This window comes from Nocardiopsis sp. TRM 82005, from assembly GCF_056312425.1.
On the sequence record NZ_JBWDTQ010000020.1, the window covers coordinates 1 to 115,343 of the forward strand.

Sequence of the window (115,343 nt, forward strand, 5' to 3'; positions counted from 1 at the left end):
GCGCGAGAACCTCCCGGCCACTTATCAGGCCATCGCCGGACTGGTCTCCGACCGCACCGCGAACATCTGAAAAGCACGGCAGACAGGGCCATCACGCCTCACCGGCTATCACGCACCAACTCGTAAAGAACCCGGTACGAAACAGCTTCATGAGTTCCTTTTGTCTCAGAGAGGCGACTTGCAGGCCCGGATACTACGGACCGTCAGTGCCAGCCATACAACCAGCACACCGATCAGGGCCGCAGTCGCCACGATGGCGTAGTAGGGAAGGTTGAAGGCCAGGGTCGAAGCGGCCAGCGCAGCCGCGCCCGACCCGAAGGCCAAGTGCGCTGTAGGTTTCATGATGTACATCACTCTCTGCAGTCGACTGCCTTCAACTTAACACTCGCTCAGCCCACGTGGGCAAACGTCGCAAAAACCTAATACATGGACAAAGGGAACATATTTATGAACAACGTATCTTTGTGGCTTCCGTCCCGTTGACAAAAGAAGCAGGTGCTGAACTGCCGAAGAGCCCGGTCTACTGACGCAAGAGCTCTCAACTACGCGGCACGGAGTTGGCCACATGCGGCCCCGGACCCACATCCGTTGCGCCCACTCGGCGCCAGATCACGTGCGGCCAGCGCTACCGCGAAGACGGCAGACCAGAGCGGCTGGTGGGAGTAGGTGTGCGCCTAGCCGTCACGGTAGACCGCTCATCTTGTGGCCGGGTGGAGGTTGTCGCATGCGGCCAGAGAACACACTGTGACCGACCACCAGTCCTGTCTTGAGATCCCATCCTCAGGTCAGGTCACCCAGCGGTGGGCGGTGCTGCTACGACGGCATGGCAGCGCCGTGAGAACTTTCGGGCATCCCAACCTGCACTTCAGCCATTAACTTCAGGAAGCCCATCTCGAGTCACCAGCGGACTTGATCCGCGCCTCGCTGACCGTAGGAAATGCTCGGTGGTTGCTCGGCTGTTCCGGGACACCATGGCACGGGGTGGTCTCCGGTGGCACGTAGGGGGATACCGCCGCCCGGATGAGCCGGAACAAATCGCCGTATAACGGGACGTTCCGCCCGTACACACGCGGACTTTTAATCCGCGGGTTCAGGGTTCGATCCCCTGGGGCCCTACCACACGGAACCCCAGGTCAGAGCGTGTTCATCACCGCCACCGACCTGGGGTTTTCTCGTGCCCGGAACCTCGGAGGAGCTCCATACAGGCTCCCCAGCGCGAGATGGGCGCTCCCACCTCGCGAGGACCTCGCTCCCCACGGGGCCGCACCCGGCCGAACAACACCCCGCCGGGCCGCCACGGGCGCTTCGGGCAGGCCGAAATCACCGATGAGATCGATCGTTGGGGCGCAGCGACTGCTTCACGGCGGGGGCGGCCGAGTCGAATCCCGAGTGCGTCGCATGGATGACAAGTAGATAGAACGCCCTGTATATTTTAGTCATGAACACCACACCACAGCAACGAAGGCGTCGTCGTCCTTCCGCCGCTCGAGCCCGTTTGCTGTCCGCCGCCGACGAGCTGTTCTACACGCGCGGCATCGACGCGACAGGCGTCGACGCCATCATCGAGACGGCCGACGTCGCCCGGATGACCTTCTACAAGCACTTTCGGAGCAAGGAAGCCCTGGTGGTCACCTATCTGGAGTCCCGGGACGCGCGCTGGCGGCGGTTGCTGGAACAGACGCTCGACGCCGCCGGTGAGGACCCTCGGGCCCGGATCCTCGCGGTGTTCGACGCGTTGGGGACCTGCCATGCCGAGCCCGATTTCCGGGGATGCTCATTCGCCAATGCCGCCGCCGAGCTCGCCAGCAGCGGGCACCCGGCGCGGGCGGTGGTGACCGCGCACAAGCAGGCGCTGCGCGCGGACCTGAGCGCCCTCGCGCTGCGCGCGGGGTTCGCGGACGCCGACAGGCTCGTCGACACCCTGCTCATGCTCTACGAGGGCGCGACCACGACCCACGCCCTCGAAATAGTGGATGACGCCATCGGCAAGGCCCGCGTCGTGGTAGAAACGCTTCTCGATTCATGGCCGAAAGATTCTGGCGATGCATAACCCCACTGCCGCCCTCACGTAAACCGAGCGGCGCCGATCAAGCCCTGCGTCAAGACACAAAAGAAAGGCCGTAATGGCGGAAGAAGGGAACCATCGGCTGTCAATCGTGTGGAGAGTGGGAATCGCGGGACTGGCAGCACAGGGTATAACTTTCGGGTTCGCCCGGTACGGCTACGGGCTCTTTCTGCCAGAGATTCGCCGCGAATTTGATGTATCTGTTTCCATGGTGGGACTGATAGGAAGCGCGACATACGTCAGCTACCTGGTCGCGTTGCTGTGTGTCGGTTTCCTGTCCTCCCGGATCGGCCCCCGCCCGTTGATCATCGCTGGTGGCGTATCGGCCTCCGGCGGCATGTTAATGGTGGCCCTCGCCGACAGTATCGGCGTGTTGGCGGCTGGGCTGGTGCTGGCCGGCATGAGTCCCGGCTTTGCCTGGGCACCGTGGTCAGACGCCGTCGTCCGTCTGGTTCCGGAACAGAAGCGCGAGCTCGTGATGGCGCTCATTCCGACCGGCACGGCGTTCGCCGTAGCGGTGACCGGCCCGGTGGTGATCCTCATGGGCGGGCCCGCCTGGCAACTGGCTTGGCTGGCCTTCGCGGTCGTGGCCGTCGTCGTAACGTTCTATGACGCGTGGCTGTTGCCCAAGGGCCCCAATCGAACCCGTTCCTCGGAGGGTTCCCAACCACGGTTCCGGTTGAGCTGGTTCGCCCGTCGACAGGCCGTCCCGCTGTACCTGACAGCACTCTCGTACGGACTCATCGGCTCGTTCTATTGGACCTTCGCGGTCGCTGCCGTATCACAGGGCATGCCGGAAGGAGATACGACCGGCCCAATTTTCTGGACCATCATGGGAATCGCGGGCACCGCCGGTGTCTTTACCGGGGTCCTCATCGCCCGACAAGGGTTGCGGAGGACGCAAGCGTACTTGTTCCTGGCCATGGGGATCGCCATCGCCCTGCTGGGTGTGGCACCAGGATCGCTACCTGCCATCGCAGCGTCCGCCATACTGTACGGTCCAGCGTTCATGGCTGGTTCCGGACTACTCGCGGTCTGGGCCTACCAGGTCTTCCCCGAGCAGTCATCGACCGGGTTCAGCTCGGCCGTGTTCTTCCTCGGGATCGGCACCATTGTCGGGCCGGGAACACTCGGAGCGTTCGCGGATGCATACGGCCTTTCAACTGCGTTCCTACTCACCGCGGGAATCACCGTCCTCACGCTCCTTGCACGACCGACGAAAGAAACCACCCGAAAAACCGATCAGGCAACCACGGCAACCACAACCTAGACCGGCAGACGAAATAACTCGCAGTCCTTGCTTTTCCATCAAGCCAGCTGGCCCCGAGCAGCACACTTCCCCAAGGAATCCTTATTGGGGTCGCCTCAGTTCAACAAAAGAGTTAAGTGAGAAGTCGGGCCAGCTACCCCGGGTCACCGCATGAGATGCGCTGACCGCGCGAAGCCTGTAGCACAGGGGGCGGCAGGCCCTGCCGCTTCGAGGCGACGATGTGCCCTGGTGGCGATTTTCCCGGGCCTTTCGAGCGCAGCCGCGTACGCGTTGCACAACACCCACACCTGTGGAGGCACAGCGCTGGATGACCAGGATCCAATCCTGCCGTCACCGGAAAAAGAGAACTCCCGCACCCAAGATCCGTTCCTTGCGGGAAAACCAAACACTTCCGGCTCCGAGCACGTACGTCAGGACCTACGGGGCCGACACCGATGGTGGATAAGGAGTAGAGCGTGAACACCACAGTAGGAGACCCCAGACGAGTAATCAGCAACCTCTTCCATGGGGTACGTGACCTGGCCAGCGAGATGAACCGCATAGCAGACGCTATGGCCCGCCTCGATGTGAGCACTACGCATAGTGTGATCGGCGCCTGGAAACCCGACACGGACGTCTTCGCTCGCGCCACCGACCTGGTGGTCCGCTGCGAGATTCCGCAGGTGCGGCCCGAGGATGTGGAGGTCACCGCGTCCCGGGGCCGCCTCACCATCACCGGTACGCGCCGACACGACCCGGGCCGGGACACCGTCTACTACGCCACAGGGCGGTTCGGTGACACGTTCCGCCAGGAAATCACTCTGCCCGCAGGTGTGGAGCACGACGACATCCATGCCGTATTCGGTGACGGCCTGCTGGAGATCACGGTGAACAACGCGGCCCACCCCCCGAGGACGGTCCGGGTCACGGTCAACAGCACCGAGGAGGTGCCCCTCCCCCGGCCCCCAGGCTCGTGAAGCGCGCTCTGGCGTCCCGCAACAGGAGGTACGACGTCCTTGGCGGTGCCCCGGTACTCGCCCAGCCAGGCGAAGGGCCGCTCGACCATCCGCCGGCGGGGCGCCGACGAGGATGAGAAGTGTTTCCGGGAGCCCATGGGACTCGGCGCCCGCCCCGTCCGTACCGTGGGCGGCCAGGATGCGGCCGGTGCGCTCGGGAACCAGGGCGGTGACCGAGAACACCTCGTCCGACCGGGCTGGAGGAACGCGCACGGGGTTCCCCGGCGACGTCCCGGAGAACCGCCGAGAAGAGGTCGGGACCGGGGCGGTGGTGCACGTGGCCGCCGACCGCAAGGCCGTCGCCCTGGGGACGACGTCTCGGAGCCGGTTCCGGGCAGCGGGACCCTCCGGAGTCCCGGGCCGAGGCGGGCACGTCCGGAACGGCCTGGGCGAGGGCGGGGAACGCGGCGGGAAGTATCGTGGGCACCGGTGGGTCGGTCGGAGCGGGCTCAAGTACGGAACAGCTGATCAGAACCGTACTTGCGGCGGTCGAGGAGGATGGTGGCGCGCGCACGGGGGCGTTCGGTGGCCCCGAGCTCGCGGAGTTCGCTCCCTACGATCCGGGAACGCCACCCGCGCCCGGGGCGAAGGCGTTCGCCGAATCCGGCCGGGGATCCGATGCCGTGGTCATCGGTCCTCCCGCGTACCACGGTGCGGTGTCGGGGCTGGTGAAGAACGCCCTGGACCATTTGGAGGAGCTGCGCGACGACGTCCGCCCCTGTCTGGACGTACGTCCCGTCGTATCGATCACGGCCCTCCCCGGCGGGCGGCCCGGCCGGGGTGTCCCGGTGAGGGCGCCGAAGGCTTCCTGGGCGCCGGTAAACAACCAAGAAGAGGATGTCCGTCATGGAGTTGAAGTCAGCGCGGGAGATCGAGCGCATGCGTGTCACCGGGGAGTTCGTCGCCCAGGTCCTCACCGAACTCGGTGACCTCGCAGACGTCGGCGTCAACCTCCTCGACCTGGAGCACCACGCACGGGAGATGATCCGCCGGCGCGGGGCGGAGTCCTGCTACTGGGACTACGCCCCGTCATTCGGGGAGGGCCCGTTCCGCAACGTCGTGTGCCTGTCCGTCAACGACGCGGTCCTGCACGGGCTGCCCCACGACTACACGCTCCGCGACGGCGACATGCTCAGCATGGACATGGCGGTCGGGATCGACGGCTGGGTGGCGGACTCGGCCCGGACCGTCATCGTCGGCACCGCGGCGGAGGAGGACCTGCGGGTCGTCCGCGCCACCGAGGTGGCGCTCGACGCCGCCGTCGAGGCCGCACGCCCGGGTAATCGCCTGGGTGACATCTCGGCCGCGATCGGCGCGGTGGCGGCCGACTACGGTTACCCCGTCAACACGGAGTTCGGCGGTCACGGCCTCGGCCGGACCATGCACGAGGAGCCCCACGTGTCCAACAAGGGGCGCGCGGGCCGCGGTCTCAAACTGAAGGCGGGCATGACCCTGGCGCTCGAACCCTGGTTCGCCCGGCTGACCGACCAGGTCGTGTTCGACCCGGACGGCTGGACGATCCGTTCGGCCGACGGCTCGCGGGGCGCCCACTCCGAGCACACGGTCGCCGTCACCGCGGACGGCCCCCTCGTCCTCACCGAGCGAGTCCTGGCTCACTAGACCGCCGACCGGGCGTCCTGGGTCCAGGGCACGCCGGCCGGAGCTCGGACACGTGTGCCGGCCCCGGGATGTCAGCTCCGGTGCTCGGGGAGCCACTGGTGGGGCGGCCGTGAACGCTGCGCTCGTAGGACGGTGTCGTGGGTGTGGTGTGTGCCCGCGGGTGCGGGAGCGGTGCGTGGGCGGGTTTCGTCGACCAGGATGGTCCAGTCGTCGTCGAGGAGTTCGGCGATGTCGGCGGGCTGGTAGTAGTCGCTCGCGATGTCCTGCTTCCGGTGTGGCGGCAGGTCGGCGAGGTCGTGGCCGACGAAGAGCAGGGTGCCGCCGGGTGCGACGGTGGCCAGCAGACCGCGGAGCGCGGCGTGGTGCGGCTGGCGCGGAAGCGGAAAGTACTGGACGGAGACCAGGTCGAAAGAGTTGGCTGGGGCCGGCGTGGCGGTGAGGTCCGCGCGCGCCCATGCCACGCGTCCGGTGGTGTCCGTGGCCGTGGTGGCGGCGCGTTGGAGGGCGGTCCGGGAGATGTCGACCGCGGTGACCTGCCAGCCGTGCCGGGCCAGCCAGTGTGCGTCGGCGCCCTCACCGCATCCGACGTCGAGCGCCTGCCCTGGCTCGAGGTCGGCGGCCTCGGCGACGAGGACCCCGTTGGGGGCGCCGCTGAAGACCTGGTCCCGGCCGCGGTACATCTCGTCCCAGTACTGTGCGTCCATTGTCCCTGCCTCGGGGTGGTCGGGGTCCCGGCCCCGGTGGTCGAGGCCGGCTGTGGTCGGGAGCCGTGGAGCCGGTCGCCCGGGATCCGTTCGCGGAGGCGGGCTGGAACCGCCGGGGCATCGCGACCGCGTCCGGGACCAACCTGCCCCACTGATGACAGTTTGACAAAGTTCTTTGCGGTAACAGCAAAACTGTGAGCACACTGGAAGCATGAGCGATGAGTTCGACGCCGTGCTCAGCGCGGTCGGCCCGCGACTACGCGAGCTGCGTCGCCGCGGTGGAGCCACCCTGACCGCCCTGTCGGAGACCACCGGTATTCCGGTCAGCACCCTGTCCCGGCTGGAGTCCGGTCACCGCAAGCCGGGCCTGGAACTGCTGTTGCCCTTGGCGAGGGCCCACCAGGTACCGCTCGACGAACTCGTCGGCGCCCCGGCCAGCGGCGATCCACGGGTGTATCCACGGCCGATCACCCGCAACGGCATGACCGTCGTTCCGCTGACCCGCAAGCCCGGCGGACTACAGGCGTTCAAGCAGACCCTCCCGGCCGGCCCGAGCGATCTCGAACCCGAACTCCGGTCCCACGAGGGATACCACTGGCTGTACGTCCTCAACGGGCGGCTGCGCCTGGTGCTCGGCGATCAGGACCTCGTCCTCACCGCCGGCGAGGTCGCCGAGTTCGACACCCACCTCCCGCACTGGTTCGGCAACGCCGACGCGCGGCCGGTCGAGTTCCTGAGCATCCTCGGCCCCCAAGGCGAACGCTTCCACATCAGGGTCCGTCACCGACGCGGCTGACCGCTCCCGCTCCCTGACACGTGCCGCTCACACCTCGGTGACGTACTGATCCGTGGTTCTCAGTAAGCTTCGGGGACCACCTCCTTTTCCTCCGAGCACGCCCGCCGTGCCCGCGACAGCCTTCGCCCCACCAGCGACCGAAGTATCCTGGAGCAGACCCCGCCGTGTCCATCTTCGAAGCAATCGTCCTTGGCCTGGTCCAGGGGCTGACCGAGTTCCTCCCCATCTCCTCCAGCGGGCACCTGCGCGTGGTGTCGGCGTTCTTCGGATGGCCCGATCCCGGCGCCGCCTTCACGGCTGTCAGCCAGATCGGCACCGAGCTGGCCGTGGTGATCTACTTCCGGGAACGGATCTGGGCGATCCTGTCGACGTGGACCAGGTCGCTGGCCAACCGGGACCTGCGAAGCGACATCAACGCGCGCATGGGCTGGTACGTCATCCTGGGGTCGTTCCCCATCGTGATCCTCGGCCTGCTCCTGGAGGACCAGATCGACAGCGTCTTCCGGGACCTGCGCCTGGTCGCGCTGAACCTCATCATCTTCGGCGTGTTCCTCGGCATGGCGGACAGGTACGCGCGCAAGCACCGGGACCTGGAGGACCTCAACGTCCCCCGCGGCCTGACCTTCGGTTTCTTCCAGGCACTCGCCCTGATCCCGGGTGTCTCCCGTTCGGGCGGAACGATCACGGGTGGGATGCTGCTCGGCTTCAAGCGCAAGGAGGCGGCCGAGTACGCCTTCCTGCTGGCGCTGCCCGCGGTCTTCGGGTCCGGCGTGTACAAGCTGGCCGACATCGGCGGCAACGAGTACGCCGGGTGGGGAGCCACCATCGTGGGAACGGTCATCGCGGGCATCATCGGCTTCGTGGTGATCGCCTGGCTGATGCGCTTCATCTCCACACACAGCTTCATGCCGTTCGTCTACTACCGCGTCGGCCTGGGCATCCTCATCCTGGCCCTGGTGAGCTGGGGCGCGCTCGACCCCCGGGGCGGCCACGAGTCCCAGCCGGCCCAGAGCGATGTCATCGCCGCCGAGGAGACGCCCGAGCAGGAGCAGGAGCCCGCCGCCGAACCGTCTTCGGAGCCCTCCGCCGAACCTTCCACCGAGTCTTCCGAAGAGCCCTCCGAGGAGTCCGAGCCGACTGTCGACCCGGTGACCGGCTGGGAGGTCGACCCCGAGGTGGGGCTTCCGCGCAACCCCGACACCGGCCTGTACCACGACCCGGACCTGGGGATGGACGTGGACTACGACCCCTCGACCGGAATGGCCACCAACCCGGTCACCGGAGAGGCCTACGACCCCAAGGATGCCGGATAGGCCGGGGATGGGTCCGGCCGCGGGTACGCCGCCGGACCCCGGGGCGCGGTCAGCCGCCGAGGTTCCTCACCGCGGTGTCCAACCGCCGTGCGAGGGCCTCGGCCTCCTCGTGTGTCGGTTCCCCGCCGCCGCGCTCCGGTGCGAGGTCCTCTCGGTCGGCCACGCGCAGCGCGCCCTCGTAACGCGGACCGTCGAGCTCGGTCGCCTCGACGACCTCGGCACGGCCCCGGTGGACGATCAGCACCGGGTCTCCGTCCTTCCGCAGCAGCCGAGCCACATGCTCGGCACGGACGATCTCCACCACTGCCTCCTGGTCGCTGGTCGGCCGGAACACCTGCTCCCCTGCATTCCCGGAGTACGGCGGACGGGAACATGCCCGTGACATGCGCGGTGCCGGGTCGGTCCCGACCCGGCACCGGGCCGGGGCCGACCACCGTTCCGCCTATTGGAGCGCAGGCATTCGCGGAACATATCTCCCGCCCGGACGAACAACGGGCCGCACCGCCCTCGGGGGCCGGGTGAACACCTCCTTGAACTGGCGTTTCCCCAAAGCGAAAAGGGGGCGAACTCCAGTACGCTTTATCCGCCCCTTTTTGTTACCGACGAGTATCCTCGGCCCGCCCGGCCCGTAGGCCGGGGACAACGCCAGGAGTGCCTGCCAGGGCGGGGCTTCGGCGCGGAAGGCACATGATGTGAGGCGCGACACGGGCACTTCAGGAAGATCCAGGTCGGAACGCCGAAGCCCCTTGTTCCCGTGGTACGCACAGATAACCACGGTGCCCACGTGGCCTGTGTGCATTAAAGTCTCCATACTATGGGGCATTCAGCGAGAAGTCCGTCGTCAGAGGACATAAAACGACCGGCCCAGCAGAGCACCACCGAACTGGCCAGGGCGCTCTCCGCCCATCTGGGAACCGAACTCACTCCGCGCGAGTTCACGCTCGCGGACGGCACGCGAATCGGAGTCGACTGCGCCGACGGAGACCAGCCGACCGTCCTGGCCCAGTTCGCGCCCCAGCACGGGCCGGTCAAGTCAGCGCAGCGCAACAAGGTCATCGCGGACGCCTTCAAACTCGTCTGGCTGCGCGACCGCCACTTCCCGGACGCGTGCGTCCTCCTGGTACTGGGCGAGCCCCTCGCCAAGCTCTTCGGACGCGGCGCCTGGCTACCCGCGGCCTTCGCCACCCACCGGATCACGGTCGCTCTCGTCGACGACCGACACAGGTTTCGCGTTCTCGATATCAGTATGTGATCAACGCTTCATAACGTGTTAATGATTAATCCCTAACATTCGACCCGTCAACGATCCCCGCGGGCCGTCGACATGTTCGCTTCCGCCCGCTCTCCATCGAAGGTCCCGGCTCCCTCATGTCCGGAGACAGCTATTTGGAGGGTGTCCCATGGGTCTTTCCCCATGCGGTCGTGCTCACCGGCGCTCCCAACCCGCGTACCGCCACGGCCCCCCGCGATCCAGCCGCCGCGCGTGCCCGCCCGGGCCGCGCCGTGTGTCCCGTTCCGCTCCCGTGCCGCCCGGCCTCCTGTTCGGTCGATGACGCCGCACCCCGGTGACCTGCGCGTTCTCTCCGCCCTCCCGACACCCGTCCACCACGAGGACACGGTGTGCAATCATCCGACCACACATTCCAAGGAGCAGGTATGGCATCCCCACGACCCGACCGCCCCGGGCCAGCCGGGGGCCGCGCGGCCCCGAACAGCCCCGCGCACATCCGCGTGCACCGGTTCGAAGACCAGGACGCCGCGTGAGCGTCGACCAGATCGAGGTACGCGGACTCACCAAGACCTACGAGGGCGGTGACCCGTACCGCCCCGCACTCGACGGCATCGACCTGGACATCCCCCGCCGCCACTTCGTCAGCCTCATCGGCCCCAGCGGCTGCGGCAAATCCACCCTCCTACGGGTGGTCGCCGGGCTGGAGGACCACGACACCGGCGACGTCACCGTCTTCGGCTCCTCCCCCAAGAGCATGTGCGAGGCCAAGTCGGTGGGCCTGGTCCCCCAGAGCCCCGCCCTGCTGCCGTGGCTGAACGTGCGGCGCAACGTGTCCCTGCCCTCCCGGGTCAACCGTCGGTCCGGCCGGGGCAGCGAGGACCCCGACCTCCTGTTGCGCATGGTCGGTCTGGACGACGCCGCGCACAAGTACCCGCACGCGCTCTCCGGCGGGATGAAGCAGCGGGTCGCCATCGCCCGCGCCTTTGGCCTGCGGCCCGACCTGCTGCTGATGGACGAGCCCTTCTCCGCTCTGGACGAGTTCACCCGTGAGGCGCTCCAGCTCCAGCTGCTGAGCCTGTGGGAGCGGATGTCCACGACGGTCGTGTTCGTCACCCACTCGGTGCGCGAGGCGGTCACCCTCTCCGACGAGATCGTCGTGATGTCGGCCAGGCCCGGCCGGGTGCACGAGGTGCTGCCCGTCGACCTGCCCCGCCCACGTGACAGGGCCGTGGTGACCGGACCGCTCATGCACACCCTGGAGGACCGGGTCCGCGCGTCCTTGCAGTCCGCCTGGGCGGCCGGAGCCGCCCCCGACGACCCCATCCCCCTGTGAGAGGAGGAGAGACCATGGCCACCAGTGCACCCGTGCGCTCCCGTCCCGGCGGAAGGGCTTCCACGACGCACCGCCGCACCGCACGCGCACGCCGCTCCGCCTTGAGGCCGGGCGTGTGGCTGCCCACCACCGTGGCGGTGCTGCTCGTCGGCTTCGCCTGGTCGACGGTCGCGGCGGACCAGCCCTACCTCCTGCCGCCCCTGCCGGAGGTCGGGGCCATCCTCGTCGAGGAGCCCGTGCTGTTCCTGGCCAATGCCTGGTCCACCCTCAGCATCGCCCTGCTGGGCGTGGCCTGCGGCGCGGGCACGGCGTTCGTCCTCGCCCTGTTGATGTCGGAGGTCCCACTGCTGCGGCGCGCGATCATGCCGCTTGCGGTGGTCCTGAACGTGACCCCCGTCGTCGCGCTCGCCCCCGCCCTGGTGGTGGCGTTCGGGTTCGGCATGACCCCCAAGGTCATCGTCACCGCGATCATCACGTTCTTCCCCGTGCTCATCAACGTGACCACCGGCCTGCGGTCGGTGTCCGTTCCCGTCCTGCACGTCTTCTCGACCCTGCACGCCTCCCGCATGGAGGTACTGCTCCGGCTGCGTGTCCCCAGCAGCCTCCCCTACACCCTCGCCGCGCTGCGGGTGGTGTTCCCCCTGTCCATCGTGGGCGCCGTGGTCGCGGAGTTCGTCGCGGCCGGGTCCTCAAGCGGACTCGGCACGATGATCCGCAACGCAGCCGCGACAGCCCGGTTGGAGTACGTCTACGCGGCCGTCGCCTGCCTGGCCGTGATGGGCGTGCTGATGCTCGCACTCATCACCATCCTCGAACGCAGGCTGCTGTTCTGGCACGAGTCCCAGCAGCGAACCACCTCCTAAGGAACCCCCATGATCACTCCACCCTCGCCTCCCCGTAACCGGCGCTCACGTCCCATCCTGGCGACGGCGGCGGCATCGGTCCTCCTGTTCACCGCCGCGTGCGCCGGGGAGGAGGGAACCGAAGAAACGTCCGAGGTCACCGCCGTGATCGACGACGAGCGCTGCGAGACCAACCGCGCGGCCGGGACGGTCACCTACATCACCGGCTACCAGTACCAGGCCTCCGTGAGCATCCTGGAGGCCATCGCGGCCGACGCCCTGGGCTACTTCGACGCCGTGTGCCTGGACGTGGAGATCCAGCCCGGCAGCGGCGACACCATCGGAAACTCGCAGCTGGTGTCCGCGGGCACCGCCCACTTCACCTCGCTGGGCAACGAGGCCGAGGTCCTCCAGGCAAACGAGGCCGGGCACGACGTCATCGGCGTCGCCACCTACGGGCACGTGCCCATCTCCAGCCTGTTGACCGGCACCGACATCGAGAAGCTCAGCGACCTGGAGGACACCACCCTGGGCCACAAGGGCATGCTGCCCGCGCCGCTGGAGGCCATGCTGGCCTCCGAGAACGTCGACATGGACTCCATCGAGATCGTGGAGGTCGGCTACGACCCCAGCGTGCTGCCCCGCGACCAGGTGCAGGCGCTGACCGCGTTCCGCTCCAACGAGCCGTTCCTGCTCGCGGACATGGACGAGGAGTACAACGAGTGGCTCCCCGAGGACTACGGGATCGTCGGCTCGTTCGGCGTGATGGCCACCAGTCCCGAGTGGGCCGAAGAGAACCCGACGGTGGTCGAGGACTACCTGCGGGCGCTCTCCCAGGCGTTCACGTACTGCCAGGAGAACGGCGAGGAGTGCGTCGGATACGCCGCCGACCTGGCCGAGGCCGGGTACGAGGTCGACCACAACCTGCGGGTCTGGAACTCCGAGCACGAGTTGGTCAGCGCCTCCACGCCCGACGACGCCGTGGTCGGCTACATCGACCTGGGCCTGACCGAGGCCGAGGGCCAGACCCTCGTCGACAACGGCCAGCTCGACGAGATGCCTGACGTGGAGCCCCTGTTCGATCCCCGCTACCTGGAGGCCGTCCACGTCGCCACGGAGGTGGCCTGGCCCGGCGAGTAGGTACCGGACGGCAACGAGTATCACGCGCCCCGGTGCCGCGTACAGAACGCGGAACGCACGGCACATGGTCCGCGCGGCGCCGGGAGCGCACCACGCGCACAGCGCACGAGAGCGACAATCTAGGAGCCAAGGATGGCAACAACAGGCGGGCCTCCGGCCACCGACACCGAGTACGGCGTCTTCCTGCCCATCGGCAACGGGGGGTGGATCGTCTCGGAGACCGCGCCGCGCCCGGAGGCGACCTACGAGTACAACAAGAAGGCCGCGGTCCTCGCCGACGCCTACGGGCTCGACTTCGTCATGTCCATGGGCAAGTGGCGCGGATACGACGGCGCGACCGACCACTGGGGACAGACCCTGGAGTCGATGACGATGATGTCGGGGCTCGCCGAGGCCACCGAGCACGTCAAGGTGTGGGCGACCGTCCACACGAACCTGTTCAACCCGGCCGTCGCCGCCAAGATGTACACCACCCTCCAGGACATCAGCGGTGGACGGGCCGGAATGAACATCGTCGTGGGCGCCTACGCGGACGAGTTCGCGCAGATGGGCATGTGGCGTGAGGACCTCGGCCACGCCGACCGCTACCGGTACACCGAGGAGTGGACCACGGTCCTCGAACGGTTGTGGACCGAGGACTCGGTGACCCACGACGGCGAGTTCTTCCAGCTCGACGACTGCCGCTCCCGCCCGCACCCCGTTCCGGCGCCGACCCTGATCAGCGCGGGCCGCTCCGACACCGGACTGAACTTCCAGGCCCGCCACTGCGACGGCTCGTTCCTGACCGCGCAGGACCTGCCCGGCCTGCGCGATGCCAGCCGTGACGTCAAGGAGCGCGCCGCCAAGCAGGAGCGGAGCATCAAGACGTACTCGATGCTCACCGTCATCATGGCCGACACCGACGCCGCCGCCGAGGAGCGGAGGCTGGAGTACGGGCGCGGCGCGGACGTCGACGCGATCGTCAACCTCAAGCTGTCCTGGGGCCTGCCCCTGGACAAGGCTCTGTCGCTGACCTCCGAGCGGCCCGAGGACGAGGCGTTCCAGACGCCGTTCGCCACCGGTTCGCCCGAGACGGTGGCCGGGCGCATCCGCGAGATCGTGGAGTACGCCGAGCTCGACGGCCTGATGCTGATCTTCCCCGACTACCACGTGGACATGGTGGAGTTCGGGGAGAAGGTCCTCCCGCTGCTGCGCCCGGACCGGGAAGCGGCCGCGAAGCAGGGCTGACACGGCCTCACCGGCGTGTCAGGCCGTCCGTGACGAGCGTGCGGCCCTCCGGGGAAGGCAGCGCTCGCCATGGATGTGCGGTGGCACTTCGCCGGCCCGCCCCGGCCCGCCCCGGCTCGCCTGGCCGGGTGGAGGTGACCGGGCGCGGGTCGGCGCGGCCCTGACGGTTGAGCCCGGCCCGATCGGGTAGCAGCCTTCGTGTCCTGGCAGGTCAGGCCGCTCACCGCCGCTGACCGGCGCGAAGCGGCCCGGCCCTCGCATGAGACGGAGGGACTGACGATGAGCGTCAAGCACGGCATCAAGGGGCTACAGGAGATCCTGGGCGAGGTGAGCTTCCCCGCGGGCAAGAACCAGATCGTGGAGCACGCCCTGGACGCGGAGGCCGACGAGGAGTTGCTCAGCGCTCTCCGGTCGATTCCGCCCGCCGACTACAACGAGCCCAACGAGGTACTGCGCTCGGTGCCTCTGTCCCGGTCCGACCCGGATTCCCATCCCGAGTCCGCCCGCGCGCAGCACCGCCGGGAGCACCGCAAGCCCGGCATGTCCGAGTCGACGAAGGAGACCAGGCCGGTCAACCCCATCGAGGAGGAGCTGGGCGAGAACCGCAAGGCCTGATCCACGCCCCGGGGTCGGCCGCGGCCGACCCCGGGGACGCGCACGCCACCGTCCCGGGTGCGTACGGCGAGTCGGCCCCTGCTTCGGTGCCCCGCCCGTTTCGGACGTCCTTACGTCAGGCGGCGAACCCGAACGGAAGGACCCGCGTTCGGGGCGAACACGGCCTCAGTCGTACACGCTGGACCGGTGGCCGACGTGGACGACCCAAACGATCAGCCTCTTCTCCTCCACTGTGTAGATCACCCGATAGTCGCCCACTCTGAGGCGGCGCACCTCTGGCGCGCCGATCAGCGCCGTGGTGCCGAGTCCCAACGGGCCCGTCTCCAGTTCGGTGAGCTTGAGGAACACGTTCAACGCGACGTTGCGGGGAAGCTTGCGCAACTCCGACGACGCCCTTCCGGCGTCGATCGGCGCGCACGCCCTCGAACAGGTGCTGGTCTGATCGCGAGGGGCGGGTACGGCCGGGTCCGGACGCTGTCGCGGGGCCGGGCGCACCGGCCACCGACCAGTTTGCTCGCCGTGCCTACGGGAGACTGTGACCACTGGTCTCCCAGTGCACCAACAAGACCGGACACATGCTCCCTGGGCTGGACATTTACCGCACATTCAGCGACCATAGGCGGGGCGCGCTGGCGCCTAGGTGTGCCGGGAAGACTGGTCGGCGAGTCCAACAGTCGTATCCCGAAAGGTGCCTATGAGCATCGACCCGATCGAGCATTCCCCGGGCTCCGGCCCGCTCGCCAGATTCGCCGACGCGCTCCGCAGTGACAGCGTCGGCGGTTTCCTGTTGATCGGCGCCGCGATCCTCGCACTGGTCTGGATCAACTCCCCGTTCGGCGAGGCCTACGAGAGCCTGCGCTCGATCAGGCTCGGCCCGGAGGCCCTGCACCTGGACCTGACGCTGGAGACGTGGGCGGCCGACGGCCTCCTCGCGGTCTTCTTCTTCGTCGTCGGCAACGAGCTCAAGCAGGAGTTCGTCCACGGCGAGCTGCGCAACCCCAGGCGTGCCATGCTGCCGATCGTCGCGGCCGTCTGCGGCATGATCGTGCCCGCCGCGATCTACGCCGCGATCAACATCACCTCGCCCGAGACCGTCCAGGGCTGGGGCATCCCGATGGCGACCGACATCGCCTTCGCCCTCGCCATCCTCGCGGTGGTCGGGCGCGGACTGCCCGTGGCACTGCGGACCTTCCTGCTGACGCTGGCGATCGTGGACGACCTCGGCGCGGTCGTCGTCATCGCGGTGTTCTACACCTCGGGCATCAACTTCGTGGCGCTGCTGATCGCCGCCGCCGGCCTGGTGGTGTTCTGGTACCTACAGCGGGGCAAGGGGCTGGCCGCCAAGCTCAACGCGTCGGTGATCCCCAACTGGCTGGTCTACGTGCCCCTGGCCGTGGTGATCTGGGTCCTGGTGCACGAGAGCGGCGTGCACGCCACCATCGCGGGTGTGGCGATGGGGCTGCTGATGCGCACCAACGCGCTGCCCGGTGAGGGGCACGACCCCAGCCACGGCGTGGAGCAGCTGCTGCGCCCCTGGTCCTCTGGCCTGGCCCTGCCGATCTTCGCGTTCTTCTCCGCCGGTGTGGTCTTCGACGGCTTCGACGAGGTCGTCACCGACTCGGCCGCGCTGGGCATCATCGTCGGTCTGATCCTCGGCAAGGTGATCGGCATCGCGGGCGGCTCATGGCTGACCACCAAGATAACCAACGCCGAGCTCAACCCCAGTCTGAGATGGATCGACATCGTCGGTATGTCGCAGCTGGCCGGTATCGGCTTCACCGTCTCGCTGTTGATCAGCGAACTGTCGTTCCTGGGTGCTCCGGAGCACCTGGCGCACGCCAAGACGGGTGTACTGGTCGCCTCCCTGATCGCCACCCTCCTGGCCGCGGGCATCCTGGGCTTCCGCGCCAGGCACTACCGGCGGACGGGCAGCCCGACCGGCCCCGCGGGCCTTCCCACCGAGTAGGCGGCCCACGGAAAGAGCACGGCGACGCGGGGCCCGCCCCTCCCGGAACGCACCGGGGGAGACGGGCCCCGCCTCCTTTCCGTTCAGCCCTCCCCCGACGCGAGGTAGGCGAGCCAGCCCCCGTGGTGGCTGATGTCCTCGGCGTCCCCGGCCGCGGCGGGGTCGCAGGCGAAACCGACCACCGTGCGACCGTCCGCCAAGGTGACCGCGCCCAACGACATGGGCGCGGGCAGTGCGGCCAGGAAGGAGCCGAGTCCGGCCGGGGAGATCCGCCAGACCTCGCAGCGCAGAGCGGAGCCCCGCCCGTCGCTTCGGAGCACGCCGGGCTTGGCCGGCACGGCCGCGGACCGCCCACCGGGGGTGGCGGCGGCCCCGGGCAGAGCGACCATGCGGTAGTCGGCGCTGGTGAGCGCCTCGTCGACGAACCGGGCGCCCAGGTCGGTGAGCTGGTGGTTGAGCGGCTGGCCGCGCAGGTGCGCGCCGAACACCGCCAGGTCCACGCCGGGCGCGGGGTAGGCCTCCCCCCGCCCCTCGCCGACCAGGGTCGCCGCCAGGTCGAGGGCCGTCTGGTCCTCGAACGCGCGGGTGAGGACGCTGACCCCGAAGGGACGGCCGTCCGTGGTCCCGGCGGGAACCGCCACGGCCGCCATGTCCAGCAGGTTCACGAAGTTGGTGTACGTGCCCAGGCGCGAGTTGGCCTCCACCGGATCGGCCGCCACCTCCGCCAGGGCGGGGTGGCCGACCGTGGTCGGCAGGAGGAGGGCGTCGAACCCGGCCAGGAGCCGGCGGGCCGCGGCCTTGTAGGAGGCCAGCCGGTGCTGGTCCGCGGCGAGCCGGTGGGCGGGGATGCCCTCCGCCGCCAGGATGATCGCGGAGACGGTGGGATCGGCCCCTTCGGGGTGGCCGGCCAGGAACTCCCCCACGGCGGCGTAGCGCTCGGCGACGAGCGCACCGTCGTAGAGCAGCCGCGCCGCCTCCAGCAGAGGGGACACGTCGGCCTCCGCCGTCTCCGCCCCGGAGGCGCGCAGTGTGTCTACGGCCTCCTGGAAGGCCGCCCGCTCACCGTCGCCGAGTGGTGCCAGCGCCGTGTCCGAGGGCACCGCCACACGCGCCCCGGGCCGGGCGGCGAGCCGTACGTCGGCGGGCCAGTCTCGGCTGTACGGGTCTTCGGGCTCAGGGCCGGTCATCACGGCCAGGGCGGCACGGCCGGAGGCCAGGTCCCGGGAGAACACGGTGACGCAGTCGTAGGGACGTGCGGCCGGGACCACTCCGGAGGACGGGACCAGGCCGAGCGTGGGTTTGAGTCCGACGACGCCGTTCAGGGCGGCGGGCACACGGCCGGAACCGGCGGTGTCGGTGCCCAGGGCGATGTCGGCCATCCCCAGGGCCACGGCCACGGCTGAGCCCGAGCTGGACCCGCCGGAGATCCGCTCCGGGTCGCGTGCGCCCCGAACCGCGCCGTGGGGGCTGCGGGTGCCGACCAGCCCGGTGGCGAACTGGTCGAGGTTGGTCTTGCCGAGCACCAGGGCACCCGCGTCCACCAGCCTGCGCACGCACGGCGCGCTCGCCGCGGGGGTGAACGCGTACCCGGGGTGGGCGGCCGTGGTGGGCAGACCCGCCACGTCGATGTTGTCCTTGACCGCCACGAGCGTCCCCGCCAGCGGTAGCTCCTCTCCCTCGGTGATCCGGTCCTCCAGCGCCCTGGCCTCCACGGCCAGCTCCCGCTCGGCGCGCAGGGTGATCCAGACCTCGGGCCGATCGGCCTCGGCGATCCGGCGGTAGGCGGAGCGGACTCGGTCGGTGGGAGCGGGCATCAGGCGGACCCTCCTTGTGCGATGACGGCCATGGCGCTCCCCGGTTCGAGGGGCTGGCCCGGTGTGACGAGGACGTCCGAGACCGTTCCCGACCGGGGAGCGCGGACGACGACCTCCAGCTTCATGGCCTCCAGGCGCACGACGGGCTGCCCCTCCTCCACAGTGTCGCCGGGGGCCACGTCCACCTTCCAGACGGAGGCGGACAGGGGCGCCTCGACGAGGCGGGCGCCCGGCGGCAGGTCGGGGGCGGCGTGGACGGCCGGCTCGGGCTCTGGCTTGTCCTCGAACTCGCCCGAGGCCTCCCACGCCCGCCGTTCGGTCTCGAAGGCCGCGGCCCGGCGCCGCTCGAACTCCTCGATGGAGTCGGCGTTCTCGGCCAGGAAGCGCTCGTGCTCGGACAGGACGAACTCCCCGTCGTCGATGGCGAGTCCGTGGCGTCCGGCGAGCAGGTCGGCGCGGATGTCCAGGAGCTCCTCGCGGCCCACGGGATACCAGCTGATCCGGTCGAAGAATCGCAGCAGCCACGGGGTACCGGGTTCGAACGGGCCGTACTGGCGCAGCCCGGACCAGATGGGGACCGTACGGCCGATGAGCTGGTAGCCACCGGGGCTCTCCATGCCGTACACGCACAGGTAGGCGCCGCCGATACCGACGCCGGCCTCGGGTGTCCAGGTGCGCGCGGGGCTGTACTTCGTGGTGACCAGGCGGTGGCGCGGATCGAGCGGGGTGGCGGCGGGGGCGCCCAGGTACACGTCTCCCAGGCCCAGGACCAGGTAGGAGGCGTCGAAGACGGTGTCGCGTACCTGCTCGACCGAGTCGAGTCCGTTGACACGGCGGATGAACTCGATGTTGTCGGGGTTCCAGGGCGCGTCGTCGCGCACGCCGGTCCGGTAACGGGCGATGGCCTCGTGGATGGACGGGTCGTCGAAGGACATCGGCAGGTGCAGGGTCCGGCTGGGCACCCGCAGCCGCGAGGTGGGAGGCAGCTGTTCCTCGATCTCCCGGAGGAGGCCCAGAAGGGTGCGCAGCGGCAGTACCCGGGGGTCGGTGTGCAGGTGCAGGGACCGGACACCGGGGGTGGAGTCGACGATGCCGGGCGGCGCGGCACGGTCGAGGGCGGCCATGAGGGCGTGGACGCGCATGCGCAGGCCCAGGTCCAGGGTCAGGGGCCCGTACTCGACGAGGAGGTTGTCGTGGCCGCCGCGCCGGTAGGTGACCTCCGGTGTGCCCTCGCCCGCCGGGACGCGGGCGAGGACGCCGTCGTCGCCGTCAGCTCCGCTGCCGCGCAGGAGCGCGGCGGCCGTGGGGACGGTGTGGAGCTTCTCGGCCACCGCCTCGTTCACCGGGTGGAAGCGCACGGTGTCGCCGGGGCGGAGCTGCCCGATCTTCCAGCGGGAACCGCTGACCACGGTGACGGGGCAGACGAACCCGCCCAGGCTGGGGCCGTCGGGACCGAGGAGGACGGGCGTGTCTCCGGAGAGGTTGACGGCGCCGACGGAGTAGGCGGTGTCGTGGATGTTGGAGGGGTGGAGTCCGGACTGACCGCCGTCGGGGCGCGCCCAGGACTGTCTGGGCCCGGAGAGGCGGACTCCGTTGCGCGCGGACTGGGAGTGCACCCGCCAGGCCGTGGCGTAGAAGGCGGTGAGCCCCTCCCGGGTGAGGAACTCCGGTGCGGCGTGCGGCCCCTCGGACACCTCGATGTCCCAGTGGGACCCCGTGCCCTCCGAGGAGCCCTCCGCACCGGCCGGGACGGGTAGTACGGGCCGGTCGGCCTCGGGGACGGGCCGGGGGACGGGTGCTCCGGCGGGCTCCGGAAGCGGGCGGAGCACGTCTCCCGGGCGCAGGGCCCGGCCGCTGTGGCCGCCGTACTCCCCGGCGGTGAACGTGGACGCGCTGCCCAGGTACTCGGGCACGTCCAGTCCGCCCCGCACCAGTACGTAGGTGCGCATGCCGGGCCCCCGGCAGGCCCCGACGTCGAGCAGGCCGCCCGCCGGTACCCGCACCGGCTCCCACTGGGCGGCCGCGACGCCGTCCACGGCGACCTCGGCGGGCGCACCGGTCACGCACACGGTGGTGGCGGCCGAGAAGCGCAGGGCGGGGCCCTCGACGGTGCACTCCAGTCCGGGGGCTCCCTCGGGGTTGCCCAGGGCCCGGTTGCCCAGGCGCAGGGAGAGGTCGTCCATGGCGCCCGACGGCGGGACGCCGACCTGCCAGTAGCCGGTGCGGCCGGGGAAGTCCTGGACGGTGGTGAGCGTCCCGGCGCGGTCCACCCCGATGCGCGGCTCCGGGTCGCCCACCTGGGCGCAGGTGGCCGTGGTGTGTCCGACGGCGCGGACGTCCTCGTGGCGGGTCAGGGCACGTAGGAGGCCCAGGTTGGTCTGGAGCCCGTCGATCCGGACACCGGCCAGCGCGGTGCCGAGCCGCTCCAGGGCGTCGTTCCGGTCGTCGCCGCGTACGACGACCTTGGCGAGCATGGGGTCGTAGTCGCTGGTGACGCGCTGTCCGGTCTCCACCCAGCCGTCCACGCGCACCCCGGCGGGGAACTCGACCCGTGTGAGCAGCCCGGAACTGGGGCGGAAGTCGTGGGCCGGGTCCTCGGCGTACACGCGGGCTTCGAGGGCATGACCGTCAGGTGCGGGCCCCTCCGGGGGTACGTCGGCGAGGACGTCCTCGCCGCGGGCCAGGCGGAGCATCCAGGCGACCAGGTCCACCCCGGTGACCTCCTCCGTCACCGGGTGCTCGACCTGGAGCCGGGTGTTGACCTCCAGGAAGGACGCCTCGCCGCGTTCGGCGTCGTAGACGAACTCGACCGTCCCGGCGCTGCGGTAGGACACTCCGGCGCAGAGCTCGCGCGCGGCGCGGTGGAGTTCCGCGCGCAGGTCCCCGGGCAGGTCTGGAGCGGGTGCCTCCTCGACGACCTTCTGGTTGCGGCGTTGCAGGGAGCAGTCGCGGTCCCCGAGGGTGACCACTCCGCCGCGCCCGTCGCCGAACACCTGCACCTCGATGTGCCGGGCCCGGGAGACGAAGCGCTCCACGAACACGCCGCCACCGCCGAAGTGGGTCTCGGCCATGCGGCTGACCTGGTCGAAGGCGGCGCGCAGGGCCTCCTCGTCCGCGCAGGGCCGCAGGCCGATGCCGCCTCCGCCCGTGGTGGACTTGAGGATGACGGGGTAGCCGACGCGCTCGGCGGCGGCGACCGCCTCCGCCACGCCGGGGAGGACCTCGCTGCCCGCGACCATGGGCAGCCCGGCGGCGGCCGCGGCCTTGCGCGCGGTGTGCTTGTCACCGAACTCCTCCAGGTGGCGGGGCTCGGGGCCGACGAACACCAGGCCCGCGCTTTGAACGGCGTCGGCGAACTCGGCGCTCTCGGACAGGAAGCCGTATCCGGGGTGGACCGCTCCGGCCCCGGTGGCCTCGGCCGCGGACAGGACGCGTTCGGTGTTCAGGTAGCTCTCGGCGGCGGGGGCGGGCCCCAGCCGGACGGCCTCGTCGGCGAGGCGGGTGTGGAGCGCGCCGGCGTCGGCGTCGGAGTAGACGGCGACGGTGCGCAGGCCCAGGTCTCGGGCGGACCGGATGATGCGGCAGGCGATCTCGCCGCGGTTGGCGACGAGCACGGAGTCGAACACGCTGGGTCTCCTTGGTGCGGGAGCTTGTGTGCTGCGGTGCGCGGGGAGGGGGTCAGGGGGCGTGCGCGTGTAGCGCCGTCTGGGCCAGGGCCCGGCGTGCACGCTCCAGGACGACCTCCATGGAGGCTCCGACGTGCTCGTGCATGGCGCGGTAGGCGGCGTCCAGTTCGCCCCCGGAGAGGTGCTCGACGATTCCGATGTGCTCGTCGATGGTGGAGGCGATCCGGTCCTCGGTGAGGAAGTCGTACATGCGCACCCTGCGGATGCGCTGGTTGACGGAGACCAGCGACTCGGTCAGCGCCCTGTTGCCTGAGGCGCGGGACAGAGCGGCGTGGTACTCCTCGTCGAGGAGGACGAAGGAGGGGTCGGGCGGGGGCGGGTCGGCGCGCAGGCCCTCCCAGCGCTCCAGCTCGGTGGCGAGGATCCCCGGATCGTGCCGGACGCCGGGGTCCTCCATGGCGCGTGCGATGCCGCGCAGTTCGAGCGTGACCCGGAGCTCGTAGAGGTCGCGGAGCCCGGCGAGGTCGGGGACGGTGGCGTAGAAGCCGTTCTCACGCCGTTCGACCAGCCCGTCGGAGTGCAGGCGCGCCAGGGCCTCGCGCACGGGGGTGCGGGAGACACCGAAGCGCTGGGCGAGCCGGACCTCGCCCAGCCGGGTGTGGGGGCCGACCCCGCCGCTGAGGACCTCCTCGCGGATCAGGGCGTGGACCCTGTCGCGCCGTGAGGTGGCCGTCGCCTCCGCCTGCGGGTCCGGCCGTGTATACATCCGTGTGTCCATGGGGACCGACGCTAGGAAGGGTGTGTTTCGTCGGTCCTGTCCCGCGGTGAAGCGTGGGTTTCCCCTTGTTTCATCATGTTTCGTGCCTGAGCGCGTCATGTGTCCGGACACGACGAAACGGGCGCCGCGGCCCGGGACGGACGGGAGAACCGTCGTCCGCCGGTGCCGCGGCGCCCGTGGGGGCCGCCCGCCCTCCGCGGGCGCCCGGGGTCAGAGGCTGATGCCCACCGCCCAGGTCATGAGGCCGTACATCGCGCCGAGGATGAGAACGAGCGCGGTGAGGTTCAGCCAGACGCCGCCGCGCATCATCTGGCCGATCTGCACGTACCCGGAGCCGAAGACGATCGCGTTCGGCGGGGTGGCCACCGGCAGCATGAAGGCCATGCTGGCGGCGAGGACGGCCGGGACGACGAGCACCATCGCCTCGACGTCCATGCCGACCGCCACACCGCCGAGGATCGGCAGGAAGGTGGCCGCGGTGGCGGTGTTGCTGGTGAGCTCGGTCAGGAGGAGCACCAGGGCGGCGACCGCCAGGATGATGATCCAGAACGGGATGCCCGCCAGGGCGGAGACCTGGCTGCCGATCCAGGCGCTCAGCCCGGACGCGGTGAACTGCGTGGAGATGGCCAGACCGCCGCCGAAGAGCAGCAGGACGCCCCACGGAAGCTTGACGGCGGTGTCCCAGTCCAGCAGGCGGGTCGTACGGTCCACCGGAAGGAGGAACAGCACGATCGCGGCGGTCATCGCGATGACCGCGTCGCCGACGCTGCCCAGCCACGGGGCGACGGAGGCGACGGCCTCCATGTCGGCCAGGATCGGAACGAAGATCCAGGAGAACGCGGCGAAGACGAAGACGGCGAGCACCATCTTCTCGGCACGCGACATCGGGCCCATCTCGGAGAGCTCACGGCGGATCAGGTCCTGTGCGCCCTCGACCTTCCGGGTCTGGGGGCGGAAGACGCGGAGGAGGACGAACCAGGCGATGAAGAGGAAGACCGCGGCCAGGGGGACGCCGGCCATCATCCACTGGCCGAAGCCGATGTGGACGTCGTGGTTCTCAGCCAGGTAGCCGACCATCAGGACGTTGGGCGGGGTGCCGATGAGGGTGGAGACCGAGCCGATGGACGCGGAGTAGGCGATACCGAGCATGAGCGCGGTGGCGAAGTTCGCGTCCGTCCTGCCGTTGCGGAACTGGGTGATCAGCGCGACGACCGAGAGGCCGACGGGCAGCATCATCACGGCGGTCGCCGTGTTCGACACCCACATGGAGATGAACGCGGTCGCGATCATGAAGCCGCCGACGAGGCCGGCCGTGTTGGAGCCGACCTTGGAGACGATGGTCAGCGCGATTCGCTTGTGGAGGTTCCACCTCTGCATCGCCAGAGCGAGCATGAAGCCGCCCATGAACAGGAAGATGGTGCTCGACCCGTAGGACGGAGCGACGTCGTCGACGGCGGTGCCCTCGACCAGGATCGGAAAGAACACCAGGGGCAGCAGGGAGGTCGCCGGGATCGGAATGGCCTCGGTGGCCCACCAGATGGCGATGAAGGCGGTGATACCCGCGACGGCACGGCCGTTGGCCGACAGTACCGGGTCCCCTTCCTCCCCCTCGCCGAGGGGCAGCGGCATGTCCGGCATGAGGAAGTAGACCAGCAGACCGATCAGCGGACCGGCGACCAGCCCGATGGCACGTGACCGGGGGAAGCTGTTCGCTGATTTGCCGTCCTGTGTGGGCGACATGGTGTCCGGCGCGTCGACACCCTTCTGGGACGCCATGGGTTCCTCCTGTTGCGGGCGATTGGGGGACGGGCGTTCGCCCACCGGGGGACTCCTGTGTCGCACCGGGTTTGCCGGCCGGTTTCCCCCGGGTTACTCCGACTTGATACAGCGATGGTGGTTATCTCCCCCCGACGTGTCCAACACCTCACCCGAAACTTGAGGTTCCTCTGACATTGGGACACGGTGGGTCCGTGACGTGGGACACAGGGTGAAACCGAAAGGTGGCGCGCCTGGGCACACGCCCACACTGTCTAAGCTGCACATATGCACATGAGGGGACCAAGTCGGCGCACCGCCCTGCGGGGCGCCGCGGGTGCCCTGGCCATGGCCGCGGTGGGCGGTTGCGCGTGGCGGAACCCCTCTCCCCCGCCGCAGGTGCTCGTGGTGGCCACGGGCCCGCCCGGGGCCGTGTACCGGGAGATCGGCGCGGAGATCGCGAGCCTGCTGGACGAGCGTCTGCCCGACATCCGGGTGGAGGCCATCGAGACCGGCGCCTCGCACGACAACCTGCGTCTCATCGACTCGGGCGAGGCCCACCTCGGTCTGGCCAACCTCGACTCGATCATGGCCGGGGAGGCGACCGAGGCCGACCCCCTCCGTGCGATCGGCCGCCTCTACGACAGCTTCGTGCACCTCGTGGTTCTGGACGGGTCGCCCGTGCGCCGTCTGGGAGATTTGGAGGGGCGCAGGGTCTCGGTGGGCGCGGACAACTCCGGCACCGAGTTCACCGCGGACCAGATCCTCGCGGAGACCGGACTGGAGATGGAGACGGTCCGACTGAACCAGGCGGCCTCCGCCCGGGCCCTGGGACGCGGGGAGATCGACGCGATGTTCTCCCTGACCGGGCTGCCCACCCCGGCCATCACCGACCTGGCCGAGCGACACGTGATACGCCTGGTCGACCTCTCCGACGCGGCGGCCGTGATGGCTGACGCCCGCCCCGAGGCGTACTTTCCCGCCAGCGTCCCGGCGACCACCTACGAAGGCGTGCCCGCCTACCCCACCATGTCCGTGCCGAACCTGCTGCTGTGCGCGGCCGACCTGTCCGACGACCTCGCCCACCTGGTCACCGACACCGTGTACACGCGTGCCGGGCAGATCGCGGACTCCCGCCCGGAGGCGGCCCAGATCAACGTGCGCACCGGCATCTCCACCGGCGTGGTCCCCCTGCACCGGGGAGCCACGAGCTGGTACCGGAGCAACAAGCCCTCTTGAGGCCCTCCGCCGGTGGGGTCGCCCCGGGATCAGTCGGCGTCCGCCGCCGACGCGGGCGGCAGGGTGATCACCGCGCCGAACCCGGAGCGTCCGCCCCCGGGCAGCCCCTCACCCAGTGCCAGCTCTCCCCCGGCCTCGCGGACCAGTTCGGCGACGATCGCCAACCCCAGCCCGGTCCCCTCGGTGTTCTGGTGCCGGGACGAGCGCCAGAACCGGCCCAGGGCGGCGTCGCGTTCCTCCTCCGTCAACCCCTCCCCGTCGTCGAGCACGCTGATCCGGGCCGGATCGCCCGCACGTGTGCGCACCTCCACCCGGGTCCCCCCTGACAGGCGCAGGGCGTTGCTCACCAGTTCGTCGAGGATGCTGCCCAGTCCTCCGGCGGGAGCCTGCACCCACATGTCCCCGGGGACCTCAGCGGACACGGAGATCCCCCGGGCCTCACCTAGGGCACGCCAGCGCTCCATCCGCGTGTCCAGCAGCTCGGAGACCTCCACGGCCTCGGTCCCCGTCACGCTCTCCAGGCGGGTCGCGGCCAGCAGGGAGTTGAGCATCCGGTGCATGGCCGTGGTCTCGTCCACTGCCACGGAATGCGCCTCCCGGGCCTCCTCCGTGGTGAGGTAGGGCGCGAGGTTCTCCACCGACAGACGGAGGCTCGCCAGGGGGTTGCGCAGCTGGTGGGAGGCCTCGGAGACGAAGGAGCGCTGGCGCTCCAGGGCTCTGCGCACCACGTCGACCATCGTGTTGAAGGACTCGGTGAGGCGACGCAGCTCCGGAGGACCGCGCTCGGCGTCCACCCGTACGTCCAGGTCGCCGGAGGAGACCGCGGTGGTGGCCGCGTCCAGTCTGCCGATGGGACGCAGGACCCAGCGCGACAACGGCAGCGAAGCCGCCACCAGCAGTCCCAGGGGTACCAGGCTGAGCAGGGCGAGCCATCCCCACGAGCCGAGGATGTCGGTACCGAGGCGGTCGGTGGGGGCGACGAGGACGACCGCGCCGACCACTTCGCTGTCCCGGCCGATGGGCTCGGCGACCACCAGGGGCTCCGTGCGCCAGGGCCAGACGGTGGTGGGCGGGGCGGGACGCTCCCCGGCCAGGGCGATGGTGACGGTGCCCGGGGCGTCCAGGTCCGCGAGGACCTCGCGCAGGTGCACGGTGCTTCCGGACCCGGTGACGGTCTCGCCGTCGGGGGCGACCACGGCCACCGGGATGCCGTAGAGCTCCTCGTAGCGGGACATCTCCTGCACGAGCGCGTCCTGGCGGTCGGTCTCCAGGGCGGTGCGGGCCAGCGACGCGAAACGGCCCGCGTCCCCCAGCCGGTCGACGTAGACCTCCTGGGTCCGCTGCTGGGCGATGACGGTTCCCAGAGGGATGACGGCCGCGGTGACCAGGACGAAGGCGGCCGGCAGGAGGATGGCGAGCAGTCTGCGGAGCAAGGCTCAGGACCTGTCGAGGACGTAGCCGACACCGCGCACCGTGCGGATGTGCACGGCACGGCCGAGTTTGGCACGCAGTGAGCCGATATGGGTGTCCAGCGTCCTGGAGGAGGCTTCCCAGGCCGTGCCCCACACCTGGTCGAGGATCTGGTCGCGGGCCACCACCGACGGGGACCGGGAGGCGAGGATGACGAGCAGGTCGAACTCCTTTCGGGTCAGTTGGAGTTCGGTGTCGTCGACCCTGGCCGCGCGGGAGCCGGGGTCGACGGTGAGCGCGCCGACCCTGAGCCGGGGCTCCTCGTCGACGGCCTCGGCCCGCGCGGCGCGGGTGCGGCGCAGGACCGCGTCGATTCGGGCGAGAAGCTCGGCGACACCGAAGGGTTTGACGACGTAGTCGTCGGCCCCGGCGCGCAGGCCGCGTACCCGGTCGCGTTCCTCACCACGGGCGGTGACGGCGATGATCGCGGTCTGCGGACGGTCGCGGAGCCTGCGTAGCAGGTCGATGCCGTCGGCGTCGGGAAGGCCGAGGTCGAGGAGGACGACGTCGGCGGGCGGGGCGCTGAGGGCGCGCTCGGCGGTGGCGACCCGCTGGACGTCGAAGGACGCCGACCGCAGGGCGATCACCAGACCACGGGCGACCCGGTCATCGTCCTCGACCACGAGAATGCGCATGACCAGCATGGTAGGCAGTGTTCGCCCCGCTCACGGCACGCCACCGGGCCGCGCCCCCTCCCGTACGCGAAAGCGTGTACCCGAACGTGTGCCTTCCGCACGGTCGCGGCCAAGGTGGAGGAGCACGGGATTCGGGTGGTTCACGGAAGTGGAAGCCATTCCATCGGCGATAACACGGGAGAGGAAATTGTGGGTGTCGGATGCTCTCCGCCCGCGTTCCCGGGTGTGGGCAAGAACGCGGAGTCGTGCGCCCACCCGAAGGGAGAACGGCCCGAAGGCCGACGTCAATGGATTACCTGGGGGAACGCACCAGAGCGGTCCGCCCCTGTGACGGGTTTTCCCGGACCGGTGATTCCTCCGTCCCCCGGGGCCGGTAATTCCCACCTGGCACCACCGGCCTCCGGAGAGCGCCCGACGGATGCGCCCCGGTGGCTGCGCGCTTCCGGGCCCCTCGGGTGAGACGGCTGGTTTGCCCGCCGTCACGGGCTTCACGGCGACAGAACTGCTGGCACGGCGACGTCCTGAGGCGTCGGCCGGAGCACCTCGCGGCTTCCACACCCGACGTGGAGATACCGCCCGACTGAAACGTATCAGTCCCGTTACTTTATGGACCTGGCACGGAGCGGCCGAGTCCGGACAACATGATCACCACCCCAGTGGGCATGTACAAGTCGGTCCCGAAAACATCAGAATGCATAAGCGACCTGAGTCTGACCTGACCGAACTTTCAGGACTGCTCGGGAAACAGGAGCGACCAATGGTGGGACTGGGAGAAACGAGGCCGCCGCGTGCGTAGAAACGACCAGCAAAGACAGACCAGGCTGGAGTTCCCGTGAGAGGGCTGGGACGGGAAGCCGGTCGATGGCGCACGTCGAGCTACAGCGGCGGTGGATCCGGGGAGTGCGTCGAGGCCGCGCTGGAAGAGCCCCGGCGGGTCGGGGTACGCGACTCCGCGCATCCCGACCGCGCCGCACTGGCCCTGCCCGCGTACCAGTGGGTCGCTCTGCTCAGGCTCGCGGGGCGTTCCTGACCGGTGCCGCGGTCCGGAAGGAGGGGGCCGGACCGCACCCGGTCACATCTGGGCGAGGTAGATGTCCGCGTCGCCCCGCACGGTCTTGCGGAGGCTGAGCGTCGCGGGGTGCTCGGAGCCCATGACCTCGCGGTAGTGGTCCTCCAGGACGACGAACTCGGCATCGACGTCCTCACCCCCGGCCTTGCGGTCCACGAGCAGGTTGCGGCGGGCCAGCAGGGTCAGCGGATGTGCCTCTCCCACTTCCCTCCCACAGCCGCGCAGCGCCTCCTCGTCCAGTTCCCGCGCACCGGCGGCGTCCCCCATGAGGAAGTGGTCGTTGGCCAGGTTCACCATGCACGCCATGGTGCTGGGGTGGTGCCCGCCAACCCTGTCCAGGAACAGTTCGAGGGAGCGCTCGTCCAGCTCGCGCGCCTCGCTCACCCGGCCGAGCCGTCGCAGGATGATCGCCCGGTTGACGTCGGCCGCCCCGACGTAGGGGTGGCGCTCGCCCAGGAGCTTGACGTAGCGCTCTCCCGTGGTCTGGGCGAGTTCCAGTGCCTCGTCGTGCTGGTTGACCGCGCTCAGCGACAAGGCGTGCACGAGCGCCGTGTACATGCTGTCGTTGCTGTCCACACCCTGCTTGACCCGGAAACGCTGCCAGGCACGCTCCGACAGGGCGAAGGCCTCGTGGTGGTGGCCCGCCCTGCGGCGCATGACGGACAGCGTCCGAAGGTTGCTGAGGGTCCGCACGTCGTCCTCGCCGATGAGGCCGGTGACCCGCTCGACCTGGTTGGCCTGCGCCTCCTCGGCCTCCCGGTAGCGGCCCTTCTCCATCAGTGCCTCGGCATAGCCGTTGTTGGTGCCCAGGGTCCGCGGGTGGTCGGGGCCGAAGACGGCCTCCAACCGGGCCAGGGTGTCGCGGTACTCCTCGACCGCGGCCTCCGGGTCCCCGCTGAGCAGGAGGTTGAACGCCCGGAAGTGCGCTGTGAGCAGGGTGTTCGGATCCTCCTCACCGAACAGGCGGACCCGTTGGTGGTAGACCTCGGCCGCCACCGTCAGCGAGTCCCGGAACCGGCCCACGAAACGCAGGCTGCGGATGTGCTCGATCTCCGCGTCCAGGGTCTCCGGAGCCTCGGGGCTCTGTGTCTCGCGCAGGGTGCCCAGCGTGGCCTCGACCAGTTCGAGTGCCTGCTCCAGGTAGCCCTGGCCGCGCATCGCCGTGGCGACCTGGACCGCCATACCGAGGGTCGCCGGATGGTTCTCCCCCAGCCGCTGCCGCCACCAGGCGTGGGCGGTGTCGCCCAGGCGGCGGGCCTCGTCGAACTCGCGGCGGAGCACGGCCGTCCGGCACATCTGCACCACCAGGTTGCGCGCCCAGGGGTCGGTGCAGTTCCACAGTTCGGAGGCCCACACGTGCGGTAGCAGCTCGGTGTAGCGGACGACGGCCTCGACCTCGTCCTGCAAGTCGTTGCGGCCGAGCAGCTGGTGGGCGCAGTGGCGCAGCTCCTCGCGCTCCTGGTCGCTCATGGGCGCCTGGACCGCGCGCTGCACCAGCCGGTGCAGGGAGATGGTGTTGCGCTGGTGGTCGATGTGGGCGAGGCTGTTGCGCCCGATGTCGCGGATCGCCATACCGAGCTTGGCCGGATCCTCCAGAGCGCCGCGCAGGTCCGCCGGGCCCTCGATGCCGCGGGCGAAGTTGAACAGGGACCGCGGGATGGGCGCCGTCGCCATGAAGGAGCAGAGCTGGAGCAGCTGGAGCGCGGCCGGGTTGGTCGTGGCCAACCGGTCCAGCGACACGTTCCACGCCGCGGCGACGGCCACCGGGTAGGAGCTGTCCACCGGACGCAGCAGGGCGAGCATCTCCTCGCTCTTCTCAGTGAACTGCCGCAGGTACTCTTCGGTGGCCATACCGCTCTCGTGCAGCCATACGGCGGCCTGGTTGAGCGCCAGCGGCAGGTCGCCCAGCTCGCGCGCCAGCTCGTCGGCCTCGGCGTCGGTCAGCGACGCGGGACCGCGCCGTTTCAGCAGTTCGATGCTCTCGGTCCGGTCGAACTCGCGAACGGACAGGTAGGCGTCGCCGCCTCGCACCGTCCAGCTGGAGTCCCGAGAAGTGATGATCACGTGGCCCTCGCCCCCGACAGGAAGATACTGATCCAGTTCGGACCGGGCCTGCGCGTTGTCGAAGACGAGAAGCCAGCGCGGATAGTGGGTGCCCTGGCGCAGGGCCTCCAGCACGTTCTCCAGAACGTGCCCGCTGCCCGCCCCGGCGCTGTCCAGCCTGAGCCTGGACGCCAGTACCGAGAAGCTCTCGCGCAACTGGTTGCCGTGGGCGGAGGGGATCCAGCAGATGAGGTCGTAGTCGGACGCGTACCGGTACAGATACTCCTTGGCGAGCTCGGTCTTGCCGACCCCCGACATCCCGTTCAACGCGGTGATGACCTGCCGCTGACCCGTGACCAGTTGCGCCCTCAGCGAGGAGAGCAGTTCCTCGCGCCCCGTGAAGGCGTTGTTCCTGCGTGGAACCTGGACCCAGACCGCGTTGAGCGGTCGGCCACCCGTGGACGATCGGGCCGTACGACCGCCGCGCAAGTCGTCAGAGCCTTGCATTCTGTCCTCGATTGACGGGTTTGTAGCCATTTGAGTTATTTCACCCGACCGTTCAGAAAAGGATGTTCTGTTCCGCGCCTTCCAGTCGTCATTACCGCCCACACGCGCAGATCCGGAAACCTCCGGTAATCCTAGACCAGTGGTTGGCGACAATCCGACCTCCAGCGTTTCCACAGGGTCACGGGCCATGTTTTTTTCGTGAGAACCCGCATACTCCCGGATGGGATCCGCGTAACGACGGGTGAGGGCCGCGCTCTCCACTGCGGGAATCATGGAATTCGCCCAGTGATGGGATACCCGTGTGCTTTTCGGCGACTCGACGCTTTCGCCCCGCAACATGAGCCGGAGGGCCTCGAACCAGGGGTCCACCCGCCACAGGCGCTCCGCCGCCAGACCCAGCATCCGGCGGATATCGGAGACTCGGCCGCCCAGTGCCAACAGGATCCGCCTGACGCCCGGCCGGAAGTCCCACCGGACCGGTTCGCCCGCCTCCCCCGCACCGTCACCGCTCATCCGCACCAGCCCGCTGAAGAACACCTCCGTCAGCTCAGAGGGCGTGGTGCGGCCGAGCACGTCCTCGCAGACCGCCTCCACCAGGCGTGGATCCAGGGGCACGGCCGCCAGGGCCACCGCCAGGTCGAACGCCTCCGGGCTTGCCAGCCGCTGGAACCGGCGCGCCTCCCGCTCCGCGTCGAAGCCGGGTCCGCCATCGGCGTCCGGCGCCTCCGGAAGGCCGCGGTCCTGCCCTCCGGGAAACTCCGCGGTGTGCGCCCACATCCGTGTCCGGCCCCGACCCGCCACGAAGGCCGCCCAGTCGTGGATCGAGCGCGGGTTCAGCGTGAGCACGGGGACGAGCGTGCCCGGAGGGCCCTCGTCCTCCTCCGCCAACAGGTCGGTGAGCGTACGCTCCCGTACGTAGCGGGTGTTCGCGGCGCCGGGCCGGGCGGGCCAGGATACGGCCAGCTCGGTGGGCACGGTGGCGATGGCGCCGCGCCGCCACAGCCTGGGCCGGAGCAGGTGGAGGATCGCGACCGCGCGGCGTCCGGCGGTCCCGGCGACCCAGTCCCGAAACTCCCGGTCGCGCCAAGAGGCGCCGAGTCCGTCGGTGAGGACCAGGACGGCGTGCACGCCGGCGCGTCCCGCGGCGCCGAGCCGCCGGGGCTGCCCCCGCGCGTCCCACAGCTCCGGACGGCCGGTGCGCCCGGAGTCGAAGTGCAGGGCCGACACCTCGCGGAAGACGCCGCTGGAGCGCACCAGCGCGACGAACTCGTCGACCAGGCCGCGTTGGAAGACCATGGTGACGCCGTCGTCGACGAGGAGGGTGAGGTGGGCCGACCGCTCCTCGCTCGGGCGCAGCCGCGGGACCACCGGGACTCCGGCTCCCTCCCGCTCGTCCTCGCTCCAGTGGAGGCTGTCCAGGAGGGCGCGGGCGTAGTTGCGCGCGGTGCCCTCCGGATCGATCCGGTTCGGCCGTCCCCGGGGCGCTCTGAGGTTGAGGGGGCCGAGCGCGGCGACCAGTTCCTGGCGCCGTCCCAGGACCGGCTGGACGAACCCGGACGTCTGCTGGTCCCGAAACTCCCGCTCGCTCTCCGAGGAGGGCGGATCCCAGGTGCGGTGCGCTGCCGTGTCCGCCGCGGACCGCCGGGGCGCGTGCCCGGCACGGTGTTGTGGGGGTTCCGGTTCCGCCTCGCCGTCGGGGGTCCCGGCCTCTGGGATCCGGGTGGTACCGGGGTCCGCTCCGGGCGGCAGGCGGGGGGCGGCGGCCTCTCCCGCCGGGGACCCGCGCCTCGGGGCACCGGTCCGCGGATCCGGGAACCGGGGGCGGTCCCGCCGAGCGGCCGCGGCGCGCTCCCGCAGGGCCGCGAGGTGGACCGCGTCCGCCCACTCGGTGGGGGTGAGGCCCAGCCGTCCGAGCCCGGGGACGTCGTCCACCCGGTCGCCCGCCCCCCGGAGGTGGTCGTCCTCCGGCTGGTGTCCGGAGCTCATCCCGGGGTTTCCGTGAGGCGGTGCCAGAGCAGGTCGGAGAGGTAGCGGACCTGCTCGGGTCCGGGCTCCTCCTGTCCCTGGCCCATCGCGCCGACCAGGTGCACGGCGTTGAGCAACTGGTCCACGGCGAGGGCGTGGCCGTCGGCGCTCCTCCTCAGGAACTCGGTGACCAGGCTCCGCGTACCCGTGGGCGGGTCGCCGTCGAAGTGCCCGGCCACGGCCGCCACCAGTTCGTCCTCGTCCGGCAGCCCCATCTGGACCGGAATACAGCGGCGCAGGAACGCGGGCGGCAGGTCTCTGTCGTCGTTGCAGGTCAAAACGGTGATGGGGAAGGCCGAGCAGAGAACCTGGCCGCGGCTGACCACCGCCGTGCGGCCGGGGTCATCGGTGGCCACACGGATCGTCCCGGCCACGTTGGCCAGCCTGCTCAGCTCCGGGATGCCGTAGCCGCCGCTCTCGAAGAGGTCGAGAAGGTCGCTGGGCAGGTCGAAGTCTCCGAGGTCGAAGTCGTCGACCAGGAGTACCCGGGGGGCCAGGGTGGGCAGGAAGGCCGTGCCCAGAGGCCCCAGGGTGAGGTAGCGGCCGATCGACTCGGCGCTGCTGCGCAGGTGGGCGTCGGTGCCGGTGCCGTCGGCGGTCGCGTAGCGGCGGTCCCTGCCGCCCAGGACCCGGCGCTGGGCGTTCTCCAGGTTGAGGTCGTGGATCTGGGTCAGCGGATCGTAGGTGTACAGGCCTTCGCCCACGGTGCTCCGGCTCGTGACGGCCCAGCGCAGGACCCGGCCCAGGCCCAGCTCCCGGGCGACCTGGTGGGCGAGGCTGGACTTGCCGACTCCGGGCGGTCCGACCAGCAGCAGCGGCCGACGCAGGCAGATGGCCGCGTTGACCTTGTCCAGCAGCTGGCGCCGGTGCGTTCCGAGGGGGACCTGGAAGGTCCAGGGCTGAACGGGACCCAGGTGGCGGTCGCTCTCCGCTCCGGGGCTGCCGGCGTTGGGGCCCGGATCGTAGAGGACGGACTCCTCACCGGATCCGGTGAGGTCCCGGCCGCCGCCGTAGGAGCGCCAGCGGGGCGGCGGGGGCAGCTGGGTGGCGAGGTCCAGGTGTGGACGCGGCTGGCCCGTGCCATGGAAGATCCACCACTCCGGTGCGGAACTGGTGGACCCGGGTTCGGCTGGTGTGGTCATGGCAGGCCCTTCGAGCCGCGCCCAAGGGGGGCTATCGGATGCTGTGGTTGGTCATCTGTCGGGGGTCGGGCAGAACCGGAAGGGAGTCGTTGTAGAAGACGGCGACCTCGAAGCTTTCTTCGATGTACCCGGTATCGCCCGGAGAAAAGCATCCCGAGCGGGATTCGTGGAGTGCTTTGGGAAGTGTCCGTATTCTGTCGGGCGACACCGCCACCTCTCGCCCCACCTTCCCCAGATTGAGCCATGGCCCGATCCCCGGTCCATTACCGGTGGAACGCCAGACCACAACCGGAACACCGATCGTGACCGCCAACCAGACCGGTGTGTAGCACTCGTCCAGATGGGAGGGAACGGATAGGACAAGAATTCTATCGTCCCGCAGCCGTTCGGCCAATGGCTCCTGATACGTCCGTCCGCCTTTTCTCGTCCTCCTCTCGGCCTCGTGCGCGGTGTCCAGGTGCAGGGCCTCGTGTGCGTGTTCGAGGTCCTCCCAGCGGCGGGCGCAGGTCCGCCTGGCCTCGTCGGTGCTCCTGCCCGCGCTGTCCACCAGCTCCTCCACCCGGTAGACCACCTCGGCCCGGGCGCCGAGCCGTCCCTCGCCTCTGCCCGCCTTCTGCCACTGCTCGGCCTCCAGGGCACGGAGCAGGTCCAGCCGCCCGACCAGTTCCACACGCATGCCCTCGTGGTGGCCCGTGCGGTGGTCCACCTCCATGAGGGTGAGCAGGCCGTTGACGTAGTCGCCGATGCGTTCCGGCACCATGCTCGCGGCGTGGCCGTGGACGCAGAAGTCCGGGATCCGCCCCTGCCTCTCGCTGAGAACCATCCAGTGCTCGACGTCGTAGCGGTCCCTGTCCCCTCCCTGGGTGACGTGGACGACGAGCCGGGCCGGCGTCCGGGCGCCCGGAGCAGCGGTCGGGCTGTCGCGTCGCCCGCCGCCCCAGAGGTCGACCAGGTCACCGCAGACCACCAGGGGAAGGTAGGAGGGCAGCAACGAGCAGAACACACGCAGCGGGGGCTCGCCGCCCTCGGGCACGGCCATCTCGGCCAGGTCCACGAGCCTGTCCCAGGCCGTGGCGGGCGGGGCCTCGGAGAGGACGAGCTGATCGGCCAGAGCGGCCTCGAATGCCTCGGCGACCAGGGTCGGGGCGTGCCGCCGCAGCTCCTCCCGGACGAGGCAGACGTCGGCAGCGGTGGTTCCGTCGGGCAGGATCCGGGAGAGCTGCTCCCACTCCTCGACGTGGACCAGGGGTTCAGCCGCCAGGGCCACCGCGCGCGAACTCCGACCGCCCTCCTCCAAGTAGAGGACCCAGCGCACGAGGCAGCCGAGGCGGACCTGGTCCCGGCAGAGGCGGACCAGGTCCCGGGCGAATCCCGCCGCGGGGCCGTCCAGTCGCAGGTTGCGCCGTATCCGCCGCGGCAGCTTGTGCGCCAACTGCTCGCGCGAGTCCTGGGAGAAGACGTGCCGGATCTCGCACAGCGCGTCGACCAGTTCCTCCTCCCCGCCGCCCGCCGGGACCGGGACCACGGGTTCTGGCCCGCCCGCTGGTGGGTGTCCCCCCGTCTTCGTCGGTGTCTCGCTCATACGGCCGGGTCCTCCAGCAACGGCACCGCCGCCTCGCGGACTCTGAGCATGCCCGCACTGCCCTCCTCCCGTGCGTCGAGGAGGCTGAGGACCTCACGGAGCAGGCCGTACTCCCCGTGGGCGAGGGCGACCAGCTGTGCGGTGAAGGTCTGGAGGTCCTGGTCCGCGCGGAGCCTGCGGCGCAGCCGGGGGTCGAGCGCGAGGTAGAAGTCGAGCCGCGGATCGGGCAGGAGCAGGGTGCGCAGGTCGGTCATCGCCCTGGCGGTGCGTGTGAGGGCCTCCTGGCCGCCACTCGTCACCGCACCGGTCCTCCCGGTCCGTTCGGTCGGCCACACCCGGGGGATCGCCTCCATCGGAATCATCCACCCCGCTCTGCCGTCCCCGAGCCTTTCGCAGAGGAGCCCGAGGAGGGCGTTCTCCCCCTCCTCTCGGACACCGCTGCCGCTGAACCCCGGCAGAACGGTGAGGCCGGCGGCGGAGTCGACGTCGATCTGGACGTAGCCGAAGCGGCTACCGCCCGTTCCGGCGATCCGCCCGGTCACCCAGCGGCCGCTCTCGGCGCGGGGGAAGCCGAGCACACGGACCCGGTCGCCGACACGGTGCCGGGCGGGGACCGCGGGACGTGCCGGGGCGGGGCGGTCGAGGCGGAGGACGGCCACGTCCCAGGGCGCGGCGGTGTCCCACCACCAGCCGTCAGCGGTGACCGCGGCGGTGGCCTCCCACGCGGGTCCCCCGCGAGGGGCGTCCAGGCGCAGGGTGCTCCCGGGCCCAGGATTCCCGCCGGACTCGGCGACGGCCTCACAGACCACGTGCGCACAGGTGAGCGCGTACTCCGGTGCCACCAGTACCGCCGCTCCGTGGAGGGCCGTGCCATGGCGGTCGGTGACGCGCAGCTGCCAGTCGGAATCGAACGCGTGGGGGGCCAGGTGGAACACGGTGCTCCCGTTCGGCAGGCGGGGCTGAATGTTTTTGTGCGCTGATTCTACCCATCTTGCACAAAAGGCCAGGAGCACCATGTTGCGCCAGGAAAAGAGACGGTTCTCTTCTGTCTGAATTGTTAAAGAAGATAAGCAAGAAAGAAAAGAGGTTCCTGATACCCGGCCGCCCGCCTCCGGCGACGGGCGGCCGGGTACCTGGTCAGGAGGCCTGTGCGGGTTCCGGGGCCCGGCGACGGGCGCGCCCCCAGGGCATGAGGCGGTCCAGGGTGTAGCCGCCGCCCGAGAACCCGAGGGCCAGACCGGTGGCACCGAGGACCAGCGGGAACTCGAAGCCGCTGACCAGCGGGTCGCCGAGGTGGGCGAAGTAGTAGGCGTTGGCCATCATGAAGGCCAGAAGGACTCCGGCGAGGGGCAGGGCGAAGCCGACGATGAGCGCCAGTCCGGCTCCCGCCTCGATGAAGACCCCGAGGAGCGCGGAGAACTCGGGGAAGGGGATCCCCATGGCGGCGAAACCCTGGGCCGTGCCGTCGAGGTCGGTCGCCTTCGACCAACCGTGGGCGACGAAGACGACGCCGACCACCACTCTCGCGAGCAGTGTGGTGACGTCGCCGATCCTGGGCATGAGCGATCTCTCGGTCATTGGAATTCCTGTTCTGTGAGCGGGTACCCCGGAAGAAGGCCGCATCCCAGTCCAACATTTGAGACTACAACCTTTTCCCGGGAAGCCAGATAGTAATACGCATCCGCCCGGACACATAGAGTGCGGAGGCCAAATATTTCTCACACGCGGCATCGACCCTGATCAGGGCGCATAACAGCATGTGCCTTAGTTATGGCTCTCCGTGCCGGACGATCCCGGGTACCGGGGCTCCTCCCCCCGCGGATCGAGCACGTCGAGCATGGACTCCGCGATCTCGCGCAGCTGGTCGGCCTGTTCACCGGTGAGCGCGTCGAACAGCGCCCGCCGGACCTCGCGCGCGTGGCCCGGCGCCGCCGAGCGCAGCACCTCCATCCCGTGCGGCGTGAGCCCGGCGATGGTGGTGCGCCGATCCCCCGTGCGCTTGAAGCGGCGGATCAGCCCGTCCCCCTCCAGGCGGGCGGCCGCGTGTGAGAGACGACTGGGCGAGGACTTCAGCAGCCCGGCCAGTTCGGTCATCGTCAGCTCGTTCCCCGGTGCCTCGGAGAGCATCGCGAGGACCTGGTAGTAAGCGTGGGGCATACCGGAGTCGCGTCTGAGCTGCCGGTCCAGTGCGCCCTCCAGCAGGTGGACGGCGGACAGGAAGGTCCGCCAGGTCTGCTGCTCATCCTCGTCGAGCCACTCCGCGTCGGCCATCCGGCTCGCTCCCCCAGGAATAACTTGAGGATTCAATTGTTTCCTAGTCAAAAACCTGATCTCCACTGGAGGACATCCATGGCACAGCGGCCGACACGCATGCCGACTCTGTACCTCAGCCATGGGGCGCCGCCGCTGGCGGACGACACCGGGTGGACCCGCCAGTTGGCCGACTGGGCCGAGGACATCACCCGCCCGAGTGCGGTCCTCGTCGTCTCGGCGCACTGGGAAGACGCTCCACTCACCGTCGGCGCCACAGCGGACGGAGTCCCTCTGACCTACGACTTCTGGGGCTTTCCGCAACGCTACTACGGAGTCACATATCCCGCCCCGGGTGCGCCGTCACTCGCCGGACGCGTTCGCGGACTCGTCACCGGCCCAGGTGGGGCGCTGTACCAGGATCCCGCCCGAGGACTCGACCACGGCGCCTACGTCCCCCTGAAGGAGATGTATCCCGAGGCGGACATCCCTGTTCTCCAGGTGTCCATGCCCACGCTCGACCCGGTTCGGCTGCTCGCCCTGGGGCGCAGCCTGGCTCCGCTCCGCGACGAGGGGGTCCTCATCGTCGGCAGCGGTTTCACGACGCACAATCTGCGCGAGATGTCCCCGCGTGCCCATGGGGAGGCGCCCTCCTGGTCGGTGGAGTTCGACGACTGGGTTTACCGGACCGTGGCCGACCACGACGTGGACACGCTCCTGGACTTCGGTCGCAAGGCCCCGGCCGCCGCGATCGCGCACCCGCGCAGCGACCACTTCGCTCCGCTGTTCGTGGCGCTGGGCGCCGGGCTGGACGGACACGAGCGTTCGCTGTCCACGGTGGACGGGTTCTGGCACGGGCTGGCCAAACGGTCCTTCCAGTTCGACTGAGGCCGTTTGTCACCGCCGTCTGGGACACTCCCCGCCATGACGGACACATGCGATCCCGCGGACGCGCGCACGGTGGAGGAGCTGATCGCCTCGAAGGGGCGGGTGAAGTACTTGTGCTTCTGGGGTCACCAGCCGCCCGCCTCCGGTGGTGTGTCGGCGAGCTGCCTCTCGCAGTGGTGGCCCGCCGGCTTCACCGTGGACGGGACCGGCTACCCCACCGCTGAGCACTACATGATGGCCGCCAAGGCGCGCCTGTTCGGCGACGCCGAGGCCGAGGAGCGGATCCTCGCCTCGGGCCACCCCCGCGACGCCAAGGCGATAGGCCGCCAAGTGCGCGGCTTCGACCAGAGCGCCTGGGAGGCGGCCCGGTTCGGGATCGTGGTCGAGGGCGGTGTCGCCAAGTTCGGCCAGAACACGGACCTGCGGGAGTTCCTGCTGGGCACCGGCGAACGGGTGCTGGTGGAGGCCAGCCCCCGCGACCGGGTGTGGGGCATCGGGTTGGGTGCCAAGAACGACGACGCGCGGGTCCCCGAGCGCTGGCGGGGCCTCAACCTGCTGGGATTCGCCCTGATGGAGACCCGCGCCCGCCTCGCCGCCGCCTGACCCTCCCCGCGCACCAGGGGCCGTCAGACCTCGTGGCCCTCGCAGATCCGGACCTGGGCGTTGTCGCGCGTACGCACGCCCGGCAGCCAGCCGGTGACGCCGCCCCCGGTGGAGACCAGGTACAGGTCGCTGGTCCTCATCCCGCTCTCGTCCGTGACGGTGACACCGTTCGTGACCAGGCACGTCGCTTGGAGGACGTCACCGTGCCACACCTGTCCCGCGCGGTTGCCGGCAGCGGAGTAGGAGGTGTAGGGGTCGTGGACCAGCCGCAGGGCACACTCCTGCGCGCGCGAATCCTGGCAGACCCCCTCGGCGTTGAACACGGTCAGCGGCACCGTCACCGGCTCCGGAGGGGCTTCGGGCTCGGGTTCCTCCGTCTCCTCGGGCTCCTCCGTCTCCACTGGTTCCTCGGACGGTTCCTCCGAGGGCTCCTCGGAGGGCTCCTCGCTGGGTTCCTCGGACGGTTCCTCCGAAGGCTCCTCGGAGGGCTCCTCCTGGGAGACGGGCCCGGGTACGCGGCGCTCCTCCTCCGGGGTCTCCTCCTCCGCGGGTTCCTGCTCCTCCTCGGACTCGAACCACGCTGCCATGGGCAGGTGCTCCCAGTTCTGGCCGAGGGCCACCCCGCCCGCGGTGAGGCCCGCCAAGAGGACCAGGGCGCCGAGGGCGGCCCCGGTGCGGGCCAGGAACCGTCCCCTGTTCCCACCTCCGCGAACAGCGGGGATCTCGTACTCGCGCTCGGCCCCCGTCCGCACACCGTGCCAGTCGCGGTCCAGCACACCTGCGGTGGCCGCGGCAGCGGTCCCGACATCGTGGATCGGTGCGATGGTCCGGCCCGGAGAGGCGGCCTGGACCACACCGTGCACCAGTTCCAGCGCGGTGGGCCGGTCCTCCGCCTGCTTGCTCAGCGCCCGCAGGGCCAGGTCCGCCAGGGGTCCTGAGAGGCCCTCGGTGTCCGGCGGGGCGTTCAGCACACGGTGCGCCACGGCGGCCGCGTTCCCCGCCCCGAACGGCGGGCGGCCCGTAGCCGCGTACGACACCAACGCACCCCACGCGAACACGTCGTCGGCCGTGGAGACCGGCTCGCCGCGGTAGTGCTCCGGACTGATCCACCCTGGCGAGCCGCTCAGCATCCCGGTGCGGGTGATGGCGGTCTGGTCGATCGCCCGCGCCACCCCGAAGTCCAGGACCCGCGGCCCCTCCGGGGACAGAACGATGTTCGAGGGCTTGAGGTCGCGGTGCGCGATCCCCGCCTCGTGGATCTGGGCCAGCGCCTCGGCCACCCCCACCGCCAGGCCGCGCAGCAGTTCCTCGTTCAGCGGGCCGTGCTTGCGCAGGTACTCGCTCAGCGTCATGCCGCGCACGAGCGGGGTCGCCAGCCAGGGCCGGGCAGCCTCGGTGTCTGCCTCCAGCAGCGGCACCGCGCAGGCGCCGCCCACACGGCCCAGCAAGTCCACCTCGCGCGCGAAACGCGCCCGGAAGTCGCCGGCCGACGCGTACTCCGGGTGGATCAGCTTGACGGCCACCAGCTGGCCGCCCTCGTCCTGTGCCGCGTAGACGAGACCCATCCCGCCCGCTCCCAGCCGTTTGAGCAACCGGTAGGGGCCGATTCTGACCGGATCGTCCGGGGTCAGGTCGGTGACGGTCGTGGGCAGCAGAACGGTGAAGGAAGCTGTGGACACTTGAGGGGGACCTCGCTCATTCGGGGCGGGGCAACGTGAAAGGGGAGCACTCGGGAGCGAAGGGTGCCTTCACGAGGGTAATGGAGCCCCACCCGGACGAGGCCATCCAGGAGATCGTGCACTTGCGGGGGAGCGTCCAGCGGATCCCAGCCACTCATAACGAATCACGTGTTATGCGGTGATAACAAAGCTTTTTTCCGAAACAGAGTCTGTACTCACCGACGGATCATCTGGTTTTCACCCACCGTACTCTCGTTTACGGTCACACCGCGTACCGGACAGGAGTAATGTCCGAAACCACGGACAGCACGGTGCCCCGGCACCGCACCCGTTCCCCGGAGCACTCCGGGTTCCGGCACTCTCGCCGCCGCCCTGCGGGGACTTTCGCGGCCCGACCGCATACGCCCCGGGAAACGCACCGCCCTGTCGACCAGGACGAACCACACTTCCAGGGACTTCCCATGGCCTATTACCGCATCCAGTTGCGCGACGGTTTCTCCCACACCCTTCAGGCGGTGCGCATGCGCACCGACGCGCACAGCCTCTACCTGGAGGAGCGCACCGCCGGGGCGTGGACTGAGGTGTTCGCGCACCCGCTCACGGAGGTGGAACGCGTCCAGCGCCGCTTCACCGAGAACGACGGCACCTGGACCTGGCTGAACGAGCGCCTGCCTGCTCCGCTCGGCGGCATCCGGGCCTGGTGAGGGCCCGGCCCCTGCGGCGAAGCGCCGCTACCAACTCTACGGGCGCGCGGCTGAGCACGGGAACGGTTGAAGGAAACAGGAGGAAGGTCTGGGACGGCGGGACCCCCGAAGGGCTCGGTCGGAGGCCCCGCCGGTGCGGGTCAGCCCTTGACGGCGCCCGCGGTCATGCCTCCGCGCCAGAAGCGCTGGAGGACGATGATGGCGATGATCAGCGGGATGACCGACAACATGGATCCCGTGACCACCCGCATGTACATGTCGATGTCGCGGCCCTGGTAGGACTGCCAGGTCACCAGGCCCAGGGTGATCGGGTACAGCTCCTCGTCGGCGAGCATCACCAGCGGCAGGAAGTAGTTGTTCCAGATGCCGACCATCTGGAACAGGAACACCGTCACCAGTGCGGGGGCCATCATGCGCAACCCGAGCGTGAAGAAGATGCGCCCTTCGCCGGCACCCTCCAGCCGGGCCGACTCGATGATGGAGTCGGGCACCGATGCGTCGGCGTAGATCCGGCACAGGTAGAGCCCGAACGGGGAGATGAGGCTGGGCAGCAGCACCGCCCAGTAGGTGTTGGCCAGGCCGATCTGGCTGAACAGCAGGTACAGCGGGAGCGCGGTGGCCGCCGCCGGGACGAGCACGCCGCCCAGGACCAGGCCGAAGACCAGCTCACGGCCCCGGAAGTCGTACTTGGCCAGGGCGTATCCGGCGGCCGCGGCCAGCACGGTGGCCAGCAGGGCGCCGAGCACCGAGTACAGGAGGCTGTTGAGGGTCCAGCGCCAGAAGATGCCGTCGTTGTAGGTGAAGACCTCAAGGACGTTCGTGAACAGGGCGAACTCCTCGCCCAGTCCGAACCCGAACGAGTTGAACAGGTCCGAGGTGGTCTTGGTCGAGGCCACGAACACCCAGTACACCGGAACCAGGAAATAGGCGGCGGCGACGGCGAGGATCGCGGTGACCAGGATCTTGGACTTCGTGGAGGCCCCGGTCGCGGTACCCCGGCCCGTGCGGCGGCGCGCGGGTGCCGTGCCGTCCTTCTTGACGTCGGTCGTGGTCATCGCTGCCGGTCCTTCCTGTTGACCAACCAGAGGAACCCGAACGAGAGCACGAACGCGGTCAGGGCCACGATGACCGACTGCGCCGCCGCCACGTTGTAGTCGTTGTCGGTGAACGCGGAGTTGAACGCTGCCATGTTCGGCGTGTACGCGGAGTCGATGTTCACCGTGAACGCCGCCAGGATCTGCGGCTCGGCGAACAGCTGGAGGGTGCCGATGATCGAGAAGATGGTGGTCAGCACCAGGGCGGGGCGGATCAGCGGCAGCTGGATGTTCCAGGCGGTCTGGAGCGGTCCGGCCCCGTCGATGCGCGCCGACTCGTACAGCTCGTGCGGAATCGTCTTGAGCTGCGCGATGAGGATCAGCATGTTGTAGCCGATGAACAACCACGTGATGATGTTGGCGATGGACCACAGCACGCTGTTCGGGCCGAGCAGGTCCAGTTCCAGGCCCACCAGCCCGGACACGTCCAGGATCGGGGACAGGCCCGGGACGTACAGGAACCCCCACAGCAGCGAGGCCACCACTCCGGGGACTCCGTAGGGCATGAAGTACAGGGCCCGGAAGAACCCGGGCCACTTCGCCGAGGCCGACTCCAGGAGCAGGGCCAGCACCAGGGCCAGTCCGAGCATGACCGGGACCTGGACGACGCCGAAGAGCAGGACCCGGCCGATGGAGTCGACGAACGTCTCCTGGCCCAGGGCCCGGGAGTAGTTGTCGAACCCGGCGAAGACGGTCTCCCGGCCCTCCTCGCCGAACAGACCGAACCGGCGGATCTGGATGAAGCTCTGGTAGACCGCGTACATGATCGGCAGGACGAAGCACAGGACGAACAGCGCCAGGAACGGTCCGACGAACCCCCAGGGCACCAGGACTCCGGCCCGGAACCGGCGGCCGGGCGGTGCGGCGGCGCCGGTGCGCGGCATGCTCGGGGAGTCGGCTCCGGGCGCGGTACGCGTGGTGGCGGTCATGACGCGCTCCTCACCGACAGGCCCTTGGCGCGGATGTCGTTGACGGTGTTCTCCTGCGCGGTGGCCAGGGCGTCCACGAAGGAGGTCCCGTTGGCGACGGCGGAGCGGAACGCGTCACCGATGTGGTCCTTGGTGCTGGACAGGGTCGGCCCCCACTCCCAGCCGGTGGGGATGTACTCGGTCGCCTCGGCGACGATGCCGGTGTAGTTCTGGTCCGAGAAGTAGGGGTCGGGTCCCTGGTTGCGGACCGACTCGTCGTTGACCTCCTCCGAGGCCGCCCAGCCGATCCCGCACTCGGTGATCATGGCGTCCACCGCACGCTGGTCGGTGCTGAGCCAGTTCGCGAACCGCACCGCCTCGTACGGGTGGGGCGCCCCGCTGAGCACGACCGAGGCCGAGCCTCCCCAGGTGCCCTCCCTGCGCTGCCCCTCGTCCCACTGGGGCATGCCGGAGACTTTCCACCGGCCGGGGTTGTCGGGGTCGTTGCCCTTGATGATGGCGTCGCCCCAGCTGCCGACCGTCCACGTGCCGATCGTGCCCTGTTGCAGGGCCTGGTACCAGCCGGTGGACCATACGGCGTGGGTGAGGTTGAGGACGCCCTCGCGAACCAGCCCCTCCCAGAACTCGGCCACCCGTACCGAGGCGTCGTCGACGAAGTTGACCGACCACTCACCGCCCTCGGTGCTGAACCACCGGGCTCCAGCCTGCATGCACATGCCCGCGAGCCAGTCCGCGTCGCCGACGGGGAAGGACTCGATGAAGGCGCCGTCCTCGGCCGCGGCGACGCGGCGGGCGGCCTCGGCGTACTCCTCCCAGGTGGCGGGGGCACCGTCGACGCCCCATTCCTCGTACTTGTCGGCGCGGTAGAAGTACATCAGCGGTCCGGAGTCCACGGGCATGCCGTAGTGGCCGCCGATGTAGGAGGCCTGGAGCCACTGCCACTCGTCGTAGCGGTCGGCGTACTCCAGCGCTCCGTACTGGCCGAGGTCCTCCAGCCCGTTCTCCAGGAGGAAGGAGGGGAGCTGGAAGAACTCCACCTGTGCCAGGTCGGGTTGGTTGCCCGCGACCAGCGAGTTGAACATCTTCGCGTACCCGCCGTCGAGCCCTCCGGGGATGGTCACGGCCCTGACCTGGATGTCGGGATGCTCGGCGTTCCAGAGGTCGGCCACCGCCTGGAAGCCCGGCCACCAGGTCCAGTACGTGAGCGTGATGTTCTCGTCGGGGTCCTTGGGCGGGACGATCGGCCGGTTCTCGGCCGGGCCGACGGTGGCGGCGCATCCGCCGAGCGCCGCGGCCGGTCCGAGCGCAGACGCCGTCAGGCCGGCGCGGAGCAGCCCTCGGCGGGACACTCCGCCGGGTGGGGGGATGGGAGTCTTCATACTGATTCCTTGGGGGGACCTTCTGTGGGGGGCTGGTTCGTACACCCCGGGTCCTGGATGTGTCGAGGGTAGGACCGGGGGAACTGTGGCCGAAGGCCGTCGGCGGGCTCCCGAACACTCGGGCAGAGCGAGCCGGGTGACATGCCCTAACGCGGGTCGAGGGGGAGGCGGTGCGCGATGGCGCGGCTGGAGGAGCCGACCGCGAGGCGGTAGGGCCCTTCCGGGGTGTGCCACGAGTGCGTGTCGGGGTCCCAGACCGCGAAGGCACGCGGCGGGACGTCGAGGTGGACGGTGGCCTCCTCTCCGGGTTCGGCCCGTACGGAGGTGAACGCGGCCAGGGACCGCACCGGGCGCGTGGTGCCCGCGCTGTCGGAGGGGGGCTCCACATAGACCTGCACCACATGACGCCCAGGTCGGGCACCGGTGTTGGTAAGCGTCGCGGTGACGCGGACGGGGCCGGTGAGTCGGCCGTCGGCGCGTTCGGGGAGGGGTTCACCGAGAAAGGCCCCGGTGATCTCCCAGTCGGTGTAGCCGAGCCCGAACCCGAAGGGGCGGTGGGGGTCACGTCCGTCACGGTCGTAGGCGCGGTAGCCGACGAACACGCCCTCGTCGTAGGTGATGACCCCGTCGTCGGGCCGGGGGTCCATGACGGGGACGTCGGCGTGGTCGCGGGGCAGGGTCCAGGGGAGCCTGCCGGTGGGCTCGGACCGCCCGGTGAGGGTGTCGGCGAGGGCGTGTCCGTACTCGTGGCCGCCGAACCACGACCACAGGACGGCGGGGACCTCGTCGAGCCAGGGCAGGAGCACGGGTGCTCCGGCGTTGACCACGACGGCGGTGCGCGGGTTGGCGGCGGCGACGCGGCGGACGAGTTCGTCCTGGCGCCCGGGCAGGGAGAGGGTGGGGCGGTCGTAGCCCTCGGACTCGACCTCGTCGTTGGTGCCGACCACCACGATCGCGACGTCGGCCTCCTCGGCGGCCCGGACCGCCTCGGTGATCTCCTCCTCGGTGGAGGGTCCGGGCGGCAGGTGGCGGAGTTGGGCGATGACGCCGCGGCCGAATCCGCCGAAGTCGGCGACCTCCAGTTCGATCTCGACGTGGACTGTGCGGGGGGCGCCGACCTCGATCTCGGTGCCGGGTCCGTCGGGGTGGCTGTGCCGGGACTCCAGGATCTCGGCGTCGGAGGCGGTGCGACCGCCCTCGGCCAGGACTTCTCCGTCGACGCGGACGGTGTGGCGGCCGACCACGCCGACCTCGATCCGGTGGAGGCCGGGTTCGGTGAGGCGGAGTTCGGCGGTGGCGACGGCCCTGACCGCGCGGGGGTCGTCCACGCCGACGTGGAAGGCGGTGCGGTCGAGCTCGGGGGTGCCGACGGGGTCGCCGGAGGGGTCGAACAGGGTCATGCCCAGCGAGGTGACGAGGTCGCGTGAGACATCCGGCAGGTGCCTTCGGGGATCACCGCCGCGCACGACGGTGAGCTCCACGCCGTCGGGCAGGGCCTCGCGGAGTCCCTCGGCGGGGCTGACCAGGTACTTGGGGTTGACGTGTGCGCTGCCGCCGCCCTGGGTGTAGGCGTCCACCGCGTTCGGACCGATGAGCGCGATCCGCCGCACGCCGTCGGCGGCGACGGGCAGCAGGTCGTCCTCGTTGCGGAGTAGGACGTGGCCGCGTGAGCCGATCTCACGCAGGAGGACGCGCTCGTCCTCGCCTTCGACGGCGGGCGGGGTGTCACGGTCGAGCTTGCCGACCCGACCGGCCAGGCGCAGGAGGCGGACGACCTTGTCGTCGACGGCCGACTCGGGGACCTCGCCGGCGCGGACGGCCCGCAGTAGGGCGTCGCCCTCGGCCCAGGGACCGCGCGGGCCGGGCATGACCAGGTCGAGCCCGGCGTTGGCGGAGGGCGCGGTGCTGCGGGCGGCCGTCCAGTCGCTGACCACCACGCCGTCGAAGCCGAGTTCCTCCTTGAGCAGCCCTGTGAGCAGGCGTCGGTGGTCGGTCATGCTGTTGGACTCCGCGCCGTCGTCCACGCCGTTGTAGGCGGCCATGACGGTCCAGGCGCCTGCCTCCAGGGCGGCTTCGAAGGGCGGCAGGTAGACCTCGCGCAGAGTGCGCTCGTCGATGCGGGCGCGGTAGCTGGTGCGCTCGTGCTCGGTCTCGTTGCCGATGAAGTGCTTGAGGCAGGTCCCCACGCCCTCTCCCTGGACGGCGCGCACGAAGGCCGCGCCGAGTTCTCCGGTGAGGAGGGGATCCTCTGAGAAGCACTCGAAGTGGCGCCCGCCGACGGGTGAGCGGTGGAGGTTGAGCACCGGCGCGAGGACGACGTCGACGTCCTTGCGCCGGGCCTCGGCGGCGAAGAAGCGGCCGGTGCGCTCCATCAGCCCGGTGTCCCAGGCCGCGGCGACCGCGGTGGGACTGGGGGTACTGGCCGAGTGCTCCTCCTGGGTGGCCTCGGTGCCGCGTACCCCGGCGGGGCCGTCGGAGAGGGTGAGCGCCAGCAGCCCGGCCTCGGGGCTCTCGTGCAGGACCCATCCGGTGCGGCCGGTCAGCAGGCGCACCTTGTCCTCCAGCGGGATCCGGGTGAGGCGGATGTGAAGGTCTGAACTCATGAGCCCCTGGTCCTGTGACGTACGTCTCTTGAGCCGGAACCTTACTTACTTAATATTCATTAAGCAATAGTGCTGTGGGAATCTCGATACCGTAGAAGACTGGGTCCCCGACCCCAGCCACGGACCCGGAGCGCTCCCGCAGGAGCGCAGGAAGCGGAGAGCAGGAATGAGCGAGAGCACCCCAGCGCCGGACACACGTCCCTCCACCGGCGCCGAGGCCCCGGCACCGCGCAGGCGGGTGAACCGGCGCGAACAGATCCTGCGCACGGCCGCCGACGTGTTCGCCTCCCAGGGCTTCCACAACACCTCGCTGGCCGACATCGCGGCGATGCTCGACATCACCCCGGCGGGGGTCCTGCACCACTTCGGGTCCAAGACCGATCTGCTCACCGCGGTCCTGGAGCTGCGCGACGACAACGATCCGGCTCCGGAGGGCAGCCGGATGCTGGACCACCTGGTCTCCACCGCCGAGCGCAACGCGGACCGCCCGGGGACCACCCAGCTGTACGCGGTGCTGTCGGCGGAGAGCGCCACCGACGAGCACCCGGCGCAGGAGTGGTTCCGAGACCGCTACACAGTGCTGCGCCGAGAGATCGGCGACGCCGTCCTGGACCGGCTCGAACCGAGGTACCGGGGGCCCGCCAACACGCCCGGGCCGGACGGGCGCTCCCCCGCGCAGGCCGCGGCGGCGGCGATCATCGCCGTGATGGACGGCTCGCAGGTGCAGTGGCTCCTGGACCCCGAGTCCGTCGACATGGCCGCCGTGACCGAGTTGGTGATAGACGCCGTCGTCGCCCGGCTGTCCCGGGAGGGCTGACCGGAGTGCCCGAGGGCGGGGAGGGCCGGGCGGAGAACATGAGAAGGGGCGCCGGGAACCGTGCGGTTCCCGGCGCCCCTTCGGCGTTCGGGCGGCGGTTACTGCTCGCCGTGGACGGAGCCGGGGGTACCGGAGCCGTCAGTGACCTGCGGCTCGCCGGTCACGCTCCCGTCCAGCCACTCGTCCCAGGACTTCTGCCAGAAACCCCAGCCGTTGTCCCACTCGAACTCGCGGTCGGTACCGGTGGTGTCCAGCACGTCGCCCATCAGGGTGTTCTCGAAGAACCACCGGGCGTCGTCCATCCGCAGGTTGGTGCAGCCGTTGGAGGTGTTGGACGAGCCGATGGCGGGGTTGTAGGAGGCCTCGTGCACGAACTCACCGCTGTTGGAGGTGCGGACCGCGTACTGCACGTCCACGTTGTAGGAGCCCGGGGAGTCCTCGGGGATACCCACGGTGGTGGAGTCCATGGTGATGTGCTCGTACCGCTCCATCAGCACGTGGGTGCCGCTGCTCGTGGTGTCGAAGCGGCGGTTGGCCTTGCCGTTGCTCACCTCGATGGTGCGCTCCTGCTCGCCGTCGACGGTGATGACCATCTCGTGGTCGGGCACGTGCATGGTCGCGATCAGCTCACGGCCGACCTCGAAGTCGAGCTGGTGGTTGCTCACGCCGTAGACGCCCTCGGAGGCCTCGACGCCCGCGAGGCGCAGGTCGACGGTGACGGCCTGGTGGGGTTCCCAGTACTCCTCGGGGCGGAACACAGCGGTCTGGTCGTTGGTCCAGTTCCAGGCGCCCTCGATGCCCTGCTCGGAGACGACCTCCATGGAGTTCTCGACCTGCGCCTTGTTGGTGACCGGCAGGTCGAAGTTGATGACGACCGGCATACCCACACCGACGGTGTCACCGGAGACGGGGAAGTTGGACGCAAGCTCCAGGCGTTGTCCTGCGACCGCGGGCAGAGTGGTGAACTCGTGGACGAGCTCGGCCTTCTCGCCGGCGTCGTTCTCGGCGGTGGCGGTGACCACGACCTCCGAACCGGGGCGCAGGTTCCAGTCACTGACCCACTCGGTGCCGTCCCCGTTGAGGGTGCCGGTCACGTCGTAGAGGTCCGCGTCCTCCTCGGCCTCCGTGGCGGAGGCCTCGTCGACGACGACCTGGTCCACCTGGACATCGGTGATGACGCCGCTCTCCGCGGTGACCCGCACGGGCGAGTCCGGCGCGATCTCCTCGGTGCCGTCCTCGGGGGAGATCACCAACTCCGCGGGTTCGGCCTCGGAGGAGCCGGAACCGCCGCTCTGCGTCTCGGCCTCACCGGATGTGCAGGCTGTGGCGGCGAGCGTCAGCGCGACCAGTCCGATACCGAACCGGCGCATCACCGCCCCGGGTGTCCTGCCTGTCACGTCTGGCACCTCCATGTCATGCCTTGAACACCGTGTACTACCAGTAAGACGCGCGTGTGCCCAAAAGGTTCTGAAATCCCGCGCATCGGTATAGAGCGGTTATCACTGACGCCCTGAGGGTGAGAGCACCAGAACCGCCGATAATACACCCCGGGGGTACATGTCAGCCTCCCTCGGGAACGAGATTACGGGCATCCGCGACCGGCACCGTGCTCCGGGGGATCTTCTGGACTAGGATCTGGTGCGGACGCTCAGGTTTTTTGTCCGAGAAATCTGGTCGAACGCTCAGCTTTCTTGTCGGGAGGGTGACATGGCATGGCTCTGGTTGGTCGGGGCGATCATCTCCGAGGTGGTCGCCACCACCTCGCTCAAGCTCTCGGAGGGCTTCACCCGCCTGATCCCCTCGGTCTTCGTCGTGGTCGGGTACGCCTTGGCCTTCCTCATGCTCAGCCAGTCCCTCACCCGGGGCATGGGCCTCGGACTGGCCTACGGGGTGTGGGCGGCCGTGGGCATCGCACTGGTCGCCGTGATCGGCACCGTGCTCTTCGGTGAGACGCTCACCTGGATCCAGGTGGGCGGGATCGCCCTGATCATCGGCGGGGTGATGGCCCTGGAGATGGGCGGTCGGCATTGAAGGGGGTGAGCGTGGCGGACACCGACCCGGAGATGATCACCGACGGCCGCAGACGCAAGGGCGAGCGGCGCCGCCGACAGCTGTTGGACGCCACCATGCGCGTGGTCGAACGCGACGGCGTGGCGGCGGTCAGCCAGCGACGCGTCGCCGCCGAGGCCGGGGTCCCGCCCAGCGCGGTCACCTATTACTACGCGACCGTCGACGACCTGCTCGTGGACACCCTCACCCGGGTCAACGACGCCTACGTGGCCGCCCTGGCGGCCCTGCCCGACGACACGGACGCGGCCATGCGCGCCCTCGCCGGGATCATCGCGGCGGGGTCGGGGCCCGAGCGGGCCCACGTGATGGCCGAGTGCGAGCTGTTCATGCTCGCCGCCCGGCGCCCGGCCCTTCGCCCGCAGACCGAGCGCTGGAACCGGGCCGTGGACGCCTTCCTCACGCCCCACCTACCCGTCCCCGACGATCGCGCGGGCGCGAGCGCCGCCGTCGACGGCTTGTTCCTGCGCAGCTGCGCCGACCCGGAGCTGACAGCCGACGCCGTGTACCGCGCACTCAGCCGGCTGGTGTCGCACGCATCGCGTAACGGCCGGGAGCGGTGACACCGAGGACGGCGGTGCCGACGCCCAGACCCGTTTCCCCGCCTTCGTGGGCCGTCGCTCCTGGCAGAAGGGGTTCGGGGGTCGAAACGGCTCAACGGCCCCGGTCCCGTGGCCGCCACGGCGGAACGGGTTCACGCCCGTGGAGCACGCGGAGGGCCACGGGGGCGGCTCCCCCGTGGCCCTCCGGACCATGGCTCAAAGGTCCGGACCGGACCCGCGGCTTGTCAGCAGGTCAGCTCCCAGGAGCACTCCAGCTCACCGCCGGCCTCCGCGGGTGCGCTCTGCGGGCGCACGCCCACGGGCGTGCGGTGGCCCATGTACTCGGCCAGCCTGATGGCGACCGCGTCCTGCACCGCCCGGGGCGCCGGGCCGCTGTGGCCGTTGTTGACGATGCTGAACACCAGCTCACCGCCGTTCGGTCCGGGCGCGTATCCCGACAGTGCACTGACCCCGGTCATGGTGCCGGTCTTGGCCGACACCACGCCCTCAGCCGCGGTGCCGCCCATGCGGTACCGCAGGGTGCCGCCCACGAAAGGGTCGCTCTTCCCGGCCACCGGCAGGGACGCCTCCCAGATCCCGTGCCAGGAGGCACCGCGTGCCCGCGACAGCAGGTCGATGACCGTGTCGGCGGTGACCAGGTTGCCCCGGGACAGGCCGGATCCGTCGTTGAGGACGAGGGCGGAGGTGTCCACGCCCAGACCGGTCAGAGCGTCCTCCACGCCGGTGAGCCCGGCGTCCCAGCTGCCCTCGTCCGCGACTTCCCTGCCGATGCTCTTGACGAGCATCTCCGCGTGACCGTTGTTGCTGAACTTCATGAACGGTACGAGGATCCTCTCCAGCTCGGGGGACTCGTGGTCGGCCAGAACCCTGGCCCCGAACCGGCCCCCGGATGCCTCACCTGGCTCCACACCGCCCATGACGGTGACTCCGTGCCGCTCCAGCGCCTGTTCGAAGAGGTGCCCGGCCAGCCCGGCGGGCTCGTCCACCGTGCGCAGGACGGTCACGGGAGCGCCGTCGGCCGGGATCGTGCCGCTCACCGTGATGGTGTTGGTGCCCACCCGCCGGTCGACGACCAGGGTGTTGCCGCTGCCCGGGGCACCGGTACGGGCCTGGTTGTCCAGTTCGGCGTAGCCCTCGGCGGCGCCGAGGTCGACCTCGGCCGGCCCGCCCGACCCTCCCGGGGAGACCACGACCTCGGTCACACCGGTGTCGTGGCGATCCCCGTGGGCGACCGTGAGGGCGGAGATCTGCGCCGAGTACGCGTACGGCTCGTCCTCGGGCCACCAGTCGTCCACGAGGCGCTCGGAGTCGAACCAGGTGTCGTCGACACGCACATCGCCCCGTACGAGCCCGATCCCGGACTCGGCCACGTCGGCGGCCAGCTCGTCCAGGTCGTCCTCGGACAGGGTCGGGTCTCCGCCGCCCACCAGGTACAGGTCCTCCACGGAACGCCGGTGGCCGGGGCGGCCCTCGACCATCACCTCGGTGGAGAAGGTGTGGTCGGCTCCCAGCACCTCCAGGGAGGCCGCCGCGGTGAACAGCTTCATGTTGGACGCGGGCAGCAGCTGTTCGCCGCCATCGCGCGAGTACAGGACCTCGCCCGTGTCGGGGTCGGTGACGACCAGGCCGGACACCGCGCCCTCCAGGGAGGGATCCTCCAGGAGGGCGTCGATGTCCTGCCGTAGGCCCTCCAGGCGTTCCTCGGCCGCGGCCGGGTCGGCGTGCGCCGGGGACGCGCCCGGCGGCGCCATCGGAACCAGAGGCACGGCGACGAGCGCGGCGGCCGCCCAGACGGTACTGCGACGGCCCTCGCGGCGCCGGTTCTCGAAACGGTGGCGTACGGACGCGGGGATCCAGGGGATGGCTGGGGCTGTCAACTCATTGTCTCCTACCGGTCACGGACGGAAAGGGCACCGCACCCTAACCCGTACGGGACCCCGGTGCCAGGACCCTTCGCGCGGGTCGCCGGCGAAGGGTCCCCGCGAAGGCGGCACGGCCTCCGTCGACCTGCCAGAACCCGCTGGGGGCGCCGTGACCGGTTCCGGACTGCGCGCACGGCGGCGGGCCGGTACGGGGATCGCGCCCCGCGCCGGCCCGCCGGGCCCCACGCCGTGCACGGTGGGTCAGAACAGCTCGATCGCCCGCGAGTAGTGGCAGGCGTCCTGGTGTCCGGCCCCCCGGTCCAGCAGCGCCGGCGGCTCCTCCACGCACTTGGTGCGCTCGTTCTCCGACAGCTCCCCGGCGAACTTCGGGCACCGGGTCCGGAACCGGCAGCCCGACGGCGGGTCGGCCGGGTTGGGCACGTCGCCGGTGACGACGATCCGCTCCCGGGTCCGCTCCTTGACCGGGTCCGGCAGCGGGATGGCCGAGATCAGCGCCTGCGTGTAGGGGTGCGCGGGCGCCCCGAACAGCTGCTCGGTCGTACCCGTCTCCACGATCTTGCCGAGGTACATCACGGCCACCCGGTCGGCGATGTGCTTGACCACCGACAGGTCGTGCGAGACGAACAGGTACGACAGGCCCAGCTCGTCCTGGAGGTCCTCCAACAGGTTGATCACGCCGGCCTGGATGGACACGTCCAGGGCCGAGACCGGCTCGTCCAGGATGAGCACCCTGGGGTTGAGCGCCAGCGCCCGGGCGACGCCGATGCGCTGGCGCTGGCCGCCGGAGAACTCGTGCGGGTAGCGCGAGCCGTGCTCGATGTTGAGGCCCACCAGGTCCAACAGCTCCCCCACCCGTTTCTTGGCGGAGCCGTTGGACTGACCGTGGATCCGCAGCGGTTCGGCGATGATGTCCGAGACCGTCATACGCGGGTCCAGGGAGGCGAACGGGTCCTGGAACACCAGCTGTAGGTCGCGGCGCAGCGGCCGCATCTGGCGCGGGGACAGCGAGTGCAGCGGCTGTCCCATGTAGTTCACCTCGCCCGCCGTCTGCTTGATCAACTGGAGCATGAGTCGCGCGGTGGTGGACTTTCCGCAGCCCGACTCGCCCACGAGCGCGAGGGTCTCGTGCTCACGCAGTTCCAGGTCGATCCCGGAGACCGCCTGCACCTCGCCGACCCTGCGTTTGAGGATGCCCTTGGAGTGGATCGGGAAGTCCTTCACCAGGCCCTTGACGGTCAGGATGGCCTCTCCGCCGTTTCCACCGCCGACGCTCTCGGAGGCCTCGGAGAGGACCTCTCGATCCTCTCCGGTGTCCTCCTCGGCCTCGGCGGTCACCGCCGTCCCCTTGAACAGGTCGGTGGGCCGCGCGTCCCCCAGCTCGTCGCTGAAGTGGCAGGCCGCCGTGTGCGCCTCGGTGTCCCCCACCGCGACACGGACGCGGTCCCCGTTCCCGTCGGTCGCCAGGAGGCGCGGCTCCTGCTCGTGGCAGAGCTCCCGCGCCATCGGGCAGCGCGGTGCGAACGCGCACCCTCCGGGCAGGGAGAGCAGGGACGGCGGGGTGCCCACGATGGGGGTGAGCCGTTCGTTCTGATCCTCGTCCAGCCGGGGCAGGGAGCCCAGCAGGCCCAGGGCGTAGGGCATGCGCGGCCGGTAGAAGACGTCCTCCACCGGCCCCGTCTCCACGAGGCGGCCGCCGTACATCACGCCGATCCGGTCGACGTGGCCGGCCACCACGCCCAGGTCGTGGGTGATCAGCACCAGAGCGGCGCCCGTCTCCTCGCGGGCCGCTTCCAGGGCTTCCAGAACCTGGGCCTGGACGGTCACGTCGAGGGCTGTGGTCGGCTCGTCCGCGATGATGACGTCCGGTTCGTTGGCCATCGCGATGGCGATCACCACACGCTGGCGCATACCGCCCGACAGTTCGTGCGGGTACTGCTTGATCCGCTGTTCCGGGTTGGGGATGCCCACCAGTTCCAGCAGTTCCAGCGCGCGGGCCATCGCGGCCTTCTTGCCCACCTTGTGGTGCGCGAGCACGGCCTCGGCGATCTGGTAACCGACCGTGTAGACGGGGTTGAGTGAGGTCAGCGGGTCCTGGAAGATCATCGCGATCTTGTTGCCCCGGACCTTGCTGATCTGCGCGTCCGTGAGCCCGATGATCTCCTGGCCCAGCACCTTCGCCGACCCCTCGACGCGGGCGTTCCTGGGCAGCAGCCCCATGATCGCCATGGAGGTCACGGACTTGCCCGATCCGGACTCGCCCACGATCCCCAGCGCCTCACCTCGGCGCAGGAGGTAGGACACCTCGCGCACGGCGGGCAGCGGCCCGTCGTCGGAGGGGAAGGTCACGCTGAGGTCCCGGACCTCCAGCACCACATCGTCGTCGCGTTCCACGGTGACCGCTTTCTCGTCGCTCGTGTGATCCGTCGTGGTCATCGCCGCCCCATGGTCTGTCGCGGGTCCAGGGCGTCGCGGAGCCCGTCGCCGATGAAGTTGATCGTCAGGCAGATGAACACCAGGAGGACGCCCGGCGGGTAGAAGAGCCAGGGGCGCGTGGACGCGGCGGTCCGCGCGTTGCCGATCATCTGGCCGAGGGAGATGTCGGGGAGCTGGATCCCGAAGCTGAGGAAGGACATGCCCGCCTCCAGCAGGATCGCCACCGCGATCAGCAGGGTGGCGGCGACGATGATCGGCCCCGCCGCGTTGGGCAGCAGGTGACGGACGATGATCCACCCCGGCGAAGCGCCCGCGGCCCTGGCGGCCTCCACGAACTCCTGCTCGCGCAGGGACAGGACGACGCCGCGCACGACACGGGCGATCTGGGACCAGGAGAACACGGCGATGATCAGGGCGACCGCGTACCAGGTGGTCCCGCCGCGCACGCTGCCCGCGATCGCGGCGACCATGACCAGCAGGGGGACGATCATGAACACATCGACGACCCGCATCATGAGCGAGTCGACCCGACCGCCGTAGTACCCGGCCGTGGCCCCCCACAGAGACCCCACGACGGTGCCGAGGACCGACACCGTGAAAGCGACCTTCAGCGTCTGCTGGGCACCGCGCATGAGCTGGCCCAGCACGTCGTTTCCGGCCGTGGTCGTACCGAGCGGGTGATCGCCGTTGGGCGGAACGCTGGGCGGGATCTCCCGGTGGACGGTGTGGTCCCAGGTCCAGAGGAAGGGGCCGAGGAAGGCGAAGGCGACGATGACGGCCAGCAGCGCCAGGCTGATCATGGCGGGCCGGTGCCGGAGGAACCGGCGCGTGATCATCTGCAACTGTGTGCGTTCGACACCGCCCACGCTCTCGGCGGCGTTGCGGTTGGCGCCTGGCGCCCTGTTCTCACTCATAGCGGATCCTCGGGTCGAGCACGCCGTACAGCAGGTCGGCGATGAGGTTGGCCAGGATGACGGCGGTACCGCTGAGCATCAGCCATGCCATGAGCGCGAAGGAGTCGTTCGCCTCGACCGCCTGGATGAAGAACTCTCCGAGCCCGCGCCACTGGAAGACGCGCTCCGTCAGGACGGTGCCGTCGATGATCCCGGCCAGACCGACCGCCACCACGGTGGTCAGCGGGATCAGGGCGGTACGCAGGGCGTGGCGGCGGATGACTACGCGGTTGGGCAGGCCCTTGGCCCGGGCCAGGCGTACGTAGTCGCTGTTGAGCACCTCCAGCATGGAGGTCCTCTGGTACCGGCTCCACGACGCGAAGCTGGTCAGCATCAGCACGATCGTCGGCAGCGTCATGTACGCGAAGACGTTGGTGATCCTCCCCCACAGGTCCTCTCCCTGGGCCTGGTAGGTGCCGTCGCCGACCGTGGCGAAGAACTGGTTGCCCAGGAGTTCGTTGAACCCGACCCCGGTCTGCTGCACGATGCCCGCGAACCAGAAGGTCGGCATGGCCAGGGCGAGGAAGCCGATGAAGGTGAGGGTGTAGTCGAGCTTGGAGTACTGCCGCATCGCGCTGACCACACCCGAGAGGATGGCCAGGCCGAGGGCGAAGACGGTGGCCGCGCCGATCAGGCGCAGGGTGACCCCGAGCCTCTCGGCGATGTTCGCGCCGATGTCGTAGGTGGCGCTCTGGGTGGAGGGTCCGAACTCGCCCTGGAGCAGTCCGATGTCGCCGTTGCCACCGATACCGGTCATCCACAGCCAGTACCGCTCGGGCATGGAGTGGTCGAGGTAGAGCCGTTCCTCCTGGAGTTCCAGGACCGAGGGGTCGGGGGGAGGCTGTTGGACGCGCAGGTCCGCCAGCGGATCCCCCGAGAGGTCGATCAGGACGAAGGTGAGCAGGGACGCGAGGAGGAGGACGGGAATCGCGCCCAGGACGCGCCGCACCGTGTAAACGAGCATGGGTGTGATCCTTCAGGGGTGAACGAGGACCGGCCCGGACCGGGAGGGTGTCCCGGATCCGGGCCTGGGGCCTGCGCCGATCTACTCGGCGAGGTCCCACTCACCGATGTTGTAGGTGGCGCGGAAACTGGAGTTGAGGTTGTCCTCGATGTTGGCGACCCGGTCGTTCACGAAGAAGTAGTTCGGGTCGGCCAGGAGCGGGAGTACGTAGGCCTCCTCGACCAGGAGCTCCATGGCCTGGTTGGCGGCCTCAGCGGCCTCGTCCTGGTTGGACGCGGTGCCGGTGGCCTCGACCAGCTCGTCGATCTCCTCGTTGTCGAGCCCGCCGAAGTTGCTGCCGCTCTCGCTGTGCCACTGCTGCTGGGGGTTGCTGGTGAAGTACGGCGAACCGCTCCAGCCGAACTGGACGATGTCGTAGTCCTGGGCGTCGAGCATCTCGCCCAGGTTGTCGGTCATCTCGATGGTGGTCTCGATGCCGATCTCGGCCAGGTGGGACTGGACCAGCTGGACGGAGTTGCTGCGCACTACGGTGTCGGTGCTGCGCAGGCGGAAGGGGCCGACCTGCTCGCCGTCGAGCGTCAGGGTGTCGCCGTCGAGCTCGTATCCGGCCTCCTCCAGGATGTCGGTGGCGGCCTCGGTGTCGCCGTCGCCCTGGCCGGTGCCGGTGATGTGGTCGACGAAGTACTCGCTGTCGTTGCTGAAGGTGTGGCTGTTCTTCAGCTCGTAGTCGGGGTAGACGCCTCCGTAGGTGCGGCTGGCGATGTCGTCGCGGTCGATCGCGGTGAAGACGGCCTTGCGCAGCTCGACGTCCGAGAGCCACTCGTTCTCGGTGTTGAGGTCGATGTGCTCCCAGGTGCTGCCCTCTCCGACGGTGAGGGTGGTGTCGGGAATGCCCTCCAGCTCGGTGATGACGTCCTCGCTGAACTGGGCGGGGTTGGCGCCGTCGATCTCGCCGTTGTTGAACGCGTTGACGAAGGTGCCCTCGTCGGTGTTGAAGGGCATGATGATGCGGTCGACCTTGGGCGCCTCGCCCCACCACTCGGGGTTGGGCTCCTTGACGACCTGGTTCTCCAGGTCGCCCTCGGCGATGACGAAGGGGCCGCCGGACCACTCGGGGCGGGTGTCGTGCAGCCAGGTGAAGAACTCGCCCAGCTCGTCCGGGTCGTCGACGTCCCAGCCCTGCTCCTCGGCCAGGTGGGAGGGGTAGAAGCCGCCGCCGGCGCTGACGGTGTCGACCAGACCCATCCACTCGGGGTCGGCCAGCCCGTCCTTGAGGGAGACCGTGAGGGTCTTGCCGTCGGCCTCCATGGTGTCGATCATGTCGGCGTTGGTGGTGAGACGCGAGTCGCAGGTGGTGCAGTAGCCCTCGTCCGGTGAGGCGGACATCATCGCGGTGACCCGCAGGTCCTCGCCGGTCATCGGCTCACCGTCACTCCACACCGCGTCCTCGGCGAGCGTGAAGCTGTACTGGAACGGCCCCTCGTCAGGGTCGTCGTTGATGAGTGTGGGCTCCTCGGCGAGGACGTCCATGTTGTAGGCGTAGCTGCCGTCGGGCTGCCAGAGGCCGGTGTGGGGCACCACGCCTGAGAGCGCCTGGAGGGTGTAGACGCTGCCGCCCGCGGAGCTGATGCTGGCCCAGGACGCGGGGAGGCTGTTGATCACCCAGGTGATCTCCTTCTCGTCTCCCTCACCTCCCTCGCCGCCACCGGAGCAGGCGGTCAACACCATCAGCGCGGAGGTTCCCGCCGCGGCGAGTGCGAGCGTCTTCCTTCGTTTGTGCATCAGTTACACCCTTGATCACTAATACGAGCCGAACCCCGGGGGGCACGTGTGGTTCTCACACATCCCGCAGAATTTAGGCGATTAGTCGATCAGAAGACCATTGAGCGAAATGTCTGTATAGCCCCAGTGCAGGATTCGTGACCCATCCGCAACCGGTTCGCGTTCATCACCCCCCGGGGGGGGCAGAAGCTCGCACCCACCCCCGCGAAATCACGCTCGTCACCACAGGTCAGAGCCCATACCCGGGGGACACGACCACCACCCCGAAGATTCGGACAAGCCAGAAATACATTGTGGATCCTTTGCTTTCGTCAACAGTGTTTATGGTAAAGTAAACACGGTTTAACTACACAGTCATCCCACATGGCTACCCAGGGAAAAGTAGACAAATAGCTCAAAGCTCGCATATACCCTGAAAACCACCCACTAGCCACCAAGTGATTCAGCGAGGGCTTTCGAGTGCACATAAATACGCCATTCATGGGATGACCCGATGATTATAAGATAAAGGCGGCAAGGTCGCCCATAAACCCCTAAAGCACGTAGGGCACATACTGGAATCTGCGCACCCAGCTGTCCGAAACCACCACCCGTAGACCGCCGGAGCGGATAGGGTTTCGTACGGCGATCGCCGTCATCACACACGCAGCAACCAGCGAGAGAGGCCTCTGCCGTGTCCGAAACAGTCCGCCTGGTCTGCCCCGCGGGCCGCAAACACGTGGAGCTGTGGGCTGGTTACGCTCTGGTGGCAATGGGTGCCGTGGCGGTCGCGATCGACCCCTCGCACTGGATCAACATCACCCTCGGCGTCCTCCTGGCCCTCGCGGGTGCCGCGCTGGCCGTGCACGGCCACATGATCAGGCCACCCGTACTGGAGATCTCCGACGGGGAGTTCCGCTACGAGCGCGGCCGCTACATCGTGCGCGTGCCCTTCCACGACATCGGCTCCTACTACGTCCTGCCGGGCCGCATCCGCTCTCTCGGACTGTGCGACACCACCGGTCGGCCCAAGCGCTTCCCCTCGCTGCGCAACCGCCGCACCTCGCGCGCCTACCTGCCGCTGACCGGGATGACCAGCCCGGCCAAGGTCGAGTCCTTCATGGCGGTGGCGGGTATCCCGCCCCGCAAGCGCTCCCTGACCTCCTGAGAGGGCTCTCCCGCGACTCCTGCCCGCCGCCCGGCGTGTGTCCCCGCGGTGCGTCCGTCCGGGATGCCGTGTGTCCGGGCTCAGACGAACCCGATCAGGGCAACTCTGGGCACAACAGACAATTACCCACCACACGCCCCACGTACATACCGACACAAGCCCGTGTCCTCTACTCTCGGTGGGGTGAAGCAGTCCAGAATCACCGCCATCCTGACCGTAGCGGGGATGCTCGCGGCCATGTGGGTCTTCGAGATCCTCGACAGCTTTCTGCTCCTTGGAACGCTCGACCAGCGACTCGGCCTGCGCGCCTGGGACCTCCAGGGTCCCTGGACCATGTTCACCGCACCGTTCATGCACGGCAACCTCGAACACCTCATCGGCAACTCGCTGCCGTTCCTCGTGCTGGGCTCGCTCGTCGCGTTCAGCGGCCTGGGGCGGTTCCTGCTCACCACGCTGATCATCATCCTCGTCAGCGGCGTGGGCGTGTGGCTGTTCAGTTCGCCGACCTCCCTCACCGTGGGGGCGAGCGGCCTGGTGTTCGGCTACTTCGGCTACACGGTCCTTCGCGGCATCATCGAACGCAAGACCATCGACATCGTCATCATGATCTGCGTGATCCTCTTCTACGGAACGATGATCTGGGGGGTCCTGCCCCAGTACCCCGGCGTCTCCTGGCAAGCACACCTCTTCGGCTTCATCGGCGGTCTGCTCGCCGCCTACCTGCTCCCCAAACGCGAGAGGAACAGGCAGCTCAACCAGGGATACGGAGGTGCCCAGGGCGGCTACTACGCCCCCTGAGGCCCCGTCCCCGGCACGGGACCAGGCCGGGGCCGAACACGCGGACGGGCCGCTCCCCGGAGAAGGGGAACGGCCCGTCGGCGTTCACGGGTACTGGGCTCGGGCCGCCCCCGCGGGGCCGCCCTGAGGGCTCCAGGACACGGGGCGAAGCGAAGCCCCGAAGCAGGAACGGCCTCAGAACTCCAGGCCCTCGGCGTCCTCGCCCAGGGTGCGCTCCAGGAACTCGGGGTTGTCCGCGAGCCAGGCGCGAGCGCCCGCCTCGGGGTCGTCCTTGTATCCGCCGTCCTCGGTCACGGTCATGACCTCGAGCTCGGCCAGCTCGTCATCGCTGAGCTCGAAGTTCTCCAGCCAGCCGGTCAGCTCGGGGTAGTCGTCGCCGAACCCGTCACGGCCGACCGAGTGCAGGGTCTCAGCCTCGCCCATGAGGCCGTCGGGGTCCTCCAGGTCCTTCAGGTCGTACTGGGCGTAGGCCGGGTGCGGGTGCCAGAGGGTGACCGCGATGGGCTCCTCGTCGGCGATCGCCGAGTCCAGCTCGGCGAGCATCGCGGCGGTGGAGGACTCGACCAGCTCGAAGTCCTCGTCCAGGCCGTAGCCCGGCATCGCGTCTTCCTTGGTGACGCGGGTCAGACCGGCGCCCGGGTCGATACCGACGATCCGGCCGTCCAGCTCCTCGACGTTGTCCGCCAGGTCGGGGATGCTGTTCACGTCCTCCATGTAGGTGGGGACGGTGACGGTCAGGTTGGCGGTGTCGTACCAGGTGTTGAGCTTCTCCAGGTTGTCCCCGTAGTCCTCCCAGTAGTCAGCGTGGGTGGTGGGGAGCCAGACGTCGAGGTAGAGGTCCACGTCGCCGTTGTCCAGTCCCTGGAACAGCGGGGCCACGTCCAGGTCGGTCACCGTGACGTCGTAGCCCTTCTCCTCCAGGACGACCTTCCACATGTTCGTGGTGGCGATCGCCTCCTCCCAGGCGATCAGGCCGATGTTGATCTCCTTGTCGCCCTCACCGCCGTCCTCGGGGCCGGTGAGGTCCTCACCGCCACCGTTGCCGCAGGCGGACAGGAGGAGTGCGGCGCTCAGGCCCGCGGCGGACAGGGATGCCATGCGCTTACGGCTGTACATCGTGGGATTCCTTCCCTCGGGGAATTCTTCGTGCGGGATCTTGGATGTGCGTACGCTCTGGGCGATCAGGCGGCCGCGGCGCTCGGGCTGTTACGGGTGACGGCCACGGTGAGGCGGTCCAGGAAGATCGCCAGGATGACCACGGCGATACCGGCCTCGAAGCCGAGGGCCCCGTCGTTGCGGGTGATGCCCTCGTAGACCTCGCTGCCCAGGCCGCCGGCGCCGACCATGCCCGCGATGACGACCATCGACAGGCCGAGCATGATGACCTGGTTGACACCGGCCATGATGGTCGGCAGCGCCAGCGGCAGCTGGATGCCGGTCAGGATCTTGCGGCTGGGGGCGCCGAAGGACTCCCCCGCCTCCACCAGCTCCTGGTCGATCTGGCGGATGCCCAGTTCGGTCAGGCGCACGCCGGGCGGCATCGCGAACACGATGGTGGCGACCACGCCGGGCACGGCGCCGATGGAGAAGAAGAAGATCGCCGGGATCAGGTAGACGAACGCGGGCAGCGTCTGCATCAGGTCCAGGACCGGCTTGGCGAGCTTGCTGACCACGTCGTTGTAGGCGGCCAGGACACCGATCGGGATCGCGATGACCACGGCGATGGCGCTGGCCACGAGTACGAGGCCGAGCGTGTCCATGGCGTTGGTCCACTGTCCGACCGACGCCACCAGGGTCAGTGCGATGAGGCCGAACAGGCCCATCCGCCACCCGGCCACCGAGAACGCCAGGAGGCTCAGCAGCAGGATCATCAGGAGCGACCTGGGCTCCGTGACCAGGGCCGGGAAGAGGAGCCAGCCGAGCAGGACCAGCACGAGCCAACCGCCCGCGACGGCACCGGTGCGGAGGCGGGTGCCCTTGTCGAGCGTGCCCAGCACGGCGACCGCGACCAGGAAGACCAGCGAGACGCAGAAGTAGGCGTCCACGTACTGCTGGTCGAACAGGTTCATCGCCCACAGGAAGACCTGCGGCGGCAGGCTGTTGATGACGGTGTTCCCGAGCGCGAACTGCGCCTGGAGGATGTAGAGCACCGAGACCGCGGCGACGATGGCCACCAGCGGCAGGCGTCGGACGCGCAGCAGCGGGACGGCGATGATCACGGCGGCGACGAAGGCGAGCTGCCCTGCCGCCGGGTCGACGAAGAACCCGGACAGGTTCTCCACGGCCCACCGGATGAACACGGCGATGGCGTCGAAGGCGGGGCCGAAGTTGCTCTTGAGCCAGGTGTTGAGGGCCTCGAAACCGTCACCGACCGGCAGGTTCGGCGGGAAGTCGACGGGTGTCACGGTGTCTCCTTTCCGGCCGCGAGCGCGGCGAGTACGGAGTTGCGTGTCACCGTGCCCAGCACACTGCCCTCGTCGTCGACCACACTGAGGCGGTCGGAGGCGGCTGCGCTGGCGTACAGGTCAGCGACCGGGGTCTGGGCGTCCACCCGGGGCTCGGAGGAGCCGGCCGGATCGGCGTCCGGGTCGATCACCGAGGCGGCGGTAAGCACGCGGGTGCGGTCGACGTCCTCGATGAACCGCTCGACGTAGTCGTTGGCGGGTTCGCTGAGAATCTCCTGCGCGGTGCCGATCTGGGAGACGCGGCCGTCGCGGAGCACGCAGATCCGGTCGCCGAGGCGCATGGCCTCGTTCAGGTCGTGCGTGATGAAGATGATGGTCTTGCCCAGGGTCTTCTGGAGCTCCAGGAGCTGGGTCTGCATGTCCCGCCGGATGAGCGGGTCCAGCGCGCTGAAGGCCTCGTCCATGAGAATGATGTCGGTGTCGGCCGTCAGTGCCCTGGCCAGGCCCACACGCTGCTGCATGCCTCCGGAGAGCTGGGACGGGAGCTTGTCCTCCCAGCCGTCAAGACCCACCAGTTCGAGGGTCTCCCGGGCCTTGTGGACACGCTCAGCGCGCGGTACGCCGCGCAGCTCCAGGCCGTAGGCGGCGTTCTCCAGGACCGTGCGGTGGGGCAGCAGGGCGAAGTGCTGGAAGACCATGCTGACCTTCTCGCCCCGCAGCTTCAGAAGGTTCTTCCTGGTGAGGGCGGTGATGTCCACGCCGTCGACCTCGACCGTCCCCGCGGTGGGTTCCAGGAGGCCGTTGAGCATCCGGATCAGGGTCGACTTCCCCGATCCGGACAGGCCCATGACGACGAAGATCTCGCCTGGTTCGACCTCGAACGACACGTCGATGACGGCGGCCGTCACGTCGAGGTCTGTGATGGTGTCACGGTGACTACCGTCCGAGAGCCGCTCAACGGCGGCTCGGGACTGTTTTCCGAACACCTTGTACAAGTGGTCTGCGCGTACTGCTGACACGGTCTCCTCAGAGGGCTGTCCCGGCCGCGAGGCGTGCCGGACACAGTCCGCCCTTCGCCATCCGCGGTTTTCGCAGGTAGTCGGCCCGCGCAGGGGCCCCTTGCATGCCCTCACAGGGGCGGAACCGCTACCTGGTTCTCTTCGGAGCGCAACCCTACCGAGGTACGTAGGCACAGTTCAGGCGGTATATAACCACCAAATAACATGTTTAAACTGCGTAAAAGCCATCTTTCGACTTGTAGCAGCGGTTGTCGACGTCGCCCGGCGCCTATATGTGATCTATGCCACTGGCAAACGGGGGGTGAACTTGGTCACATATTAGAGACAAGCGGGGCGAGCGACAGAAAGTGTCTATCCATGACCGTACCGTAAACAGTTCTTCTTGTCTTCCCCTGGTCACCCAGGGTTGATTCGGGTGCGGATGAAGTTCTGGTGGGACCTGGACGGCGTCGGTCCGCGCTGCCCCTGGTAGCGGGATCCGTAGCCCGCGGAGCCGTAGGGGTGCTCGGACGGGGAGGAGAGGCGGAACATGCACAGCTGGCCGATCTTCATGCCCGGGTAGAGCTTGATCGGCAGGGTGGCCACGTTGGAGAGTTCGAGCGTGACGTGACCGGAGAAGCCGGGGTCGATGAACCCGGCCGTGGAGTGGGTGAGCAGCCCCAGGCGTCCCAGGGAGCTCTTGCCCTCCAAGCGGCTGGCGATGTCGTCCGGGAGGCTGACGACCTCGTAGGTGGACGCCAGCACGAACTCGCCCGGGTGCAGGATGAAGGCTTCCTCGCCGTTGGTCTCGATCAGCCGGGTGAGGTCCGGCTGTTCGGCCGAGGGGTCGATGTGCGGGTACTTGTGGTTCTCAAACACCCGGAAGAAGCGGTCCAGCCGTACGTCGATGCTGGAGGGTTGGACGAGACCGGGGTCGAAGGGGTCGATCCTGACCCGCCCGGCGTCGATTTCTGACCTGAGATCACGATCGGAGAGCAGCACGCTCCGAACCTACCGCCTGGGACAACGCTGCGTAGTCGCGAGCCCCCCGCCCGGAGTGGGCCCGCGCCGACTTGCCCACACAGTCCGAAGTTGGGCTAGGATGGCGTGCGTTGCCAGCCGGTACTCCGGCGGCGCGACGCGGATGTAGTTCAATGGTAGAACTTCAGCTTCCCAAGCTGATAACGCGGGTTCGATTCCCGTCATCCGCTCCAGACACACAGACGGCCAGGTAGATCGGTGAGAACCGAACACCTGGCCGCACTGCTTTCCGGGGCCTGTCCCGGTCGCCGTGCCACACGCGCGGACGCCGACCTCAGTGGCGGGCACCCGCGGGCGGCGGACCGTCGCCGTCCTCCTCGGCCCGGTTCGCCCTCAGCTCCTCGGCCACCCTCTCCCCCAGCCGGTCCGCGATCGCCGCATCCAGAGCCGCGAACTGTGCAGGATCAGCCGCCCCGTGGCGGCGAGGTGGTTCCGTTCGGCGGTCACCACGGCCCGCCGTTCCACCCAGGCCCGTTGCTGTTCGGTGGGCGGGTTGGGTTCCACCACGGGTTCCTCAGCCAGGTGCCAACCCTCTTCGCACTGGATCCGCCGCAGCGACCGCTTGCACTTGGCGCAGGCCGGACACCGCGATTCCAGCGTGGAGCCGCACGGGACGTCGATCACCTCACTGGCACCGGTCGCGATGTCCATACGTCGAAGGGACACCGGCCGGATGCACACCCCGTGGTCGACGGCCACCTCACGCGCCAGCGGTTGCGCGAGCCGTTCGGCCCGTGTCGGCTTACCGGTAGGCGTCGGCATCAGCCCACCCCCACAACCACAGAGCGGGAGACCCCCACCGCATGCACCGCCAGCCCCCATCGATATGGCCGCTCGTTGTGATCGGCCTGCCCCTCGCAGCCGCAACCAACTTGGTACTTACGCGCCTGCTACTCGAGGGGGATACACCCCTCCTTCTGGCGATGCTGCTGCTCCCCTGGACGTACCTCTTCCTCAAAGCGGTCCGGGAGTACCGGCAAGATAGGCGCGCTTACCTCGGACATCAGCCCACCTCGCCATCCGACGACAAGACCGCCCCATAGTCATCGGCCATGGCGGTGATGTCGTCATCGGACACGTACGCCGCACGGACCCGTGTCGGGGCCGGTGAGCCCTCCAGACGGACGTAGGCCACCCCGGGAAGGGTGGGGTCGATCAGGTGGGCCTCAGCACCCCGCTCCCGGGCACCCTCGCCGAGGACCATGTCCACCTGGGAGGCTTCGTCCAACCTCAGGGCCACCTTGTCCGGGAACAGATTGCGCAGGTTCATGACCTCCTTGCGCGGATCCTGCAACGCCGCCAGCACAGCGAAGCCGACCGAGCGGCCCTGTGTGGTAGGCGGTCAGGAACGCCACCTCGTCCAAGAGCACGACCACGAACGGGTCATCGGTCGTGGGCACGTGGGAGCGCTGTTTACCCGCATAGCGTTCAGCCCGCTCCCGCATCGAGGGGTTCGGCCAAGGTGTCACGGCGGGGGAACTCAACGTGATGTCACGGGGTCCGTTGACGACCACGCGGCAGGAGGGTGCGGCGAAGCCGTGCGCCAGCTCGGCCACGCGGTGCTCGAAGACGGCCGGGGAGGTACCGGCGGCGAGGGACACACGGACGTAGTCAGCCCAGGCGTTACGGGAGACCCGGCGGATACGGGGCAGGTAGCGGCGTTCCTGGTAGGACTCCGCCAGACCCGAGATCACCGGTACCGGTTACCGAGGAGCAGATCGAGCATGTCCGCGCAGACTTGGAGCGTGACCCCTCACCCCTCATACGTGGGGATCACGCTGGACACGCTCAGAAACCAGGAGAACGCACACGAGGTGGGGGAAGTCCCGCGTACACGCGACTACGAGTTCACCTCCTTTGATGAGTCGGCGGTAGCGGATCAGTGTGCAGGCGATACGGGTGAAGGCGAGGAAGTGGTCGGCCTTGTGTTCGTACCGGTGGTGCAGGCGGCGGCGTCCGGCCGGCCTCGAACAGGTCGCAGTGACGAACTCGAATGTCAGCCCCTTTTTCTAAACTGCCGACATGTACGAATCCGAAGCAGAGATGGCCGATCTGGGCGGTGGCACGGACAGCTCGCTCCGGGTGGCGGCTGCGGTGCGGGACTGCCTCACACCGTTGCGGATGTCGGAGGTCTTCGAGCCGGTGGTCGAGCACGTACTGCGCGGTACCGGGCCCGAGGCCCTGGCGACGTTGCGTGAGCGGCAGGCCGGCGCCGACATGGTCGCCAGGCCGGAAGTCACCTGGTCGGCCAAGCGGGTGACGGCCGTCGCCGACCTGCATCCCGGCTGGTCGCCACGGGATGCCGAGGCCGCACGGCTCACGGTCTACCAGGTCGCGCAGGCCGACGTGCTCGCTCGGTTCGGGCAGGTGCTGCACGCCGCCGCCGGCAGGACCCCGGGCTCCGGGGAGCCGTCGTGGCTCCTCGCGCTGGCCGACGACGTGACCCGTGTGTACGGCGCCGCGGACGGGGTCGGTGCCGAGAACGTCCAGCGGCGGTGGGGCCCCCGCACCCTCGTCGAGGTCGCCCGAGCCGGCGACGCCCCCGGCCGGACTCCCGTGCACGCCACTCTGTCGGCGCTGCTCGCGGACTCCCGCCATTGGGCGTATCGCCGGCACCGATTCCTGGAGAGCGACGCGGGCGTCGCGTTCCTCGCCCGGTATGCCGACGAGTTCGCGGACGTCGCCACCGGGCTCAAGGACCACGTTCGGAGGTATGTGGCGCGCCTGTGCGCGCGCGGACCGGAAGCGCACGCCGGACTCGCCGCCGAGCTGGCGGTCGACGCCGACGCGGGCGCTCGCGCGGAGGCGCTGGCCACGCTGTCCCGGCTCGACGGGCCCCGACAGGTCGACCTGCTGCGACAGCACCTGCGGACCGCGTCACCGGACCGCCTGCCGGATGCCCTGGCTCGCCTGGCCGACCTCGGCGGCGGCGTCGTGGCGATCGAGGAGGCCCTGGCCGACGGCGGCACCGGGTCGGAGGACCCGGAACGCGATCAGCTGCTACGCCGGGCCGTCTTCCGCGTGCGGGTGCTGAGAGCGGCGGAGGCCGTCGTCCCCCTGCCACCCGTCGCCGCGCCCCAGGACGCGGACCTCGCGGAGAAACTGCGGGCGCTGGGGGCCGGCAGGTCCGACGGAGACCGCTCCTGGAACAGCGTCGAGGCGCGGCTGGCGCTGATGCCCGACGTCCGGGCCCTGCGAGACGCGTTCCGCGCCGCCGGGATGTCCGACGCGGACCGGCGGACCGCCGCGCTCCTGGTCACCCGCACGACCCAGACCCACCGAAAGATCGGCGCCTTCCTGACATCTGAGAACGCCGAGCGCTGGTGGCCCCTGTTCGCTGAGCGCCTCGACCTCGCGGACGAGTACCTCGACGGCGGTGACGGAAAGCGGCACCCGTACCAGTCCGCCGTCGACACGACGACGATGATCCTGACGATCCTCGAACGGTTCCCTGCCGCCCCTGAGGCCCTGGTCCCGCGCCTGACCTCGCTCGCGCTCGGCGCGAACCGCCACCGCCTGCCGGCCCGGCGGGTGCTCGGCGACCACCCGGGTGCCCGGGCAGCCGCGACGGCCGCGCTGTCGGACGCCGACGCGGGGATCCGCTCGTCCGCCGCGGAGTGGCTCGCAGGGCTGGGTGAGCCGGGAGTGGTGGGGCCGGAGCCCGGCTGGGAGTTCGGTGCGGGGGTGCTGCACCCGGCGGTGAGAGTCCTGCCGGCGTCGACGCTGTGGTGGCTGGACCGGTTCCGGGAGCAGGCGCTCGACAGGGGAGTTCCGGCGGACGACGTGGACCGGTGGCTCGGGCTGGCCCGCCCGAAGCTGCGGACGGCGCGCGACGGCGCCGGCCCGGTCGTCGGCCGGCTCGGCGGTCCACTGATGCTCCCGCCGGACGTGCCCACCCCGGCCACGGTGTGGGACTCCGACGACCCCGATGGCTCCTATGAGTACCAGCTCATCGTGACGCTCGACCTGGCGGCGATCCCGCCGGAGGCCACCGACCTCCCGCTCCCGCCCGACGGCCACGTGCTCCTGTTCGCGAACATCGAGCTGGATGACGTTCTCCTGCCGGGCGGCGCCGTCTACGTCCCGGCGGGAACGCCGGTCCGGGAACGGGAGGTCTCGCTCGACTACCAACCCTACGAGTACGACTCCCCCGAGGACCTGGACGATAAGCTGCGGCGCATCGGTGACCTGCGGCTGAGCCCCGGCGTGGGACTGCCCTCCTGCTCTGTCGATGACGAGGCCCTCGCCCGGCACCCTCACACGGAGACGCTGCAGGCTGTCTGGTCCGAGCAGTCCGACGAGGGGGGCGAGTGGCAGATCGGTGGCTACGCCGCGGACTTCGACGGCTACGGGGACCCGGCACCCGCCTCGGCGTCCCTGGAGGAGGGCGGGCAAGGGTCCAGCCCCGAGGACTGGGTCCTGCTCGCGCAGTGGATCGGGGTCCCGATGGGGATCCTGTACTGGACCATCACCCGCCAGGACCTCGAGGCGCGCCGCTTCGACCGCGTCGTCGTGCAGATGTACTCCAACCCCTGACCGGCTCAGCTCCTGAGCGCGCGGCCCGCTGCGTACAGGTGGGCCGCGCGCGGTGCCGCGAGCGCGGTACTCGTGGCCCCGCGTACAGGCCGCACCTGGTGCTCTGAGCCGTTGATTCGATGGATAAGGGCCCGTCTCTTTCGGATTCCCGGTGGTCCGCCCCCGTACCGATGGCTGAGCGCCTGGTACCGGACGGATCGTGGGAGCTGTTCCAGCGGGTGGTGCCCGAAGCACCCACCCGACCTCAGGGAGGCGGGCGACGTGGACACGGAGACCGCGAGGTGTTGGCCGCGGTCATCTTCGTCGCTACCACCGGCTGCGCCTGGGTCCGGTTCCCACCGGTGTTCGGCCGCCCTCTCCCCCAGCCGGTCCACGACCCCGCGTTCGCGCGGATGCGTGCGCCGTGGTCTGCGTCGACCTGTTCGGCGACATGGCGGGCCAGGAGTTGCGCGAGCCGTTCAACCCGCGTGACCTTGCCTGTGACCGTGGGCGTCAGACCCCCCGACCACGTAGGAGTTCGCATGGGCTGGAACGGCCACCGCGCCCAGGCAAGATTCGCCGTCACTACCGCTGTCGTCGTTTTCGTCCTCATACTCACGATCGCGTTGCCACTGGCTGCTTTGGTGGACTGGCCTTCGTGGGTAGTCCCAGGTGTGGTGGGTGGCTCCAGCGGGTTAGTGGCTCCGTCCATCGCTCGTTGGTTCCTGAAGCGACGCGAACGCGTTCAGGACACCCCTTCTCATGACAACGACCGATAGCCGTCCGCCATGGCGGTGATGTCGTCGTCGGAGGCGAACCGCCGCTTGCCGCCCCGAGGGAAGCGGGCACCCGGTCCACGACCAGAAGGCGTCCGACCGGAGGAGCGGCCCCCAGTTCCTCCTTCCCGCGTCCTGGAGGCGTGGCGGCTCCGTCATGCCGCCCGGCCCGTTGGTCGCGAACACTGCGTGAGGCTTATTTCGGTTACCTATATGTCACCGATTTCGGTCACCGATTCATGCACCGAATACGAATGCACGGCCCCGGACGGAAGCACCGCGGCGCGTGTCCGCGGGTCCTGTCCGGGGCCGCTCCCAAGGTCGCGCGGGTGATGGGGACCTCCTCCTCAGCCGGTCCCCCCGGTCTCCGCGCCGCTTGCTCCCCCACAGATCCACGACGCCCGGCGTGGATCACCCGGCGACCCGAGGCGTACGGGTGCCCCGCCCCCGATAGGTGGGGCACCCGGTTCAGGAGATCCTCACGGGGATCTTCAGAGCAGGCCGTCCAGCAGGTCGGCGTCCTCGGTGTCGAGCGCCTCGGTGTCGAGCGTCTCGCCGGCCGGGTCACCGGTGACCTCGTCCAGGCCGTCGGTGGCGCCTTCCACGGTGCCGGTGACGTTCTCCGGGTCAGCGGCACCGCCGACGGCGTCCCCGACCCCACCGGCGACAGGGGCCTCGGGCAGCGCGTCGGCGTCCACGTCGGTCGCCCCGGTCACGTCGGTGGCCTCAGGCAGCTCCTCGGCCGCGGTCCCGGTGGGCAGGTCGGCGATGTCGACGACCTCCAGGTCCGTCGGCCGAACGTCGTTCGCCACGTCTCCGGCACCGATCAGGGCGAGGCTCTCGATTCCGTCCAGGCCGGCGCCGAGGCCGTCCACGGCCTGCTCGGCCACGTGGCCGAGCTCGCCGGTCACCGCCTCCACGTCGCCCTGGGCCTCGTGGACGATGAACATGGCCGGGACGGAGGTGCGCTCGGCGAGCTCGGTCACGTGCCCGGGGTGCACCCCTGCCCGACCGGACACGTCACCGGTGGCGGCCGCACCGGTCACGGGAGAGGCGGTGTCCAGGGCGGCCGGCAGGACCACGCTCTCGGCGTAGGTCCGCGTCGGGTGGAGGGCGCCCCGGGCACCGTCGGCGTAGTCCTCGGCCTCGACCTGCGGCGCGTGCACCCGCGAGACGGACGCACCGGAGCTCCTGAGCTGGCCGTGGGCGCCGCCGACGGCGCCGTTGGCCGACGGCACGGTGCCGTTCGGAGAGGGCAGCTTGGTGAGGCTCGGGTTGACCCGGCCCTGCTGGCCGCGGGCCCCGCCGAGGTGGCTCAGAGCGATCCCCTGGACGCCGTCGATCTCGGCGATCTCGGCCAGGGAGGCCAGCTCGGGGATCTGACGGAGATCCGCGGCGCTCAGCACCTCGTTGTCCAGGGCCTGGCCGAGTTCGGGGGCCTGGACCTGGTCCGTGCGGGGGAGCCCGAGTCCGTCGGTGGACGGCGCGGTGTCCGCGACGCCCCCGGCCTGGGGGAGGCCGCCGGCCGGAAGGGGGGCGGCACCGGACGCCTGGCCCAGGACGTCGCCGCCCAGCGTGCCGGTGACGTCCCCGACCGGGTCAGCGGCCGCGAAGCCGCTGCTCAGGGCGACGAAGCCGGCGGCGCCCGCCGCGATGAACAGGTTCCGGGCCGGGATACGGGTGTTGTTGGTCATGGGATCCTTCCGGATTCTCGTGTGGTTCCGACTGATCGGTCCTGGGCGTGCGCTGTTGCCCGTGGCCGATGTGGTGCTCGATCGGGGGATGTCAGTCCGTGGCCTTGACCGGCCGCCGACTGACGAGAACTCCGCTGTCCTCGGGGAAAGCGGGGCTCACGACAGTCCCCAGCGCGTCCGGCCAGTCACGGGAGGTGAGGGTTCGGCCGGGTCTGGAAGAAGGCGTGTGCCGGTGGGTGTCGCGCTCAGAGGCGACAGCGAGGACAGGTCCCTAGTCGGGAGCGAAGGTCGGCTCGGCCTCGGCGGCGCTGGGGATCGCGTGCGAGGCGTGCCGTGCGGCCCGTGTCAGGCCGGGTTCCGGAAGGGCGGAACCGACCGCGGTCAGGAAGCCCGCGGCCGCGGGGGCGGAGCCACCGCTCGTGACGGCAGTGTTCGGGGTGGTCGTGGCGCCGTGGCCCACAGCGGGCGCGGGGTCGTCCGCCGCGGTGGGGGCTCCGTCGACGACCGCGCCGCCGGAGACGGCCTCATCCGAGGCCGGGAACGGGATCTCGGCTTCCGCCTGCGCGGGCGTGGAGGCCACGGGCTCGGCACCGACGCCCTCGGCACCGTGGTCCCCCGGCGCCTCGCGGCCCTCGGCCGACTCGCGGCCGGGGCCCTCGTGGCCGACGGGGCCGGTGGTACCGGTGAGGGAGCCGATGTGAGCATCGAGCTCGGTGGCGGCCCCGCCCACGCTCTGGTGCAGGCCCCGGACCACCTCGGCGGTGCTCTGCGTGGTGCGCGGCGCGACCGGGTCGGAGACGTCGTGCACGGCTTCGGTGAACTGGTCCGCCGCCTCGCGGCCCTCGGACCGAAGGTGCCCGGTGGCGTCGTCGACCGGTGCGGTGGGCCCGGTTGCCCCGGCGGGCCGGACCGGCTCCTCCTCGGAAGCAGCCGCCCCGACGGGTGCCGTGGGCTCGGCCCCGGTCCCGGCTTCGGCTCCGACTTCTTCGGGCTCCCCGTTGAGGGGCGCCTCCGCCGTCGGCTCGGCGGTGTCCTCCACGAGTGGAACGTCCTCGCCGGGTCCTCCGGCGAGGAGCGACTCGGCCTGCGCGGAGGGGGTGCCGAGGAGCCAGATCGCACCGATGGCCCCCACGATGAGTCCGGCGAGCGTAAGGGCGCGTCGAACCGGCACGGACATCACGGCACCGGCGCCAGGGGCGCCGTGGGGACCGCGAGATCCGAACATCGGGCTTTTCCTTCCACCGATAGGGCGGTGCGAGTACGTGGGGGAAGGGGGCCAGGCCGAAACGGGCGGAATGACGTGAAGGTCGAGGACCTACCTCGTCGGGATAATGCCCGAAATGGCCGTCATCGCCTGACCAGAAATGACGCTACCACGCTGTGCCCCTTCGAACGCAAGCCGTGAGAAATGCCTTTTTCGCGTCCGATGTTCGGGCGCACAGGGCCAGGGGAAACGTGGGACGGCCAAGCGCGACAAAGGTGCGAAAAGGTGCCATACCCCAGCGGTTATTGGAGTTTACGCAGGTCGCCCACCTGGCTCTGGGAAGCCCTGCTTCCTGTGCCCTGCCCCGGCGGCCCGCCCCATGGACAGCTGGGGGCAGGGTTCGCCCGGCCCCCAGCAGCACCCCGTCCAGGATGCGTCCCGGACCGAAGCGGTGCCCCGGCCCGCCGCCCCGGGCCGGGCGTCCCTCAGCCCAGGACCACCGGCAGGGAGGCCCTGCCGCTGGCGACGATGGACGGTGCCTCCTCCACCCTCTCGTCCTCGGCCAGGCGCAGGTCCGGGAAGCGCGTGAACAGCGCCTCCAGGGCGGTGGTGCCCTCCAGACGCGCCAGGCCCGCTCCCAAGCAGAAGTGCGGGCCGTGTGAGAACGCCAGGTGGCCGCGCTGGCCCCGGGTGACGTCGAAGGCGTGCGCGTCGTCGCCGTGGCGCACGGGATCGCGCCCCGCGGCGCCGAACCCCATGAGCAGGGCCTCCCCCTTGGGCACTCGCGTGCCCGCCAGGTCGACCTCCTCGGCGGTGTAGCGCAGTGGCAGGTACTGGATGCTGGCGTCCCAGCGCAGGGTCTCCTCCACCGCGTCGGCCCACGAGGCCCCGCCGGACAGGAGCAGGTCCAACTGGTCCCGATGGGTGAGCAGGGCGTGCACGGCGTTGGTGATGAGGTTCATCGTGGTCTCGTAGCCCGCCCCGATCATCAGGATCAGCGTCCACACCAGCTCGGTGTGGGAGAGCCGCTCGTCCCCCTCCGCGCGCGCCTGGAGCAGCGCGCTGGTGAGGTCCTCTCCCGGCTCACGGGACTTGTGCTCGGCGAGCTCGGCCAGGAAGGCCTGCATGTCGGCGTTGGTCTGGGCGGCCACCTCCGGAGTCGTGGTCGCGTCGAAGACCCTGTGCATGAGGGTGTGCAGGGTGTCGCGGTGCTCGGCTCCGACACCGAAGAGCTCGGAGATGACCGTCATGGGAAGCGGTAGCGACAGCGCCTTCTTGAGGTCGAGGGGCCCCGGTCCCGCGGCCTCGGCGGCGTCCAGAAGTTCGGCGGTGATCTCGGCGACCCGGGGACGGAGCTCCTCGACCCGGCACGGGGTGAACGCCTGGGAGACCAGGGTCCGCAGGCGGCGGTGACGGTCGCCGTCGGCGGTGAGCATGTTGTCCGGGGCGACCCAGGAGATCAGCGGCCAGTCCATGGGGATCTCACCCCGCGTCCACGCCTCCCAGTGCCGCGCTTCCTTGCGCACGCCCGGGTGGGCCAGCGCCTCCATGATGACGTCGTGTCCGGTCAGCGCCCGAACAACCACGCCACCAGTGATCTCAACCTCGACGACGGGGCCTCGCTCGCGGAGTCGGGCTGTCTGCCGGTGGAGGTCGTAGGGGTGGAGGACGGGGATGCCTGTTCCCATGAGGGTGTTCCCTTCGGTGCGTCGGGGGTGAACTGTACGGGGAGGCTGGCCAGTGCCCGCGCGAACGGGGAGGTGCGCCACCGCGGGACCTCCCCGACCGGGTGGAGCCCGGCCAGGCGCTTGGTGAGGGTCTTCACCCCCGCCTGGGCGATGGCGTGGGCGAACCCGTGCGCGGGGCAGCGGTGCGGGCCGACGCCGAAGGCCAGGTGCGCGCGGGTGACCTGCTCGATGTCGGAACCGCCCTCGGCCATCCCCGCGTGGGCGGCGGCGTAGCCGAGGAGGACGGGCTCCCCCTTGCGGATGTACCGTCCGCCGCTGACCTCGACGTCCCGCACGGGGTACAGGACCGGGTAGTTGTTGATGGGCGGCTCACGCCACAGGACCTGGTCGATCACCTCGTCGATCCCCACACGGGCCCCGTTGAAGGCACGGCTCACCTCGGGGTCGGAGGTCAGTACGCGCGTGGTCTCCGCGATGAGGTTGGCGGTCGGCTCGGCCCCGGCCCCGAGGGTCACGACGAGCTGGTGCAGCAGCTCCTCGTCGCTCAGCCCCGCCCTGTGCTGGAGCAGCCACGTGGTGATGTCCTCACCGGGTTCGGCGTGCTTGTGCGAGATCGCGTCGGACAGTGCGCGTTCGTACTCGCCGTTGGCCCGCGCGACGTCGACCCCGTCCCAGAGGTCGGAGATCGAGACCAGGACGCGCTCACCGATCTCGCGTGAGAAGCCGAACAGGTCGCAGAGCACCAGCAGCGGCAGCAGGCGCGCGTACTCGGCCACCAGGTCGGCGCTCCCCCGTTCGACGAAGGCGTCGATGAGGGTGTCGGCGTGGCGGCGGGTGCTGTCACCGACACGGCTCTCGGGCACGCGGCCCAGGGAGTCCACCACCGAGCGCTTGAGGCGGGCGTGGTCGTCACCGTCGGCGTAGAGAAGGTTGGGCCGGTAGGCCATCATCGCGGCGACCGGAGCGTCGTCGGGGACGCGCCCCTCCGACCAGTCGCGCCAGAGCCGGGAGTCGCGCCGGAAGGTGCGGGTGTCCCTGCACCAGGCGGTGATCAGCGCGTAGTCGGCGACGACCCAGGCCTTGACTCCGGGTGAGATCTCCGCGGGGAAGACCGTGCCGTGTTCCTCGACCATCCGCTTGTTGGCGGAGTGAAGGTCTGCGTGGAAGTCGGGCGAGTGCAGTTCGGCATGTGGACAGCGAGGAGCCACCGGATTCCCGTCTACAGGGGGTTCATGAGCCGCGCCAGTGTAATACCGATGTGCCCCTTACATCCCTTCTAGCCCAGGCTTTCCCGCAGTCACACCATCCCCACCACCCCGCCGCCCCCCCACGGCCGCCGACGCTGTGAATCCGTGGGAACGTCCCGCCTATCGAGACCGCGCCACCCGTCCCGAAACCCGGATGACTCCCGTACGTCACCCTCCGGCAACTGCGGGAGACGGCTGGCGGCCCCGCCGGAGGCCGCCGAAGGTAAATCTTTCGGACCGGCGCTCGCCCTGGAACCCCTGGGACACCGAGGAAACTCCTGAAATGGGACAAAGCGGCCACATGTCTCTCCTTCACCAGGCATTGACACACGTCACACTGTGATCCAATGTGGTTAACCGTTAACAGTTAACCGAAAGGAAGCCATGTCGGAGATCCTGCCCATCAAGCAGCAGGCACTGGGCGACAAGGTCGCCAGCGAACTCCGGCGCCTGATCATCACGGGGCGCTACGCACCCGGAACGTCGCTCGTGGAGGGCCACCTGGCCGAGCGGTTCGGCCTGAGCCGGGGACCGGTCCGCGACGCGCTCAAGCTCCTGGCCTCGGAAGGGCTCATCGACACCAACCGCCGCAGCGCCACGGTCGTGGGGCTGAACGGGGACGACATCGACGAGCTGTTCTCCCTGCGCGGATCACTGGAGCGACTGGCGCTGGAGATCAGCCTCAGTCACGACCGCGCCGGGCTCAGCACCGGGCTCCAGGGGCCCCTGCGGCAGATGCGCGAGGCCAGCGAGGCCCACGACCCCGACGCCTTCACCGCCGCCGACGTGCGCTTCCACTCGGTTTTCTACGAAACCGCCGGGCACCGGCGCCTCGCCGACGTGTGGGCGCAGTACCGGCCGACCATCGAGGTACTCCTGCTGGCCTCCAACGAGCGCTACGAGGACCTCGGCCCCTCCGTCACCGCGCACGAGGTCCTGGCCGGGCTGGTCGAGTCCGGCGAACCCGAGTCCGTGTTCGCGGAGCTGCGCGAACACCTGGACAACGCACGGCTCAGGCTCCGCACGCCCTACACGCGTCCCGGAACCGACTGAACCGCCGGGGCCCCGCCCCGTCATCCCCTCGGCTCACGTCCCGCAACCGAAGACACACGGAGCCGACCCACCGAAGAAATCCGGAGAGCACCATGCGTTCCACCACATTCCGCCTGACGGCGGCCGCGCTCACCGTCACAGCGCTCACCGCGGGCTGCGCGGACAGGGGCGGTGTCAACGAGGACACGGCCGACTACCCCAGCGAGGACATCACGCTCGTGGTGCCCTATGACGCCGGCGGCGCCTCCGACCTGGCGGCGCGCACCCTGGCCGCCGAGATGGAGGACTCCCTCGGGCAGAGCATCGTCGTGGAGAACCGCAGCGGTGGCGCCGGATCCGTCGGACTGGAGGACCTCGCCAGCCGTGCGGCCGACGGGTACAGCATCGGATACCTGCCCGTCGAGACGGTGATGCTCGGCCATCAGGGCTACGACGTGGACCCGGCCGACTACGACCTCGTCGGACAGATGGTCTCGGTCCCCGCGACCATCGCCGTCCCCCAGGACAGCCCCTACGAGACACTCGACGACCTGGTGGAGGCCGCGGAGGACGACCCCGACTCCGTCACGGTCTCCAACTCCGGCGCGGGCTCGATCTGGGAGGCCGCCACCCGCGAGCTGGGCGAGGCCACCGGCGCCGAGTTCCGCCCCGTCCCGTTCGACGGCGGCGCGCCCGCCGTCACCGCCGCCATCGGCGACCAGGTGGACGCGGTCGTGGCGGGCATCTCCGAGACGGCGCCCGCGCACGCGGACGAGCAGCTCCGCGTCCTCGCCGTCTTCGACTCCGAGCCCTCGGAGACGCTGCCCGGCGTGGAGACGGCCGGTGAGCAGGGCGTCGACGTGGTGATCGGCGGCTGGGGCGGTATCGGCGCTCCGGCGGGCGTCCCCGAGGATGTGCTGGACCAGCTGGAGGAGGCGTTCACGGCCGCCGCGAGCTCCGAGGAGTTCCGCACGATCATCGCCGACTCCGGCAACATCCCCGTCAACGTCCCGTCCGAGGAGTTCGGCGAGTTCGTCGAGTCCGAGGACGCCCGCTTCGAGCAGCTGCTCGGGGACGAGGACTGATCGCCGTGTCCGACCACCGGACCGGACCGGGCGCGCCGCCTGTGGAGGGGGCGGCGCGCCCCGGGTTCCGCACACGCGAACTGGTCCCGGCCGCGGCCGGTGCCGCCCTCGGCCTCGGCGCGTTCGCACTGGTCCTCCAGATCCCCGAGGGGGTCCGGCTCACACAGTTCAGCCCGCGCTGGTGGCCCGAGGTCCTCGCCCTGGCACTCGTCGGGCTGGCCCTCGTCCACGGCGCCGTCTCAGTGCTGCGCCCCCGTGGCGCGGACCATGAGGCGCCGGAGCCCTCCACCCGCTCGGGGACGCTGCGCCTGGTCTCCATGCTGGCGGCCATCGCGGGCTACGGGGTGCTCTGGTACTTCGTCGACTTCCGGGCGTCCACGGTGATCCTGGTCGCCGCGCTGGCCTATCTCGGCGGAGGGCGCGGCTGGAAGGCGCTCATCGCCTTCCCGACCGTCGTCACCGCCGTCCTGTACCTGCTGTTCGGCGTCTTGTTGAGGGTGCCACTATGAACCCGCTTCTCGAAGGCTTCAGCGCGCTGCTGGACCCCACCGTACTGCTGTGCATCCTCGCCGGGGCCCTGCTGGGCATGCTGGTCGGCGCCTTCCCCGGCGTCACCGCGACCATGTCGGTCGCCCTGGCCAGCGGCTTCACCCTCTCACTGGACCCGCTGCCGGGCCTGGCGGTACTGCTGACGATCTACGTCGCGGCCAACTTCGGCGACCGTGTCCCCGCGATCCTCGTCAACACCCCGGGGACGCCCGCCTCCATCGCCACCACCTTCGACGGCTACGCGATGGCGCGCCAGGGCCGGGCCGGGCTGGCCCTGACCTCGTCCGCCTTCGCCTCGGCCTGGGGCACGGTGGTCGGCGTCGTCCTGTTGATGGTCGCCGCCATCCCGCTGTCCCGCCTGGCGCTCAACTTCGGGCCGGCCGAGATGTTCGCTCTGGTGGTGTTCGGCCTGACGATGATGATCGGCGTGTCCGGGGGAAAGATCCTCAAGGGTCTCGTCGCGGGCGTGCTCGGCCTGCTGCTGGCGACGGTGGGACGCGACCCCATCACCGGAACCCCGCGCTTCACCTTCGGTTTCCCGGAGCTGTCGGACGGCATCCCGTTCATCGCGGCCATCATCGGGCTCTTCGGCGTCGCCGAGGTCATGAACCAGATCCTCACCCACCGCCCGGGCGCCGCCGCCAAGCCGATCACCGAGTTCGGAAGGTGGTTCCCCAACCGCTCCGACTGGCGCTCCATGCTCAAGCCGCTGGCCATCGGCAGCGGTGTGGGCGGTGCCGTCGGCGTGGTCCCCGCGACCGGCGGCGACATCGCGGGGATCCTCGGTTGGGACCAGGCACGGCGCGCGTCCAAGCGGCCGAAGGAGTTCGGCGGGGGTTCCCTGGAGGGCCTCACCGCGGCCGACACCTCCTCCAACGCCACTCTCGGCGGCTCGGTCACCACCACGCTGGCGCTGGGCCTGCCCGGTGACTCGGTGATGGCGGTGATGATCGGCTCGATGGTCGTCTGGGGCATCCAGCCCGGGCCGTCCCTGTTCGCCAACCAACCCGACCTGGTGTACAGCATCGCCGGGATCATGCTGATCGCGACGGTGCTCGCGCTGGTGGCGAGCGTCCTGCGGATGCGGGGCGTGGCCAAGCTCCTGGAGCTGCCCCAGCACTTCCTGTGGGCCGTCATCCTCGTGTTCTGCATGGTCGGCACCTACGCCGTCAACAACAGCGTCTTCGACGTGGTCGTCATGCTCGTGTTCGGGCTCGTCGGCCTGTTCCTGCGCCGCTTCGGCGTCCCCCCGGGCCCGGTCGTCCTCGGCCTGATCCTGGGATCCCTCGCCGAGGGCAACCTGCGCCGGGCCCTGGAGATCGGCGGCGTCGGCACCATCGCCACCAGTCCGATCGCCATGTCCCTGCTCGCGGTCAGCGCCGCGGCCCTCATCGTTCCGCCACTGCGCTCGGCCTGGCGCCGCCGCCATCCGCGCGAGGAACAGGACACCGCCGCCCCGACCGCCTGACCCCGGCGCCCGATCCCCGCCGCACACCCTCTTCCCGAAGGAGAACCCACCCATGTCCGCACACGCACAGGTGATCACCGCCCTGCCCACCCCGTTCGCCGCGGACGAGGAGCTCGACACCGGAGCCGCCCGGAGCCTGTTCACCGCGGTACGCGACCGGGGGGTGGACGGGGTGTTCGCCGCCGGGACCACCGGCGAGTTCACCGCCCTGGACGACGACGAGCGCCTGCGGGTCGTGCGAATCGCGCTGGAGGTGTTCGGCCCGGACGGCGTGTACGCGCATGTGGGGGCGGCCGCCCCCAGGCAGGCCGAGCGCCTCACCCGCGCGGCGGTCGACTCCGGTGCACGCCGCCTGGCGGCCGTCACACCCTTCTTCCTGCCCGCGCCCGAGCACGCTCTGCTGCGCTACTACGAGCGGATCGTGGCCGCGGCCGGGGGCGCCGAGGTCCACGCCTACCTGTTCCGTGTCCGGTCCACGACCCCCGCGCCCCCGACGGTGCTGCGGCGCCTGGCGGAGGTGGGCGTGCGCGGCGTCAAGCTCAGCGGGGAGAGCGACGACTCCGTCCGGTCCTACCTGGAGGCCGCGCCCGAGGGCTTCTCCGTCCTGTCCGGCAACGACGTCGCATTCGAGGAGCTCGTCCGCTCCGGGGGCAGGGGCGTGGTCTCCGGTGTCTCCTCCGTCTTCCCCAAGCCGTTCGTCACCCTGCGCGACGCCCTGCGCGCCGAGGACCGGAAGGGCGCCGCGGCGGCGAGGCCGCTCGTGGAGCAGGCGGTGGCCGCCGTCAAGGGGGGCAGCATCCCCCACCTCAAGGCCGGCCTGGAGGTCCAGGGGCTGTCCGCCGGCCCCGCCCGCGTGTGCGAGGGGATCGTGAGCGACGAGGACCTCGACGTACTCAGGGAGACCGCGCGGGCCCTGGCCTGAGTCCCGGCGCGAGTCCCCGGCACGGCCCCGGCCCCGGCCCCGGCCCGGTACAGCAGAGCACCCGCCCTCCCAACGACCGAGAGACGAGTGAGTACACGTGACACCGAAGAAGATCATCAACCGTCCTGAGGACTTCGTCGACGAGGTGACGGAGGCGCTGCTGCTGGCGCACCCGGACCGGCTGAGGGCGGCGGACGCGGACCGGCGGGCGCTGGTGCGCGCGGACGCGCCCGTCCGCGGCCGCGTCGGGATCGTCACCGGGGGCGGATCGGGCCACATGCCCCTGTTCCTCGGATACGTCGGACAGGGCCTCGCCACGGGTGTGGCGGTGGGCAACGTCTTCTCGTCCCCGTCGGCGGAACAGGTCGCGGCGGCCACACGGGCCAGCGACGGCGGCGCCGGGGTGCTGTACCTGTACGGCAACTACGGCGGCGACGTCTACAACTTCGACCTCGCGGCGGACGTCGTCGCCGCTGAGGGCATCATGACCGAGACCGTCCTGGGCACCGACGACGTGCTCTCCGCGCCCCGGGGCAGGGAGGAGACCCGCCGGGGCGTGGCCGGGCTGTTCTTCGCCTACAAGACCGCGGGGGCCGCCGCGGAGAGGGGCGACGGCCTGGGGGACGTTCGCTCGGTCGCCCAGCGCACCGTCGACGCCACGCGGACGATGGGCGTGGGGCTGTCACCGACCATCCTGCCCACCACGGGCACGCCGACGTTCACGCTGGGCGAGGGCGAGATGGAGGTGGGGATCGGTATCCACGGTGAGCCCGGCAGCCACCGCGGCGGCCTGGAGACCGCCGACGAGATCACCGACCGCTTCCTGGACGAGATCCTGGGCGAGCTGGAGCCCGCAGCCGGGGACAGGGTCGCGGTCCTGGTCAACGGCCTGGGCGCCACGCCCCTGGAGGAGCTGTACCTGGTCTACCGCAGGGTGCACCGGGTCCTGGAGGAGCGCGGGATCACCATCCACCGGCGCTACGTCGGCGAGTTCGCCACCAGTATGGAGATGGCCGGAGCCTCGGTGTCCGTGCTGCTGCTCGACGACGGGCTCGCCGAGCTGATCGACGCCCCGGCCGCGTCGCCGTTCTTCGCGCAGGGGAGCACGGAGGCTCCGGAGACGCGAGGGGGCGCCGGCGCGGACACGGGTGCGCGCCCCGTGGTCCGTGCGGCGCCCGCCGTCCGGACCACGGGAACGCCCAGTGCCCTGCGGTCGCTCCTCGCGGGAGTCATGGAGCGCATGCCCGCGCACGCCGATGAGCTGCGGGACCTGGATTCCAGACTCGGGGACGGGGACCTGGGCGTCACCGTCTCCTCCGGTGCCGAGGCGGTGCGCGCGGCACTGCTGGACCTGCCCGAGGACGCCCACCACGCGGACGTGCTCCGCGAGGCCGGGACCGCGTTCGCCTCGGCCAACCCCTCCACCTTCGCCGCGCTGGTGGGTACCGGTCTGATCGCGGCCGCCGCCGACGCCGAGGACCTGCCGGAGATCTCCGCGGGCGACGCCGCGCGGGTGACCAGGGCCGTGTGTCGGCGCGTGCGGGAGCGAGGCGGGGCCCGGCCGGGTGACAAGACGTTCGTCGACGTGCTCGTTGCGGTCGAGGCGGCCCTGGCCGGGTCCAGGGATCCGGGGCGTGTGTCGCGCGACGCCGTCGACGCCGCCGCGCGCGCCGTCGACGAGACCAGCGACCTGACGTCGGCGAAAGGCCGTGCCGCCTGGGTGGGCGAGCGCGGTGCCGGGGAACGGGATCCGGGCTCAGTGGCCCTGCTGCGTTTCCTGGAGGAGTTGGACGGCCTGCTCACCTGAGCGGTGCGGTCCCGTGGCACGGGTGCGCCACGGGACCGCGCCCCTCACCCGCGGCCGCCCCTCAGAACAGGCCGGCGCCGTGTGCGGCGGTCAGGGTTTACGGCCGACCGCGCCGTAGCCGTCCACCTCCGGGGCGGAACCGAAGTCGCGCTCGTCGCGGTGCCACCGGGTGGCCGACACCAGGCCGGGTTCGACGAGCTCCAGGTCCCCGAAGAAGGAACCGATCATCTCGGGGCTGCGCGGAACGTAGGGGACGGCGCCGCTCTGGTTGTACTCGTCCTGAGCCTGGACGTTGGCCTCGCTGTGCACATTGGTGCCGTCGTTGATGGTCAGATAGCTGCCCGAGGGCAGCGCCTCCATCAGCCGCCGCACGATCGAGCGCACCTCGTCGTGGTCCTCCACGTGGCCCAGGACCCCCATGAGCATCAGGGCGACCGGCTGGGAGAGGTCCAGGATCCTGCTCGCCTCGCTGATGATGCGCTCGGGGTCGTACAGGTCGGCGTGTATGTACTCGGTCCTGCCCTCGGGGTGCTGGTCAGCAGAGCCCGCGCGTGCGTGAGCACCAGGGGGTCGTTGTCGACGTAGACGATCCTGGCGTCGGGTGCTACGGCCTGTGCCACCTCATGGGTGTTGTTCTCCGTCGGCAGGCCGGTGCCGATGTCCAGGAACTGCCGGACCCCGGCCTCCCCGGCCAGGTAGGTCACCGTGCGTGTGAGGAAGGCGCGCGACGCCCTGGCCAGCTGCGCGACGCCGGGGAACACCTCGCGGAACTGGGCGCCCACCTCCCGGTCGACCGGATAGTTGTCCTTACCGCCCAGCCAGTAGTTCCAGACACGGGCTGAGTGCGGCACGCTCGTGTCGATGTCCGACCCGCTCACATCAGTGCTGTCAGTACCCACTCGCCCCGTCCGTTCCTGTCGCTCGCGAGGACCCTACTGGCGGGAAACCCCGCTACCAGGGGCCTGCTGCTCTTGACACCCGTATGTGGCCGGAACCGGCCCGCCGACCGCTCCGGGGCCGTTCCGCGGCCGCCTCCCACACGGTTCCGGTGTTCACGCGCGCGTGCACCGGGTCAGCGGCCGCCCGTGGAGGTGGCCTGAAGATGTCCGGAGCCCGCGTGAGCTGTACCATCGGGGCCGGATTCTCTTCCCCTGTCCGCGTGCTCCCCGGTCCCGGAGAAAGCCGTGTGACGGGGCTTTCGACACACACGGGAACGGACGTTCATGGAAGACGCTGAAGAGACCCAGGTCTTGACCAGGACCGGTGAGTTCACCAGCACCACTCTGAGCTGGGATACCGCGGTCCACGGCCGTGTCACCGCGGCGGTCGACCGCCTCACCGGCCCGCTGAACGATCTCATCGAACGCGACGCCAACGACGGCGACACCCGCATGCTCGTCGCTGACTTCTGTAGCGTCGGGCTGAACTTCAGCAAGTACCAGGACATGACCACCGAGTACCGGACCAGCGGTGACTCGATCGACTACGCGATCATGCTGGACGGCAAGCTGTTCGCCCCCGTGGAGGTACGGCGGATCGGCCAGGATCTCGACCAGCGCAACATCCAGATGGCCCGGCGCCTGGCCGCCAGCGAGGGCGCCGAGTGGGTGATCCTCACCAACGGCCGCCTCTGGCGCATCTACCACCTGCGCCCCGACGGTGACGGCAACCGGCCGGTGGAGGTGATCAGCGCCGACCTCACGGACCCGGACGCCTACCACCGCAACATCGACGCCCTGTTCCACATCACCCGTGAGGCCGTCGAGAACGGACGCCTGGACGCACTGCGCCGCTGGAGGGAGTCCGTCGAGGCGGCCCCGCTCGCGGAGGTCATGCGCAGCGACGCCGTGATCGAGACGGTCCGCGCAGAGCTGCGCGCCGCCACCGAACACCAGGGGCACGCGGGCGACGACGACGAGGTGCGCCGCGCCGTGGTCGAGGAGGTCATCAACCGGGGCCTGCTCCCGGACTGATCCCGGCCCGGGGCCCGGAGCCCGCGGGTCGCCGGACCGGTTCCCGACGGATACCGTCCCCGCCAGCCCCGCCGTCCCCGGCGGACACCGTTCCCCCTGCTTCCGTCCGTCGCATGACCACCCCGCGCCCCGTGTGCCCGTTCATCCCTGGCACACGGGGCGCTTCGTCTGCCCCCATTGACAGTTGTGACGGTTGACACAACAATGATCATACTATTGGGAGCGCTCCCAGCGTTTCTGTCCGCTTCCCCCCAGCGGAAGGACCCCCTTGAGCCCGGCACGAAGGAACACTGCGACGGCGCTCGGCGCCGCGGCCGCACTCGGCGCGAGTCTTCTCACGGCCTCTCCCGCCCAGGCCGACGACGAACCCGTCGAACAGATCAACAACGGCGACTTCGGCGACGGCACCACCGGCTGGTGGGCGTCGCCGGGAATCGGCCTCGCCGTCAACGACGACGAGGCCCTGTGCGTGGACGTCCCCGGCGGCACGAGCGATCCATGGGACCAGATCATCGGTCAGGACGACGTCCCCCTCGTGGCCGGGGAGTCCTACACCCTCTCGTTCACCGCCTCCGGCGCCGACGGCCGCCCCGTCCGCTCCCTGGTCCAGGAACCCGTCGACCCCTGGCGCACCGAGCTGGACGAACGGCCCGTGCTCACCGAGACGGCGACCGGCTACGAGTACGTCTTCACCGCGTCGGCCGACATGGCCGACGCGCAGCTCGCCTTCCAGATCGGCGGAGCCGACGAGGACTGGACGTTCTGCCTGGACGACGTCTCCCTGCTCGGCGGCGCCGAACCCCCGGTGTACGAGCCCGAGACCGGCCCCCGCGTGCGGGTCAACCAGGTCGGCTACCTCCCGCAGGGGCCCAAGAACGCCACCGTGGTCACCGACGCCGAGGAGGCCCTGCCCTGGGAGCTGGCCGGGGCCGGCGGCGCGGTCGTGGCAGAGGGCCTCACCGTCCCGTACGGCCTGGACGAGACCTCCGGCCAGAACGTGCACACCGTCGACTTCGGTGAGGTCACCGAGCCGGGTGAGGGCTACACGCTGACCGCCGACGGGGAGACCAGCCACCCCTTCGGCATCGGCGCCGATCCCTACGCCGCGCTGGCCACGGACGCCCTGGAGTTCTACTACACCCAGCGCAGCGGCACCGAGATCCTCGACGAGCTCGCCCCCGGGTACGGTCGCGAGGCCGGGCACGTCGACGTCGAGCCCAACCAGGGCGACACCGAGGTCACCTGCCACCCCTCCTCCCCGTGCGACTACACGCTCGACGTGTCCGGCGGCTGGTACGACGCGGGCGACCACGGCAAGTACGTGGTCAACGGAGGCATCTCCGTCCACCAGCTGATGAGCGTCTACGAGCGCACGCACACCGCGCCGACCGGGGACCCCGACCGGATCGCCGACTCCACGCTGTCCGTCCCCGAGCGGGACAACGGCGTGCCGGACGTCCTGGACGAGGCCCGCTGGCAGATGGAGTTCCTGCTGTCCATGCGGGTCCCCGAGGGTGAGGAGCTCGCGGGGATGGCGCATCACAAGGTCCACGACGAGCGCTGGACCGGTCTGCCCCTGATGCCCGCCGACGACCCCCAGCCCCGCTACCTGCACCCGCCGTCGACGGCCGCCACGCTGAACCTGGCCGCGACCGCCGCACAGTGCTCCCGCGTGTTCGCGCCCCACGACGCCGACTTCGCCGCCGACTGCCTGGACGCGGCAGAGACCGCCTGGGACGCGGCCGGGGCCAACCCCGAGCGCTACGCGGCCGAGGGCGGCGAGGGCGGCGGGCCCTACGGCGACGACGACCTGGCCGACGAGTTCTACTGGGCGGCCGCGGAGCTGTACCTGGCCACCGGGGACGACGCCTACGAGGAGGCCGTGACCTCGTCCGAGCTGCACACCGACGACGTGTTCACCGCGTCCGGGTTCGACTGGCGCTGGACCGCCCCGCTGGGACGCCTCCAGCTGGCCACCGTGCCCAACTCCCTGGACGGCCGCGACGAGGTCCGCGCCTCCGTCACCGAGGGGGCCGAGCAGTACCTGGCCAACGTCGAGGAGCACCCGTACGGGCTGGCCTACGACCCCGAGGGCGGTGTCTTCGCCTGGGGGTCCAACAACCTCGTACTCAACAACATGGTGGTGGTCGCCAGTGCCTACGACATCAGCGGCGACACGCGCTTTCGCGACGCCGTCCTGGAGGGCATGGACTACGTCCTCGGACGCAACGCCCTCAACCAGTCGTACGTGACCGGGTACGGCACGAACGACGCGGTCAACCAGCACAGCCGCTGGTACGCCAACCAACTCGACCCGGACCTGCCCAACCCGCCCGCGGGCACCCTGTCCGGCGGCCCCAACTCCGACACCGGAACCTGGGACCCCGTGTCCCAGGCCAACCTCGGCGGATGCGCACCGCAGTTCTGCTACATCGACCACATCGACTCGTGGGCGACCAACGAACTGACCATCAACTGGAACTCCACACTGGCCTGGGTGTCCGGGTTCGTCGCCGACCAGGGCGAAGCGTCCGTGGCCGCCGGGGCCTCCTGCGAGGTCGACTACGTGCTCAACGGCGAGTGGCATGAGCGCTTCAACACCCAGGTGACCGTCCGCAACACGGGCGAGGAGCCCGTGGAGGGCTGGGAACTGGGGTGGTCCTTCACCGGAGCGCAGGCCGTGGACCGCCACTGGAGCGGCTCGCTGGCGCAGTCCGGGCACTCGGTGACCGCCCGGAACGTGGACTGGAACGAGACCATCTCCCCCGGCCAGGAGGTGACGTTCGGCTTCATCGGCAAGCTCCCGGCCGGGGCCAACGCCGTACCCGAGAGGTTCACCCTCAACGGCTCCGTCTGCGGCTGATCCCGCCGGCGGGCGTGACGCGCGCCCGCCCCGTGTACCCCTCCCGGGAAGGCGGACGGGTCCCACAGGAGAGCGTGGGCCCCGTCCGCCGCCACGTCCGGGCCCTGTGCGGAGCGGAAAGCCCCCGGGCCGGGCGCCGCCTACTCCAGCGGCACACGCAGGACACGGTCATCCTCCTCGCCGGGGTCGCCGAGGTCGTCGCGGTTACTGGTGGTCAGCCACAGCTCCCCACCGTCCGGAGCGGCCGCCACCGTGCGCAGGCGGCCGTACTCCCCCTGGTAGTGCGCCACCGGATCACCCGGCCCGCCGCCGGTGAGCGGCACCTCCCACAGGCGCTCGCCGCGCAGCGCGGCCACCCACAGGGAGCCGCCCGCGATCGCCGCACCGCTGGGCGAGGCCTCCGCGGGGCTCCAGGTCACCAGCGGGTCGACGTACTCGTCACCGCCGCCCGGGCCCTCCGCCTCGGGCCACCCGTAGTTGCCGCCCGGCTCGATCAGGTTGACCTCGTCGAGCTTGTCGGCACCGAACTCGGTGGCGTACAGGTTCTCCTCGTCGTCCCAGGCCAGGCCCTGCACGTTGCGGTGCCCGTAGCTGTGGACGCGGTTGCCGAAGGGGTTGTCCGGCGCGGGTTCCCCCTCGGGGGTGATCCGCAGGATCTTGCCCGCCAGGGAGTCGGTGTCCTGGGACAGGTCCGGCTGGCGCGCGTCCCCGGTGCCCGCGTACAGCATGCCGTCGGGGCCGAACTCGATCCGGCCGCCGTTGTGGTAGGCGGAGACGGGGATGCCGTCGAGGACGGCCTCCGGCTCGCCGAGCCCCTTCCCCTCCGGGTCGTACTCCATCCGGCTGATCCGGTTGTCGGAATCGGAGGTGTAGTAGGCGTACACGTACGGCTCGTCGGGGAAGTCCGGGTGCACGGCCAGGCCCATCAGGCCGCCCTCACCGCCCGGGGTGACCCCCTCGACGGTGCCGGCGTCCGTGGCCGCGCCGTCCCCGGACACCCGGACGACCTCGGCCGAGTCGCGCTGGGAGACCAGGGCGGAGCCGTCGGGGAGGAACGCGAGCCCCCACGGCACCTCCAGGCCCGTGGTCACCTCCTCGGGCTGGCCGGGCTCGGCCGCCGCGGAGCCCTGTGACCCGTTCCCGGCCGTCCCGCCCCCGTTCTCCGACGGTCCGCCGGCCGTGCCCTCCTGACCGCCGCATCCGACGAGCAGCGTGAGGGCGCCGAGGGCGGAGGCCGCGCGGATCGCCGGCCCTCTGATCGCCGCGGGTTCCATGTCCGTCCCCTTCCCGAGACCGTGTCCGGGCACTCTCACGCGCCTTCGCGCGTGTCGCGCTCGGTGTTCTCGTGCCCCTCGTACAGTTCCTCGAACAGGCGTGCCATGTCGGTGAGCATCGCGCTGTGTACCGACCACAGGCCCTCGACTCCGTACTCGTCGATGTGTTCGCGCATCCGGTCGATCCGCTGGAGCGCCTCGTCCAGGCAGGAGCTCAGGTCGGACGAGAGCGTCTCACGCTCGGGCTCCTCGGCGTCGTACAAGGCCCGGAAGGAGTCGGCGGCCGCGTCAAGGATCGGGGCGAACGCGCGCAGGAAGGCGTCACCCGGCTCGGGGGAGCGGGAGTTGGAGGAGTGCGCGAAGGACAGGGTGCGCGTGAGGGATTGCAGGTGCTGCGAGGACCTCCTCAGCGCGGTGATCCAGTCACGGTAGGCCAACGGGTTCCCGAGCGTGGGGGAGCTTTCCACGAGTCTGCGCGGGTTCAGGCGCACGCGGTACTCCTGCTGCGAGACCGTCTCCTGGGCGTTGCGCGCGGTGTTGTCGAAGCCGTCCGCGACCCGCCTCCAGTAGCCGACGTCGTCGAGCCCGGCGTTGCCCTCCCGAAGCCCGTCCGCCATCTGCGAGGAGAGGCTGCGGAGGGCGTCCGCGAAGTCGAGCACGGCGTTCTTGGCATCGCGGAAGCGGATCGCGGGGGCGAAGACCGCGTTCGTCACGACGGCGGTCGTCGTCCCCACCAGGACCATGAGCAGCAGCGACCCCAGGTCCGCCAGGCTGCCCGCGGTGCCCCCCGCGAGTGCGAACGCCGCGATCACGGGGATCTGCTTGCCCTGTTCTCCGAAGACCGAGAGCTGCCCCACCACCAGTGCGACCAGCACGACCAGTGCGAACAACCAGATGTTCGCGCCGATGGGGACCCCGCCCGCACCGGCGATCAGAGCGCCGAGGAAGACCGCGGCCACGTAGCGGCCGGACTGCAACACCGACCCGTACACGCTGGGCGCCACGACCAGGAGCGCGGAGAAGGGCGCGAACCCGACCTGGGAGGAGCCTCCCATGAGCGAGCCCACGATCCAGGCACAGGTCGAGGCGATGACGCTCTTGATGATGACGACGAGGACCTCGCGCTCATGTCCCCGCCGCTTGACGGCCTGGACCAGTCCTCTGAACCACCGTCTGCCGGTCACGGCATCCTTCAGCCGGTCGATCATCGGTCCCCGCATCCCCCCGCACGGCCCCTCTCCCCCACGAGCTCGACTCCGTCGGTGTCCGCGAGGAACCCGGCGGCCTCCGGCCACCGCATGGCGGGCGGCATGGGCTGTCGCCCGCGTACCCGCGCCAGTTCTCGGTGGAACCGGGCCAGGACCGCGAAGTCGCGGGGGAAGACCGACGGGTCCGTGCCCAGGAACGAGCCCACCTTGGTGGCCCGGTCCAGCACGCGCGCCCACTCCTCGGCACGCGCCAGGCCCACCGACTCCACACCGTGGGAGAACAGGGCCAGCCGGATCTCCTCGTAGTCGGGCACCCGGTCCAGGTACTCCTCCAGGTTCCTGAGCGAGGGCTCCTTGTTGAACACCGTCCAGAAGGGGACCGATCCGGTGCGCAGGGTCCAGTAGGGCTCGATGAGCATGAAGGACTCCACCAGCAGCCGGTTCGGGGGCAGGCCCCGGCGCCGGTACCAGTCGCGGTACAGGTCCGCGACGGCCGGGCTGAGCGACTCCGGCTCCGCGTAGCGCAGCCGCAGCAGCGTCCACCCCTCCTCGTCGGCGAGTTCACGCAGGTCGTCCATGAGCTCGGGGGCGAACCCCCACTCCGCCTCGGGGCTGTCGCCGTCCGGCTCCGGTCCGACGAACTCCGTGTAGTCCGACCCGTACGCGCGCAGGAACTCGCGGACGCGCTCGCTGCCGTACCGCAGCTCGTCCGGGTCGGCGCCGCCGAACCCCCCGTGCTGGAAGACGTACCGGTCCGAGACCCGTGTGGTGGGCCACCGCATGGCGCAGTCCGAGACGACGAGCGTGCCCCCGGGCATCAGCCGCGAGCGCAGGAAGCGGCGGTAGGCGTCGGGCAGCCGCAGCCACTTGACCCGGAAGTAGCACATGCCAGCGATCATCAGCCGGTCCTGGTTGGGGTCGTGCATGTGGTGCAGCCGCCAGTCGGGGTTGGCCCGTACCAGCGCCTCCCCGGTGGACCGCATCCTGCGCAGGTCGGCCGACGCGTCCTCGGAGGGGACCCCGCCGCGGCGGACCGGGATGAGCAGGGTCTGTGGGAGCCACGGTGCCTCCAGCCCGGCGGCCAGGTGGGTGAGCGCCCCGTTGGAGGAGCCCACGAAGGCGACCTCGGACTGCTTTCCCGGGTAGTGGTCGGCGGCCCAGGAGGCGAGCGCGTCGGAGTCGATCTCACTGATCCGGTCTTCCGGGACCGCCTCCGACCAGCCCGCGGCGGCGTAGACGCGCTCCTTCAACCGTCGGGGGGCGTGGTTGGCGGCCCCCGCGGCGAGCGTGACGGCTCCCTCCAGCGCGCCGGGAGCCTCCTTCGCGAGCGGGACGTCCTCTCCCGCGTTGTAGGACGACAGCGCCCGCAGGATGGTGGTGGCCGAGTCGAAGCCCGCCACGGTCCGCTGCGGGGTCATCTGCCTGCGCCATCTCATCGGGCTGCCTCCCGGGCGAAGTCGTGGACCAGGTCGGCGACCCGGTCGGGGGCGGAGACTGTAAGGGCGTGGGGCTGGCCGGGGACTGTCACCAGCCGTCCCCGGGGCAGCAGACGGGCGGCCTCCTCCGCCCAGTGCTTGGTGCAGAGGTGGTCCCTGCTCCCGCGCAGGACCAGGGCGGGCTGGCCGATCCTCGGCAGGACCCGTTCGATCCGGTGGTCGCGGCTGGCCAGCCAGCTGCGGACGACCCGGCGCGTGCCCGCGTCGCGGTAGTCGGAGATGGCGGAGAGCGCCACGGAGGGGCCCTCACGGAGGTTGTCGCGCAGCAGGCGCACGGCCAGGACGGGCAGTGCACGTGACCGCGGGTCCACGGTCGGTCCCGCCAGCACCAGCGATCCCACCTCGTCGGGTGCTCGCACCGCCGCCTCGGCCACCACCTGGGTGCCCAGCGAGAGCCCCAGCAGACAGGGCCGCTCGATCTCCCGTGCGCGGAGCCACTCCAGGAGTGCCTCCGTCAGACCCGCGACCGTGGGCGCGTGGTCCGGGGCGGTGCTCGCGCCGAACCCCGGCAGGTCGACGGCCCAGGCCTCCAGCCGGCCCGAGAGGGACCTGACCAGGGGAAGGGTCTGCTTCGAGGAGACGCCCGCACCGTGCACGCAGACCAGCGGCGGCCCCTGCCCCGGCACACACCACGAGGCCATGGTCCCGTGCGTGAGTTCGTCCGTTTCTCGCCGCGGCTCCATCCATCCTCCGGTCTGCTCCCCGCGTCCTCCGTCAGGCCCCTGTCTGTGTGGTGGTCACGACTACCCAGGGGCCCCTCCCTCAACCCACCCCCGCGCCGGGACGTGTGGGAGCACGCGCACCGGTCAGAGGAGGTACACGAAAGGTGTCGGTCCGAAGGGAGCCCAAGAGATGACCCGGAAACCGGATTCCCCTCCGAAGCGCCCCTGGCTCAGGGGGGCCGTGCGAGGAACCGCGGGAGCGATGGCCATGACCGGTATGCGACAGGCCGAGGTCGGTCTGGGGTTCGTCCAGCGCACACCGCCCGACGCCATTCTGAGGGAAGGCGTTCCCGCCGTCCTGGAGAGCGTTCCCGAGGACCGGAGGAAGGCCGCCATCGAACTGGCGCACTGGGGGTACGGGGCCGCGGCGGGTGCCCTGTTCGCCCTCCTGCCGAGGAGGCTGCGGCATTCCCGGCTCACCGGACCGGTCTACGGGGCGGTGGCCTGGGGAGCGTTCGAACTGGGTATCGCGCCCGCGCTCGGCCTCGCCCACGCGCGCAGGTCCAGGCCCCGGGAGAGGTGGGCGCTCCTTCTCGACCACATGGTCTTCGGGCTCGTCATCGGGGATCCGCCCGAGGCCGAGGTGGCCGCGCCCGCGGGCACCGGGCGTGACACCGGCTCCGAGCGGGGCGCGGGCCCCGGCGAGGATTCGGCCGCCGAGGACGACGGGGGCGGCGGGAGGCGCGATCGCCGCCGGAGCGGTGAACGCCGCCGGAGCGGTGAACGCCGCCGGTGAACGCCGCCGACGCTGAGCGGGCGGCCCTGAGCGGGTGGCCGCCCGCGGCGAGGGAGCCCCGCGCTACTCCTGCGCCTTCTGTAGCCGCACGTACGCCAGCTGGAGCCAGTCGGACACGGCCACGGAGCTGAACACCGCCCCGGCGCCCCTGGTGGCCCTGGGCGCGAACACCAGGCCGAAGGCGTATCCGGTGGCGATCCACTGCGCGGTGCAGAACGGGCATGTGATCAGTTCGCCGACCGCCCGGCGCCCGCCCCGTCCACGCACCTCCTCCGCCAGCTCGGCCGGCGCCGAGACCCCCTTGAAGCGGGTGAAGAACGCCCGCAGAGGGCTGGTGACCGAGTCCTTGGCCAGCATCCGGGACAGCTTGTGCGTGGTCAGCCCCATCAGCGCCAGATCCCACGGGCCCACGTTCGCGGCCGCGCCGCTCCCGCGGAACCTGCGTGCCGCGAGCAGCCCGGCCCCCACCAGGGCCAGGTACCCCGAGGCCACCGCGGCGTACCCGAAGAGGGGCTGGTCGCTGTCGCCCCGATAGGCATCCGCCTCCTGCTGGACCGTCTCCTTGATCTCGCCTGCGGTGTCGTCAGCCATCGTCTCCGTTCCTCCTTCGTCGTCCTGCTCCGCTACCCGACCTGTCGCGCACCCAGTCGTGCAGTGCCTCCTTGTCCGTCGCGCTGTCGAGGTTGACGGCCGCCTCGATCAGCGCGAGGTGGGTGAAGGCCTGGGGAAAGTTGCCCAGCATGGTGCCGTCAGCGGCCATCTCCTCTGCCTGTAGGCCAAGGGCCCCCGAGCGCCCGCACAGATCCTCGAACCGTTCCCTCGCCTCGCCGGACCGCCCGGCGAGCACCAGGGCGGAGACCATGTCGAAGGAGCAGAGGAGGAAGGCGCCCTCCGGGGTGCCGATCCCGTCGTCCGTCCGCTCGGGGGAGTACCTCCGGACGAGGCAGCCGTCCACGCCCAGGTCGGCGTCCACGCGCTCCAGGGTCGCGAGTACGCGCGGGTCGGTTCCGTCGAGGAAGCCCAGAAGCGGGATCCGCAGCAGCGCCCCGTCCACGTTGGCGGAGCCGTAGGACTGCGTGAAGGATCCGGCCGCCGGGTCGTAGCCGCGGTCGAGGATCTCCTCACGGATGGCGGTCCGCTCCCCGCGCCACTCGTCCAGGGGGGCGCCGACCCGCTTCTCGGATTCGGTGAGGAGCTGGATCCCGCGGTCCAGGCACACCCAGGCGTAGACCTTGGAGTGGACCCAGTGCCGGGTGCCCGACCGCACCTCCCATATGCCCTCATCCGGTTCCCTCCAGAGTTCGCGCACCGAATCGACCACCGAGGCGAGCTGTTCGAGGTCCTCCCGTCGGAGCCCTCCGGTGGCCGTCTCGTAGGACAGCGCCGCGTCGAGGATGTGCCCGTACACGTCCAGCTGGTGCTGCGCGTAGGCGCCGTTGCCGACGCGGACCGGCCGGGAGCCGTCGTACCCGGCCAGGTGGTCGAGGACCTCCTCGCGGGGAGGGGGGCTCTCGTCGACCGCCTGCACCGGGGGGATCCAGCCGATCGGGCTACCGCACATGCTCAGCAGGAAGCGCAGGTAGTGGCCAGCCTCCTCGGAGTGGCCGAGCCGGAGGAAGGCCAGGACCACGAGCGCGGCGTCGCGGTGCCACACGTAGCGGTAGTCCCAGTTCCTGGAGCCGCCCGGCGACTCGGGCAGGGACGTGGTGGGAGCGGAGACCAGGGCCCCGGTCTCCTCGTACAGCAGACCGCGCAGGGTGAGGGCGCTGCGCCGCACGTGCGTGGCGCCGACCCCCTGGTAGCTGATCCGCCCGGCCCAGTCCCGCCACGCCTCCAGGGTCTCCCGGAGCAGCCGCGACGCCTCTCCCAGCCCCACGCGGCGCTCACCGCTCAGATAGTCCAGGGCGAACACGGCGGTGTCGCCCTCGGCGAGCTCCACGCGGTACTCCGGCACGCCGTCCTCGGCGAGTCCGGGGGCGGGCGCTCCCGACAGCAGCACTCCCGAGGCCTCCCGCAGGGCTCCGTCGACGTGCTCCCATACGGGGGCGGCGCGCCCGAAGTCGGGCCTGGCGTCGAGCCGCGAGCGCACGGCCGTGGTGCCGGATCGGCACTCGACGATCCTCAGGAGGACGCCCTCCCGGTACAGGCCGGTCCGCCCGCGGCTCCGGACGGCGAGCAGGTCGCGGACGGCCACCTCCACGTCCGTTCCCCGCCAGAGGGTCTCCAGGACGAGGGTGTCGTCCATGTAGGAGCACCCGGTCGGCCGTGCGTCCTCGACCTCCATCGTCCATCCGCCGCCGCGCTCGGGGTCCAGGATCCCCGAGACGAGCGCGGCGCCGTCGAACCTGGGCACGCACATCCAGTCGACCGTGCCGTCCGGCGTGGTGAGTGCGGCGGTGTGGCAGTCGGAGAGGAAGCCGTGCTCACCGATGCGCGCTGCGTCCTGGCCCATCCGCCCCTCCGATCCGTGTGTTGCCGGGGGTTCCCTCCTGCTAGCGACTGCCCAGGGGAGTATGCGGCGAAACAGCAGCTCAGAAGCTTGCCGTGACGCGTACATAACGGGGGGTGCTCCCGGGTAGCGGGGAGGAAGGACCGAGAAGCCGTGTCGACCCTGGGTGGAGGTGGCCGAGGTGGCCGGGAAGGGAAACGGCCGGATCGTGGTGGTCAGCGGGGCCAGCGCGGGCGTCGGCAGGGCGACCGCACGGGAGTTCGCCCGGCAGGGGTACACCCTGGCCCTCCTCGCCCGGGGACAGGCGGGACTGGACGCGGCTGTGGAGGAGGCCCGCGCCGAGGGGGTGTCGGCGATGTCGGTGCGGGTGGACGTGACCGACGCCGACGCGCTGCGCGAGGCCCTGGCGCAGGTCGAGTCCGAGCTGGGACAGGTGGACATCTGGGTCAACTGCGCCTTCGCCACGGTCATCGCGCCGTTCATGGAGGTGGAGCCGGAGGAGTACCACCGGGTCACCGACGTCTGTTACCACGGCTACGTGCACGGCACCCGGGCCGCCCTGGAGCGCATGCTGCCCCGGGACCGGGGGGTGATCGTGCAGGTCGGATCGGCCCTGGCCTACCGGGGCATCCCCTTGCAGGCGGCGTACTGCGGGGCCAAACACGCGATACGCGGGTTCACCGACTCGGTGCGCGCCGAGCTGATCCACAACGGCTCGCGCGTCAAGGTGACGGAGGTGCACCTGCCCGCGGTCAACACCCCGCAGTTCACGTGGGGGCGTTCGCGTGTGGGGGGCCGTCCGCGTCCGGTGCCGCCGGTGTACCAGCCGGAGGTGGCGGCCGAGGCGGTCGTCTGGGGCGCCGAGCACCCGCGGCGACGGCGGTACTGGGTGGGGATCTCGACGGTGGCCACCGTCCTGGGCCAGCGGTTCGCCCCGCGCCTGGTCGACTGGCAGCAGGGGCACAGCGGGCCCGAGAGCCAGGTCCGCGACCTCCGGCCGGCCGTGCACGACAACCTGTTCCACCCTCTGGACGGGGAACGCGACTTCGGCGCGCACGGCGAGTTCGACGACGAGTCGCGCGAGTCCAGCCTCCTGCAAGAACTGAGCCAGCGGCGCCGCACCGCGGTCCTGCTCGGCATCGCGGGGTTCGCGGTCGGGGTCGCGGGCTTCGCGGCCGCCCAGGGCGCGCGCCGACGGTCCTGACCGCGTGGGACGAAGCCGAAACAAAGGGGGAAGAGCATGGCTGAGCACGATCCCGTCATCGACGAGGCGTGGGATGACTTTCACTCCGTGGTGAACATGACCGGCCAGGGGCTGCGCGAGTGGTTGCTCACGAACGCCTCCGGCGAGAACGCCTTCCGCACCGAACCCGGCCACACGGTGCCGAGGAAGGGTGAGGCGATCGTGAACCTGCTGAACAAGCGCCGTGTGGACGTGACCGAGGGCGATGTCGAGCTGATGCGCGAGGTGACGGAGTACATCCGCGACCAGCTGGCGGATCCCCGCCGCGAGGACCCGGACTGGCGGCACCGGCTGATGTCGGTGGGCCACGACCCGCTCAGCCCCGACTCGGCGAGGCCCGACGAGGAGGAGGACCTCGAAAGGTAGCGAGGCGTCACGGTGCCGGGGCGGGCGCGGTGCCCGCCCCGGCACCGCGTGTCAGCGGCGGGCCACCGCGATGAGCCGGTCCGCCGGGCCTCCCGGGAAAAGGGTGCGGGGCGGTGCGCCGCCGTCCCGGCGCGCCGCCCCGCGTTCCCTCCCGGCCGGGTCCTGTCAGGCCTGAGTGGCGGTTTCCCTGCGCCCCTGGCGGTACTGCTCCGCCTGGCGGGCGATCTCGTCCTCGAAGTCGGCTCGTTGCCTGACCTTGTCGGCCCGCATCCGCCGCTCGTTCTCGTTGCGGTCGGCCTGCTGCCGGGCGTCCAGTCCGCCGATCTCCCGGTCGGTCTCCACCTGGAGCTTCTTGAGACCGATCCGGATCTCCTGGTCGTGGCACTCGCGGTGGAAGTCGACCCTGGCCGTGTACAGCTCGTCGTACTTGCTGGTACCGCCGAACAGCTTGGTCAGGACCGGGAACAGGTCCACAGCGGCCAGCAGCGCCCGCAACAGGAACACGGCGGCCATGACGTAGAAGCTGCCCTTGGCCAGCGCGCCCAGCGCCTCCATCTCCTCGATGACGCCGTGCTCCCCCTCCGCGGCGGCCCGGGCGGCGACCTTCTCCTCGATCAGCGCGGCCCGCTCGGTGGCGAAGTCGGCGGTGGAGGCACCCGACACGGACGTGAGCTCCTCTACATCGGAGTTCAGCTCCAACAGGCTGCTCTGGTGGGCCGCGAGCCGGCTGTCCTCCTCGAAGGCGTCGGCCTCGGCGCGCAGCCGCTGACAGTTGACCCCCTCGCCCGTCCGACCGGTCAGCCCGTCGCCGGAGGTGCCGTTGCACTCCAGCCGGGCGAGCTCCTGTTTGTCCTCCAGCCGCTCCTGGAGGGTGTCCACGCGCTCCTGCACCCGGTCGCGCTCCGCGGTGGTCGAGGCCAACGCGGTCCGGTCGGCGGTGAGCGTGCTACCGCCGACGGTCAGCAGGAACTCCTCCGTGCAGCCGGGGTCGGTGCTCTGCTCCCCCGAGACGGGGTTGCAGCGCTCCAGGGCCGACCGGAACGTGTCCGACTCCTGCTCCCGCTCGACCTTGACCTGCTGTTCGATGGACGGGCGGAAGACGTAGAGGAGGATCGGTTCGGCGATGACCACGCTGACCAGGAGGGCCAGGAGGATCCGCCCGCTGAAGTTGAGGGCGCGGCCGCCCTTCTTCACCCCGTGCATGGTCGAGAGCATCCAGCAGTCGAAGACCAGGATGAGACCGGCCCAGAACAGGGCAGCCGGCACCAGCAGCGGCCACGGTGTGGGGGTGAACCGCTGGAGGGCGACGAACACCGCGATCCCGGCCATGGAGGAGGTGGCGAGGACGACCAGCCCCTGGAGGGTGTAGCGGGGGCGCTCCTCCGGAACCAGGGCGAGGAGGCCCTCGTCCACCCCGGTCATGCGGCGCAGCAGGCTGCCCGCGCGGCCTCGGACGGCGGTCCACCCCGTGTCCGTGCGGTTTCCGGGCGCGTCCTGGGCCGGCGTCCTGTCCCGCTCCAGGGGGCGGGAGGGAGCCTCAGGCGTCATGGTCATCCTCGCTCAGCCCCTCCGCGTAACGGCGGTGTCCCTCCGGAGCCGCCCCGGAGGCGTCGGCGCGCCTACGGGCGCCCGGACCGTTCCGGGACCGCACGGCTTTCCCCTCCTCGGGAGGCTCGGGCCCGGAGCCGGTTTCGAGCTCGGTGTCCGCGGTCCCCTCCACCCCCGCGGGACCCTCTCCGCCGTCGGTCGCCCTCGTGTGGAAGGGGAGGAGCTCCGGGTGGATGAAGTCCACGACCTCCGCCGTGGTCATGGCACCGTCGACGTAGTGTTCCTTGAACGCCGCCTGGGCCAGTTCGGACCTGACCCGCAGCCGCTCGCGCTCGTCCTCCCTGTCCCATGCCTCACGGCGCAGGGCGTCGGCCCTCTGCTGCTCCTCCCTTCGCAGCCGCTCCTCCTTCTCCGCGGTTTCCCGCTCCGCCTCCCGGGCGAGCGCGCGCTCCCGCTCGACGGTGATGCGGTGGGCCACCTCGGTCGGGTCGATGCGGCCCTCGGCCAGCGCCAGCATGACCGCGTTGATGGTGTCTTTCTGGACGGCCTCGCTGAGGCCGTCCATGATCCTGCGCGTGTGCCCGGTGACCTTCTCCTTCATCAGGTGGTCGTGGTCGGTGCGCGCGACCTCCACCTCCTGCTCGTGACGGGTGGTGCGCCAGGTGCCCCGTACCTGGCGGAGGCTGTGCGGTGTGAGCACCTCGGTGCCGACGTACTCGATCCGCATCCCCCGCACCTCCGGCGGTGACAGGTCGATGAACGCCTTGACGTGGCTCCACACCAGCTCGCGGACCTCGTTGATGTCCTCCAGCCTCAGGTGCTGGGCCACCTGGGGCAGCTTGTCGTAGCGACGCATGTAGCCGCTCAGGAAGCGGTGCGCGTTCCCGCGGCCCTCGCTGACCACCGTGACCGGGTCCAGGACCGTGCAGGAGAAGGCCGTGCGCATCTCGAAGTCGTCGTCCTCCGTGGAGGGGATCGCGAGGATGACGACGACGGAGACGTCGTGGCTGACGTCGACGAGGCTCACGTGGTCGGCGTCCACCACACGGCTGTCGTCGAGGGCGAGGCCGCCCTTGTCCACGTGGAAGGCACCGTCACTGCGGTAGACGAGGACCTGGTGGGCGGATGCCCGGGGCAGTTCGGACGGATCACGGCGGCGGCCGCGCAGCCCGAGGAAGCCTTGGCGGCTCGGGGCGCTGAGGGCGCGCTCGTCCACGACCGGATACGTGGGGGCTCTCATACTGGTGTCGCTTTCTTCGTGTGACCGGAACCCGGCCCATGGCCTGTTCCGGGAGCGGTGGCGCCGTCTCCGAACACTCCGGTGAGGACGTCCAGGACGGCGTCGGTGAAGGGGTCCCTGTCGCCCCGGCGCCGGATCGCACTGGTGAAGCTGGCGTGGAACCCCGGGTGCTCCTCCGGCGGGATGAGCTCCGCCAGGCTGATGAGCAGGCCTCGCGCGTTGTTCTGGGCATCGGTTCCGTTGCGCTGAAGCGCTCGCAGCGTGTTCCACAGGGAGTCGATCGAGGGACGGCGTGTCCTCCGGTCCCGGATGGTCTCCGCCCACAGTGCGGCGACACCGGGAATCTGTTCGGGGACCAGCATGATGTGGCGTGCGACCGCCGGGTCCGCGCCGTCCGGGGCCTCGGCGCCGGCGTCCGCGCCGCTGGGGTCCGGTGAGTCGTGCCGGCCGGGGCCGTCGTACCCGTCCGCTTCCCGGTCACCGGCTTCGGAGCGGTCCGGCCGCTCCCCGCGTTCCTCCCGCTCCCCGGCCCCGCCCTCTCCCTCCGGTGGTTCCTGGAACGCGTCCCCGGCTTCGGCGGGGCCCGGCACGAGGGATTCGCTCGTGGGAACCGTGAGCATGGAGAAGGCGACGGCGAGCAGGTACTCCCGTTCGTTCCTTCGAGGGCTGAAGCGATGGGTGTGGGACAGCTCGTCACCGACGAGGCGGACGAGGGAGCGTCCGCTGGCCCGCCGGTCGATGAGGCTGCCGAAGAGGGCGCCCATGGCGAAGGCCGCCTCGGTCCGGTTGATTCCGTCGGGGTCCAGGACCAGGTCCAACAGCCGGTTGGCCGCCTCGACCGGGTAGCTCACCCCCAGTTCGCCGCTCCACACCTGGACCGCGGCGTCCGCCTGGAGCGGAGTGCCATGGGTCAACCAGTAGTCGACGGTGCGCAGGACCGTGGGCGCCAGGTCGTGCTCCGTCTCCATGCACATGAACCACAGCGCGAACACACAGGTCTCGCGGCCCGCCGCGGCCCGTTCCCGCGACCACCGGTCCAGGTAGAGGTCGTGGACCTCCTCGAAGGCGGTCACGGCCAGGGCGGCCAGGCCCTCGGCCAGGTGCACGCGCCTGACGCGGTGGCCTATCGCGGACCCGGCCCAGTCGCGGACGGCGTTCCAGAAGGCCACGTCGTAGCGCTCCCACAGTTGGCGCAGGACCTCGGGCCGGTCACCGTCCTCGGCGAAACCCGGGAAGCGCCGGACCATCCATCCGTCGTCCCGGTGCTCGACACGGAACAGATCGTGTCCGTCCCTGCCCCGCCGCGCCCGGCGGGTGGGGAACGGATCGTGCCCGCGGAGCTCGGCCTTCTCCTCCGACCCGTTGTCCTCTGGGGGAAAGGCCCTGTTCAGATGCGTGTGCAGGCGGTTGGCAAGGACCTCGTAGTCGCGTTCGCGCACCCCGGGCAGCAGTCCCAGAGCCGCGGCGTCGGAGATCTCGCGCCGATCCGGACCGGAGTCGAACCACTTCTCCACGCGCTCGCGGGACGAGGAGCGCACGACGTGGCCGACCGCTTCCTCAGGGTCCTCCCCGGCGCACATGCGCTCGGCGACCGCGACGATGTCGGCGACCGGGCAGTCGTCCGGCAGACAGCGCACCGCCAGATCCACCGCTTCGGAACGCGCGCGGGAGAACTCCTCGCCCAGATGTCCGCGGAGCACGTCGGCGGCGCGGGGACGCTCCCACACGAAGGTGGGAGCGGTCGCCCCCACACGCGCGCTCCGGTCGCACGTCAGGACGAGGTGGGCCTCGGAGGCTTCGACGTGCCGCCGCAGGACTGACCACAGATACTCGTGCTCGGCCGGGGACTCGCTCCGTCCCACACCGAACCAGTGCGAGACGATGTAGCCGCTCCCGGACTTCAGCTCTCGCCTGGCCAGCGACTCCAGGGTCTGGCTCGGGGTGAGGACCACGATGGGATCCGCGCCGACCGTGTCCAGCAGGGAGACCGCGCCGGACCGCTTCCCGTTCCCGGTCGCTCCGGTGAGGACCAGGACGCCCTGTTGCTTCAGAAGGCCGCGGGCGTCGTCGAAGCGGTCGGGAGGGACGAAGGAGTCGGCTGTCGCACGTACCTCGCTCTCCCTCAGACGGCCGGTGGCCGAGGGGCGCGGGGCGCCCTCGGATGCCTGCGCACCGGCCTCTCCGAAGACGCCGTTCTGGGCGTTGACCATCCCGTAGAACACGTTGGTGACCCTGCTCCTGCCCTCCCACCGCAGGCCGGGGTGCTGGGAGGCGGAACTGTCAGCGTGTTCCGCGGAATCCGGTGTGGCGGGGTCCGGAGAGCGCGGTCCCTCCGTGGAGGGGAGCGCGTCGGCTTCTGCCGGATCCTGTTCCTGGAGCGGGTTCGCCCGGGCGCTCCCTCCCGCTCCCGGTACGTCGTCGGAGTGGTGGTTCACACGCGCCTCCCTAGTAGCGCACGCCGAAGACGGCGTTGGAGGCGTCGACGCCGCCGTGCATGACGGTGGTGATCGCCGGGGAGTCTCGCGGCTCCGGTCCGGATCCGTGCGCTTCCGACGCGGCGGAGGGCGCCTCCGGGGTGTGGGAGCCGGGAAGGATCGCGTCTCCCGCGAGCGGACCGGCGGCACCGCCGTCCGCGTGCCCGGTGCCGCTGCCCGGCCGGCGGCCGGGAACGTGGACCCAGACCGGCTCCTCGTACTCCTTGTTGCGGACGGTGGTGAGGGCGAAGTCCTCGGGGCGCAGGCGCGTGTGCCCCTGTGCGACCACGTCCTGGTAGACGGGCGCGGTCACCGCCACGACCAGGTCGGCGCCGGAGTCCCCGAGGGCCTCGCGCAGGGTGTCGCTGTCCACCACCCGGGCCGCGGTGACGATGCCGTGCCCCGAGTAGCCGGACGGGGAGGACACGGCGGACCCGTGGTGGACGGCCATGCGCAGCCGCAGGCGCCCGGCCTCGGTCCGGTTGTGGTTGTGGCGGCGCAGCGCGTACTCGACCTCGGGCACGTAGCGGTCGATGAGGCGGGTCTCCTCCACGGTGACCGGGAGGACCGCCATCTCTCCGTCACCGCCGGGAGCGATGTGCCACTCCCCGCGGTCGAGCCCGCTGTGCTCGGCGGCGCTGAGGAGGATCGCCGGGATGGCCTCCTGGATCTGGTGCTGGGTCAGCTCGTCCGAGCTGCCGTACCCCTTGGCGTCGCACGTGACGATGACACGCCGCCCGAACTCGGGATTCTGGGACATTTCCTCACTACTTCCTGACATGGAACCGTGGAACGCTGACAGTGTGGACCGGAGTACTCACACGGATTCCTGATCAGTCGGCAATTGCCACCCGGCTTCCGTGTGAGGAGCCGCACACGGCCGAACACGGACCAGTCCGAGATCCGGTCGGCCAGCGGGGGATGCAATACGTGGGAATTCACTTTCCGAGGAGAGGAGAACGGTGGAATCCCACAAGGAAGACGGTATCGACTCGGCCCTGTCCGTGGTGGCGTTTTTCCAGAACAACGTCGCACAGGCCGACACGAAGATCGGTTTCCTGTGCGTCGCTCAGGTCGGTTTCGCCATGGCGCTCATGAACGGCGAAGGAACCGTCGGCACTGGATCCGTTCCGACGGCCCTGCCCCTTCTGGTCTGTGCCTTCGCCTTCGTCGTCGCGGGCTACCACCTGGTCCAGGCGTTGCGCCCCCGGATGCGCTTTCACAGCGAGGGAAGGAGGGTGACGGGGTTTCCCCGACCGCGTCCGCGGCAACCGCTGACCCCGGATGAGGCGTGGCGGATGGCGAAGAACCTGTCCGAGATAGTGATGGCCAAGAACCGGCACGTCCGGCGCTGCATCCCGTGGCTGGCCCTCATGCTCATCGTGATCGTGGCGAATGGAATGGCGACGAAGGTATTAGGATGACGCCGGTCACGCGTTCTCGTACACGGCGTGCAGTTTGTCCAGTTCCACGATGACGACGCGACGGTAACGCGAGAGCAGGAGCCCTTCCTGGCGAAACCGGCGCATGGCGTTGCCCACGGCGTCCGTACGCGCGCCGATGAGCTTGCCCAGGTCGGTCTGCGACAGGCGCACCCCGAGCTCGACGCCCTCGGGGACGGCGGTGCCGTGCCGCCTCGCCAGCTCCACCAGGACCCGTGCCAGGCGGGCGTCCACCTCGTAGCCGACGAACTCGGCGCGGTGGCGGTCGGACGAGGCCAGCCGGTCGCCCATGACCGCCCCGACCGCCTCCCAGGCGTCGGGGTGGTGCGCCAGGAAGTCACGGAAGGCGGCGTGGGTGTAGGCGCGCACGGCCATCGGCGTGCAGGCGGTGACCGTGGCGCTGGCCCCGCCGCCGCGGAACATGCCCATCTCGCCGACGACGTCGCCGTGGACACGGATCCCGAGCATCACCTCGTTCCCGCTGCGCAGGTCCGAGGTGACCTTCGCGCAGGCGGAGTCCCCGCCCTCGGCCGGGCACAACAGCAGGACCTCCGCCCCGCGCTGGCCCTGTCCGATCAGCACCTCTCCCGTCGACGCGCGCCGGGGCGGGGCCATCCCGAGCACACGGGTCGCGGTGTCGTCCTCCACCCTGTCCAAGAACGTGCCGGCGGGCCAGTGGTTCCCTGTCATCGCGGTCCTCCCGTGACCCATGATGCCCGGTCGGGTCCCGGGACAGGGGCGAATCGGCCGGATTCGCGCCCTCGCTCACCGGTCCCGGTGGCCGCGGCCACCGCCTGTGCGGCCGAATCCGCCGCGGCACGGGGCGAGGGCTCCGGCGCTGGCGGCGAGGGTGCAGCAGGCCAGGGTCCGGCCGCCCGGCGGCGGGGCTTGCGGTGGCTGGTGCGGTGACCCGGAGCCTTCACAGGTCGAGATTGCCCCTAGCGGCACTCTCGACCGCCGACATTGCCAGTAAGGGCGAGGTCACCGCTGTCGATGCGTGCCTTGCGTACTCCGGCGGGTGCCAGCCTCAAACCGCCAGGCAACACCCCCCGATCTTTACGCGTCGAAAGCGGCGTTCCACCACCAGTGGTGAACCGGCGTACCGGCAGGAACCGCTGATCGGGGCGCTCCGATGGAACCAGGGAGCCGTTCACGCAGTTCGTCGTCGATGTCCTCGATCTCCTCCACATCGACGGGGGAGAACGTAGCACTTCCGAGAAAGTTCTCGAACAGGTTTCCCCCTAGTGGAGCGGCAGAGAAAGGCGGCGTGCCATCCCCGCCCCGCGGAGGCGAGAGCATAGATCTCCGCTTGACTGACGTAGGCGTTCAGATCTCCCCGTCGGGTGGCGACCGCTTCGGCGATCTCGGTCCGCTGCACACCGGAGGACGCAACCGAGATCTCAACCCGTGATTCAGATCTCATCCGCAATTTTCACGTCTGGCGCTCCGTTGCCTTGGAACCACTCGGCGAGCTCCGGACCGCTGATGACGTGGGGCTCATTTTCCGTGCCGACGTCTACGGTCCCTTTTACCCAACCGCCAGCTCCGACCACCCTGCATCCAAGGACCTTGGCCTCCTTGAACACGGCATTTCCGGAAGCCCCGCCTGGACCGAACCACACGCCTGACAGATCTGATTCACGCAGATCCGTCTCGTACATCCATGCTGCGTTAAGGTGCGCATCTTTGAAGCATGATCCGATTATTTCAGAACGGTAGAACTTGGCACCGACGAACGAGGACCCAGTGAAATCCGTTTCCCGCGCCTCACACTCCGACAAGTCAGCCTTAAGGAAATTTACCTCGACGAACTTCGAACCATTAAGGATGGCTGCACTGAGCTCCGACTTCGAGAAGTCGCACCCATTGAAAATACAGTCCCTGAGGTCTGTTTGAATGAAGTACAGATATTTCATGGGGATTCCCGATAGGTCTCCCCCTCGCAGGTCCATCGTGGATGCGCCAAGTTCCTCCCCTCGCTCCCCGCGTGTGTTCAGCCAGTCAATGTATGACTGGACGGCCGACGCGGACTCATTGTCGACCGGTAGGGCAGCGGCCTCGTACATCGCTTCGGACTCACTCTCCTTCTTCAACGAAGATCACTTTTCCATCCCATTCGGAGTTATTCTCCACGAGGCTGCGCAGAGAGTTCAGGTTATTCGACATTGATATCCCCGATATATCCAGGAGCACATTCTCTCCATTATCGATTTCTCCTCGAATCTCATTATCGATCCGATTGATGTCGAACCCGCCCCTCATACCTGGAGGCATGGGTTGACCCGCCTTTGGTCCAGCTGGGAAGGTGTCCCGGAATCCCTTGATGTCCCAGGGCTGTCCGGCGCCGTCGATGATATCACCCTGATCTCGCTGAAACGCAGGGTCTGAATTATCGATTTCTGCGCGCTGAATGGGACCAGGAACCAGTCCCTGACGTTCTGCCGCCAAACCGACCTCGGCTTCCCTCCTGGCCTTGCCCAATTGGCGTTGAGTCGGATTGTCATTCTTTTTGGCCGGGTCGTCCATGAGTTCTGCGACGCGGGACTCATAAGCGTCCGACCCCGGTTCCGGACTCTGATAACCGGAGGAGCCCGAATCCGGGTTTCCAGAACCCGGCTCTTCGGACGAATCGTTGTCACGCTCGCCGTCGCTGTTGTTCTCGTTGTCACCTCCGGTGCCGGTGCGGTCCCGGGGCGGCTCGTCGCCGCCTCGGCCGCCCGCGCTGCCGCCGCCGGTGGCGGGTTCGGGGCGCTCCGCGTCCTCGCGCGGTCCGCCCCTGTCTTCCCGGTCGTCGTCACGACGCGGGGACCGACCATCGCCCTGGTCACTGGATACGTCATCGTCTCCGCGTCCCGGGGGGCGCTGCTCCGGCGACTCCTCGGCCCGCGGGGCATCGGAGTCCCCACGCTGGGGTCCGCCATCTGGGCGCGAGTGCGGAGCAGGGGCCCCGGACTCCTGACCGGGGCGGTTCGGGGAGTCCTCGTTGCGGGGACGGCCAGGCGGGGTGCCCCCGCCCTGGGGCCGCGGAGTGTCACCGTGCTGCGGCGTGGCCGGGTTCTGCGGGGACGAGCCGTCACCGTTGCCCGGCAGGGGCGAGCTCGGGTAGGAGGGGGCGTCGGGACCACGACCGGTCGGCCCTATGAGAGGCGAGTCGAACTCTTCGAGGAGGTCGCCGAACCGCTCGCCGGTCGGGCGCCGCCCCTCTCCCGAACCCGGCAGGGGGCTGCTCGGCCAGTCACCCCTCCCCGAACCACCGCCCGACACGGACCCGCTCGCGCCGGAGTCGGAACCCCCGCCTGAGTGGGGACCGCCGTGGCCATCACTGTCCGCACCCAGCCTGAGCAGACTGCTGCCGCCCTTGGCGGCACCACCGCCAGGAACCAGCAGCAGGGCCGTGTTGATGACGGTGTGGGAGGTCACGTAGACGGGGTCGTTCTCCTCCTCCGACCAGCCGGTGTACCCCTCCGCGAGGTCCCCGAGGAGGTCGGCGTCCTTGACGTTGCCCCACCAGGTGCCCCAGTCCGCTCCCCAGTAGTCCTCATCGCTGTGGCGGTCGAAGAGCCACCCGTCCTGGCCGTGGAAACCCGCGTAGGTGAGCATCTCCATCGCCGACGCCTCTTCGGCGAGGTTTTGGTTGTACTTTCTGTGGAGTGCGTTGGTCGCCCAGCCGGTCTGGGGGTTCCAGTAGCCCTTCTGGACGACCAGCCCCACTGTGGTGCTCCACAACAGGTCCACCGCGAGAGTGTCCCAGGCCGCCTGCCCCGCGCCGGAGTCGAAGTCGGCGTCGGCCGGGTTGAACTCCTCACCGGCCCATTCGGTGGCGGAGTTGGCGAGCCAGAAGGCCGTGCCCTTGTCCAGCTCCAACTCGGGGAACTCTCCCTGGTCGGCCGGGGTCCCGTAGACGAGTTCGTCACCGCTCCCGCTGGCGCTGTCCGGGGTCGCGAAGGTCTGGCCCCCGTATACGGCGGAGATCCTGTTGGCGCAGTCGACCTCGGCGGTGTTGAACTCGGACCAGGCCGCGTTGACATCGGACTTGCGGCGCAGGTTCTCCTCGACGGCGGTTGTGTCGGTCTCCTCGTCCTCGTCGAGCCACCAGAACTTCTTGCCGTTGTGCTTGTTCCAGAAGGACTGCGCCTCGATCCGGAGGGTGTTCAGCTTCCTGCGCGCGGTCTGGGCCGCCTCCGCCAGGTCCTCCAACGCCCCGGCCACGGTGCCCAGGTCGCTCTCGATGTCCTCGCCCCGGGTCACCACCGGTTCCATCTTGGTGAAGAGCGTCTCGCTCTCCGGCGCGGTGTAGTGGGCCTGGAGGCTCTGCCAGGTGGAACGCATGTCCTCGGCCCCGCCCGCGAGCTCATCCCCGCCGCTTCGGAGGGTTTCGGCCGCGAAGTTGAGCGACCAGGTGTCGCTCTCGAGGTAGGGGATCGTGTCGGGGTCGAGGAGTGTGAACGGGTTCAGGCCGACGCCGCTCTGGGCCTCCGTGGGTTCGAGTCCTCCGGACTCCGTCACCGCGGGCCTCCCATGGTGAACGGTTCCCCTTCGCCGCCCAGGCCGAGGGAGGAGACGTCCCCCGCGTCCCTCTGGGCTTCGAGGGCCATCTCCTCCTGGCCCTCGCCGTAGGCCAGGGTGGCGTCACTGGCTCCTTGGAGACAGGCCAGGCTCTTGAGGAACATCGCGTCCGTCTCGCTGGTGTAGTGCCCGAAGAGACCAGCCAGGGCGACCTCCACCGGCGGGCTCTTGGCGTTGCTCAGCGCCATGTCGATTCCGTCGACGGTGGAGTCGATGGTGGAGGAGAAACCGCCTCCCTCGACCCCGAGCTGTTCGCTGAAGGTCGTCAGGACCACCGAGACCCCGGCGACGTCGATGTTCCACACGCTCATCGGAGACCATCCGCGTCCTTGGCGGAGAACCGGCGCGGGTGGAACGCGGCCCCGGGTCCGGCTGGTGGAACGGAAGCGGCGGACCCGTGGGCCTCCGCCGCGCTCTGCTCGGCGACGTGGGTCCTGAGCAGGTTCAACGAGGCGCGCACGCCCGCGACCGCCCCACCCGTACGTGTCCTGACCGACGAGGCCGGGGAGTGGCTCCTTCTCTCGTCCGGGGTGAGAACACCGGGAACGTCCACTGCCCCGCCCGTGGCCGGGCGGTGTTCGTTTGGGAGTTCGGCGGCGCCCTCGCCTGTGCCCTCTGGCGGCTCGACCAGCTCGAACTTCATCCGGCGTCTCCCCTTTGTATGTTTTGTCGACATCGCACGAGTTCATGGCGCATCTGTAGCAGTATGCGCATATGGGGTGACACTCCACGATGAGTTTTGGTTCGGTGGGAAAGTCACCTTGGCGGTGGTCAGGAGATGGATTTCCGGACGCCGGGAAAAGAAAGCGCAGGCGAAACAGCATGGGTGATGTGCGTCACCCTCGCTGCGGGGGAAGCCCCGGGCAATGCGGGAAAAAGATGCACGTCCCCTTCGGAGACCGCTCCCACCCGCTCGTCACCCCCGGTCGGCCGCGGCCAGGTGGGCCGTCTGCGCCTGTACGAGTTTCAGGGCCCGCAGCGGCGCGACCGCGTCCCCCGGCACGGGGTACCAGGCCGCCCGGGCCTCACCCTCGCCGACGAGCGTGCCCCTGATCGGCCCCGCCTGGGCACGGGCGGGCCCCATCCGGCGCAGGCGCTCCGGTCCGATCGCGATCCCCACCGGAACAGCGGGCCCCGCCCACACCGGCACGTAGGTGGTGTCGCTCCGGCCGGGGAGGCAGCGCACCCGCAGACCCTCCAGGAGCACGTCCGCCGCGAGTGCCTCCACCAGCTCCGGGAGCACATCGAACGGTGCTGCGCCCTCGTCCTCGAACCCGGTCACCACCGACACCTTCTCCAGGGCCTGGTCCCCACGCCAGGTGAGGTGGATCCGCCCGGAGAACGGGTGGCCCAGGCCCAGCGGACCCGACAGGTACAGGACCGACGGCTTGGGCCTGCGCCTCAGGGTGAAACCGGACAGCCGGTCACGGTCCCAGGCCATGAGCGCGGGCTCGTGCAGGCCCCACCCGGACGGAGCGGGCCCGGCCAGGTGCTCGGCGATGATCTCCGCCGCACGCCCCAGATCCAGGGGGAACGGGTCGCGGTGGAGCACGGACACCTCCACCACGAGCTGCGTCCCGGCGGTCTCGGCGAAGTTCGCGAGGAATCCCGGAGCCGGCTGGGCGTCCGGTTCCCTCGCGGCCCAGTTCAGTCCGGACGGCTCCTTGGCCGCGAGGAACCCGTACTCGGTGTCCCAGTGCACCGGCAGCCCGGTGATGCCGTCATAGCAGTCACCGTCCTCGCCCCGTACCACCCAGCGCCCCAGAGGTCCGGCCAGGAAGGTTCTGGCCCCGTAGGTCAGCCTTGCCGTGGGCGGGGTGAGCACCTGGAGCGCCCTCTCCCCGCTGTGCGTGGCCACAGCGTCGCTGAGCCAGGAGTCGAAGGGCACCACCGCGCGGTCCTGGGCGACCAGGAGCGCCCTGGCCGCGGTGCGCTCGACGGCCGGGTGCCCCGGCTCCTCCCACAGTCCGAAGTCGGCCTCACCCGACGTCCACACCGCGCCTCCGAGCCGCAGTGCGAGCCCGTCGGCGAACCGGTGCGCCACTTCGCGCCCCTGCTCGTCGGGGCGGGCACGGGTCTCCACCCACCAGAACGTGTCCGGCAGGCCCGCCACGGCCTCCGGCCCGAGCAGGCGGACGACGTCGTCGGGGTGCTCCACCCGCTGCCCGGGCTCCAGCGTGGCCAGGAGGTGACCGTCCTCGTCCCGGACCTGTAGGACTCTGGTGTCCTCGTGCTGATGCAGCCGCAGTTCCGGATCGACGTCCTGCAATGCCGCGATGACCGCCTGGTCGTCGGGCTTCCCCGCGACCAGGGCCACCACGTCGTAGCTCAACGGCTCTCCCGGCTGGAGGTCTGGGGGCGGGGAAGCCACCGGCGCCGCTCGGCCCAGCCACGGAGCGGATCACCGTTCGTGGGTGAGCATAGTCAAAACGTCACCGAAGAAACTGGTTCGCCCCGCTTAGCCCGTTCTCCTGCCCGCCCCGCTCCTCACCCGGGGGCGCGGGAGGCGTACGGGGACCGCCCGCCCCCGGCGGAGGGCTGGGAGCGGGCGGGGACCGCCGCCTGCGGGCTCTTGGCGTTGTTCAGCGCCATGCCGATTCCATCGATGGTGGAGGGGGAACCGCGTCTAGTCACGGCCGGAGCGGAAACTCAGCCCTGTTTTCCTGTGCTACGGAATCGCGGACAGAGCACGTACCGAAAAGCACTGCCAGGGCAGGGAAATCTGTCCCCCGAGTCACATCATCACCATGCGCACCAGTGTGGCGGAAGAGCGCCCCATCACGTCTTGTGACCGCGAGAAAAAGTGCTGTAGCCTCCTCCAGGTCTCGGCGGACCCGTGTTCTCCGCCGGTACCACCCGGCCCCAGACGAAAGTGACGCTGATGAGATTCGGGAACATGTCCCTGAAGGGCACCGCCATCGTCCTCGCGGCGACCCTGCTCTCAGCCCTGGCCCCCGCTTCCGCCCTCGCCCGGGACACCGCCGAGACGACCTCGGTGAGTGAGACCGAGATCCTCATCACCAACGACCACGAGGTCCTGGAGGTGGGCGCGGAGGGAGACGTCGAGAGCGTCGACGCCTACCTTGAGGAGACCTACTCCGAGGACGAACTCTCCACCCTGGACACCGGATACGGCTACCTGACCAACGGCAGGCTGCGCATCGTCGCCACCGGATGCCGCAAGGCCAAGGTGGACTACACCAAGTACAGCGGCAGCAGCATCACGGTGAACTTCCGGGTGCGGTACGCCCACGGCGGGCAGAGCTCGCCCTCCGCTTGGCAGACCGTGAGCAGCAGTGCGAGCGCGGCCTTCCCCCTCACCCGTTCCGAGCGGGTGCGCGGCGTCATGAGGCTCGTCAGCGGCGCTGAGTACCACACCGAACTCGTGCACTGCAACTGAGCCCACCCCCTCCCCACCGCGCCCCGGCCGCCCGTCCGGCCGGGGCTCTCCCCTGTTGGAAGCCCCATGTGGATGGTCCTGCTCCACGTGACCCCGCTGACCGTTGCCGTGGTGCTGGTGTCACTCCTGTTGTCCGCCCTGCTCCTCGCCCAGTGGCGTGGGAGGAGGCCGGACACCGCCCGCCCCGTCCTGCGCGGTCTGCTCGCCGCGGCCACGGTCGTCTACCTGGCGGTCCTGGCCATGCCGATCTTCAGCTGGGAGCTGGTCGGAACCGGACAGGCACGCCATGTCGACTGGAACCCCCTCAGCGCCTACGAGGAACTCCGGTGGCAGCAGGAGCAGGAGGAGCGCGTCGAGCCCGAGGAGTTCAGCGTCTTCCTCGAATACGAGGACGCCCTCGCCTACTACACGCCCCGGGAGCTGACCCCCGAACAGGTGGAGGAGGCCCGCGACGGGCGGGTCGGGCTCGGAGAACAGGCCGGGGGCCAGGAGATCGACTACGTCGTCCACCCCACCACGGACGGCCGGGAGGTCGTCCTCACCCCGGAGGGAGGGGAGGTCTCCCCCGAGGGGGCCGCCAGGGTCCTCGCGGAGGTGCGGCCGGTCATCGATGCCCAGGGACAGCCCGCCCGGTACCAGTCGTTGATCGTCGAGGAGAAGCTGGTCAACGCCCTGCTGTTCGTACCCGTGGGCATCGTCGCCTGCCTGGCCCTGGGCTCGTGGCCCTCGCGGCTGCTCTACGGCCCGGCCCTGAGCCTGACCATCGAGACCGTCCAGTGGGCGATGGCCGCCGGACGCGGCGCCAGTACCGGCGACGTTCTGGTCAACGTCGTCGGATCGGCCGTGGGGGCGGCCATGGCCGCCTCGGCAGCGGCCCTCGTCCGACGCTTGGCCCGCGGACGCGCCCCCGCCGGGTGAGGCCCGCTCACGGTCCGGACCGAAGGCGAGAGGGGCCGAGGCGGAGTCGGGCTTTGGCCCGAACACGTTGACGGACGGCTCTGTCGGGTTCGGCGGCCTCCTTGCCCGCCCCGCTCCCCACCCGGGGACGTGGGAGGCGCATGGGAACCGCCCGCCCCCGGCGGAGGGCTGAGGGCGGGCGGGGACCGCCACGGCCCCGCCCGACCGGATCAGGCGTCCTGGTGCTTCTCCACCCAGGACGTGAGGGGCTGCCCCTGGATGGCTGCGGCCATCAGCTCGGGGAACGCGTCGGGGGTGCAGGCGAAGGCCGGCACACCCATCTCGGCGAGCGCGGACGCGTTCCGGCGGTCGTAGAACGGCGCGCCCTCGTCCGAGAGGGCCAGCAGCACCACCACCTGGACCCCGGCCGCCTGCATGGCGGCCACCCTCCTGAGCATCTCCTCTCGGACACCGCCCTCGTACAGGTCGCTGATCAGCACGAAGACCGAGTCGCTCGGCTTGCTGATCAGCTCCTGGCAGTAGGCGACGGCCTTGTTGATGTGCGTGCCACCGCCCAGCTGGGTGCCGAACAGCACCTCGACCGGGTCGGTGAGCTGCTCGGTCAGGTCCACGACCGCGGTGTCGAACACGACCAGGGACGTGCGCAGGGTCTTCAT

Annotated in this window: 93 protein-coding genes, 1 tRNA gene and 4 pseudogenes (1 of these 98 running past the window's edge); 41 read left to right on the top strand and 57 right to left on the bottom strand. The window is 70.1% G+C overall.

Annotation, left to right across the window (positions count from 1 at the left end):
- Positions 1-165: 165 nt before the first annotated feature.
- A complete protein-coding gene (locus tag AC0T5L_RS16445) occupies positions 166-342 on the bottom strand; it encodes a hypothetical protein (RefSeq protein WP_476166366.1) in 177 nt (58 codons plus the stop codon).
- A 1,096-nt stretch (positions 343-1,438) separates the two neighbouring features.
- Here AC0T5L_RS16445 and AC0T5L_RS16450 point away from each other — a divergent pair.
- The 5 genes from AC0T5L_RS16450 to map all read left to right on the top strand — a co-directional run bounded on the left by AC0T5L_RS16450 (position 1,439) and on the right by map (position 5,950).
- Positions 1,439-2,050 carry a TetR/AcrR family transcriptional regulator gene (locus AC0T5L_RS16450; protein WP_476166367.1) on the top strand — a complete coding sequence of 204 codons (612 nt, stop codon included), beginning with the start codon at positions 1,439-1,441 and terminating at the stop codon, positions 2,048-2,050.
- Between the two features lie 115 nt (positions 2,051-2,165).
- The gene (locus tag AC0T5L_RS16455; protein ID WP_476166368.1) at positions 2,166-3,335 is read left to right on the top strand and encodes an MFS transporter; all 1,170 of its coding nucleotides are present in this window, start codon (positions 2,166-2,168) and stop codon (positions 3,333-3,335) included.
- 455 nt (positions 3,336-3,790) lie between these two features.
- A complete protein-coding gene (locus AC0T5L_RS16460; RefSeq protein WP_476166369.1) occupies positions 3,791-4,291 on the top strand; it encodes an Hsp20/alpha crystallin family protein in 501 nt (166 codons plus the stop codon).
- Positions 4,292-4,749: 458 nt separating this feature from the next.
- On the top strand, positions 4,750-5,259 hold the full coding sequence (locus AC0T5L_RS16465; RefSeq protein ID WP_476166370.1) for an NADPH-dependent FMN reductase: 510 nt from the start codon (positions 4,750-4,752) through the stop codon (positions 5,257-5,259).
- Entirely contained in the window at positions 5,168-5,950 is a 783-nt protein-coding gene (map, locus tag AC0T5L_RS16470; RefSeq protein ID WP_476166371.1) for a type I methionyl aminopeptidase, read from the top strand. Before AC0T5L_RS16465 ends, map begins: the two co-directional genes overlap by 92 nt.
- 71 nt (positions 5,951-6,021) lie before the next feature.
- Here map and AC0T5L_RS16475 read toward each other — a convergent pair whose 3' ends face one another.
- The gene (locus tag AC0T5L_RS16475; RefSeq protein WP_476166372.1) at positions 6,022-6,654 is read right to left on the bottom strand and encodes a class I SAM-dependent methyltransferase; all 633 of its coding nucleotides are present in this window, start codon (positions 6,652-6,654) and stop codon (positions 6,022-6,024) included.
- Positions 6,655-6,865: 211 nt separating this feature from the next.
- Here AC0T5L_RS16475 and AC0T5L_RS16480 point away from each other — a divergent pair, with 211 nt between their 5' ends.
- Both AC0T5L_RS16480 and AC0T5L_RS16485 read left to right on the top strand, forming a co-directional pair.
- Positions 6,866-7,450 carry a helix-turn-helix domain-containing protein gene (locus AC0T5L_RS16480; protein ID WP_476166373.1) on the top strand — a complete coding sequence of 195 codons (585 nt, stop codon included), beginning with the start codon at positions 6,866-6,868 and terminating at the stop codon, positions 7,448-7,450.
- Positions 7,451-7,614: 164 nt separating this feature from the next.
- Positions 7,615-8,763, top strand: a complete 1,149-nt coding sequence (locus tag AC0T5L_RS16485) for an undecaprenyl-diphosphate phosphatase (protein WP_476166374.1) — start codon at positions 7,615-7,617, stop codon at positions 8,761-8,763.
- A 49-nt stretch (positions 8,764-8,812) separates the two neighbouring features.
- Here AC0T5L_RS16485 and AC0T5L_RS16490 read toward each other — a convergent pair whose 3' ends face one another.
- Positions 8,813-9,097 carry a hypothetical protein gene (locus AC0T5L_RS16490; RefSeq protein WP_476166375.1) on the bottom strand — a complete coding sequence of 95 codons (285 nt, stop codon included), beginning with the start codon at positions 9,095-9,097 and terminating at the stop codon, positions 8,813-8,815.
- Between the two features lie 480 nt (positions 9,098-9,577).
- On the opposite strand from AC0T5L_RS16490, the gene AC0T5L_RS16495 reads away from it, so the two are divergent.
- The 6 genes from AC0T5L_RS16495 (at position 9,578) to AC0T5L_RS16520 (ending at position 15,151) form a co-directional block, all read left to right on the top strand.
- Entirely contained in the window at positions 9,578-10,015 is a 438-nt protein-coding gene (locus AC0T5L_RS16495) for a hypothetical protein (protein WP_476166376.1), read from the top strand.
- A 508-nt stretch (positions 10,016-10,523) separates the two neighbouring features.
- Positions 10,524-11,327 (top strand): ABC transporter ATP-binding protein, encoded by an 804-nt coding sequence (locus AC0T5L_RS16500; protein ID WP_476166377.1) that lies wholly within the window; start codon positions 10,524-10,526, stop codon positions 11,325-11,327.
- Positions 11,328-11,341: 14 nt separating this feature from the next.
- Positions 11,342-12,190, top strand: coding sequence for an ABC transporter permease (locus AC0T5L_RS16505; RefSeq protein ID WP_476166378.1), 849 nt, complete (start codon positions 11,342-11,344; stop codon positions 12,188-12,190).
- Positions 12,191-12,199: 9 nt separating this feature from the next.
- A complete protein-coding gene (locus AC0T5L_RS16510) occupies positions 12,200-13,309 on the top strand; it encodes an ABC transporter substrate-binding protein (protein ID WP_476166379.1) in 1,110 nt (369 codons plus the stop codon).
- A gap of 132 nt (positions 13,310-13,441) precedes the next feature.
- Entirely contained in the window at positions 13,442-14,536 is a 1,095-nt protein-coding gene (locus AC0T5L_RS16515; protein ID WP_476166380.1) for an LLM class flavin-dependent oxidoreductase, read from the top strand.
- A 279-nt stretch (positions 14,537-14,815) separates the two neighbouring features.
- Positions 14,816-15,151 (top strand): DUF2795 domain-containing protein, encoded by a 336-nt coding sequence (locus AC0T5L_RS16520; RefSeq protein WP_476166381.1) that lies wholly within the window; start codon positions 14,816-14,818, stop codon positions 15,149-15,151.
- 165 nt (positions 15,152-15,316) lie between these two features.
- Here the strand turns inward: AC0T5L_RS16520 and AC0T5L_RS16525 are convergent, their stop codons facing one another.
- Positions 15,317-15,559, bottom strand: a complete 243-nt coding sequence (locus AC0T5L_RS16525) for a type II toxin-antitoxin system RelE family toxin (protein ID WP_476166491.1) — start codon at positions 15,557-15,559, stop codon at positions 15,317-15,319.
- Positions 15,560-15,845: 286 nt separating this feature from the next.
- On the opposite strand from AC0T5L_RS16525, the gene nhaA reads away from it, so the two are divergent.
- Entirely contained in the window at positions 15,846-17,117 is a 1,272-nt protein-coding gene (nhaA, locus tag AC0T5L_RS16530; RefSeq protein ID WP_476166382.1) for a Na+/H+ antiporter NhaA, read from the top strand.
- 83 nt (positions 17,118-17,200) lie between these two features.
- On the opposite strand, the gene atzF is transcribed toward nhaA, so the two are convergent.
- The 4 genes from atzF to AC0T5L_RS16550 all read right to left on the bottom strand — a co-directional run bounded on the left by atzF (position 17,201) and on the right by AC0T5L_RS16550 (position 25,111).
- Positions 17,201-18,931: an allophanate hydrolase gene (gene atzF, locus AC0T5L_RS16535; RefSeq protein ID WP_476166383.1), complete on the bottom strand. Its 1,731-nt coding sequence runs from the start codon at positions 18,929-18,931 to the stop codon at positions 17,201-17,203.
- Positions 18,931-22,557: an urea carboxylase gene (gene uca, locus AC0T5L_RS16540; RefSeq protein ID WP_476166384.1), complete on the bottom strand. Its 3,627-nt coding sequence runs from the start codon at positions 22,555-22,557 to the stop codon at positions 18,931-18,933. The genes atzF and uca overlap by 1 nt, the downstream gene beginning before the upstream one ends.
- A 52-nt stretch (positions 22,558-22,609) precedes the next feature.
- On the bottom strand, positions 22,610-23,323 hold the full coding sequence (locus AC0T5L_RS16545) for a GntR family transcriptional regulator (protein ID WP_476166385.1): 714 nt from the start codon (positions 23,321-23,323) through the stop codon (positions 22,610-22,612).
- Between the two features lie 222 nt (positions 23,324-23,545).
- Entirely contained in the window at positions 23,546-25,111 is a 1,566-nt protein-coding gene (locus tag AC0T5L_RS16550; protein WP_476166386.1) for an SLC13 family permease, read from the bottom strand.
- Positions 25,112-25,378: 267 nt separating this feature from the next.
- Here AC0T5L_RS16550 and AC0T5L_RS16555 point away from each other — a divergent pair, with 267 nt between their 5' ends.
- A complete protein-coding gene (locus AC0T5L_RS16555) occupies positions 25,379-26,329 on the top strand; it encodes a TAXI family TRAP transporter solute-binding subunit (protein WP_476166387.1) in 951 nt (316 codons plus the stop codon).
- Between the two features lie 29 nt (positions 26,330-26,358).
- Here AC0T5L_RS16555 and AC0T5L_RS16560 read toward each other — a convergent pair whose 3' ends face one another.
- Both AC0T5L_RS16560 and AC0T5L_RS16565 read right to left on the bottom strand, forming a co-directional pair.
- Positions 26,359-27,762 (bottom strand): sensor histidine kinase, encoded by a 1,404-nt coding sequence (locus tag AC0T5L_RS16560; RefSeq protein ID WP_476166388.1) that lies wholly within the window; start codon positions 27,760-27,762, stop codon positions 26,359-26,361.
- A 3-nt stretch (positions 27,763-27,765) separates the two neighbouring features.
- Positions 27,766-28,443: a response regulator transcription factor gene (locus tag AC0T5L_RS16565; RefSeq protein ID WP_476166389.1), complete on the bottom strand. Its 678-nt coding sequence runs from the start codon at positions 28,441-28,443 to the stop codon at positions 27,766-27,768.
- 823 nt (positions 28,444-29,266) lie between these two features.
- Between AC0T5L_RS16565 and AC0T5L_RS16570 the strand changes: the two genes are divergently transcribed.
- On the top strand, positions 29,267-29,464 hold the full coding sequence (locus AC0T5L_RS16570) for a DUF397 domain-containing protein (protein ID WP_476166390.1): 198 nt from the start codon (positions 29,267-29,269) through the stop codon (positions 29,462-29,464).
- Between the two features lie 42 nt (positions 29,465-29,506).
- On the opposite strand, the gene fxsT is transcribed toward AC0T5L_RS16570, so the two are convergent.
- The 6 genes from fxsT to AC0T5L_RS16600 all read right to left on the bottom strand — a co-directional run bounded on the left by fxsT (position 29,507) and on the right by AC0T5L_RS16600 (position 39,073).
- A complete protein-coding gene (fxsT, locus tag AC0T5L_RS16575) occupies positions 29,507-34,039 on the bottom strand; it encodes an FxSxx-COOH system tetratricopeptide repeat protein (RefSeq protein WP_476166391.1) in 4,533 nt (1,510 codons plus the stop codon).
- Positions 34,036-35,220: an AAA family ATPase gene (locus AC0T5L_RS16580; RefSeq protein ID WP_476166392.1), complete on the bottom strand. Its 1,185-nt coding sequence runs from the start codon at positions 35,218-35,220 to the stop codon at positions 34,036-34,038. The genes fxsT and AC0T5L_RS16580 overlap by 4 nt, the downstream gene beginning before the upstream one ends.
- Before the next feature lie 31 nt (positions 35,221-35,251).
- Positions 35,252-36,802, bottom strand: coding sequence for an effector-associated domain 2-containing protein (locus AC0T5L_RS16585; protein WP_476166393.1), 1,551 nt, complete (start codon positions 36,800-36,802; stop codon positions 35,252-35,254).
- Complete coding sequence (locus AC0T5L_RS16590) at positions 36,799-37,737, bottom strand: trypsin-like serine peptidase (protein WP_476166394.1); 939 nt, start codon at positions 37,735-37,737, stop codon at positions 36,799-36,801. Before AC0T5L_RS16590 ends, AC0T5L_RS16585 begins: the two co-directional genes overlap by 4 nt.
- A 202-nt stretch (positions 37,738-37,939) precedes the next feature.
- Positions 37,940-38,380, bottom strand: coding sequence for a DoxX family protein (locus AC0T5L_RS16595; protein ID WP_476166395.1), 441 nt, complete (start codon positions 38,378-38,380; stop codon positions 37,940-37,942).
- Positions 38,381-38,566: 186 nt separating this feature from the next.
- Complete coding sequence (locus tag AC0T5L_RS16600) at positions 38,567-39,073, bottom strand: MarR family winged helix-turn-helix transcriptional regulator (RefSeq protein ID WP_476166396.1); 507 nt, start codon at positions 39,071-39,073, stop codon at positions 38,567-38,569.
- 78 nt (positions 39,074-39,151) lie between these two features.
- Here AC0T5L_RS16600 and AC0T5L_RS16605 point away from each other — a divergent pair, with 78 nt between their 5' ends.
- Positions 39,152-39,940 (top strand): dioxygenase family protein, encoded by a 789-nt coding sequence (locus AC0T5L_RS16605; protein WP_476166397.1) that lies wholly within the window; start codon positions 39,152-39,154, stop codon positions 39,938-39,940.
- Between the two features lie 36 nt (positions 39,941-39,976).
- Entirely contained in the window at positions 39,977-40,543 is a 567-nt protein-coding gene (locus tag AC0T5L_RS16610; RefSeq protein WP_476166398.1) for an NADAR family protein, read from the top strand.
- A gap of 23 nt (positions 40,544-40,566) precedes the next feature.
- Here the strand turns inward: AC0T5L_RS16610 and AC0T5L_RS16615 are convergent, their stop codons facing one another.
- Entirely contained in the window at positions 40,567-42,222 is a 1,656-nt protein-coding gene (locus AC0T5L_RS16615; RefSeq protein ID WP_476166399.1) for a serine/threonine-protein kinase, read from the bottom strand.
- A 461-nt stretch (positions 42,223-42,683) separates the two neighbouring features.
- On the opposite strand from AC0T5L_RS16615, the gene AC0T5L_RS16620 reads away from it, so the two are divergent.
- The gene (locus AC0T5L_RS16620) at positions 42,684-42,926 is read left to right on the top strand and encodes a hypothetical protein (RefSeq protein ID WP_476166400.1); all 243 of its coding nucleotides are present in this window, start codon (positions 42,684-42,686) and stop codon (positions 42,924-42,926) included.
- A gap of 140 nt (positions 42,927-43,066) precedes the next feature.
- Here AC0T5L_RS16620 and AC0T5L_RS16625 read toward each other — a convergent pair whose 3' ends face one another.
- From AC0T5L_RS16625 to AC0T5L_RS16640, 4 genes are all read right to left on the bottom strand, one after another.
- Positions 43,067-43,981 carry a carbohydrate ABC transporter permease gene (locus AC0T5L_RS16625; RefSeq protein WP_476166401.1) on the bottom strand — a complete coding sequence of 305 codons (915 nt, stop codon included), beginning with the start codon at positions 43,979-43,981 and terminating at the stop codon, positions 43,067-43,069.
- A complete protein-coding gene (locus tag AC0T5L_RS16630; protein WP_476166402.1) occupies positions 43,978-44,949 on the bottom strand; it encodes a carbohydrate ABC transporter permease in 972 nt (323 codons plus the stop codon). The genes AC0T5L_RS16625 and AC0T5L_RS16630 overlap by 4 nt, the downstream gene beginning before the upstream one ends.
- Entirely contained in the window at positions 44,946-46,328 is a 1,383-nt protein-coding gene (locus AC0T5L_RS16635; RefSeq protein ID WP_476166403.1) for an ABC transporter substrate-binding protein, read from the bottom strand. The genes AC0T5L_RS16630 and AC0T5L_RS16635 overlap by 4 nt, the downstream gene beginning before the upstream one ends.
- A gap of 146 nt (positions 46,329-46,474) precedes the next feature.
- Positions 46,475-48,931 (bottom strand): beta-glucosidase, encoded by a 2,457-nt coding sequence (locus AC0T5L_RS16640; protein ID WP_476166404.1) that lies wholly within the window; start codon positions 48,929-48,931, stop codon positions 46,475-46,477.
- Between the two features lie 166 nt (positions 48,932-49,097).
- On the opposite strand from AC0T5L_RS16640, the gene AC0T5L_RS16645 reads away from it, so the two are divergent.
- Positions 49,098-49,748 (top strand): TetR/AcrR family transcriptional regulator, encoded by a 651-nt coding sequence (locus tag AC0T5L_RS16645; RefSeq protein ID WP_476166405.1) that lies wholly within the window; start codon positions 49,098-49,100, stop codon positions 49,746-49,748.
- A gap of 98 nt (positions 49,749-49,846) precedes the next feature.
- Here AC0T5L_RS16645 and AC0T5L_RS16650 read toward each other — a convergent pair whose 3' ends face one another.
- Positions 49,847-51,145, bottom strand: a complete 1,299-nt coding sequence (locus tag AC0T5L_RS16650) for a L,D-transpeptidase (protein WP_476166406.1) — start codon at positions 51,143-51,145, stop codon at positions 49,847-49,849.
- Positions 51,146-51,455: 310 nt separating this feature from the next.
- Here AC0T5L_RS16650 and AC0T5L_RS16655 point away from each other — a divergent pair, with 310 nt between their 5' ends.
- Entirely contained in the window at positions 51,456-51,779 is a 324-nt protein-coding gene (locus AC0T5L_RS16655; protein WP_476166407.1) for a DMT family transporter, read from the top strand.
- Positions 51,780-51,811: 32 nt separating this feature from the next.
- The gene (locus AC0T5L_RS16660) at positions 51,812-52,378 is read left to right on the top strand and encodes a TetR/AcrR family transcriptional regulator (protein ID WP_476166492.1); all 567 of its coding nucleotides are present in this window, start codon (positions 51,812-51,814) and stop codon (positions 52,376-52,378) included.
- Between the two features lie 224 nt (positions 52,379-52,602).
- Here the strand turns inward: AC0T5L_RS16660 and dacB are convergent, their stop codons facing one another.
- The 5 genes from dacB to AC0T5L_RS16685 form a co-directional block, all read right to left on the bottom strand.
- On the bottom strand, positions 52,603-54,129 hold the full coding sequence (gene dacB / locus AC0T5L_RS16665; RefSeq protein ID WP_476166493.1) for a D-alanyl-D-alanine carboxypeptidase/D-alanyl-D-alanine endopeptidase: 1,527 nt from the start codon (positions 54,127-54,129) through the stop codon (positions 52,603-52,605).
- Between the two features lie 372 nt (positions 54,130-54,501).
- Positions 54,502-56,694, bottom strand: coding sequence for an ABC transporter ATP-binding protein (locus tag AC0T5L_RS16670; protein ID WP_476166408.1), 2,193 nt, complete (start codon positions 56,692-56,694; stop codon positions 54,502-54,504).
- Positions 56,691-57,608: an ABC transporter permease gene (locus AC0T5L_RS16675; RefSeq protein ID WP_476166409.1), complete on the bottom strand. Its 918-nt coding sequence runs from the start codon at positions 57,606-57,608 to the stop codon at positions 56,691-56,693. The genes AC0T5L_RS16670 and AC0T5L_RS16675 overlap by 4 nt, the downstream gene beginning before the upstream one ends.
- Positions 57,601-58,611: an ABC transporter permease gene (locus AC0T5L_RS16680; RefSeq protein ID WP_476166410.1), complete on the bottom strand. Its 1,011-nt coding sequence runs from the start codon at positions 58,609-58,611 to the stop codon at positions 57,601-57,603. The genes AC0T5L_RS16675 and AC0T5L_RS16680 overlap by 8 nt, the downstream gene beginning before the upstream one ends.
- A gap of 81 nt (positions 58,612-58,692) precedes the next feature.
- A complete protein-coding gene (locus AC0T5L_RS16685; RefSeq protein WP_476166411.1) occupies positions 58,693-60,393 on the bottom strand; it encodes an ABC transporter family substrate-binding protein in 1,701 nt (566 codons plus the stop codon).
- A 673-nt stretch (positions 60,394-61,066) separates the two neighbouring features.
- Here AC0T5L_RS16685 and AC0T5L_RS16690 point away from each other — a divergent pair.
- On the top strand, positions 61,067-61,540 hold the full coding sequence (locus tag AC0T5L_RS16690; protein ID WP_476166412.1) for a hypothetical protein: 474 nt from the start codon (positions 61,067-61,069) through the stop codon (positions 61,538-61,540).
- 183 nt (positions 61,541-61,723) lie between these two features.
- A complete protein-coding gene (locus AC0T5L_RS16695) occupies positions 61,724-62,338 on the top strand; it encodes a rhomboid family intramembrane serine protease (protein WP_476166413.1) in 615 nt (204 codons plus the stop codon).
- 174 nt (positions 62,339-62,512) lie between these two features.
- Here the strand turns inward: AC0T5L_RS16695 and AC0T5L_RS16700 are convergent, their stop codons facing one another.
- The 4 genes from AC0T5L_RS16700 to dcd form a co-directional block, all read right to left on the bottom strand.
- Positions 62,513-63,454, bottom strand: a complete 942-nt coding sequence (locus AC0T5L_RS16700; protein ID WP_476166414.1) for a glycine betaine ABC transporter substrate-binding protein — start codon at positions 63,452-63,454, stop codon at positions 62,513-62,515.
- 65 nt (positions 63,455-63,519) lie between these two features.
- Positions 63,520-64,743: an ABC transporter permease gene (locus tag AC0T5L_RS16705; protein WP_476166415.1), complete on the bottom strand. Its 1,224-nt coding sequence runs from the start codon at positions 64,741-64,743 to the stop codon at positions 63,520-63,522.
- Positions 64,740-65,738: a quaternary amine ABC transporter ATP-binding protein gene (locus AC0T5L_RS16710; protein WP_476166494.1), complete on the bottom strand. Its 999-nt coding sequence runs from the start codon at positions 65,736-65,738 to the stop codon at positions 64,740-64,742. Before AC0T5L_RS16710 ends, AC0T5L_RS16705 begins: the two co-directional genes overlap by 4 nt.
- A gap of 420 nt (positions 65,739-66,158) precedes the next feature.
- Positions 66,159-66,743, bottom strand: coding sequence for a dCTP deaminase (gene dcd, locus AC0T5L_RS16715; protein ID WP_476166416.1), 585 nt, complete (start codon positions 66,741-66,743; stop codon positions 66,159-66,161).
- A gap of 138 nt (positions 66,744-66,881) precedes the next feature.
- On the opposite strand from dcd, the gene AC0T5L_RS16720 reads away from it, so the two are divergent.
- Positions 66,882-66,955: transfer RNA gene (locus AC0T5L_RS16720), tRNA-Gly, on the top strand.
- A 160-nt stretch (positions 66,956-67,115) separates the two neighbouring features.
- Here the strand turns inward: AC0T5L_RS16720 and AC0T5L_RS16725 are convergent.
- The 3 genes and pseudogenes from AC0T5L_RS16725 to AC0T5L_RS16735 form a co-directional block, all read right to left on the bottom strand.
- A complete protein-coding gene (locus AC0T5L_RS16725; RefSeq protein WP_476166417.1) occupies positions 67,116-67,544 on the bottom strand; it encodes a replication initiator in 429 nt (142 codons plus the stop codon).
- A 241-nt stretch (positions 67,545-67,785) separates the two neighbouring features.
- A pseudogene (locus tag AC0T5L_RS16730) lies at positions 67,786-68,485 on the bottom strand (hypothetical protein); the annotation flags it as partial.
- Between the two features lie 153 nt (positions 68,486-68,638).
- A pseudogene (locus tag AC0T5L_RS16735) lies at positions 68,639-68,743 on the bottom strand (IS5/IS1182 family transposase); the annotation flags it as partial.
- A gap of 61 nt (positions 68,744-68,804) precedes the next feature.
- Between AC0T5L_RS16735 and AC0T5L_RS16740 the strand changes: the two are divergent.
- Both AC0T5L_RS16740 and AC0T5L_RS16745 read left to right on the top strand, forming a co-directional pair.
- Positions 68,805-71,318 carry a DUF1963 domain-containing protein gene (locus AC0T5L_RS16740; RefSeq protein WP_476166418.1) on the top strand — a complete coding sequence of 838 codons (2,514 nt, stop codon included), beginning with the start codon at positions 68,805-68,807 and terminating at the stop codon, positions 71,316-71,318.
- A gap of 170 nt (positions 71,319-71,488) precedes the next feature.
- A pseudogene (locus AC0T5L_RS16745) lies at positions 71,489-71,668 on the top strand (transposase); the annotation flags it as partial.
- 896 nt (positions 71,669-72,564) lie between these two features.
- Here AC0T5L_RS16745 and AC0T5L_RS16750 read toward each other — a convergent pair.
- The 4 genes from AC0T5L_RS16750 to AC0T5L_RS16765 all read right to left on the bottom strand — a co-directional run bounded on the left by AC0T5L_RS16750 (position 72,565) and on the right by AC0T5L_RS16765 (position 77,867).
- A complete protein-coding gene (locus AC0T5L_RS16750) occupies positions 72,565-73,767 on the bottom strand; it encodes a hypothetical protein (protein ID WP_476166419.1) in 1,203 nt (400 codons plus the stop codon).
- A 271-nt stretch (positions 73,768-74,038) separates the two neighbouring features.
- Positions 74,039-74,992 carry a hypothetical protein gene (locus AC0T5L_RS16755; RefSeq protein WP_476166420.1) on the bottom strand — a complete coding sequence of 318 codons (954 nt, stop codon included), beginning with the start codon at positions 74,990-74,992 and terminating at the stop codon, positions 74,039-74,041.
- A gap of 464 nt (positions 74,993-75,456) precedes the next feature.
- On the bottom strand, positions 75,457-76,647 hold the full coding sequence (locus AC0T5L_RS16760; RefSeq protein WP_476166495.1) for a cytochrome P450 family protein: 1,191 nt from the start codon (positions 76,645-76,647) through the stop codon (positions 75,457-75,459).
- Positions 76,539-77,867, bottom strand: a complete 1,329-nt coding sequence (locus AC0T5L_RS16765; RefSeq protein ID WP_476166421.1) for a cytochrome P450 family protein — start codon at positions 77,865-77,867, stop codon at positions 76,539-76,541. Before AC0T5L_RS16765 ends, AC0T5L_RS16760 begins: the two co-directional genes overlap by 109 nt.
- Before the next feature lie 423 nt (positions 77,868-78,290).
- On the opposite strand from AC0T5L_RS16765, the gene AC0T5L_RS16770 reads away from it, so the two are divergent.
- The 6 genes from AC0T5L_RS16770 to AC0T5L_RS16795 all read left to right on the top strand — a co-directional run bounded on the left by AC0T5L_RS16770 (position 78,291) and on the right by AC0T5L_RS16795 (position 84,769).
- A complete protein-coding gene (locus AC0T5L_RS16770) occupies positions 78,291-78,959 on the top strand; it encodes a GntR family transcriptional regulator (protein ID WP_476166422.1) in 669 nt (222 codons plus the stop codon).
- 92 nt (positions 78,960-79,051) lie between these two features.
- Positions 79,052-80,023, top strand: a complete 972-nt coding sequence (locus AC0T5L_RS16775; RefSeq protein WP_476166423.1) for a tripartite tricarboxylate transporter substrate binding protein — start codon at positions 79,052-79,054, stop codon at positions 80,021-80,023.
- 5 nt (positions 80,024-80,028) lie between these two features.
- Positions 80,029-80,532, top strand: coding sequence for a tripartite tricarboxylate transporter TctB family protein (locus tag AC0T5L_RS16780; protein ID WP_476166424.1), 504 nt, complete (start codon positions 80,029-80,031; stop codon positions 80,530-80,532).
- A complete protein-coding gene (locus AC0T5L_RS16785; RefSeq protein ID WP_476166425.1) occupies positions 80,529-82,040 on the top strand; it encodes a tripartite tricarboxylate transporter permease in 1,512 nt (503 codons plus the stop codon). The genes AC0T5L_RS16780 and AC0T5L_RS16785 overlap by 4 nt, the downstream gene beginning before the upstream one ends.
- Positions 82,041-82,092: 52 nt before the next feature.
- Complete coding sequence (locus AC0T5L_RS16790; protein WP_476166426.1) at positions 82,093-82,962, top strand: dihydrodipicolinate synthase family protein; 870 nt, start codon at positions 82,093-82,095, stop codon at positions 82,960-82,962.
- A gap of 97 nt (positions 82,963-83,059) precedes the next feature.
- Entirely contained in the window at positions 83,060-84,769 is a 1,710-nt protein-coding gene (locus AC0T5L_RS16795) for a dihydroxyacetone kinase family protein (RefSeq protein WP_476166427.1), read from the top strand.
- Between the two features lie 90 nt (positions 84,770-84,859).
- Here AC0T5L_RS16795 and AC0T5L_RS16800 read toward each other — a convergent pair.
- Positions 84,860-85,668: pseudogene (locus AC0T5L_RS16800) on the bottom strand (SAM-dependent methyltransferase).
- A 324-nt stretch (positions 85,669-85,992) separates the two neighbouring features.
- Between AC0T5L_RS16800 and AC0T5L_RS16805 the strand changes: the two are divergent.
- Entirely contained in the window at positions 85,993-86,742 is a 750-nt protein-coding gene (locus AC0T5L_RS16805) for a hypothetical protein (protein WP_476166428.1), read from the top strand.
- 268 nt (positions 86,743-87,010) lie between these two features.
- Positions 87,011-89,605 carry a glycoside hydrolase family 9 protein gene (locus AC0T5L_RS16810; RefSeq protein WP_476166429.1) on the top strand — a complete coding sequence of 865 codons (2,595 nt, stop codon included), beginning with the start codon at positions 87,011-87,013 and terminating at the stop codon, positions 89,603-89,605.
- A 140-nt stretch (positions 89,606-89,745) separates the two neighbouring features.
- On the opposite strand, the gene AC0T5L_RS16815 is transcribed toward AC0T5L_RS16810, so the two are convergent.
- The 4 genes from AC0T5L_RS16815 to AC0T5L_RS16830 are packed head-to-tail and all read right to left on the bottom strand — an operon-like array spanning position 89,746 to position 94,224.
- Complete coding sequence (locus AC0T5L_RS16815) at positions 89,746-90,879, bottom strand: PQQ-dependent sugar dehydrogenase (protein WP_476166430.1); 1,134 nt, start codon at positions 90,877-90,879, stop codon at positions 89,746-89,748.
- A gap of 35 nt (positions 90,880-90,914) precedes the next feature.
- Complete coding sequence (locus AC0T5L_RS16820; RefSeq protein WP_476166431.1) at positions 90,915-92,087, bottom strand: FUSC family protein; 1,173 nt, start codon at positions 92,085-92,087, stop codon at positions 90,915-90,917.
- Positions 92,084-93,523, bottom strand: a complete 1,440-nt coding sequence (locus AC0T5L_RS16825) for a hypothetical protein (protein WP_476166432.1) — start codon at positions 93,521-93,523, stop codon at positions 92,084-92,086. Before AC0T5L_RS16825 ends, AC0T5L_RS16820 begins: the two co-directional genes overlap by 4 nt.
- A complete protein-coding gene (locus tag AC0T5L_RS16830; RefSeq protein WP_476166433.1) occupies positions 93,520-94,224 on the bottom strand; it encodes an alpha/beta fold hydrolase in 705 nt (234 codons plus the stop codon). The genes AC0T5L_RS16825 and AC0T5L_RS16830 overlap by 4 nt, the downstream gene beginning before the upstream one ends.
- A gap of 289 nt (positions 94,225-94,513) precedes the next feature.
- Between AC0T5L_RS16830 and AC0T5L_RS16835 the strand changes: the two genes are divergently transcribed.
- Complete coding sequence (locus AC0T5L_RS16835) at positions 94,514-95,041, top strand: hypothetical protein (RefSeq protein ID WP_476166434.1); 528 nt, start codon at positions 94,514-94,516, stop codon at positions 95,039-95,041.
- Between the two features lie 63 nt (positions 95,042-95,104).
- On the opposite strand, the gene AC0T5L_RS16840 is transcribed toward AC0T5L_RS16835, so the two are convergent.
- Both AC0T5L_RS16840 and AC0T5L_RS16845 read right to left on the bottom strand, forming a co-directional pair.
- Positions 95,105-95,632 carry a DUF1360 domain-containing protein gene (locus tag AC0T5L_RS16840; RefSeq protein ID WP_476166435.1) on the bottom strand — a complete coding sequence of 176 codons (528 nt, stop codon included), beginning with the start codon at positions 95,630-95,632 and terminating at the stop codon, positions 95,105-95,107.
- Positions 95,625-97,493: a glycoside hydrolase family 15 protein gene (locus tag AC0T5L_RS16845; protein WP_476166436.1), complete on the bottom strand. Its 1,869-nt coding sequence runs from the start codon at positions 97,491-97,493 to the stop codon at positions 95,625-95,627. The genes AC0T5L_RS16840 and AC0T5L_RS16845 overlap by 8 nt, the downstream gene beginning before the upstream one ends.
- Before the next feature lie 178 nt (positions 97,494-97,671).
- On the opposite strand from AC0T5L_RS16845, the gene AC0T5L_RS16850 reads away from it, so the two are divergent.
- Positions 97,672-98,694 carry an SDR family oxidoreductase gene (locus AC0T5L_RS16850; RefSeq protein WP_476166437.1) on the top strand — a complete coding sequence of 341 codons (1,023 nt, stop codon included), beginning with the start codon at positions 97,672-97,674 and terminating at the stop codon, positions 98,692-98,694.
- 36 nt (positions 98,695-98,730) lie between these two features.
- The gene (locus AC0T5L_RS16855; protein WP_476166438.1) at positions 98,731-99,099 is read left to right on the top strand and encodes a DUF3140 domain-containing protein; all 369 of its coding nucleotides are present in this window, start codon (positions 98,731-98,733) and stop codon (positions 99,097-99,099) included.
- Between the two features lie 165 nt (positions 99,100-99,264).
- Here AC0T5L_RS16855 and AC0T5L_RS16860 read toward each other — a convergent pair whose 3' ends face one another.
- Genes AC0T5L_RS16860 through AC0T5L_RS16875 form a run of 4 tightly spaced genes read right to left on the bottom strand, consistent with a single transcriptional unit; the run spans position 99,265 to position 105,121 of the window.
- Positions 99,265-100,647 carry a DUF4407 domain-containing protein gene (locus tag AC0T5L_RS16860; protein WP_476166439.1) on the bottom strand — a complete coding sequence of 461 codons (1,383 nt, stop codon included), beginning with the start codon at positions 100,645-100,647 and terminating at the stop codon, positions 99,265-99,267.
- Positions 100,637-101,887: a hypothetical protein gene (locus tag AC0T5L_RS16865; protein WP_476166440.1), complete on the bottom strand. Its 1,251-nt coding sequence runs from the start codon at positions 101,885-101,887 to the stop codon at positions 100,637-100,639. Before AC0T5L_RS16865 ends, AC0T5L_RS16860 begins: the two co-directional genes overlap by 11 nt.
- Positions 101,884-104,322 carry a hypothetical protein gene (locus tag AC0T5L_RS16870; protein WP_476166441.1) on the bottom strand — a complete coding sequence of 813 codons (2,439 nt, stop codon included), beginning with the start codon at positions 104,320-104,322 and terminating at the stop codon, positions 101,884-101,886. Before AC0T5L_RS16870 ends, AC0T5L_RS16865 begins: the two co-directional genes overlap by 4 nt.
- Before the next feature lie 10 nt (positions 104,323-104,332).
- Positions 104,333-105,121, bottom strand: coding sequence for a hypothetical protein (locus tag AC0T5L_RS16875; RefSeq protein WP_476166442.1), 789 nt, complete (start codon positions 105,119-105,121; stop codon positions 104,333-104,335).
- A 202-nt stretch (positions 105,122-105,323) separates the two neighbouring features.
- On the opposite strand from AC0T5L_RS16875, the gene AC0T5L_RS16880 reads away from it, so the two are divergent.
- Complete coding sequence (locus tag AC0T5L_RS16880; protein WP_476166443.1) at positions 105,324-105,785, top strand: Pycsar system effector family protein; 462 nt, start codon at positions 105,324-105,326, stop codon at positions 105,783-105,785.
- Positions 105,786-105,791: 6 nt separating this feature from the next.
- Here the strand turns inward: AC0T5L_RS16880 and AC0T5L_RS16885 are convergent, their stop codons facing one another.
- The 7 genes from AC0T5L_RS16885 to AC0T5L_RS16915 form a co-directional block, all read right to left on the bottom strand.
- Entirely contained in the window at positions 105,792-106,493 is a 702-nt protein-coding gene (locus AC0T5L_RS16885) for a Crp/Fnr family transcriptional regulator (protein WP_476166444.1), read from the bottom strand.
- A gap of 722 nt (positions 106,494-107,215) precedes the next feature.
- A complete protein-coding gene (locus AC0T5L_RS16890) occupies positions 107,216-107,896 on the bottom strand; it encodes a pentapeptide repeat-containing protein (protein ID WP_476166445.1) in 681 nt (226 codons plus the stop codon).
- Positions 107,880-110,309: a hypothetical protein gene (locus tag AC0T5L_RS16895; protein ID WP_476166446.1), complete on the bottom strand. Its 2,430-nt coding sequence runs from the start codon at positions 110,307-110,309 to the stop codon at positions 107,880-107,882. The genes AC0T5L_RS16890 and AC0T5L_RS16895 overlap by 17 nt, the downstream gene beginning before the upstream one ends.
- Positions 110,306-110,680 (bottom strand): DUF6507 family protein, encoded by a 375-nt coding sequence (locus AC0T5L_RS16900; RefSeq protein WP_476166447.1) that lies wholly within the window; start codon positions 110,678-110,680, stop codon positions 110,306-110,308. The genes AC0T5L_RS16895 and AC0T5L_RS16900 overlap by 4 nt, the downstream gene beginning before the upstream one ends.
- A complete protein-coding gene (locus AC0T5L_RS16905) occupies positions 110,677-111,012 on the bottom strand; it encodes a cell envelope biogenesis protein TolA (protein ID WP_476166448.1) in 336 nt (111 codons plus the stop codon). The genes AC0T5L_RS16900 and AC0T5L_RS16905 overlap by 4 nt, the downstream gene beginning before the upstream one ends.
- A 273-nt stretch (positions 111,013-111,285) precedes the next feature.
- On the bottom strand, positions 111,286-112,701 hold the full coding sequence (locus AC0T5L_RS16910) for a DUF6177 family protein (RefSeq protein WP_476166449.1): 1,416 nt from the start codon (positions 112,699-112,701) through the stop codon (positions 111,286-111,288).
- A 155-nt stretch (positions 112,702-112,856) separates the two neighbouring features.
- Positions 112,857-113,003, bottom strand: a complete 147-nt coding sequence (locus AC0T5L_RS16915) for a hypothetical protein (RefSeq protein ID WP_476166450.1) — start codon at positions 113,001-113,003, stop codon at positions 112,857-112,859.
- A 247-nt stretch (positions 113,004-113,250) separates the two neighbouring features.
- On the opposite strand from AC0T5L_RS16915, the gene AC0T5L_RS16920 reads away from it, so the two are divergent.
- Positions 113,251-113,769, top strand: a complete 519-nt coding sequence (locus tag AC0T5L_RS16920) for a hypothetical protein (RefSeq protein ID WP_476166451.1) — start codon at positions 113,251-113,253, stop codon at positions 113,767-113,769.
- Between the two features lie 66 nt (positions 113,770-113,835).
- The gene (locus AC0T5L_RS16925; RefSeq protein WP_476166452.1) at positions 113,836-114,687 is read left to right on the top strand and encodes a VanZ family protein; all 852 of its coding nucleotides are present in this window, start codon (positions 113,836-113,838) and stop codon (positions 114,685-114,687) included.
- A gap of 209 nt (positions 114,688-114,896) precedes the next feature.
- Here the strand turns inward: AC0T5L_RS16925 and AC0T5L_RS16930 are convergent, their stop codons facing one another.
- Positions 114,897-115,343 carry the end of a VWA domain-containing protein gene (locus AC0T5L_RS16930; protein ID WP_476166453.1) on the bottom strand. It continues 708 nt past the right edge of the window, so 447 of the gene's 1,155 nt are visible here — the last part of the coding sequence; its start codon lies beyond the right edge, outside the window — the gene reads right to left on this strand; its stop codon occupies positions 114,897-114,899.

What these genes read in the sequence shown, in the direction of transcription:
- AC0T5L_RS16875 (WP_476166442.1), bottom strand. Translation starts at nt 105,121, where the DNA reads ATGTCCCAGAATCCCGAGTTCGGGCGGCGTGTCATCGTCACGTGCGAC.
- AC0T5L_RS16750 (WP_476166419.1), bottom strand. Translation starts at nt 73,767, where the DNA reads ATGACCAACAACACCCGTATCCCGGCCCGGAACCTGTTCATCGCGGCG.
- AC0T5L_RS16520 (WP_476166381.1), top strand. Translation starts at nt 14,816, where the DNA reads ATGAGCGTCAAGCACGGCATCAAGGGGCTACAGGAGATCCTGGGCGAG.
- AC0T5L_RS16640 (WP_476166404.1), bottom strand. Translation starts at nt 48,931, where the DNA reads ATGAGTTCAGACCTTCACATCCGCCTCACCCGGATCCCGCTGGAGGAC.
- AC0T5L_RS16680 (WP_476166410.1), bottom strand. Translation starts at nt 58,611, where the DNA reads ATGCTCGTTTACACGGTGCGGCGCGTCCTGGGCGCGATTCCCGTCCTC.
- AC0T5L_RS16840 (WP_476166435.1), bottom strand. Translation starts at nt 95,632, where the DNA reads ATGGCTGACGACACCGCAGGCGAGATCAAGGAGACGGTCCAGCAGGAG.
- AC0T5L_RS16920 (WP_476166451.1), top strand. Translation starts at nt 113,251, where the DNA reads ATGAGATTCGGGAACATGTCCCTGAAGGGCACCGCCATCGTCCTCGCG.
- AC0T5L_RS16600 (WP_476166396.1), bottom strand. Translation starts at nt 39,073, where the DNA reads ATGGCCGACGCGGAGTGGCTCGACGAGGATGAGCAGCAGACCTGGCGG.
- AC0T5L_RS16775 (WP_476166423.1), top strand. Translation starts at nt 79,052, where the DNA reads ATGCGTTCCACCACATTCCGCCTGACGGCGGCCGCGCTCACCGTCACA.
- AC0T5L_RS16700 (WP_476166414.1), bottom strand. Translation starts at nt 63,454, where the DNA reads ATGTACAGCCGTAAGCGCATGGCATCCCTGTCCGCCGCGGGCCTGAGC.
- AC0T5L_RS16725 (WP_476166417.1), bottom strand. Translation starts at nt 67,544, where the DNA reads ATGCCGACGCCTACCGGTAAGCCGACACGGGCCGAACGGCTCGCGCAA.
- AC0T5L_RS16790 (WP_476166426.1), top strand. Translation starts at nt 82,093, where the DNA reads ATGTCCGCACACGCACAGGTGATCACCGCCCTGCCCACCCCGTTCGCC.
- AC0T5L_RS16905 (WP_476166448.1), bottom strand. Translation starts at nt 111,012, where the DNA reads ATGAAGTTCGAGCTGGTCGAGCCGCCAGAGGGCACAGGCGAGGGCGCC.
- AC0T5L_RS16545 (WP_476166385.1), bottom strand. Translation starts at nt 23,323, where the DNA reads ATGTATACACGGCCGGACCCGCAGGCGGAGGCGACGGCCACCTCACGG.
- AC0T5L_RS16480 (WP_476166373.1), top strand. Translation starts at nt 6,866, where the DNA reads ATGAGCGATGAGTTCGACGCCGTGCTCAGCGCGGTCGGCCCGCGACTA.
- AC0T5L_RS16755 (WP_476166420.1), bottom strand. Translation starts at nt 74,992, where the DNA reads ATGTTCGGATCTCGCGGTCCCCACGGCGCCCCTGGCGCCGGTGCCGTG.
- AC0T5L_RS16655 (WP_476166407.1), top strand. Translation starts at nt 51,456, where the DNA reads ATGGCATGGCTCTGGTTGGTCGGGGCGATCATCTCCGAGGTGGTCGCC.
- AC0T5L_RS16620 (WP_476166400.1), top strand. Translation starts at nt 42,684, where the DNA reads ATGGCCTATTACCGCATCCAGTTGCGCGACGGTTTCTCCCACACCCTT.
- AC0T5L_RS16785 (WP_476166425.1), top strand. Translation starts at nt 80,529, where the DNA reads ATGAACCCGCTTCTCGAAGGCTTCAGCGCGCTGCTGGACCCCACCGTA.
- AC0T5L_RS16675 (WP_476166409.1), bottom strand. Translation starts at nt 57,608, where the DNA reads ATGAGTGAGAACAGGGCGCCAGGCGCCAACCGCAACGCCGCCGAGAGC.
- AC0T5L_RS16845 (WP_476166436.1), bottom strand. Translation starts at nt 97,493, where the DNA reads ATGGGCCAGGACGCAGCGCGCATCGGTGAGCACGGCTTCCTCTCCGAC.
- fxsT (WP_476166391.1), bottom strand. Translation starts at nt 34,039, where the DNA reads ATGAGCTCCGGACACCAGCCGGAGGACGACCACCTCCGGGGGGCGGGC.
- AC0T5L_RS16670 (WP_476166408.1), bottom strand. Translation starts at nt 56,694, where the DNA reads ATGACCACGACGGATCACACGAGCGACGAGAAAGCGGTCACCGTGGAA.
- AC0T5L_RS16770 (WP_476166422.1), top strand. Translation starts at nt 78,291, where the DNA reads ATGTCGGAGATCCTGCCCATCAAGCAGCAGGCACTGGGCGACAAGGTC.
- AC0T5L_RS16495 (WP_476166376.1), top strand. Translation starts at nt 9,578, where the DNA reads ATGGGGCATTCAGCGAGAAGTCCGTCGTCAGAGGACATAAAACGACCG.
- AC0T5L_RS16595 (WP_476166395.1), bottom strand. Translation starts at nt 38,380, where the DNA reads ATGACCGAGAGATCGCTCATGCCCAGGATCGGCGACGTCACCACACTG.
- AC0T5L_RS16865 (WP_476166440.1), bottom strand. Translation starts at nt 101,887, where the DNA reads ATGAGAGCCCCCACGTATCCGGTCGTGGACGAGCGCGCCCTCAGCGCC.
- AC0T5L_RS16550 (WP_476166386.1), bottom strand. Translation starts at nt 25,111, where the DNA reads ATGGCGTCCCAGAAGGGTGTCGACGCGCCGGACACCATGTCGCCCACA.
- AC0T5L_RS16445 (WP_476166366.1), bottom strand. Translation starts at nt 342, where the DNA reads ATGAAACCTACAGCGCACTTGGCCTTCGGGTCGGGCGCGGCTGCGCTG.
- AC0T5L_RS16610 (WP_476166398.1), top strand. Translation starts at nt 39,977, where the DNA reads ATGACGGACACATGCGATCCCGCGGACGCGCGCACGGTGGAGGAGCTG.
- AC0T5L_RS16625 (WP_476166401.1), bottom strand. Translation starts at nt 43,981, where the DNA reads ATGACCACGACCGACGTCAAGAAGGACGGCACGGCACCCGCGCGCCGC.
- nhaA (WP_476166382.1), top strand. Translation starts at nt 15,846, where the DNA reads ATGAGCATCGACCCGATCGAGCATTCCCCGGGCTCCGGCCCGCTCGCC.
- AC0T5L_RS16805 (WP_476166428.1), top strand. Translation starts at nt 85,993, where the DNA reads ATGGAAGACGCTGAAGAGACCCAGGTCTTGACCAGGACCGGTGAGTTC.
- AC0T5L_RS16555 (WP_476166387.1), top strand. Translation starts at nt 25,379, where the DNA reads ATGCACATGAGGGGACCAAGTCGGCGCACCGCCCTGCGGGGCGCCGCG.
- AC0T5L_RS16925 (WP_476166452.1), top strand. Translation starts at nt 113,836, where the DNA reads ATGTGGATGGTCCTGCTCCACGTGACCCCGCTGACCGTTGCCGTGGTG.
- AC0T5L_RS16685 (WP_476166411.1), bottom strand. Translation starts at nt 60,393, where the DNA reads ATGCACAAACGAAGGAAGACGCTCGCACTCGCCGCGGCGGGAACCTCC.
- AC0T5L_RS16900 (WP_476166447.1), bottom strand. Translation starts at nt 110,680, where the DNA reads ATGAGCGTGTGGAACATCGACGTCGCCGGGGTCTCGGTGGTCCTGACG.
- dacB (WP_476166493.1), bottom strand. Translation starts at nt 54,129, where the DNA reads ATGGCGCCGCCGGGCGCGTCCCCGGCGCACGCCGACCCGGCCGCGGCC.
- AC0T5L_RS16510 (WP_476166379.1), top strand. Translation starts at nt 12,200, where the DNA reads ATGATCACTCCACCCTCGCCTCCCCGTAACCGGCGCTCACGTCCCATC.
- AC0T5L_RS16605 (WP_476166397.1), top strand. Translation starts at nt 39,152, where the DNA reads ATGGCACAGCGGCCGACACGCATGCCGACTCTGTACCTCAGCCATGGG.
- AC0T5L_RS16855 (WP_476166438.1), top strand. Translation starts at nt 98,731, where the DNA reads ATGGCTGAGCACGATCCCGTCATCGACGAGGCGTGGGATGACTTTCAC.
- map (WP_476166371.1), top strand. Translation starts at nt 5,168, where the DNA reads ATGTCCGTCATGGAGTTGAAGTCAGCGCGGGAGATCGAGCGCATGCGT.
- AC0T5L_RS16815 (WP_476166430.1), bottom strand. Translation starts at nt 90,879, where the DNA reads ATGGAACCCGCGGCGATCAGAGGGCCGGCGATCCGCGCGGCCTCCGCC.
- AC0T5L_RS16830 (WP_476166433.1), bottom strand. Translation starts at nt 94,224, where the DNA reads ATGGCCTCGTGGTGTGTGCCGGGGCAGGGGCCGCCGCTGGTCTGCGTG.
- AC0T5L_RS16885 (WP_476166444.1), bottom strand. Translation starts at nt 106,493, where the DNA reads ATGACAGGGAACCACTGGCCCGCCGGCACGTTCTTGGACAGGGTGGAG.
- AC0T5L_RS16825 (WP_476166432.1), bottom strand. Translation starts at nt 93,523, where the DNA reads ATGAGATGGCGCAGGCAGATGACCCCGCAGCGGACCGTGGCGGGCTTC.
- AC0T5L_RS16515 (WP_476166380.1), top strand. Translation starts at nt 13,442, where the DNA reads ATGGCAACAACAGGCGGGCCTCCGGCCACCGACACCGAGTACGGCGTC.
- AC0T5L_RS16475 (WP_476166372.1), bottom strand. Translation starts at nt 6,654, where the DNA reads ATGGACGCACAGTACTGGGACGAGATGTACCGCGGCCGGGACCAGGTC.
- AC0T5L_RS16860 (WP_476166439.1), bottom strand. Translation starts at nt 100,647, where the DNA reads ATGACGCCTGAGGCTCCCTCCCGCCCCCTGGAGCGGGACAGGACGCCG.
- AC0T5L_RS16565 (WP_476166389.1), bottom strand. Translation starts at nt 28,443, where the DNA reads ATGCTGGTCATGCGCATTCTCGTGGTCGAGGACGATGACCGGGTCGCC.
- AC0T5L_RS16645 (WP_476166405.1), top strand. Translation starts at nt 49,098, where the DNA reads ATGAGCGAGAGCACCCCAGCGCCGGACACACGTCCCTCCACCGGCGCC.
- AC0T5L_RS16835 (WP_476166434.1), top strand. Translation starts at nt 94,514, where the DNA reads ATGACCGGTATGCGACAGGCCGAGGTCGGTCTGGGGTTCGTCCAGCGC.
- AC0T5L_RS16450 (WP_476166367.1), top strand. Translation starts at nt 1,439, where the DNA reads ATGAACACCACACCACAGCAACGAAGGCGTCGTCGTCCTTCCGCCGCT.
- AC0T5L_RS16505 (WP_476166378.1), top strand. Translation starts at nt 11,342, where the DNA reads ATGGCCACCAGTGCACCCGTGCGCTCCCGTCCCGGCGGAAGGGCTTCC.
- atzF (WP_476166383.1), bottom strand. Translation starts at nt 18,931, where the DNA reads ATGCCCGCTCCCACCGACCGAGTCCGCTCCGCCTACCGCCGGATCGCC.
- AC0T5L_RS16580 (WP_476166392.1), bottom strand. Translation starts at nt 35,220, where the DNA reads ATGACCACACCAGCCGAACCCGGGTCCACCAGTTCCGCACCGGAGTGG.
- AC0T5L_RS16630 (WP_476166402.1), bottom strand. Translation starts at nt 44,949, where the DNA reads ATGACCGCCACCACGCGTACCGCGCCCGGAGCCGACTCCCCGAGCATG.
- AC0T5L_RS16740 (WP_476166418.1), top strand. Translation starts at nt 68,805, where the DNA reads ATGTACGAATCCGAAGCAGAGATGGCCGATCTGGGCGGTGGCACGGAC.
- AC0T5L_RS16585 (WP_476166393.1), bottom strand. Translation starts at nt 36,802, where the DNA reads ATGAGCGAGACACCGACGAAGACGGGGGGACACCCACCAGCGGGCGGG.
- AC0T5L_RS16635 (WP_476166403.1), bottom strand. Translation starts at nt 46,328, where the DNA reads ATGAAGACTCCCATCCCCCCACCCGGCGGAGTGTCCCGCCGAGGGCTG.
- AC0T5L_RS16820 (WP_476166431.1), bottom strand. Translation starts at nt 92,087, where the DNA reads ATGATCGACCGGCTGAAGGATGCCGTGACCGGCAGACGGTGGTTCAGA.
- AC0T5L_RS16660 (WP_476166492.1), top strand. Translation starts at nt 51,812, where the DNA reads ATGATCACCGACGGCCGCAGACGCAAGGGCGAGCGGCGCCGCCGACAG.